Annotated in this window: 98 protein-coding genes, 2 tRNA genes and 1 pseudogene (2 of these 101 cut by a window edge); 46 read left to right on the plus strand and 55 right to left on the minus strand. The window is 57.2% G+C overall.

What is annotated here, in order from left to right; all coding sequences use genetic code 11:
• Both FE795_RS13965 and FE795_RS13970 read right to left on the minus strand, forming a co-directional pair.
• Positions 1 to 269: the 5' end (the start) of an alpha/beta fold hydrolase gene (locus FE795_RS13965; protein ID WP_131070885.1), read on the minus strand. It extends 556 nt beyond the left edge of the window; only the first 269 of its 825 coding nucleotides appear in the window; it begins with the start codon at positions 267 to 269; its stop codon lies off the left edge, out of view.
• 2 nt (positions 270 to 271) lie between these two features.
• Complete coding sequence (locus FE795_RS13970; protein ID WP_059318290.1) at positions 272 to 1,243, minus strand: amidohydrolase family protein; 972 nt, start codon at positions 1,241 to 1,243, stop codon at positions 272 to 274.
• A gap of 291 nt (positions 1,244 to 1,534) precedes the next feature.
• Between FE795_RS13970 and FE795_RS13975 the strand changes: the two genes are divergently transcribed.
• A complete protein-coding gene (locus FE795_RS13975) occupies positions 1,535 to 2,095 on the plus strand; it encodes a MarR family winged helix-turn-helix transcriptional regulator (protein ID WP_003805514.1) in 561 nt (186 codons plus the stop codon).
• A gap of 508 nt (positions 2,096 to 2,603) precedes the next feature.
• A complete protein-coding gene (locus tag FE795_RS13980) occupies positions 2,604 to 3,917 on the plus strand; it encodes a short-chain fatty acid transporter (protein ID WP_003805516.1) in 1,314 nt (437 codons plus the stop codon).
• 247 nt (positions 3,918 to 4,164) lie between these two features.
• Here FE795_RS13980 and FE795_RS13985 read toward each other — a convergent pair.
• The 6 genes from FE795_RS13985 to FE795_RS14010 all read right to left on the minus strand — a co-directional run bounded on the left by FE795_RS13985 (position 4,165) and on the right by FE795_RS14010 (position 10,569).
• Positions 4,165 to 4,239: transfer RNA gene (locus FE795_RS13985), tRNA-Val, on the minus strand.
• Positions 4,240 to 4,331: 92 nt separating this feature from the next.
• Complete coding sequence (gene dnaQ, locus FE795_RS13990; RefSeq protein WP_003805518.1) at positions 4,332 to 5,057, minus strand: DNA polymerase III subunit epsilon; 726 nt, start codon at positions 5,055 to 5,057, stop codon at positions 4,332 to 4,334.
• A gap of 77 nt (positions 5,058 to 5,134) precedes the next feature.
• The gene (locus FE795_RS13995; RefSeq protein WP_003805520.1) at positions 5,135 to 8,212 is read right to left on the minus strand and encodes an efflux RND transporter permease subunit; all 3,078 of its coding nucleotides are present in this window, start codon (positions 8,210 to 8,212) and stop codon (positions 5,135 to 5,137) included.
• A gap of 9 nt (positions 8,213 to 8,221) precedes the next feature.
• Complete coding sequence (locus FE795_RS14000; protein WP_003805523.1) at positions 8,222 to 9,268, minus strand: efflux RND transporter periplasmic adaptor subunit; 1,047 nt, start codon at positions 9,266 to 9,268, stop codon at positions 8,222 to 8,224.
• A 99-nt stretch (positions 9,269 to 9,367) separates the two neighbouring features.
• Positions 9,368 to 9,811 carry a ribonuclease HI gene (rnhA, locus tag FE795_RS14005; protein WP_003805526.1) on the minus strand — a complete coding sequence of 148 codons (444 nt, stop codon included), beginning with the start codon at positions 9,809 to 9,811 and terminating at the stop codon, positions 9,368 to 9,370.
• A complete protein-coding gene (locus tag FE795_RS14010) occupies positions 9,808 to 10,569 on the minus strand; it encodes a class I SAM-dependent methyltransferase (RefSeq protein WP_003805527.1) in 762 nt (253 codons plus the stop codon). Before FE795_RS14010 ends, rnhA begins: the two co-directional genes overlap by 4 nt.
• Before the next feature lie 23 nt (positions 10,570 to 10,592).
• Between FE795_RS14010 and gloB the strand changes: the two genes are divergently transcribed.
• The 3 genes from gloB to fabI are packed head-to-tail and all read left to right on the plus strand — an operon-like array spanning position 10,593 to position 13,641.
• Complete coding sequence (gene gloB / locus FE795_RS14015; RefSeq protein ID WP_039944113.1) at positions 10,593 to 11,402, plus strand: hydroxyacylglutathione hydrolase; 810 nt, start codon at positions 10,593 to 10,595, stop codon at positions 11,400 to 11,402.
• A gap of 10 nt (positions 11,403 to 11,412) precedes the next feature.
• On the plus strand, positions 11,413 to 12,822 hold the full coding sequence (locus FE795_RS14020) for a transglycosylase SLT domain-containing protein (RefSeq protein ID WP_039944112.1): 1,410 nt from the start codon (positions 11,413 to 11,415) through the stop codon (positions 12,820 to 12,822).
• A gap of 33 nt (positions 12,823 to 12,855) precedes the next feature.
• Positions 12,856 to 13,641 (plus strand): enoyl-ACP reductase FabI, encoded by a 786-nt coding sequence (fabI, locus tag FE795_RS14025; protein WP_003805533.1) that lies wholly within the window; start codon positions 12,856 to 12,858, stop codon positions 13,639 to 13,641.
• A gap of 240 nt (positions 13,642 to 13,881) precedes the next feature.
• On the opposite strand, the gene FE795_RS14030 is transcribed toward fabI, so the two are convergent.
• Complete coding sequence (locus FE795_RS14030; RefSeq protein WP_059318288.1) at positions 13,882 to 15,222, minus strand: sigma-54-dependent transcriptional regulator; 1,341 nt, start codon at positions 15,220 to 15,222, stop codon at positions 13,882 to 13,884.
• 2 nt (positions 15,223 to 15,224) lie between these two features.
• Entirely contained in the window at positions 15,225 to 17,081 is a 1,857-nt protein-coding gene (locus FE795_RS14035) for a sensor histidine kinase (protein WP_230406201.1), read from the minus strand.
• Between the two features lie 268 nt (positions 17,082 to 17,349).
• Here FE795_RS14035 and FE795_RS14040 point away from each other — a divergent pair, with 268 nt between their 5' ends.
• On the plus strand, positions 17,350 to 18,741 hold the full coding sequence (locus FE795_RS14040; RefSeq protein WP_003805539.1) for a dicarboxylate/amino acid:cation symporter: 1,392 nt from the start codon (positions 17,350 to 17,352) through the stop codon (positions 18,739 to 18,741).
• Positions 18,742 to 18,965: 224 nt separating this feature from the next.
• Here FE795_RS14040 and FE795_RS14045 read toward each other — a convergent pair whose 3' ends face one another.
• Both FE795_RS14045 and trhO read right to left on the minus strand, forming a co-directional pair.
• A complete protein-coding gene (locus FE795_RS14045) occupies positions 18,966 to 19,649 on the minus strand; it encodes a glutathione S-transferase (protein ID WP_003805540.1) in 684 nt (227 codons plus the stop codon).
• A 147-nt stretch (positions 19,650 to 19,796) separates the two neighbouring features.
• On the minus strand, positions 19,797 to 20,804 hold the full coding sequence (trhO, locus tag FE795_RS14050; protein WP_003805543.1) for an oxygen-dependent tRNA uridine(34) hydroxylase TrhO: 1,008 nt from the start codon (positions 20,802 to 20,804) through the stop codon (positions 19,797 to 19,799).
• Between the two features lie 212 nt (positions 20,805 to 21,016).
• Between trhO and FE795_RS14055 the strand changes: the two genes are divergently transcribed.
• Positions 21,017 to 22,111, plus strand: a complete 1,095-nt coding sequence (locus FE795_RS14055; RefSeq protein ID WP_059318286.1) for a metal-dependent hydrolase — start codon at positions 21,017 to 21,019, stop codon at positions 22,109 to 22,111.
• Positions 22,112 to 22,289: 178 nt separating this feature from the next.
• Here the strand turns inward: FE795_RS14055 and FE795_RS14060 are convergent, their stop codons facing one another.
• Both FE795_RS14060 and FE795_RS14065 read right to left on the minus strand, forming a co-directional pair.
• On the minus strand, positions 22,290 to 22,673 hold the full coding sequence (locus FE795_RS14060; protein ID WP_003805547.1) for a DUF4168 domain-containing protein: 384 nt from the start codon (positions 22,671 to 22,673) through the stop codon (positions 22,290 to 22,292).
• Between the two features lie 116 nt (positions 22,674 to 22,789).
• Positions 22,790 to 23,209 (minus strand): DUF411 domain-containing protein, encoded by a 420-nt coding sequence (locus tag FE795_RS14065; protein WP_131070888.1) that lies wholly within the window; start codon positions 23,207 to 23,209, stop codon positions 22,790 to 22,792.
• 116 nt (positions 23,210 to 23,325) lie between these two features.
• Here FE795_RS14065 and FE795_RS14070 point away from each other — a divergent pair, with 116 nt between their 5' ends.
• Positions 23,326 to 23,802: a YbaK/EbsC family protein gene (locus FE795_RS14070; RefSeq protein WP_003805552.1), complete on the plus strand. Its 477-nt coding sequence runs from the start codon at positions 23,326 to 23,328 to the stop codon at positions 23,800 to 23,802.
• A 284-nt stretch (positions 23,803 to 24,086) separates the two neighbouring features.
• Positions 24,087 to 25,193 (plus strand): sigma-54 interaction domain-containing protein, encoded by a 1,107-nt coding sequence (locus FE795_RS14075; RefSeq protein ID WP_230406202.1) that lies wholly within the window; start codon positions 24,087 to 24,089, stop codon positions 25,191 to 25,193.
• A 30-nt stretch (positions 25,194 to 25,223) separates the two neighbouring features.
• On the opposite strand, the gene FE795_RS14080 is transcribed toward FE795_RS14075, so the two are convergent.
• Positions 25,224 to 25,760: a DUF4142 domain-containing protein gene (locus tag FE795_RS14080; RefSeq protein ID WP_003801751.1), complete on the minus strand. Its 537-nt coding sequence runs from the start codon at positions 25,758 to 25,760 to the stop codon at positions 25,224 to 25,226.
• A 236-nt stretch (positions 25,761 to 25,996) separates the two neighbouring features.
• On the opposite strand from FE795_RS14080, the gene rpoN reads away from it, so the two are divergent.
• Both rpoN and FE795_RS14090 read left to right on the plus strand, forming a co-directional pair.
• Positions 25,997 to 27,373 carry an RNA polymerase factor sigma-54 gene (gene rpoN, locus FE795_RS14085; protein WP_003801752.1) on the plus strand — a complete coding sequence of 459 codons (1,377 nt, stop codon included), beginning with the start codon at positions 25,997 to 25,999 and terminating at the stop codon, positions 27,371 to 27,373.
• A gap of 62 nt (positions 27,374 to 27,435) precedes the next feature.
• Positions 27,436 to 28,824 (plus strand): alpha,alpha-trehalose-phosphate synthase (UDP-forming), encoded by a 1,389-nt coding sequence (locus FE795_RS14090; protein ID WP_059318283.1) that lies wholly within the window; start codon positions 27,436 to 27,438, stop codon positions 28,822 to 28,824.
• Here the strand turns inward: FE795_RS14090 and FE795_RS14095 are convergent.
• Entirely contained in the window at positions 28,763 to 29,830 is a 1,068-nt protein-coding gene (locus tag FE795_RS14095; RefSeq protein ID WP_003801756.1) for a mechanosensitive ion channel family protein, read from the minus strand. The genes FE795_RS14090 and FE795_RS14095 overlap by 62 nt on opposite strands.
• 139 nt (positions 29,831 to 29,969) lie before the next feature.
• Between FE795_RS14095 and FE795_RS14100 the strand changes: the two genes are divergently transcribed.
• From FE795_RS14100 to FE795_RS14120, 5 genes are all read left to right on the plus strand, one after another.
• Positions 29,970 to 30,149 (plus strand): KGG domain-containing protein, encoded by a 180-nt coding sequence (locus tag FE795_RS14100; protein WP_059318282.1) that lies wholly within the window; start codon positions 29,970 to 29,972, stop codon positions 30,147 to 30,149.
• Positions 30,150 to 30,234: 85 nt separating this feature from the next.
• Entirely contained in the window at positions 30,235 to 31,206 is a 972-nt protein-coding gene (locus FE795_RS14105) for an SDR family oxidoreductase (protein ID WP_059318281.1), read from the plus strand.
• A 1-nt stretch (position 31,207) separates the two neighbouring features.
• Positions 31,208 to 31,999 carry a trehalose-phosphatase gene (gene otsB, locus FE795_RS14110; protein WP_003801763.1) on the plus strand — a complete coding sequence of 264 codons (792 nt, stop codon included), beginning with the start codon at positions 31,208 to 31,210 and terminating at the stop codon, positions 31,997 to 31,999.
• A 34-nt stretch (positions 32,000 to 32,033) separates the two neighbouring features.
• Entirely contained in the window at positions 32,034 to 33,158 is a 1,125-nt protein-coding gene (locus FE795_RS14115) for a DUF3182 family protein (protein ID WP_230406203.1), read from the plus strand.
• Complete coding sequence (locus FE795_RS14120) at positions 33,155 to 33,916, plus strand: alpha/beta hydrolase family protein (protein WP_219235087.1); 762 nt, start codon at positions 33,155 to 33,157, stop codon at positions 33,914 to 33,916. Before FE795_RS14115 ends, FE795_RS14120 begins: the two co-directional genes overlap by 4 nt.
• Position 33,917: 1 nt before the next feature.
• On the opposite strand, the gene FE795_RS14125 is transcribed toward FE795_RS14120, so the two are convergent.
• The 4 genes from FE795_RS14125 to FE795_RS14140 are packed head-to-tail and all read right to left on the minus strand — an operon-like array spanning position 33,918 to position 38,471.
• Entirely contained in the window at positions 33,918 to 34,484 is a 567-nt protein-coding gene (locus FE795_RS14125; protein WP_219235089.1) for a cysteine dioxygenase family protein, read from the minus strand.
• Positions 34,485 to 34,539: 55 nt separating this feature from the next.
• The gene (locus FE795_RS14130; RefSeq protein ID WP_003801770.1) at positions 34,540 to 35,292 is read right to left on the minus strand and encodes an enoyl-CoA hydratase/isomerase family protein; all 753 of its coding nucleotides are present in this window, start codon (positions 35,290 to 35,292) and stop codon (positions 34,540 to 34,542) included.
• A gap of 43 nt (positions 35,293 to 35,335) precedes the next feature.
• Positions 35,336 to 37,438 carry an acetate--CoA ligase family protein gene (locus FE795_RS14135; protein WP_219235090.1) on the minus strand — a complete coding sequence of 701 codons (2,103 nt, stop codon included), beginning with the start codon at positions 37,436 to 37,438 and terminating at the stop codon, positions 35,336 to 35,338.
• A gap of 34 nt (positions 37,439 to 37,472) precedes the next feature.
• Positions 37,473 to 38,471: a Bug family tripartite tricarboxylate transporter substrate binding protein gene (locus FE795_RS14140; protein ID WP_003801773.1), complete on the minus strand. Its 999-nt coding sequence runs from the start codon at positions 38,469 to 38,471 to the stop codon at positions 37,473 to 37,475.
• A 339-nt stretch (positions 38,472 to 38,810) separates the two neighbouring features.
• On the opposite strand from FE795_RS14140, the gene acuI reads away from it, so the two are divergent.
• The 3 genes from acuI to FE795_RS14155 are packed head-to-tail and all read left to right on the plus strand — an operon-like array spanning position 38,811 to position 41,744.
• Positions 38,811 to 39,797, plus strand: coding sequence for an acrylyl-CoA reductase (NADPH) (gene acuI, locus FE795_RS14145; protein WP_131070896.1), 987 nt, complete (start codon positions 38,811 to 38,813; stop codon positions 39,795 to 39,797).
• Positions 39,798 to 39,843: 46 nt separating this feature from the next.
• Positions 39,844 to 40,995 (plus strand): CaiB/BaiF CoA transferase family protein, encoded by a 1,152-nt coding sequence (locus FE795_RS14150; RefSeq protein WP_003801777.1) that lies wholly within the window; start codon positions 39,844 to 39,846, stop codon positions 40,993 to 40,995.
• Positions 40,992 to 41,744 (plus strand): enoyl-CoA hydratase/isomerase family protein, encoded by a 753-nt coding sequence (locus tag FE795_RS14155; protein ID WP_003801781.1) that lies wholly within the window; start codon positions 40,992 to 40,994, stop codon positions 41,742 to 41,744. Before FE795_RS14150 ends, FE795_RS14155 begins: the two co-directional genes overlap by 4 nt.
• A 112-nt stretch (positions 41,745 to 41,856) precedes the next feature.
• Here FE795_RS14155 and FE795_RS14160 read toward each other — a convergent pair whose 3' ends face one another.
• Entirely contained in the window at positions 41,857 to 42,606 is a 750-nt protein-coding gene (locus tag FE795_RS14160; RefSeq protein ID WP_003801784.1) for an IclR family transcriptional regulator, read from the minus strand.
• A 429-nt stretch (positions 42,607 to 43,035) separates the two neighbouring features.
• Here FE795_RS14160 and FE795_RS14165 point away from each other — a divergent pair, with 429 nt between their 5' ends.
• The gene (locus FE795_RS14165) at positions 43,036 to 43,563 is read left to right on the plus strand and encodes a DUF2478 domain-containing protein (RefSeq protein WP_051010430.1); all 528 of its coding nucleotides are present in this window, start codon (positions 43,036 to 43,038) and stop codon (positions 43,561 to 43,563) included.
• 122 nt (positions 43,564 to 43,685) lie between these two features.
• Here the strand turns inward: FE795_RS14165 and FE795_RS14170 are convergent, their stop codons facing one another.
• Together FE795_RS14170 and FE795_RS14175 are read right to left on the minus strand one after the other, a co-directional pair.
• The gene (locus FE795_RS14170; protein WP_003801787.1) at positions 43,686 to 47,012 is read right to left on the minus strand and encodes an autotransporter outer membrane beta-barrel domain-containing protein; all 3,327 of its coding nucleotides are present in this window, start codon (positions 47,010 to 47,012) and stop codon (positions 43,686 to 43,688) included.
• 187 nt (positions 47,013 to 47,199) lie between these two features.
• Positions 47,200 to 49,158, minus strand: a complete 1,959-nt coding sequence (locus tag FE795_RS14175) for an alkyl/aryl-sulfatase (RefSeq protein WP_230406204.1) — start codon at positions 49,156 to 49,158, stop codon at positions 47,200 to 47,202.
• 154 nt (positions 49,159 to 49,312) lie between these two features.
• Here FE795_RS14175 and FE795_RS14180 point away from each other — a divergent pair, with 154 nt between their 5' ends.
• Positions 49,313 to 50,071, plus strand: a complete 759-nt coding sequence (locus FE795_RS14180; RefSeq protein ID WP_003801789.1) for a hypothetical protein — start codon at positions 49,313 to 49,315, stop codon at positions 50,069 to 50,071.
• Here FE795_RS14180 and FE795_RS14185 read toward each other — a convergent pair.
• A complete protein-coding gene (locus FE795_RS14185; protein WP_219235093.1) occupies positions 50,068 to 53,658 on the minus strand; it encodes a BTAD domain-containing putative transcriptional regulator in 3,591 nt (1,196 codons plus the stop codon). The two genes, FE795_RS14180 and FE795_RS14185, sit on opposite strands and share 4 nt — an antisense overlap.
• A gap of 368 nt (positions 53,659 to 54,026) precedes the next feature.
• On the opposite strand from FE795_RS14185, the gene FE795_RS14190 reads away from it, so the two are divergent.
• Positions 54,027 to 55,673, plus strand: coding sequence for a 3-(methylthio)propionyl-CoA ligase (locus tag FE795_RS14190; RefSeq protein WP_003801793.1), 1,647 nt, complete (start codon positions 54,027 to 54,029; stop codon positions 55,671 to 55,673).
• Positions 55,674 to 55,925: 252 nt separating this feature from the next.
• Here FE795_RS14190 and FE795_RS14195 read toward each other — a convergent pair whose 3' ends face one another.
• Entirely contained in the window at positions 55,926 to 56,543 is a 618-nt protein-coding gene (locus FE795_RS14195) for a LysE family translocator (RefSeq protein WP_003801794.1), read from the minus strand.
• A gap of 351 nt (positions 56,544 to 56,894) precedes the next feature.
• Here FE795_RS14195 and FE795_RS14200 point away from each other — a divergent pair, with 351 nt between their 5' ends.
• From FE795_RS14200 to arsH, 5 genes are all read left to right on the plus strand, one after another.
• Entirely contained in the window at positions 56,895 to 57,752 is an 858-nt protein-coding gene (locus FE795_RS14200) for a LysR substrate-binding domain-containing protein (RefSeq protein WP_059318270.1), read from the plus strand.
• Between the two features lie 599 nt (positions 57,753 to 58,351).
• Entirely contained in the window at positions 58,352 to 58,675 is a 324-nt protein-coding gene (locus tag FE795_RS14205; protein ID WP_219235095.1) for an ArsR/SmtB family transcription factor, read from the plus strand.
• 22 nt (positions 58,676 to 58,697) lie between these two features.
• A complete protein-coding gene (locus FE795_RS14210) occupies positions 58,698 to 59,987 on the plus strand; it encodes an arsenic transporter (RefSeq protein WP_003801802.1) in 1,290 nt (429 codons plus the stop codon).
• A 22-nt stretch (positions 59,988 to 60,009) separates the two neighbouring features.
• Positions 60,010 to 60,435 (plus strand): arsenate reductase (glutaredoxin), encoded by a 426-nt coding sequence (arsC, locus tag FE795_RS14215; protein WP_003801804.1) that lies wholly within the window; start codon positions 60,010 to 60,012, stop codon positions 60,433 to 60,435.
• Positions 60,410 to 61,144, plus strand: a complete 735-nt coding sequence (arsH, locus tag FE795_RS14220) for an arsenical resistance protein ArsH (RefSeq protein WP_059318268.1) — start codon at positions 60,410 to 60,412, stop codon at positions 61,142 to 61,144. The genes arsC and arsH overlap by 26 nt, the downstream gene beginning before the upstream one ends.
• Positions 61,145 to 61,303: 159 nt before the next feature.
• On the opposite strand, the gene FE795_RS14225 is transcribed toward arsH, so the two are convergent.
• The 7 genes from FE795_RS14225 to tyrS all read right to left on the minus strand — a co-directional run bounded on the left by FE795_RS14225 (position 61,304) and on the right by tyrS (position 67,974).
• Positions 61,304 to 61,966 carry a hypothetical protein gene (locus FE795_RS14225; RefSeq protein ID WP_003801808.1) on the minus strand — a complete coding sequence of 221 codons (663 nt, stop codon included), beginning with the start codon at positions 61,964 to 61,966 and terminating at the stop codon, positions 61,304 to 61,306.
• Between the two features lie 689 nt (positions 61,967 to 62,655).
• Positions 62,656 to 62,746: transfer RNA gene (locus FE795_RS14230), tRNA-Ser, on the minus strand.
• A 258-nt stretch (positions 62,747 to 63,004) separates the two neighbouring features.
• Positions 63,005 to 64,153 carry a bifunctional diaminohydroxyphosphoribosylaminopyrimidine deaminase/5-amino-6-(5-phosphoribosylamino)uracil reductase RibD gene (ribD, locus tag FE795_RS14235; RefSeq protein ID WP_003801810.1) on the minus strand — a complete coding sequence of 383 codons (1,149 nt, stop codon included), beginning with the start codon at positions 64,151 to 64,153 and terminating at the stop codon, positions 63,005 to 63,007.
• A 5-nt stretch (positions 64,154 to 64,158) separates the two neighbouring features.
• Positions 64,159 to 64,620 carry a transcriptional regulator NrdR gene (nrdR, locus tag FE795_RS14240; RefSeq protein WP_003801815.1) on the minus strand — a complete coding sequence of 154 codons (462 nt, stop codon included), beginning with the start codon at positions 64,618 to 64,620 and terminating at the stop codon, positions 64,159 to 64,161.
• Positions 64,621 to 64,656: 36 nt separating this feature from the next.
• Complete coding sequence (gene glyA / locus FE795_RS14245) at positions 64,657 to 65,907, minus strand: serine hydroxymethyltransferase (protein ID WP_003801816.1); 1,251 nt, start codon at positions 65,905 to 65,907, stop codon at positions 64,657 to 64,659.
• 185 nt (positions 65,908 to 66,092) lie between these two features.
• Positions 66,093 to 66,728: a YbhB/YbcL family Raf kinase inhibitor-like protein gene (locus FE795_RS14250; RefSeq protein WP_003801818.1), complete on the minus strand. Its 636-nt coding sequence runs from the start codon at positions 66,726 to 66,728 to the stop codon at positions 66,093 to 66,095.
• Between the two features lie 19 nt (positions 66,729 to 66,747).
• Positions 66,748 to 67,974 carry a tyrosine--tRNA ligase gene (tyrS, locus tag FE795_RS14255; RefSeq protein ID WP_003801820.1) on the minus strand — a complete coding sequence of 409 codons (1,227 nt, stop codon included), beginning with the start codon at positions 67,972 to 67,974 and terminating at the stop codon, positions 66,748 to 66,750.
• Between the two features lie 242 nt (positions 67,975 to 68,216).
• Here tyrS and FE795_RS14260 point away from each other — a divergent pair, with 242 nt between their 5' ends.
• Positions 68,217 to 69,584 (plus strand): M23 family metallopeptidase, encoded by a 1,368-nt coding sequence (locus FE795_RS14260; protein ID WP_219235096.1) that lies wholly within the window; start codon positions 68,217 to 68,219, stop codon positions 69,582 to 69,584.
• Between the two features lie 5 nt (positions 69,585 to 69,589).
• Positions 69,590 to 70,687 (plus strand): anhydro-N-acetylmuramic acid kinase, encoded by a 1,098-nt coding sequence (locus FE795_RS14265; protein ID WP_131070904.1) that lies wholly within the window; start codon positions 69,590 to 69,592, stop codon positions 70,685 to 70,687.
• A gap of 364 nt (positions 70,688 to 71,051) precedes the next feature.
• Here the strand turns inward: FE795_RS14265 and erpA are convergent, their stop codons facing one another.
• The 7 genes from erpA to pmbA all read right to left on the minus strand — a co-directional run bounded on the left by erpA (position 71,052) and on the right by pmbA (position 77,536).
• The gene (gene erpA, locus FE795_RS14270) at positions 71,052 to 71,420 is read right to left on the minus strand and encodes an iron-sulfur cluster insertion protein ErpA (RefSeq protein ID WP_003801826.1); all 369 of its coding nucleotides are present in this window, start codon (positions 71,418 to 71,420) and stop codon (positions 71,052 to 71,054) included.
• An 80-nt stretch (positions 71,421 to 71,500) separates the two neighbouring features.
• Positions 71,501 to 72,238, minus strand: coding sequence for a DUF6776 family protein (locus FE795_RS14275; RefSeq protein WP_003801828.1), 738 nt, complete (start codon positions 72,236 to 72,238; stop codon positions 71,501 to 71,503).
• A gap of 35 nt (positions 72,239 to 72,273) precedes the next feature.
• Complete coding sequence (gene argC / locus FE795_RS14280; protein WP_131070905.1) at positions 72,274 to 73,338, minus strand: N-acetyl-gamma-glutamyl-phosphate reductase; 1,065 nt, start codon at positions 73,336 to 73,338, stop codon at positions 72,274 to 72,276.
• Between the two features lie 159 nt (positions 73,339 to 73,497).
• Complete coding sequence (gene rpsI, locus FE795_RS14285) at positions 73,498 to 73,890, minus strand: 30S ribosomal protein S9 (protein ID WP_003801832.1); 393 nt, start codon at positions 73,888 to 73,890, stop codon at positions 73,498 to 73,500.
• Between the two features lie 9 nt (positions 73,891 to 73,899).
• Positions 73,900 to 74,328: a 50S ribosomal protein L13 gene (rplM, locus tag FE795_RS14290; protein WP_003801836.1), complete on the minus strand. Its 429-nt coding sequence runs from the start codon at positions 74,326 to 74,328 to the stop codon at positions 73,900 to 73,902.
• Between the two features lie 473 nt (positions 74,329 to 74,801).
• Positions 74,802 to 75,905, minus strand: coding sequence for a TRAP transporter substrate-binding protein (locus FE795_RS14295; protein WP_003801838.1), 1,104 nt, complete (start codon positions 75,903 to 75,905; stop codon positions 74,802 to 74,804).
• A gap of 263 nt (positions 75,906 to 76,168) precedes the next feature.
• Positions 76,169 to 77,536, minus strand: coding sequence for a metalloprotease PmbA (pmbA, locus tag FE795_RS14300; RefSeq protein ID WP_003801840.1), 1,368 nt, complete (start codon positions 77,534 to 77,536; stop codon positions 76,169 to 76,171).
• A gap of 67 nt (positions 77,537 to 77,603) precedes the next feature.
• Between pmbA and yjgA the strand changes: the two genes are divergently transcribed.
• Together yjgA and FE795_RS14310 are read left to right on the plus strand one after the other, a co-directional pair.
• A complete protein-coding gene (gene yjgA / locus FE795_RS14305) occupies positions 77,604 to 78,158 on the plus strand; it encodes a ribosome biogenesis factor YjgA (RefSeq protein WP_003801841.1) in 555 nt (184 codons plus the stop codon).
• Positions 78,155 to 78,823, plus strand: coding sequence for an alpha/beta hydrolase (locus tag FE795_RS14310; RefSeq protein WP_003801843.1), 669 nt, complete (start codon positions 78,155 to 78,157; stop codon positions 78,821 to 78,823). Before yjgA ends, FE795_RS14310 begins: the two co-directional genes overlap by 4 nt.
• Before the next feature lie 61 nt (positions 78,824 to 78,884).
• Here FE795_RS14310 and FE795_RS14315 read toward each other — a convergent pair whose 3' ends face one another.
• Both FE795_RS14315 and FE795_RS14320 read right to left on the minus strand, forming a co-directional pair.
• Entirely contained in the window at positions 78,885 to 80,963 is a 2,079-nt protein-coding gene (locus FE795_RS14315) for a CocE/NonD family hydrolase (protein ID WP_230406205.1), read from the minus strand.
• A gap of 184 nt (positions 80,964 to 81,147) precedes the next feature.
• Positions 81,148 to 83,619 carry a bifunctional acetate--CoA ligase family protein/GNAT family N-acetyltransferase gene (locus FE795_RS14320; protein WP_219235099.1) on the minus strand — a complete coding sequence of 824 codons (2,472 nt, stop codon included), beginning with the start codon at positions 83,617 to 83,619 and terminating at the stop codon, positions 81,148 to 81,150.
• Between the two features lie 745 nt (positions 83,620 to 84,364).
• Between FE795_RS14320 and mgtA the strand changes: the two genes are divergently transcribed.
• From mgtA to gltX, 4 genes are all read left to right on the plus strand, one after another.
• On the plus strand, positions 84,365 to 87,067 hold the full coding sequence (gene mgtA / locus FE795_RS14325) for a magnesium-translocating P-type ATPase (protein WP_219235102.1): 2,703 nt from the start codon (positions 84,365 to 84,367) through the stop codon (positions 87,065 to 87,067).
• A gap of 130 nt (positions 87,068 to 87,197) precedes the next feature.
• Positions 87,198 to 88,277: a sensor histidine kinase gene (locus tag FE795_RS14330; protein ID WP_039943384.1), complete on the plus strand. Its 1,080-nt coding sequence runs from the start codon at positions 87,198 to 87,200 to the stop codon at positions 88,275 to 88,277.
• Positions 88,274 to 88,915 (plus strand): response regulator transcription factor, encoded by a 642-nt coding sequence (locus FE795_RS14335; RefSeq protein ID WP_219235105.1) that lies wholly within the window; start codon positions 88,274 to 88,276, stop codon positions 88,913 to 88,915. Before FE795_RS14330 ends, FE795_RS14335 begins: the two co-directional genes overlap by 4 nt.
• A gap of 103 nt (positions 88,916 to 89,018) precedes the next feature.
• A complete protein-coding gene (gltX, locus tag FE795_RS14340; protein WP_003801856.1) occupies positions 89,019 to 90,428 on the plus strand; it encodes a glutamate--tRNA ligase in 1,410 nt (469 codons plus the stop codon).
• 121 nt (positions 90,429 to 90,549) lie between these two features.
• On the opposite strand, the gene FE795_RS14345 is transcribed toward gltX, so the two are convergent.
• From FE795_RS14345 to FE795_RS14355, 3 genes are all read right to left on the minus strand, one after another.
• Positions 90,550 to 91,098, minus strand: coding sequence for a YaeQ family protein (locus FE795_RS14345; protein ID WP_003801858.1), 549 nt, complete (start codon positions 91,096 to 91,098; stop codon positions 90,550 to 90,552).
• Positions 91,099 to 91,174: 76 nt separating this feature from the next.
• On the minus strand, positions 91,175 to 91,687 hold the full coding sequence (locus tag FE795_RS14350; RefSeq protein ID WP_003801860.1) for a hypothetical protein: 513 nt from the start codon (positions 91,685 to 91,687) through the stop codon (positions 91,175 to 91,177).
• A 99-nt stretch (positions 91,688 to 91,786) separates the two neighbouring features.
• Complete coding sequence (locus FE795_RS14355; RefSeq protein ID WP_003801862.1) at positions 91,787 to 92,245, minus strand: Lrp/AsnC family transcriptional regulator; 459 nt, start codon at positions 92,243 to 92,245, stop codon at positions 91,787 to 91,789.
• A 112-nt stretch (positions 92,246 to 92,357) separates the two neighbouring features.
• Here FE795_RS14355 and FE795_RS14360 point away from each other — a divergent pair, with 112 nt between their 5' ends.
• Positions 92,358 to 95,825, plus strand: coding sequence for an indolepyruvate ferredoxin oxidoreductase family protein (locus FE795_RS14360; protein WP_219235108.1), 3,468 nt, complete (start codon positions 92,358 to 92,360; stop codon positions 95,823 to 95,825).
• 147 nt (positions 95,826 to 95,972) lie between these two features.
• Here the strand turns inward: FE795_RS14360 and FE795_RS14365 are convergent, their stop codons facing one another.
• From FE795_RS14365 to FE795_RS14375, 3 genes are all read right to left on the minus strand, one after another.
• Positions 95,973 to 97,235, minus strand: a complete 1,263-nt coding sequence (locus FE795_RS14365) for a hypothetical protein (RefSeq protein ID WP_219235109.1) — start codon at positions 97,233 to 97,235, stop codon at positions 95,973 to 95,975.
• 21 nt (positions 97,236 to 97,256) lie between these two features.
• Positions 97,257 to 97,655: a hypothetical protein gene (locus FE795_RS14370; protein ID WP_003801867.1), complete on the minus strand. Its 399-nt coding sequence runs from the start codon at positions 97,653 to 97,655 to the stop codon at positions 97,257 to 97,259.
• Positions 97,656 to 98,300: 645 nt separating this feature from the next.
• Positions 98,301 to 99,137, minus strand: coding sequence for a hypothetical protein (locus FE795_RS14375; RefSeq protein WP_230406206.1), 837 nt, complete (start codon positions 99,135 to 99,137; stop codon positions 98,301 to 98,303).
• Positions 99,138 to 99,334: 197 nt separating this feature from the next.
• On the opposite strand from FE795_RS14375, the gene FE795_RS14380 reads away from it, so the two are divergent.
• From FE795_RS14380 to FE795_RS17415, 3 genes and pseudogenes are all read left to right on the plus strand, one after another.
• Positions 99,335 to 99,898: a YggT family protein gene (locus FE795_RS14380; protein ID WP_059318260.1), complete on the plus strand. Its 564-nt coding sequence runs from the start codon at positions 99,335 to 99,337 to the stop codon at positions 99,896 to 99,898.
• A 240-nt stretch (positions 99,899 to 100,138) separates the two neighbouring features.
• Positions 100,139 to 100,774 (plus strand): annotated as a pseudogene (locus FE795_RS17315) (DNA-3-methyladenine glycosylase family protein); the annotation flags it as partial.
• A gap of 135 nt (positions 100,775 to 100,909) precedes the next feature.
• Positions 100,910 to 101,389: a methylated-DNA--[protein]-cysteine S-methyltransferase gene (locus tag FE795_RS17415; protein ID WP_407927751.1), complete on the plus strand. Its 480-nt coding sequence runs from the start codon at positions 100,910 to 100,912 to the stop codon at positions 101,387 to 101,389.
• Between the two features lie 53 nt (positions 101,390 to 101,442).
• Here the strand turns inward: FE795_RS17415 and FE795_RS14390 are convergent, their stop codons facing one another.
• From FE795_RS14390 to FE795_RS14425, 8 genes are all read right to left on the minus strand, one after another.
• Complete coding sequence (locus tag FE795_RS14390) at positions 101,443 to 101,934, minus strand: outer membrane lipoprotein (RefSeq protein WP_003801873.1); 492 nt, start codon at positions 101,932 to 101,934, stop codon at positions 101,443 to 101,445.
• Between the two features lie 57 nt (positions 101,935 to 101,991).
• Positions 101,992 to 102,933, minus strand: a complete 942-nt coding sequence (locus FE795_RS14395; protein ID WP_219235115.1) for a carbohydrate kinase family protein — start codon at positions 102,931 to 102,933, stop codon at positions 101,992 to 101,994.
• 8 nt (positions 102,934 to 102,941) lie between these two features.
• A complete protein-coding gene (locus tag FE795_RS14400) occupies positions 102,942 to 104,120 on the minus strand; it encodes a zinc-ribbon and DUF3426 domain-containing protein (RefSeq protein WP_219236125.1) in 1,179 nt (392 codons plus the stop codon).
• Positions 104,121 to 104,144: 24 nt separating this feature from the next.
• Positions 104,145 to 105,065, minus strand: coding sequence for a 50S ribosomal protein L11 methyltransferase (gene prmA / locus FE795_RS14405; protein ID WP_003801876.1), 921 nt, complete (start codon positions 105,063 to 105,065; stop codon positions 104,145 to 104,147).
• A gap of 96 nt (positions 105,066 to 105,161) precedes the next feature.
• On the minus strand, positions 105,162 to 106,511 hold the full coding sequence (gene accC / locus FE795_RS14410; RefSeq protein WP_003801877.1) for an acetyl-CoA carboxylase biotin carboxylase subunit: 1,350 nt from the start codon (positions 106,509 to 106,511) through the stop codon (positions 105,162 to 105,164).
• Positions 106,512 to 106,515: 4 nt separating this feature from the next.
• On the minus strand, positions 106,516 to 106,962 hold the full coding sequence (gene accB, locus FE795_RS14415; protein ID WP_003801878.1) for an acetyl-CoA carboxylase biotin carboxyl carrier protein: 447 nt from the start codon (positions 106,960 to 106,962) through the stop codon (positions 106,516 to 106,518).
• A gap of 86 nt (positions 106,963 to 107,048) precedes the next feature.
• On the minus strand, positions 107,049 to 107,483 hold the full coding sequence (gene aroQ, locus FE795_RS14420) for a type II 3-dehydroquinate dehydratase (protein ID WP_003801879.1): 435 nt from the start codon (positions 107,481 to 107,483) through the stop codon (positions 107,049 to 107,051).
• 161 nt (positions 107,484 to 107,644) lie between these two features.
• A complete protein-coding gene (locus FE795_RS14425; protein ID WP_003801880.1) occupies positions 107,645 to 108,142 on the minus strand; it encodes a TlpA family protein disulfide reductase in 498 nt (165 codons plus the stop codon).
• A 108-nt stretch (positions 108,143 to 108,250) separates the two neighbouring features.
• Here FE795_RS14425 and mpl point away from each other — a divergent pair, with 108 nt between their 5' ends.
• The 7 genes from mpl to lptG form a co-directional block, all read left to right on the plus strand.
• Entirely contained in the window at positions 108,251 to 109,615 is a 1,365-nt protein-coding gene (gene mpl, locus FE795_RS14430) for a UDP-N-acetylmuramate:L-alanyl-gamma-D-glutamyl-meso-diaminopimelate ligase (protein WP_219235117.1), read from the plus strand.
• A 28-nt stretch (positions 109,616 to 109,643) separates the two neighbouring features.
• The gene (locus tag FE795_RS14435) at positions 109,644 to 110,231 is read left to right on the plus strand and encodes a YqiA/YcfP family alpha/beta fold hydrolase (RefSeq protein WP_003801882.1); all 588 of its coding nucleotides are present in this window, start codon (positions 109,644 to 109,646) and stop codon (positions 110,229 to 110,231) included.
• 41 nt (positions 110,232 to 110,272) lie between these two features.
• Positions 110,273 to 112,162, plus strand: a complete 1,890-nt coding sequence (locus FE795_RS14440) for a ribonuclease catalytic domain-containing protein (RefSeq protein ID WP_219235119.1) — start codon at positions 110,273 to 110,275, stop codon at positions 112,160 to 112,162.
• A gap of 5 nt (positions 112,163 to 112,167) precedes the next feature.
• Complete coding sequence (locus FE795_RS14445; protein WP_131070913.1) at positions 112,168 to 113,037, plus strand: energy transducer TonB; 870 nt, start codon at positions 112,168 to 112,170, stop codon at positions 113,035 to 113,037.
• Positions 113,038 to 113,143: 106 nt separating this feature from the next.
• Complete coding sequence (aroE, locus tag FE795_RS14450) at positions 113,144 to 113,995, plus strand: shikimate dehydrogenase (protein ID WP_003801885.1); 852 nt, start codon at positions 113,144 to 113,146, stop codon at positions 113,993 to 113,995.
• 1 nt (position 113,996) lies between these two features.
• Complete coding sequence (gene mtgA, locus FE795_RS14455; protein ID WP_059318253.1) at positions 113,997 to 114,716, plus strand: monofunctional biosynthetic peptidoglycan transglycosylase; 720 nt, start codon at positions 113,997 to 113,999, stop codon at positions 114,714 to 114,716.
• Between the two features lie 53 nt (positions 114,717 to 114,769).
• Positions 114,770 to 115,343, plus strand: partial view of an LPS export ABC transporter permease LptG gene (gene lptG, locus FE795_RS14460; RefSeq protein ID WP_059318252.1) — the 5' portion only. It continues 587 nt past the right edge of the window; the window shows 574 of its 1,161 coding nt (coding positions 1-574); its start codon is at positions 114,770 to 114,772; its stop codon lies off the right edge, out of view.

Raw genomic sequence — 115,343 nt, forward strand, 5'->3', positions numbered from 1 at the left:
ATCAGGTCATCGGCCTGCGCATCCAGGCTGTAGTCCATGCCTTCGGCCGCTTCGCTCAAACCGCGGCCACGCACGTCCTGAATATAGGTGTCAAAGTGCTGGCCGAACTGCTCGCCCACAAAACCCCAGGTCACCGCCGGGCTGGTAATGCCGGGAACAATGATGACCGCAGGACGCTGATCGCGACCGTCGGCCCACCCACCGTAGCGCAAATAGTGCTGACGAATGCCATTGGCGTGAACATGGCCGCCATACAAAAATGTGCTCATCCTTAGCTCCGGTCCAGCTTGAACAGACGAGCCGCGTTGCCGTAACACACCAGCTCGCGGGTCTTGTCATCCATCGGCGCTGACTCGATGAAATCGGCAGCCAGCTCGGTGGATTCATATGGGTAGTCCACGGAGAACAACACGGCCTCGGCGCCCATTTCACCAATCGCGCCCATCAGGGTCGGGGCGGAACAGACACCAGAAGTGGTGATCAGAATATTGCTGCCGATGTACTCGGACGGCTTGCGCTTCAGGGTGACACCGTGTGGGTAGACCGCAAAACGGCTGTCGTAGCGCCAGCGCTGAAATGGCAGGCCTTCGCCCATATGACCCAGCACCAGCTTCACTTCCGGGCAGCGGTCAAACACACCACCGAACAACATGCGCAATGCGTGGGTACCGGTCTCTACCCCCCACCCCCAGGTTGCGCCCATCAGCTCCGGGTGGCCGGAATAAGCGTGTGGCATTTCATAGGCATCAAAGGGATGCAGGTAGAAGGGCACATCCAGCTTCTGCACGGTTTCCCAAAACGCGTCATATTCGCGGCTGTCGTAATACACGCCATGGGTGTGACCGTTGACCAGGGCCCCTTTCAGACCCAAATCCTGCACGGCACGCGTCAACTCCTGCGCGGCGGCTGCCGGGTCCTGCATGGGCAAAGTGGCAAAACCACCCAGACGATCGGGGTGGTGTGCAATTTGCTGTGCCAGGAAATCATTATTCTGACGAGCGCGCGCGATTGCCACTGACACGTCTTTTTCCACCTGCACGCCAGGACCGGTCTGGGACAGCACGACATACTCGATGCCAGCGCGGTCCATCACTTCCAGACGCTGCGCGTCAAAGTCCTGCAAACGGGCCATCAATTCGCGCGCGTCGGCACTGTCGATATGTTTGACAAAGGCCTTGGAATAATCCTCAAAGCCCACGGCGTTGAAGTGCTCCTCCAGTGCTATTTTTTTAATACGTTTCACCGTAAATATTCCCTAAATTATTGATTTACATAAGGTCAATCGTTTGACCCCCCAACAATATCTATCAGTATGCTGATTATTATTGTTTTCAGCAAGTCGGGAAATCACATATACTTTGGGGCGTGGACAGCGCCTGTAGAAATGACTACAAATCAGAAATCAGGGCTTTTGTTCACCTTAGCGTAGCCCTGCTTTCCTTGTAGACGCCGACCTTGCAGCCGTACCCTTTGCAGGTCGTCCCGCTTTCAGTGTGCTGCCTTTCTGGGCAACAGGCTGAAGGCCACTCAATCGATGACTGACTTATCCATGAAGAATCACGCCGAGCTAAAGCAAGAAGAACGACTGGAAGCCGACGAGGCCGAAATCCTGGGTCCAGTGGAAGAAGAAAATGCCGAGCTGTATCGACGCAAACTGTGGTCCCGGCCCGGTTTTCTGGTTCGCCGTCTTAACCAGATTCACTACGCCATGTTCTACGAGGAGTGCAAAAGCGACCTCACGCCTGTCCAGCACGGAGTCCTGTCGGTGTTGATGGGCTCCCCCTGGCTGGATCAGACCACGATTGGTTACGAGCTAGGCCTGGATCGCACTACCTCCGCCGATGTCATCCGCAGGCTGGAAGAAAAAGGCTTGCTGGGGCGACGCATCAACCCCGAGGACCGCCGTTCCCGCCAAACGTACATCACCGAAGCCGGTCTGGCGGCCATGAAGGAAATCAGTAGCGGCATGAACCGGGCACAAGAGCGGCTGCTGGACCCACTGACCGCCAAACAGCGTCAGACGTTTATGACCATGCTGACGCGCGTGGTGGAGCACAACAATCAGTATGGTCGTGCTGCGCTGAAGAACATGTGAGAAGTTCGGGGGGCCCCAGGCCCCTCGCGCATATCAAACCGGTAATTCAACCGTGTGCGCTGGCAGTCGGAGACTGGCTCCAACTGCCGCCACGATCTCATGCACAACAAAAAAGCCTGCGGCAGCAAGAAGTCTGGGCGCTTGTCTCATCCCATTTCTCTATGGGTTGCGCCCGAGAGAAAGCCCAATGGCAACACCACACATTTCATGGCAAAAAAAACGGGCCCCAGGGGCCCGTAAACAGAACCCATCATCGAGCGATGAGTGACGGTTCTTTCGAAAACACCGTTATATAGTAAAGCACATAACGCAAGAGAACAAGGGTCCAGAACATGAGGGTGCAGGTTTTCCCGTCTTCACAATGAGCGACATCTCGCCAACAATACGGCCGTACTGAGCATTCTTATCGGAATGCTGTCAGCAAGATGCCCGACCAACAGGCATCCATACACTCTCAAAACATCTGGACCCGCGCAAATACTGGCGCAAGTCCACAGGAGCACACTCTATGTTTAAAGCCATGACGCGCGGTTCGGTCCGCCTGGTTGAACGCTATCTTCCCGATCCGTATATTTTCGTCATCCTGCTCACCTTGATTGCCGGCATTGCCGCCATGGCTTTCGAGCAACGCTCTCCGATGGAGATCATCCAGTACTGGGGCAACGGTTTTTGGGGACTGTTGACCTTTGCCATGCAAATGCTGCTGGTTTTGCTGACCGGACACATGCTGGCCAGCACACCCTTGGTGAAAAGCTGGTTGCGGGGACTCGCCTCTCTGGCCCGCTCTGCCGGCTCGGCCATTATTCTGGTCACCCTGGTTTCGCTGGCCGCCAGCTGGATCAACTGGGGTTTCGGCCTGGTCGTCGGCGCCTTGTTTGCCAAGGAGCTGGCGCGTCAGGTTCGCGTTGATTACCGTCTGCTGGTTGCCAGTGCGTACTCGGGTTTTCTGGTCTGGCACGGCGGCCTGGCCGGTTCCGTACCGCTGACCATTGCCACCTCGGGACATTTCTCCGAAGACAAAATTGGCATTATCAGTACATCAGACACTATCTTTGCCTTCTTCAACCTGGCGATCGTGATCGCCTTGTTCATTCTGGTCCCGCTCGTCAATCGCCTGATGCTGCCCAGCGACAAGGAAAGCATTTATGTAGACCCAAGCCTGCTGGAAGATGCGCCCGATGATGTCAAACAAACCACGGACCGTCCCGCAGATCGACTGGAAAACAGTCGCCTGATCTCAATCGTGATTGGTGTGGCGGGCCTGGCGTACCTGTTTGATTACTACGTGCTGCGTGGGGCCACTCTGAACCTGAACGTGATCAATTTCACCTTTCTGATTCTGGCCATCCTGCTGCACGGTACCCCTCGACGTCTACTCAAAAGTCTGGACGAGGCCATTCGCGGCGGTGCCGGTATTGTGATCCAGTTCCCCTTTTACGCCGGCATCATGGCAATCATGATTGATTCCGGTCTGGCGGCCAGCTTGTCCGAATGGATGGTGTCCTTTGCAACCGCCACCACCCTGCCCTTCTGGACCTTCATGAGCGCCGGTCTGGTCAATATTTTTGTACCTTCGGGCGGTGGACAGTGGGCGGTACAAAGCCCGGTTGTAATTGCTGCCACCCAGGCCTTGGACGCCGATATGGCGCGTACTGCCATGGCCGTTGCCTGGGGCGATTCCTGGACTAACATGCTGCAACCCTTCTGGGCTCTGCCAGTGCTGGCAATTGCGGGCCTGAAAGCCAAAGACATCATGGGCTTTTGCCTGATTCAACTGATTGTCTCGGGCATCGTGATCTCGATCGGTCTGACCTGGCTGTAACGCCAAGCAGTCTGCCTTGATCTAACATCAAGGCCTGACTGAACAAAAAACGCCCAGTGATGCGTCACTGGGCGTTTTTGTTTTCAAGCACGGGCCAGCACTGCTCACCTCAACCATCGGCTGTCGGCAACCGACGACCTGAACTCAGCTCACCTCAGCGGACACAGGCCGGACAAGGACGCAGGCACGCCGCCGCAATAAGGGCAATGTTCGATAGCAAAGGGGGGGAAATAAAGAAAAGCGAAGATGGTGGGCGGTACAAGGTTCGAACTTGTGACTTCCACCGTGTGAAGGTGGCACTCTACCACTGAGTTAACCGCCCGTAGCTTGCAAGAGCTGCAAACTGCGAAGAAAAAGACTATAGCATGGCCTTGCCTGATTAACAAGGTTTGGCCTGCTATTTTTCCTGAATAATTATTCGGTAACTGGCTGGAGCATCTCGCGCCACATGGGTGGCTTTTTGTTCTGCTTTTCCAGCAGGTCCATGTATTTTTCATGCTCGGCCTGATCGGCTGGCGAAGCGCGCAGCACTTTCAACACGCTGGGATCAAACTTGCCCAGGCTCAAATCGCTGCCCTGTCCTCCTTGCCCATCGGACTCGTCAAAGTCCATCAACAAGGCATCCTGACCCCGCGTCATGGCCAGCCAGACATCGGCCAGCAATTCCGAGTCCAGCAAAGCGCCGTGCAAGGTGCGGTGAGAGTTGGAAATACCGTAGCGCTCGCACAAGGCATCCAGGGAGTTACGCTTGCCGGGGTGCATTTCCCGGGCCACCAGCAAGGAGTCGGTGATGCTGGCGCAATACTCCGAGAAAGGCCCTTTACCGACTCGTTCCAGTTCGGCATCCAGAAAGCGCGTGTCGAACGAGGCATTATGAATAATGACCTCTGCATCCTGCACAAAATCCAGCACTTGGTCGACCACATCCTTGAAACGTGGATGCCCGGCCAAAAACTCGGTGGTCAAACCATGAATGGCCAGCGCTTCGGGATCGGAGTCCCGATCCGGGTTCAGATACAGGTGCAAATGGCGGCCAGTCAATTTGCGGTTGAACAGCTCCACCCCACCCACTTCAACGATACGGTGTCCTTCACGCGGCTCCAGACCGGTGGTTTCAGTATCCAGAATAATTTGACGCATTCACTTTTCCTACAATAGTCGATCACGGCATAAAGCCTTGGCTGGACAGACGCCCCGTAGCCGCCCCGACCCTCAGTTTAGAGAGAGGCCTGGGGCTTATCAATCAGCTCAAGCTGCTCGTCCTGCCCCGCTTTGCGCCCTGCTATCAGCGTATAGGCAACAGGCACCACAAACAGGGTTAACACGGTACCCAACGTCAAACCGCCGACCAGCACCCAGCCGATCTGCTGACGCGATTCAGCCCCCGCTCCGGTGGCATAGGCCAGGGGCAACACCCCCAGCACCATCGCGCCGGTCGTCATCAGGATGGGACGCAGCCGCATCTCGCAGGCCCGCACTACGGCATTGTACAAACTGGCTCCGGCCTCGCGCTGCTGGGTGGCAAATTCCACGATCAAAATGCCATGCTTGGTAATCAGGCCCACCAGAGTAATCAAGCCAATCTGACTATAAATGGACAAGGTTCCGCCTGAGAGCCACAGAGCCAGCAAAGCGCCTGTCATGGACAGAGGCACGGACAGCATGATGATGAGCGGATTGCGCCAGCTTTCGAACTGGGCAGCCAGCACCAGGTAAATGAAGGCCAGCGCCATCAGAAACACCAGATAGATACTGCCCGAGGAGTCCCGGAACTCACGCGATTGTCCGTCCAGATCGGTCTGCACGGTTTCGGGCAGCGTCTTGCGCGCCACCTCATTCATGTGTTCGAGCACCTCTCCCAAGGCATAGCCAGGAGCCACCGAGGCCTCCACAATCACGGCACGCAAACGATTGAAGTGGTTCAGCGATTGAGGGGACACGCTTTCGCGAACTTTCAGGAAATTGGATGCCTGAACCATGCCGCCGTCCTTGGTGCGAACATAAATATCCAGGATATTCTGCGGGCTGGAGCGAGCCTGTTTATCTACCTGCACGATCACATCGTACTGTTCACCATCACTCTTGTAACGGGTCACCTGACGCCCGCCCAGCATGGACTCCAGGGTGCGTCCCACGACCTCTACCGAAACGCCCGTATCGGCCAGCTTGTCGCGATCCACATCAATGCGGATTTCAGGCGTGTTCAGGCGTAAGTCCGTATCCACATTCAACAGTCCCGGATAATCCTTCAGCTCCGCCAGAAAGCCGTCCACAATTCGAGCCAGCTCCGGATAGGGAGCCTGACTCATGATGACAAACTCCACGGGTTTGGAAGTGGCCCGCTGCCCCAGGGAAGGCGGGTTGGTGGGAAAGGCCCGTGCGCCGGGGATGGCCGAGAAATGCGGCTGCAGTTCACGCGCGATCGACTGCTGAGTGCGCGAGCGCTCCTGCCAGGGTTTCAGACGCAAGATGGCAAACGAGTCTGTCACGGTGGGAAAACCAATAATGGACTGATAGCCCTCGGTTTCCGGGATGTCGCGATACAAGGCTTCGACTCGCTCCACATTGTGCAAGGTGTAGTCCAATGTAGCGCCTTCGGGCGAACTCACAATGCCGAAGATCACGCCACGATCCTCAACCGGGGCCAGTTCGCTTTTAATAACCGTAAACAGCAAGGCACTGCTGGCCGCTACGGCAACGCCGATCAGCAAAACCAGCCAGCGCCAGCGCAGGGCCCGGATCAAGGCCCGGCGGTAAGTTCGCGTGAGCCAGACCAGAAAGTTCTCGATCCCCTGACTGACACGGCCTACTTTTGCCCCCTGAGGGCGCAACATACGCGAGCACATCATGGGGGTCAGAGTCAGGGCCACAAAGCCCGATACCAGCACGGCAGCCGCCAGCGTCAGGGCAAACTCAATGAACAGCCGTCCCGTGCGTCCAGTGGCAAATGCCAGCGGCGCATACACCGCCACCAGGGTCAGCGTCATGGCAATCACGGCAAAAGCAATCTCACGCACACCTAAAAAAGCAGCCTGCATGGCAGTTTTGCCTTCTTCGATATGCCGATACACGTTTTCCAACACCACAATTGCATCGTCCACCACCAGACCAATGGCCAGCACCATCGCCAGCAAGGTCAGGGTATTGATGGAAAAACCCAGCATGTACATGATGGCAAACGCCCCGATCAAGGAGATCGGAATTGTCACGATGGGAATGAGACTGGCGCGGAAACTGCGCAGAAAGAACACAATCACCAGCACCACCAGCAAGATGGCCTCGGCAATCGTGGTGTACACCGAATCAATGGATTCCTGAATAAAGATGGAGCTGTCGTAAGCCACGGTCAGCTTCATATTGCCCGGCAGACTTTCATTGATGCGCTCAACTTCCGCGCGCACCGACTTGGACAGATCCAGCGGGTTGGCCGTGGACTGCTTGGTCACACCAATATTCAAACTGTTTTGTCCATTGAAACGGGCCAGCACCCGTTCTTCGGCAGGCCCGATCCGCACCTCGGCAATATCGGAGATACGTACCGGGTAGCCGGCCGCCTGACTGATGATGATGTCGCGAAACTCCTCGGGCGTTTCCAGGTCGGTCGATGACACCACCGAAAATTCGCGCGCATCCGACTCGATGCGTCCTGCCGGGATCAGCACGTTCTGTTTGCGCAGCGCATCTTCCACGTCCTGTACCGTCAACTGATAGGCCGCCAGGCGGGTTCGGTCCAGATCGATACGCATGGCAGGCAGCCGCTCGCCAAACACCCGGACTTCGGCCGCACCGGGCAGAACAGACAAACGCGTCTTGATATACCGGTTGATGTAGTCCGAGGCCTCCAGCATGCTGTAGTTGCCCGTGTCGACCCCCACATAAATAATGGGAGTGGAGTCGGCCTCCACCTTGTTGATGATGGGCTCGTCCACTTCGTCAGGCAGAAAGCGTCGAGCGCGCGAGACCTTGTCGCGCACATCGGCCGCAGCCGCATCCGGGGCCCGGTCCAGATTGAACTTGATATTGATCAGGCTGCGCTCGGAGCGGCTACGCGAGGTCATCACATTGACGCCCTCAATCCCCGACAGTTGATCTTCCAGCGGCTTGGTCACCTGAGATTCAATTACCTCCGGCGACGCGCCCTTGTAATTGGTGATGACAGACACCACGGGCTCATCAATGGCAGGGTACTCGCGTACCGTCAGACGTTCATAAGCAATGAAACCGACCAGCACGATCACCAAGGACAGCACCGTGGCAAATACCGGACGGCGGATACATAAATCGGAAAGCACCATGATCCTGTCCTATTGCTGCGGCTGTGCTTGCACGTCAATCACTTCCTGAATGTCGACGGGCACACCATCACGCACCTTTTGCAGCCCCGCCACCAACACGCTGTCTCCCGCTTGCAGATTGCCCGTCACCTGTACCCAGCCTTGCTCTCGCACGCCCACCTGCACCTGACGACGCTCTGCCCGACCATCGTTGACCACGTAGACGTACTGGTCCTGACCAGCAGGCGCCAATGCCGTTTCCGGCACCATCAAGGCCTGATAACGCGACAGTTCCAGCCGGACCCGACTGAACAGGCCGGGGCGCAAGGCGCCGTCCTCGTTGGGTACCTGCGCCCGCAGCAGAATCGAACGGCCGGCGGCATCCACCACCGGGCTGACTGCCAGTACCGAGCCTTTGCGGGTCTGGCCTGGAAAAGCGTCAAAACCCAGTTCAACGGGCATGCCCGGTTTCACATCGGCCAGATACTGTTCGGGAATGCGAAAGTCCACGTTCAGACTGGAGATCGCCTCCAGTCGCACCAGATCGGTGCCCGGCCCCACGTAATCGCCCACAGACACGTTGCGCAAACCCGTGACTCCATCAAAAGGGGCACGGATACGGGTCTTGTCCAACTGTACCCGTGCCAGTTGCACTTCGGCCTGCTGCACGGCCAGGCGACTGCCTGACTCATCTTTGGCCTGCTGGCTGATAAAGCCTTGACGGCTCAGTTGGGCAGAGCGCTGATGCTGACTACTGGCCAGATTCAAATTGGCCTGAGCCTGATTCAGTTGTGCCTGCGCCATGGCTGGGTCCAGTTGAACCAGCAGTTGCCCCTTGCTGACGGGCTGGCCTTCCTCAAAACTGATGGCTGAAATGCGACCGCTAATCTCGGGGCGCAGCATGACCGATTCCCTGGCCACCAAGGTCCCTACCGCGGCTACATCACGAATCAATTCGCTTTGTCGCACAGGCAGCACTTCTACTCGCGTGGCTCCGGACTGCGCCCAGCCTGGCGTACTGCTCAGGAACAGCGCAAAAAACAAGGGAAAAATCGTGAGGCGCAGCGTGGAAATCATGGGCGGCTTATCCTGACCGGTCAGGCCGGCACAGCAGTCTGACAAAATATGACGAGTGGCTAATAGTACTATCTGCAGGCCGGGAATCTGCGTACGATCTTATAACTGCCTGGCGATTTCCACCCCTTCATTGGCCAGCTGATCTGCCCGTTCATTACCCGGATCGCCAGCGTGACCGCGCACCCACAGCCAGGTCAGCTCATGCTTGGCTGCCTGCTGTTCCAGCTCCTGCCACAAATCGGCATTTTTGACAGGCTTCTTATCTGCCGTGCGCCAGCCACGGGCCTTCCAGCCCGGCAACCATTCGTTCATGCCTTTTTGCACATACTGCGAATCCGTATGCACCCGCACCTGACAAGGACGTTTCAGGGCTTTCAAGGCCTCGATCACGGCCATCAGTTCCATACGGTTATTGGTGGTATTGGCCTCGCCACCACAGATCGCTTTCTCGCGCCCACCGTGGCGCAGCAAAGCCCCCCAGCCACCCAAACCCGGGTTGCCCTTGCAGGCCCCGTCTGTCCAGATCTCAACAACATCACTCATGTCTTGCTTATTCCTTCATCGGCAGCGCGTCCGGCAACCACCATAGGCCGACGCACACGTCGACGATTTTTCTTCCATTTGGGGCCGACCAGGCGCAGGGCGGGTGTGCGCTTGACGGCACCCACCATGTAAACCGCCCCGGCAAAGCTCCACCAGCGTGCACCGCTGCGCTCCATCCAGCCCCAGCGATCCAGCCAGGCCTGCTGACGGCACAAGGGGGCATAACAACCCATCTGCGCGCTTTGCACATCAAAGGACAGGAGTTTCAACCAGTCGCGCAAGCGCCAAGGAAAGATGACATCGCCAGGCAGGGTGGGCGTACCCCGATCCAGACCCGGTATCCAGTCATGAACTCCCCAGAGGCTGACGGGATTGAAGCCTGTCAGGATAATGCGCCCCTCAGGCACCAGCACACGCTCGGCCTCGCGCAACACCTGATGTGGATCACTGGCGCTTTCCAGCGTATGGGGCAAAATCAGCAGATCGATGCTTTGCGTATCGAAAGGCAGATGTTCAGGTTGGGCATAAACCAGATTTTTCTGATCGGCAGGCAAGACGCCGGCCTGAGCGGTACACACCTTGAAACAGACCCGACTTTGCGCCAGGAGGTCCCAATGCGGCAATCCGATTTGTATGGCATGATACCCGAAGGTGTTGACCACCTCCGCATCAATCGCGGCTTGTTCCCAGGCCCGCACATATCGCCCCGGTACGGTTTCCAACCACTGGGCAAATTGATCATTCAAAGTCTGCTCCACTGGCGCTTTCCCCCTCTACCATGATGAATGCATTTACCTGGCCTGTGCCAAGCGATGTTCGCCTGATTCCACTTCCTGCTCTAAATGACAACTATATATGGGCTTTGGCTCGAGCCGGTCACGCTCTGGTTGTGGACCCCGGCCAGGCCGCCCCGGTATTGGAATGGCTGGCGCGCGAATCCTTACAACTGGATGCCATTTTACTGACACACCACCATGGTGACCATGTTGGCGGTGTCAAGGATATCCTGGCAAAGCATCCTGCACGCGTATGGGGCCCGGCCCACGAGCGTCTGCCCGTCTGTGACGTGCGTGTGGGACAGTCCGACAAAGTCGATTTGCCCACCCTGGAACTGACGCTGGAGGTGCTGGATATCCCCGGTCACACTGCCGGACACGTTGCGTACTTTGGTCAAAATGAGGTAAAACAGCCCTTTGTTTTCTGTGGTGATACCTTGTTTGCCGCCGGTTGCGGACGTCTTTTTGAAGGCACCCCGGCTCAAATGATGGACTCCTTGGGCAAGTTGGCGACACTGCCTGCGGACACCCTGATCTGCTGTGCGCACGAATACACCTTATCCAATTTACGCTGGGCTTTGCAGGTAGAGCCAGACAGTCCCCACCTGCATGAACGTTGGGAACAGGATAAGCTCAAGCGTCAGCAGAACTTGCCCACGGTGCCCTCCACCCTGAAAACAGAATTGGCTACCAATCCGTTTCTGCGTTGCGAGACGACTGCTGTTATCAAGGCTGCCGAGCAGTACGCCGCCCGGCCTCTGAATAATCCTGTCGAGGTATTTGCCAGCCTGCGCGACTGGAAAAACAATTTCTGAAGATTCCGCAATGAACCTAATGAGACTTTTTGCGCTGCTATGCGCTTTCGTGCTGGCAGGTTGCGCCACAGGCCCCAAAGTCAGCCCCCAAAAAGCCGCCAAAACCTCCACCAGCATTGCCGCCGATACGTCTCGCACGATTGATCTGACCCACCCCCCAAAAGATGCCTGGGACCGTATGCGCCGAGGCTTTGCCATCCCCAATCTGCATACCGACCTGGTCGATTACTGGACCAATTATTACGCCTCCCACCCCGAGTCCATCCGCACCATGAGCCAGCGCGCCTCGCGCTACCTTTATCACATCATGGACGAACTCGATGCCCGGGGTCTGCCCTCGGAACTGGCGCTGCTGCCTTTTGTGGAAAGCGCCTATAACCCGGTCGCCTATTCGCGCTCTCATGCTTCGGGTCTGTGGCAGTTCATTCCCAGCACCGGCACGCAATACAAGCTGGAGCAGAACTGGTGGGTAGACCAGCGCCGCGACCCGGTCGAGTCCACCCGTGCTGCCCTGGATTATCTGTCGTATCTGTACGAGTTTCAGGGTGACTGGTATCTGGCACTGGCCTCCTACAACTGGGGCGAAGGGTCGGTACGACGCGCCATGGAACGCAACGAACAAGCCAACCTGGACGTTGATTACTTATCACTGAAAATGCCGGACGAAACGCGCAATTACGTCCCCAAGTTGCAGGCCATCAAAAATATTGTGGCCAACCCCGAGCGCTACGGCATCACCTTGCCTCCAGTGAGCAATACGCCCTATTTCACTGCGGTGCGCAAGAACAAGGACATTGACGTCGCCCTGGCGGCCGAACTGGCCGAGATCTCCGTGGACGAGTTCAAGGCATTGAATGCTGCCCACAATCGCCCCACTATTCCGGCCGAGCGCGGCACCTTGCTGTTGCCCGCCAACAAAGTAGACATCTTCAAAGCCAATCTGGCAGCCTACCAAGGCAAGCTCAGCAACTGGAAAGCCTACCAGGCCAAACGCGGCGAAAGCTATTTGTCCATCGCCCAGCGACACGGCATTACCCTGTCGCAACTGCGTTCCATTAACGGCTTGAGCAGCAAGCGCAGCAAAGCGGTCGCCCAGACACTGCTGGTCCCCAGCACGACCTTGGGTGAAGGCAGTCTGCAGTTGGCCTCCCTGACCAATACACCGGCCGCTCCTGTTGCCCAGAGTGCCCGCCAGGCGCGCGCGCAAACGGCCAGCGTCAACCGCAAGAGCGACACGGTTGTGTTGCGCCGCGGAGCCAATGTCCGTACCCACACAGTCCGCCAGGGCGATACACTCTACGCTTTGGCCAAACGGTACGACACCTCGGTGGCTGAACTGCGACGCCTGAACAATCTCAAAGGCAACTCTCTTTCCAGGGGCACACGTTTGCGTGTTCCCGGTTCCAATATTCGTGGCTAAGTCCACCCACTAATTACATAAAGGATTTTCAGCATGGGTTTCCTGCAAGGAAAACGCATCCTGGTCACAGGCGTTCTCTCGAACCGCTCCATTGCTTACGGGATTGCGCAAGCATGTCGCCAACAAGGTGCTGATATTGCCCTGACCTATGTGGGCGAGCGGTTTAAAGAACGCGTTGAAGGCTTCGCCCAGGAACTGGGCACGGATATCGTCTTGCCCTGTGACGTGTCTGAAGACGCGCAGATTGAACAGGCCATGGCCTCGCTGGGCGAGCGCTGGGACGGTCTGGACGGCCTGGTTCACTCCATCGGCTTTGCTCCTCGTGAAGCCATTGCCGGCAATTTTCTGGATGGTCTGTCGCGTGAGTCGTTCCGCGTGGCTCACGACATTTCCGCCTATAGCTTCCCGGCGCTGGCAAAAGCCGCCCTGCCCTTGCTCAAGGGTCGCAAGAGTTCGGTACTGACGCTGACCTATCTGGGCGCCGAGAAGGCCATCCCCAACTACAACACAATGGGCGTGGCCAAAGCCGCTTTGGAAGCGTCCGTGCGCTACCTGGCCGTCGCTCTGGGCGAGTACGGCATTCGTGCCAATGCCATCTCGGCCGGTCCCATCAAGACCCTGGCTGCCAGCGGCATCAAGGACTTCTCCACCATCCTGAAGTTCGTCGAAACCCACGCCCCCCTGCAGCGCAACGTTACCATCGAAGAAGTGGGCAATGTGGCCTCCTTCCTGATGTCCGAACTGGCCAGCGGCATCACGGGCGAAATCACGCACGTTGACGCCGGCTTTAACTGCATCGTTCCCGGCATGCAGGAGTAAGGTTTCACCGCCTGGCAGTACGATAAAAAAATAGCGGCCTTGGCCGCTATTTTTATGTGACTGCGCCGCTAAGGAACCCTGCGGCTGCGCGGGACAAGTCGGCCCGCACACGCTCTTTGCCCCCTTGCTACGGCAAAGCTTCCCCGATCAATAAACACAATAAAACCACGGCGGCCTGCAGCATCGACCACGTCAGCCTGCACCTCTGTCAAAGACAAGCCTTTGCCACCACCGGAAGAATCAGCTCTGTGGCAGGCCCTCTTCCACAAAATCGCTGCGTGAAATACCGTGACGCTGCAGCTTGTCATAAAAGGTTTTGCGCGGGATGCGCAGATCCTGCAGTGTCGCTTTGATATCACCCCGATGACGTGCCAGGGCCTGCCGGATCTGCTGCGCCTCGAATTGTTCCATGCGGGCGGGCAGACTTAACTCCTCTCCCACCCCCTCCCTGGCGAGCACAGGCTGCACGCCCAACACCTCACGCTGTGCAAAATGCGCCAGTTCGCGCACATTTCCCGGCCAGTGATGGGACTGCATATAAGCCAGGCTGTGTGCATCGGGAATCTTTTGCGCCATGCCGTATTTTTTGGCGGCGAGCGCAGCGAAATGCGCGAACAGCATGGGAATATCTTCTTTGCGCTCTCGGAGCGGCGGCAGGCGCAAGGTCACCACATTTAAGCGATAGTACAAATCCGCCCGGAAGTTCGCACGTTGTCCGGGATCGGACAAATCCACCTTGCTGGCGGCCACTACCCGAATATCGACCGGGTGCTCTTCATTGGTGCCCAAAGGCGTCACGCAACGGGTTTCCAGCACGCGCAGCAAGCGTACCTGCGCAATCATGGGCATGCTTTCAATCTCATCCAGAAACAGAGTGCCCTGATGAGCATGCTCCACACTGCCTACCCGTCTGCGCTGAGCACCGGTAAAAGCGCCCGCCTCATGACCAAACAACTCGCTTTCAATAATGGTTTCGGGCAAGGCTCCGCAATTGAGCGCCACAAACCGATGCTGAGCTCGAGCGCTCCAGCGATGCAGCAGCATGGCCACAACCTCTTTGCCCGTTCCCGTCTCCCCCTCCACCAGCACATCCACATCGGACTGGGCCAGGTGGCGCAGCGTAGCGCGCAGATTGATCATCACCTCCGAATTGCCCAGAAGCGCCGGGCCCTGACCATCCTCGTCCAGCTCCTCGCGCAAGGCCCGGTTCTGCAAGACCAGACTGCGTTGCATGGCGGCATGGCGAATCACTGTCAACAATCGTTCTGCCTGGTAAGGTTTGCTCAGGAAATCAAACGCACCGTCGCGCATGGCTTGTACGGCCATATCAATGTCGCCATGGCCGGTAATCAGAACGACAGGCTGATCCGGGTCGCGGGCATGCAAGGCGCGCATCAGCGCCAGACCATCCATCCCGGGCATCCGGATATCGGTTACCACCACCCCAGGATAATCCGTGGGCAAGCGACTCAACGCCTCCTGAGCACTGGCAAAAGCCATTACCTTCAAGCCTGCCAGCTCCAGACTTTGCACAACGGCAGCACGCAGATCGGCATCATCATCAACAAACGCGACTTCCATTTTCAACCCTCTCCCTGGTCCTGCTTGCTGTCAGCATTCCGCAGCACAATGTGAAACGTGGCCCCGCCCAAACGCGACGGCCCTTCTTCCAGACGGCCACCGAGGGCCGCCACAATATCGTGCGAGATCACCAGGCCCAATCCCAGTCCTTGGTGCCGGCTGGAACTAAAGGGGGTGAACAGGCGCTGGCGAATTTCCGCACTCAGGCCTGGCCCGTTGTCGGACACCACGATGCGCACATGTCGCGTCTCGTTCATCACCTCGATACGAATACGTCCCTGAGAACGCCCCTCAAGAGCATCGAGCGCATTACGCAACAAATTCACCAGCACCTGCTCCAGGCGGACCGGCAAGGCCCATACCTGTACGGGCTCGCTCATGCCCTCCTGCTCCAGCGCCACCGCTTGCGCCCGCGCCCGATGTTCCAGCAACTGCCAGGCGCTCTCGACTGCTGACCGCACCAGCACGGGCCCTTCCTGCTCCTGCGGCTTGCGAGCGTAATGACAAAGCTGGGATGTGATGCTGCCAATACGCTGGGTCAGCGCCTGGATGCGACTCAGGTTCTGGCGAGCGGTCTCAGTCTGCCCCTGCTCCAGCAGGCGCAAGGTGTTATCAGCGTAGACTTCAATGGCGGCCACCGGCTGATTGATTTCGTGGGCCACTCCTGCCGTCACCTGCCCCAGAAACGACAATTTTTCGGCCTGCTCCAACTGCTCTCGCAAATCGCGCGCACGCGAGCGGGCCTCCTGCAAGGCCTGCATCTCCTGCTCCAGGCGACGACGCGCCACCTGCAACTGAGCGGTGCGCGACTCCACGGCCTCCTCCAGAGCGTCGCGCAACAAGGCCTGACGCGCCTGGGTTTCACGGCGCTGCTGACTGCGCTGCAAGCCCAGGGCAGCCAGCACCAGAGCCGCACACAACAAGCCCATAACGGTCAGACGGGACTGAAAGGCCTGCGTCCGCAAGGCGGCGTCCATGGGTGCCATCGCATGTAGCGTCCAGTCGCTGCCCATCACCGCTTGCTGTACATGCAAGAACCGCTCCTGCCCCAAGGTCCAGAACGAGGCCCGGTTTCCAGAGTTCGACATGCGCAGCCCCACCGGCTCCAGAGCTTCGCTGCCAAACTGCCGGCTGGCTCGCAGCTGGGCCAGTTGTTCGGGCGCGGCCTGATCCAGACTGTGCAAACGCCAGTCCGGCTCACCACTGAGCAAGATCACGCCATTCGGATCGCTGACAAACATGCGGTCGCCATAGCCTTCCCACTCTTTTTCCAGCAGATCAAACACCAGCTTGATCACCACCACGCCGACGGCCTTGCCGTCCTGCCCCTGCACCATTCGGGAAATATACAGCCCGGCCTTGCCGCTGGAGGTTCCCAAAGCAAAGTATTCAGCGTGCCCCTGCTCCAGGGCTTTGGTGAAATAAGGGCGAAAGCCATAGTGATTGCCCACAAAGCTGTCGGGCGCCTGCCAATTGCTCGAGACCAGCGTCTGCGAATGAATATCCAGCAAATACAGCACCGGTGCGCCGGTGTCCTCGGCCAACTGCTCGAACTTGCGGTTCAGTGCCTGGGCATCGCCATAGGCGGGGTTGCCCATGAGGTACTGACGCAAGGCCTCGTCCTGCGCCAGGGCAAATGACAATGTGCGGAATTTGTCACGGATGGTCTGAATCCAGCCCGCATTGCCACGCATCAGGGAGTCGAGCCGCTGTTCGCTTTGTGTGAGCAAACGGGCCGTGCCCAAATCAGCCGAGCGCCAGAAAGCGAACAGGCCCAGCACCACGGCCACGCTCAGCAAAAACAGCCATTCGAGCCTGAAGCGCCGCCGCAATCCCGAAGAAACCGGAATGGAATTCATAAAATCCGTGCGAAATTTCGCCAAAAAATCATAATCGTTGTGCGGATTTTCGCACACATAAACAGAAAGCGGGGAAGTCTCCTGCCCGCAAGCCGCTTATTTGCTGACTTCCTGTTTACGAACAGATTGGCACGGATGTTGCTTTAGCTAAGAGCTTATGGGCCGGAACACGGATTCCGGCGAGCGTAAACCGCCTGCCCACACACAATTCCAAGCAGGTCACCAGCTGACTGCCAGGTCGGCTACATCAAGTCACGGAGACGACATCATGATGGATATAAGCACAGGAGAGCATCCGGTACCGCAGATTGTCAAAATCAAGTGGTATCGAATTTTGTACGTTCAGGTCATCATCGCCATCACCATCGGGATATTGCTGGGTCATTTTTATCCGTCCTTGGGCGAGAGCATGAAGCCCTTGGGCGACGCATTCATCAAGCTGGTCAAGATGATTATTGCACCGGTTATTTTCCTGACGGTCGCCACCGGCATTGCCGCCATGACGGACCTTCAAAAGGTGGGACGGGTGGTCGGCAAGGCCATGATTTACTTTCTGACCTTCTCCACCCTGGCCCTGATTGTGGGCATGGTGGTGAGCAATATCGTGCAACCGGGCCACGGAATGCACATTGACCCGGCCTCGCTGGACTCCAGCGCCATCAAAGGCTACGTCCAGCAGGCCCATGACAGCACCCTGACGGGCTTTTTGATGAACATCATCCCGGCCACCCTCATCAGCCCTTTTACGGGGGGTGACATTTTGCAGGTGCTGTTCGTGGCCGTGCTCTTTGGCATCGCTCTGGCCGCCGTGGGCGACCACGGCAAGCCAGTGCTCAAGTTCCTTCAGGCTTTGATGGCACCGGTCTTCAAGCTGGTCGCCATCTTGATGAAGGCCGCCCCTGTGGGCGCTTTCGGCGCCATTGCCTTTACCATCGGCAAATATGGGATTGAGTCGGTCTCCAGTCTGGCGCTGCTGGTGGTGACCTTCTACGTGACATCCGTGCTTTTTGTACTGGTCATTCTGGGGGCCGTAGCCCGCTACAACGGATTTTCCATCACCAAGCTGATCCGCTACATCCGCGAAGAACTGCTGCTCGTACTGGGCACCAGTTCCTCCGAAGCGGCTCTGCCCACTCTGATGCAGAAAATGGAACGGGCCGGGTGTGCCAAGTCGGTCGTGGGCCTGGTGGTGCCTACCGGCTATTCCTTCAATCTGGATGGGACCAATATCTACATGACCATGGCTGCCCTGTTCATTGCCCAGGCCTGCGATATTCCCCTGAGCTTGCAAGAGCAGGTGCTACTCTTGCTGGTCGCCATGCTCAGTTCCAAAGGAGCGGCTGGCGTGACCGGCGCCGGTTTCATTACACTGGCGGCCACCTTGTCCGTGGTGCCCGCGGTGCCTATTGCCGGCATGACTCTGATCCTGGGTATTGACCGCTTTATGTCCGAGTGCCGCGCCCTGACTAATCTGGTGGGCAATGCCGTAGCCACCATTGTGGTCGCCCGCTGGGAAGGAGAGCTAAATACCGATCAGCTCAACAGCGCCATGAATGGGGAACTGCCCCCCCTCGATACCAGCGTCACCCTCCATCAACGAGGTGGCCAGGAGATTCCAGCTCAAGAAAGCAGCGAACCTCGCGCCAGCGTTGCGGTCTGATTCCGCCCGCAGCGACAAGAAAGGCCGGTTTTCCCTTGAAAACCGGCATTTTTTACTGGCCCATGCCGGAGTGGTCGCAGTTGCCTCGCCGTGCGGGTCGCTTTGCTTTTCACTCGTCATTAAGCCTCGAAACCCACGCAGAAGAGCCCGGCGAGGTGTTAAGACACGCAGTCATCAAGTACAAGGCCGCAGGGACTGCTAAACAGAGTGAGTCAGTCAGGCAGTCAGCCTGCCGGAAAAAGCACCATTTCGCTGTCCGGCGTCCAAGCGGGATACTTGCCCATGATGCTCGCAAACAAAGTGCTGGATTGAAAATTCACGAGCCAGCTCGACAAGGCTGCCCACGGCTGGGCGTCGAACCAAGCTCGATCCACCTGAGCGAATTGCCGCACAAAAGGGGCAATGGCCAGATCAGCCAGACAAGGCGTCTTACCCACCAGATAGCCCTCTTGCTCGATACGGGCATTAAGGCCCATCAGTATTTCACTGGCTTGCGCCCGATGCAGGGCCGAGAAACGCGTCGCCTCCGTGAACTGCTCATCATCCGTATGACGATCCGGGTACTTATAACAGTCCAGATGCTTCTTGAACGGGCCGTCGTTGGCAGCAATCAAGGCCTCCATCTGCTCGTGCAGACCCTGTCCGGGCTGTAAATAATGGCAGGGATCGTGAATCGCCAAGGCCCAGCGCATGATATCCAGGCTTTCATCAATCACCCTGCCATCAGGCAGGACCAGCACAGGCACGGTTGCTTTGGGAGAGGCCAGACGCAGGGCGTCCGGTTTGTCGCGCAGCACGACCTCGCGCAACTGGCAAGACACGCCGCTGGCCGCAATCGCCAGCCGTGCGCGCATGGCGTAGGGGCAGCGGCGAAAAGAATACAAAATGGGTAAATCAGATAAGGACATGCTCGATACCGATGGAAAGCCGCGCATGAGCGCGGACTTAGCGCGATGGTGCGTGTACAAGTCGCCCTTCCAGGGAAGAAGGGCGACTTGTTAACAGCCCAAGGCCAGAATCAAGCTGATAGAGGTAACACAGCAGCCCGATACAGGCTAGAGGTCCTTGCCCTGCTGGGCCAGCAGGCGCTGCTCCTCGGCCTTGCGACGGGCGGCTTCGCGGCGCTCTGCCAATTCATCCATGCTGACGCCAATATGGCGCTCTTCGCGTTCGCGAGCCAGAGCCACCTGCTTCTGGCGCTCCCGAAACCGCTCGATCTGTTCGGGCGAGCTGTGGCCGTGACAGTAAGGGCAACTGACGCCCTCTTCAAATTGGGCTGACTGCTTTTCCTCTTCACTGATGGGCATGCGGCAGGCGCGGCAAAAATCGTAATCACCCGGCTCCAGCCCATGCCGGACCGACACACGCTCGTCAAACACAAAGCAGTCGCCATCCCACAGGCTTTCCTCTGCCGGAATTTCTTCCAGATACTTCAGAATACCACCTTGCAAGTGATAGACCTGTTCAAAACCCTGCGAGCGCATGAAAGCGGTGGATTTCTCACAGCGGATACCGCCCGTACAGAACATGGCCACACGGGGCTTGCCGTGTAAAACGCCACCTTCCTTGGACTGTTCGGCAACCCACTGCGGAAACTCCGTAAAGCTCTGGGTTTTGGGATTGATGGCCCGGCTAAACGTCCCGATGCCCACTTCGTAATCATTACGCGTGTCCACGACCACCACATCCGGATCGCTGATCAGGGCGTTCCAGTTTTCGGGGGCGACGTACTCACCCACCATCTCGGCCGTTTTCAAATCCGGCACACCCAGTGTGACGATCTCTTTCTTGAGCTTGACCTTGAGGCGATAAAACGGGGCCTTGTCGGCGTAGGACTCTTTATGGACCAGACCGGCAATGCGCGCATCCGAATTCAGGTACGCCAAGACAGCACGAACACCCTCCTCAGGTCCGGCAATCGTGCCGTTAATTCCTTCGCGTGCCAGCAACAGCGTGCCTTTGACCTGGTGCTGCTCACAAAAGGCAAACAGGGGATCACGCATCTGGGCAAAATCGGGCAATTCCACGAACTTATATAAAGCCGCGATCAGGTAGGTAGACATAGGTAAACGAATTCTCTGGATAGAAGCGATGGCGCGGCCCGCAGGCAGTAGGACAGCGCGGGCCATCGTACACTATACGCCACTGATACCCTTGGAGCCTTTGAGCCCTGTCAAAAAAAACAGGGAAGACCGGGCATTCAACTTTAAAATCATAACGCTAAAGCCGGCAGGCCGCATCAGGCCCCGGCCCTGTTTTTCTTCGTACGAGAGCTATGGATTCCGTAACACAAGCCGTTCTGGGCGCCAGCATTTGCGGCTCCCTTCTGGGGCGTCAGTATGGTCGCAAGGCGGTCCTGTCCGGTGCCATCATCGCCACCCTGCCTGATCTGGATGTCTTTATCCAATATGGCGACCCGATTACGGCCATGGTCAGCCATCGGGGGTTCTCGCACTCTTTATTTGTCCTGAGCGCGGCCACCCTGCTGGTCGCGATCCTCTGGAAACTGCTGTTTGCACAGGCGCGCGTGTCAGCAGGGCGACTAGGGCTGGCCGTCGGGCTAAGTTTGATTACCCATCCCCTGCTCGATGCCTTTACCAGTTACGGCACCCAGTTACTGTGGCCCCTGCCGGCCACTCCAGCCACCTGGTCCAGCATTTTCATTATTGACCCGCTCTATACCGCCCCCCTGCTGATCGCAACACTCATTGGCTTGATACGAGGCCCTGCCGCCATCACGCCGCGAGCCTGCAACTGGGCCCTGCTATTGAGCAGTGTGTATCTGGCCGCCTCGGTGGGAGCCAAGTTCTGGGCCGAACATCAAGCCACGGCACAATTGAAAGAGCAAGGGGTCAGCATCCAACGGGTATATTCCGCCGCGCAACCCATGAACATCCTGCTTTGGCGAGTGTTGGTACGCGATGCGCAAGACCAGGAATGTGAGGTGGTGGTGGGGCTGCTCGATCACCTGCGCGCGCCCAAAGGGCACCGGTACGAATCACTCTGCCTGCCCCTGAACAGCGACTACACCCAATTGTTTCCTCCTTTGACACAATTGGAGCAACTGCGCTGGTTCTCGGATAACTGGCTGCGCTATGACGTTATTGACGACCTTCTGGTGGTCAGTGATGTCCGCATGAGCCTGGGCCCAGGCCAATACAGCTTTCGCTTTGTGGTGGCGGAACGGATTGCTCCAGACTCCTGGCTGCCCGTGATCCCCTATCGCTGGGCCGGCGGCCACAATATGGCGCTCCTTAAGCCCGTGCTGCGCCGCATCTGGGAGCCTGTACCTGCCCTGCCCCTGCAAGAGTGGGCCCAACGCATTGATGCCGGTGTCCCTATTCCACGCGCGCCGGCAGACTTTGATTAGGCACTCGCTTTGGCCAGGCGTCAGGCTGTGAGCTGAGCCGGACAGGGCATGCCTCTTGCCCGCGTAGAGGTGCGCAAAAAAACCCCCGGGCCTGGTACGGCTCAGGGGTTTAAATTTACCCACTACGGTCACTACACAATGACACCCGGCGCTCTGCCAAACCCGAGCATCAACAACCTTATTTCAGCATTCCTTCCACGCGCTGACGCAAAGCAGGGTCCTGCTGAATGGCCAGGCTGATACCGTTGTAATCGGCCAGATCCATGCCATTGGAGGTCACAACACCAACCAGACGCTGGTCGGCTTCCTGAACGATGGCCTGACGCTCTGCATCACTTTTGGCCGCATCCAGACGCGGCTGATATTCCGAAGCAGTCTGGGCGACCTTTTTATAGGTGCGCGCATACTGCTCCAGTTGAGAATCCGTAGGTTTAACAATCTGGGTAGCCGCCGGGGCTGCCGAGTTGGCCGGAGCCGCATTGCCCTGGGCCATCGCAAAAGGGCTGTACATGCCAAATGCGACTGCGGTAGCAGCGAGAAAAGCTTTAACTGAGGGCTGCATAGATGGAACCTCCTGAACAGAGTCAATGAACGGTCATCATGACAAGAGCGGCAGCAGCTTACAAGTTTCTCAATGTAGTTTCGTGTATCTGCATGCCACCCGTTTACTGACTACGATCAGTCGCGCGAGTAAGGCCGGCCCTTGAAATCGACTGTGATCAAGTTGCCATCCAGCTCACCCATTCCGGGCGAATTGGCAGGCATGCCCGGTGCGGCCAGGCCACGGATGCTGGCGTCGCTCATCATCCGTTTGACGACATGGGCCGGCACATGGCCCTCCACCCGCTGGCCAGTCTGTTCCACCACCGCAGTATGGCAAGAAGCCAGCTCGGCTGGTACGCCAAGTTGCTGCTTGACCTGCCACATGGCCTGGGTCTTGACGGATTTGACCTCGAAGCCTGCCTCGCTCATGTGCTGGGCCCAACCCTCGCAACAGCCGCAATTGGGGTCCTGGTAAACCGTCACGGCAGGCGCCTGTGCCAGGGCCAGGGAACTGAAGGCCATCAAGCCGGCCGACAACAATAAGGGTTTAATCACAATTACATTCCTGTTTTGCAGCGCCAGGGCGCTCTGGTTGACACACACATGCACTTGGCTAAGACTAGGCCCCAGCAAAAAAGTTTAACAAAACATCCTATTTCGTTCCGATCATCATGAGTCTTGATTCCGTCAAACAGTTCTTGAGCGAATACGCTGCTGATATCCAGATTATTGAAACCACAGAAAGCACGGCAACAGTCGCGCTGGCCGCGCAGGTCCATCAGGTCGAGCCCGGGCAGATCGCCAAGACACTCAGTCTGAAAGCGGGCGATAAAGTGGTTTTGCTGGTCGCCCGGGGCGACGCCCGTCTGGACAATAAGAAACTGCGCAACGTTTTTGGCACACGCGTCAAAATGCTGGATCTGGCCAGCACTGAAGCCCTGACGGGCCATCCGGTGGGCGGGGTATGCCCCTTTGGTCTGGCTACGGCGCTCGATATCTACTGCGACCTGTCCTTGCAGGACTTCGATACCGTATTGCCTGCGGCCGGTTCGATCAACTCTGCTGTACGCATTACCCCCCAACGCCTGGCCGAGCTGACCCGCGCCCAGTGGATTGACGTTACGCAGGCCCCCCAGGCCAGCGTCTGATCCGGCCCGCTCATTCCTCTTTCGCCATGCACCTTGTCAACTGCTCGTGTCCAGCCATAAAACGCGGGGCCGAACCAGTAAACAGATGTGTAAGTTGAATGTGAGCATGTCAAGGCACACAAAATGAGCCTGGCTCACTTTGGCACAAGGGCGCGTCCACCGGCCCTTTGCCCAAGGGACATACTTTCCGCCCTGCCATATCTGGTAACGGACATGAACAGGATCGTGTCTAGGATGAAACATCAGCCCTGAATCCTGGCTTGACTTGTTTACAGAGGAAAACGATGCCCCACCTATTACTGCTGGAGACAGATACCGCACTTAACAGCACTTTCCTGGCACTGGCGCGGCAAATGAATTTTTCTGCCATCACCGCCCGGACACCTGATGAAGCTCTGATCCGTTACCATCAGAAAATACCGGACGCCCTGCTTTTTGGACCCAATATCAGCGCCTTACAGGCTCAGGATCTCAGCCGTCGGGTAGGTCTGGATGCAGTGGAAAGCTACACTTTGCCAGCCTTGAGCGGCTCGGAGCGCCATGACCATGCCCAGCTTCGCACCTTGCTGGAACAGTTAAAGTCCAAGTACCGCAATGAGGCCCCCGGCCCCTGGGCGTGCCAGACGGAACAGCATTACGATTTTGGCGAGTTTGTGGGCCGCTCCGCTCCGATGGAAAAACTCTATACCCAACTGAGCAAAGTAAGCCGCACTGAACTGCCCGTCTTGCTGATTGGAGAGAGTGGAACGGGCAAGGAGCTGGCCGCACGCGCAGTTCATCGCTGCAGTTCGCGTCGCCAACAAGCTTACGTGCCCATCAACTGTTCGGCCATTTCAGAACAACTGATAGAAAGCGAGCTATTCGGCCACGAAAAAGGCAGCTTTACCGGAGCCGATCGCCATCGTCAGGGCTATTTTGAGCTGGCCGACAAAGGCACGCTGTTTCTGGACGAGATCACCGAAATGCCCATAGAAGCACAAACCAAGCTGCTGCGAGCCTTGGAAAACGGTGAATACATGAAAGTAGGCGGTGACCAGCTCATCAAACACGACGCACGAATCATTGCTGCCACCAACCGCAGCCCCATGCGGGCCATTGAAGAAAAAAAGCTGCGCGAGGACCTGTATTACCGACTGGGCGTTTTTCCCATTCTGATTCCGCCCCTTCGGGATCGGGGCGACGATGCGGTGCTGATTGCCCAACATTTCATCGAACAGATGAATGAAGAACATCAGCAAAACCGAAGTCTGAGCCTGGCCAGTGTGAAAAAGATCGAGCACTACCACTGGCCAGGCAATATCCGTCAGCTACGAAATGTTCTGCTGCGCAGCTATGTCATGAGTAATCAGGATCAGATCGACATCAATCTGGATTCGGACCCCTTGCCGTAAACGCTGCACGTGCTGCCCTGACAGCTCCACTTACTGAGCCAGGGCAGGTTTCATGGAGTCTGCCAGCACATGAGCATGCTGCAAATGCTGCCTGAGCAAAGGCAAGGCATCCTGAGCAAATCCCATCAGTTCCCTGTCTCTGCCTTTTTCAATGTAATCCTCAAACAGCTTGATCGTAGTTTCATGCGCCTTGAGTGCCACCTCATTCGCATAGTCTGCATCGAACTGCTCGCCCTTGGCTTCCTGCAGAAAAGCGAGCTTGCCCCGCTGCATCAACGTGGGCGTGGCAGGCAGTTCCACGTGACGGGCTTTGGCCAGCGCTGCCAGTTCCTGGGCAAGCTGCTCATGATCCTGAATCATCATGGTGGCAAAATCGGCCACCCGCTCATTACTGCTGCGTTGCAGGGCCAGTCGGGCAGCCTGAAGCTCAAGATGCCCCGCTTGCGCGGCGTCCTTCATAAAGCCCTTGTCTGTCGCGGCCAACCCTCTTGCATACGAGCTACGCACACACAAGCCCATCACCACGCCAGCCGCTACCGCCAAACACGCCATCTGTTTCAGTCGCATCACACACCTCCGAAGGAAAACAGGTCCGCTAAAAAGAATCTGACCTCCCATGCCCAAGCACAGGACCTGTCTGGCAAGAGAAGCCCGGCTCCTGACATAGCAAAAAACGTACCGCCGTCAAGGAGCAAGGCGACAGGCACAAAACTTGCTATATAGATAGCGCAAAGGCCCTGACGCCCTCGTTGATGATTGCAGGAAATGATCCATTTGGCCCTCTATAACCCAGGAGACGAGAAATGAAGCTAGAGCTGGTTCCACAGTTACAGATGCAGCACACTCTCTCGCAGCGCCTGCAACAATCTGCCCACATTCTGCAGCTCTCCGTGCAAGAGCTACAGACGCTACTGCATGAAAGTCTGCAGGACAATCCTCTGTTGGAGACTACGGCAGAGGCCGAACTGGACTATACCGTGCGGGAAGGGGTCACACCGCCCCGTTCCAGTCACAGCAATGACTTCTCAGCCCCCGGTGATATCAACAGCAGCCTGCGCAGCCGGGACGAACAAATCATGGAGAACGTGCGGCTGAGCCGGGCCAGCGAACGTTGCCAAGCCTTATGCGCTCTTATTGTCAATGCACTGGATGACAACGGCTATCTGCAGGATCGCTTCGAGGACCTGCTCCCTGCCAACTGTGAGGCGGTCTCCTTGCAAGAATGGGAAACCGCTCTGGCCCTGGTGCAGGCCTTGTCACTGCCAGGCACGGCAGCGCGCTCTGTTTCAGAGGCCCTTGCACTGCAAGTCCAGGCCCGCAAACACCTTAACCCGACGGTCACGCGTGCTCTGCTCAAACTGATTGCCACCGAACTGGACTGCCTGGCGCAGGGCAACTGGAAAAGTGCCCGTCAAAGGCTGGGCCTGTCTGTCTCCGTGTTTGAACAAGCGCTGCGCGAGCTGCAAAGCCTGGACCCAAAGCCTGGGCGAGCTTATTTGCCTTGCCCTCAACAGGCTATCGTTCCTGATGTACATGTCCATAAAGAAGGCAATCGCTGGCGTATCGTGGCAGACCCACGCAGCCTTCCACGCGTGCGGGTCCAGCAAGACTACGCAGCCGCATTGGAACAGCAGGCCCGCGCCCGCCAGGATCGACAGTTACAGCAAACGTTAACCCGAGCACGCTGGCTGGCCGAGGGGCTGGCCATGCGCCGCAGCACCATTTGTCGGGTGGCTGAACAGATCGTGCAGCGGCAAGCTCTGTTTTTCGAGCTGGGTGAACAAGCCCTGCAACCCATGCGCATCAACGATCTGGCCAAAGAGCTGGCGTTGCATCCGTCCACCATATCCCGCGCCACCGCCAACAAATTCATGAGCACGCCTTTTGGCACATTGAGTTTCCGTCACTTTTTCTCAGGTGAGCTGGAAACGGATTTTGGCGGCAGTTGTTCCACGGCTCTGGTCAAGGAACAAATTCGCCGTCTGATTGCCAGCGAATCGGGCGACACTCCCCTGAGCGATGTGGAGCTGCATCAAGCATTACGTAATAACAGCGTGGAGCTATCCAAAAGAACCGTGACCAAGTACCGCTTGCAACTAGGCATTCCCAATGCCCGCGAACGCCAGCAACGGGCCCGTCTGCGTGCGCTGGGCGCCCATTTGCAGAGGGCGGCAAACTAGCACGGGTACGCAATTTGCTGATTCCTCAGGGTACATCCTTTAACCAACCAGCGAGAATCAGCATGAGCAAAATCATCGTGGTATCGGTACGGGTCGCCAGCGCAAAACAGCCATGCACCGGCGGACTGGCAGTGGCGGTTGACCAGTTGCTGCGTCAGCGAGATATCCAAGGCGTATGGCTGGGCTGGAACGGACAATGTGATCCGGCAGCGGGAACCTTGCATACCGAGGATCGTGGCCGCTACCAGGCAGTCACTTTTTCCTTCAGCCAGGAGCAATATGAGCAGTTTTACTGCGGGTACGCCAACACCTGCCTGTGGCCGGCATTTCATTACCGGCTGGACCTGATGGACTTTCAGACACATCACTTCCAGCAGTATCTGGAAGTGAACCGGCAAATGGCCACGTTCCTCAGTCAGATTGCCGGGCCCGATGATCTGATCTGGATACACGACTATCACTTGATGCCCCTGGCGCATTTTTGCCGGGAACAGGGGATGCCACAGGCAATGGGACTGTTTTTGCATACCCCCTTTCCCTGCCCGGAAGTGTTGCGTGCCATCCCTAGACATGAGTCCTGGATGAGCATGCTGCATCAATATGACCTGATCGGCGTTCAAAGCCCCAGCGACCACAGCGCTCTGCAAGCAGGACTGCAGGCCACGCCACCGCTCGCCGGGAACAGCCGAACACGTACGGGCGTTTATCCGATCGGGGTGGATGTGGACCTGATTCAGTCCCTGGCCAGTGCGTCCTCCTGGGCGCACGAGGGTGCCGCTGAAGAGCCGCTCAATGGCGCTGAAACCGTTATCAGTGTGGACAGACTGGACTACAGCAAGGGACTGGCCCATCGTTTGCGCACATTTGATGCGTTGCTGCGTCGCTACCCCACGCTGCACGGTCAAGCCACTTATGTACAGATTGCTCCCTCCACCCGTAGCGATATTCACGACTATCAGCTCATGCGCGAAGAGCTGGAAAGTCTGGCCGGACTGATCAATGGCCAGTTCGCCACGCCCGGCTGGAGCCCGATTGTCTATATGAACCGTGCCTTTCCCGCCCCCCAGCTGATGCGCATGCTGCGCCGCGCACGAGTAGGATTTATCGCGCCCATGCGCGATGGCATGAATCTGGTCGCCAAGGAATATATCGCCGCCCAGGACCCAGCCAACCCAGGCGTGCTGGTCCTGTCCACCTTTGCAGGAGCGGCCCAATCGCTACAGGACGGCTATCTGGCGGTCAATCCCTTTGATATAGAAGGCACCGCTCACTGCCTGTATGAGGCGCTGAACATGTCCTTAGCCGAGCGTCGCCATCGCCACCAGACTTTGTTGATGCAACTACGCCAACAGGATCTGGGGCAATGGTGCCAGCAGTTTCTTGGCGATCTTAGCGGTCAGGCGCCACATCAACAGGCTGAGTCGGCGATGGCTGAGCTTCCAGCATCCTGACCCGCACGAAAGCCTGCGGCTGATGCTGCGCGAGATAGGCCACCAGACCCTCGCGCAGCAGACAGCGCAAATCAAACAGACGCCCCGAGTCCGCAGCGCTAACCAGAAAACGCAGTTGCATGCCCCACTCATTGGTATCGATCACCTGCAAGACCTGCACGCGACGGTCCCAGAGCTCGGAGGACTCGCATAATGCTTTGAAAGCCGTATTCAGGCCCTGCATATTGACGGAGTAATCCACCCACAGAAATACCGTACCCAGCAAGGACGCACTGCGTCGGGTCCAGTTCTGGAAAACCGTCTCGACAAACCATTGCAAAGGCACTATCAGGCGGCGCTCGTCCCACACGCGAACGACGACATACGTCGCCGTAATTTCCTCAATCCGCCCCCATTCCCCTTCCACAATCACCACATCGTCAATCCGGATGGGTTGCGTAAAAGCAATCTGCAAACCCGCAATAAAGTTGCCCAACACAGGTCGTGCGGCGATCCCGGCGACCAGACCGGCCACCCCCGCCGAGGCCAGCAGACTGGTCCCTATCTGACGTGCCCCCGGCAACACCAGCAGGGCAAACGACACCCCCAGAAGAACCAGCAAAAAATGCGTGCTGCGCGCCAGCACACGTGCCTGTGTGTAGATCTGCCGCGAGCGCAGATTATCCGTCACGTTCAAGGGATGACGGGCGACAACCAGCTGGAACAAAGCCTCTACTGCGCTCATCAGCATCCAGGTGGTGCACACAATCAGCACCATCATGTCGCCGACAATCAGATAGGCCTGCCACTTGGCCGTGATGGGCGCCAGAGGAATACAAAACCGCAAAAAGACGGCCAGCAGAAAAACGCGGGACGGCCACACAATGCGGGCGCACAACAGGCCCAGAAAGTGTTCAGCCGGAACCAGACGCACAATCAGCTTGCCGCCCAGATAGTGCAACAGCCACAGCGATGTCCATCCAGCCGCCACTATCAGCAGCCATGCCCATCCGCTCATTGCCATCATGTTCGCTCTCCTGACTCAAGTCCTGAGCCCGTGCAGCAAATTGTGTGCCCCTGCCAAACCAGGCGGACCAGGCACGCTTTGTGCTGGATGAGTCCTGATCAATCACGGGATTGGCGTTCATTCAATCAAGGAGCGTGTTATGACCAAACACACAGACAATCAGGATCGCCAGGATCAGCGCGGTTTTGCCTCGATGAACGACCAGAAGCAGCGCGAGATTGCCGCCGAAGGCGGCCGCGCCGCGCACGAGTTCACCCCGCAAGAGGCCCGCAAGGCCGGCGCCAAAGGTGGCAAGGCCACCCAGGAGCAGCGACGCTAAGCCTTAGCCAAGCCCCAGTTGGACGCGGCGCACCCACCAGGGCCGCCGCGCCCTGTCCCATTCTTTGTCTATTTCAGGAGCCATCATGACAACGCGTCAAACAGTGAACGAGCAACGTCACCTGCAAGAACAGCAGGATCAGAAGGACAAGAACGGGGTCGGCCAGAACGAGCCCATCACGCATGATAAAAGCCACCCGGGCAGCGATTACCCCACTCCCCCCCTGCCCCAACAACACCTGGAAAAGCCCGGCCACGAAAGTGATCTCGATCCCGCTCCTCGTTATGAGGCCGCTCACTATAAGGGCAGCGGCAAGCTGGAAGGCAAGGTGGCCATCGTGACGGGAGGCGACTCCGGCATAGGACGAGCCGTTGCCGTGCTTTATGCGCGCGAAGGTGCGGATGTAACCATTATTTATCTTCATGAGGACGAGGATGCCCAAACGACACGCCAGGCCGTGGAGGCGGAAGGCAGGCAATGCCTGACCCTGCGCGGTGATGTCAAAGATGCCGAGTTTTGTCGTCAGGCGATCGAGCAGGTCCTGGATCGCTTTGGCAAGCTCAATATTCTGGTCAACAATGCCGGCTTTCAAGAACACGCCCAATCCCTGCTGGATTTGACGCCCGAGCGCCTGGACGAAACATTCCGCACCAATATCTACGGCTACATTTATATGGCCCAAGCCTGCCTGCCGCATTTGCATGCGGGCGATGCCATCATCAATACGAGTTCGGTGACCGCCTTGCGCGGTGCTGCCCATTTGCTGGATTACGCCAGCACCAAGGGGGCCATCATTGCCTTTACCTATTCACTGGCGGCCAATCTTGCGCCCAAGGGCATACGCGTGAACGCGGTGGCCCCTGGCCCTGTCTGGACCCCCTTGAATCCGGCAGACGCTCCTGCCGAGGAAATCCCTGACTTCGGGGCGCAAACCGTATTTGGACGCCCGGCCCAGCCCGAGGAACTGGCCCCAGCCTATGTGTATCTGGCCAGCCCCATTACAGCCAGCTACATCACCGGGATGGTGCTCCCCATCACAGGCTACCCAGGAACCTGACATGAACCGCGCGATCGAACTGGAACAGGCCGCTTTGTATCTGGACCTGGATGGTACGCTGGTGCCCCTGGCCCAGCGCCCCGAACAGGTGGCGCTGGCCTCTGGCACCGCCGAGCTGCTGCTAAACCTGCACGCTGCCTGCCAAGGCGCCGTGGCGTTGGTCTCGGGACGGGATTACGCCAGTCTGCAACAGGCCTGCTGCAGACTGCCGCTGGCGATGATAAGCAGCCATGGCGCAGCCATGCATGATGCAGACGGGCAGAAATGCTGGAACACACCTCTCAATGCGGCGCAGCATCACAGCCTGTCGCGTGCAGCAGCCACGCTGATCCACCCCCACCCCCTTGTCTGGATGGAACGCAAATCGCACGGCCTAGCGGTCCACTTTCGGCAATGCCCGCAATTGGGCGATGTGCTCCACAGCGAGCTGAACATGCTGTGTTCGGACTATCCGGGCTTTGAGCTGATCCGCGGCCATTGTGTGATCGAGTTGCGTCCGGCCGGCGTGGACAAAGGCCAGGCTCTGGCCCGCGCGCACAGTCTGCCCCCGTTTGCCGATCGCAAACCCATCATGGCGGGTGACGACCTCACCGACGAGGCGGCCTTTCGTTTTGTCAATCAACAAGGCGGCGTAAGCATCCGTATAGGCCCCCCCGAACCCGCGAGTGCGGCCCAGCTTTGTCTGCCCCAACCCGCCGATCTGCTCAGGCTTTTGCAAACCAGTTTGCTGGAAACCCGTTTCTTCTCTGCTGCCCCCCTACGCTCAAAGGACAGTCAAACCGCTGCTCCTTAAGTGAGCAACCCACCTCATTTTCAAAGGATGGACTATGAGCACAATCGCCATTCCCCGATCTACGACATCGTTGCAGATCAGCCTTCCGGTCAGCGGTTGTGACTGTGGCACAGTTCAAGGTCTGCAGTTCATGGCCAGGGAACTGGCGCAGTTTCTGGACCTGTCCCATATCTACATGGCCTATGAAGACCAACTGGAGGGAGAGGTCCGCGACGCCTTTTACCTGCCCGCCCAAACCCTGAACCTAGATCAAGCCAAACGTTTAGGCATCCATTGCGCAGCCCAACTGTATGGGGGCGTGGTCCCGCATGATTTTCTGGCCTACAAAACAGTGGCTCACCCACTCGCACAGTCCGACATGGACCGGCCCGCGGGCTGGAACAATGATCTGGCAAAGGCCTTGGGTCCTACGGTGCTACCCGGCTACAGCGCCTTCTCGATTCCCGACGCCTTGCGTGCGATGAGCCTGCTGGATCAGGCGGGTCATACCGGCATACGGATCAAGCTGGCCCGCGCCAGTGCAGGCGAAGGCCAGCGGGTCGTCTACAGCCGCCAGCAACTGGAAGAGCTGCTGGCACTCCCTCCCTGGCAGGAGCAGGTTGAACATGGCCTGGTTCTGGAGGAAAACCTGCTCGAGAGCCAGACCTTCAGCGTTGGTCAGACACAAATTGGCGAACACCTGTTTTCCTATATCGGTCAACAGCATCAGACCAACAACCGACAGCAGGAATCGGTTTACGGCGGCACCACCCTACTCATGGTCCGAGGCGGATTTGATGCCTTGCTGCAGCTCTCGGGGATGCAACGCATTCAATATCTGATCGATCTTGCGATGAACTATGAAAGCAGGATTACGCAGGCCTACCCTTCTCTGTATGCCTCACGTCGCAACTACGATGTCATTGTCGGGCGCGATGCACGGGGCAATTATCAGGCTGCGGTACTCGAACATTCCTGGCGCTGCGGAGGCGCTTCCATTGCGGAAATACTGGCCATGCGCAGCCTGCAAAATCATCCCGAGCAAGGCCACACGCACGCCTGGACACGGGAACGCTATATGGACGATCCCGATCCAGTGCGGCAATCCCCCCACCTGTACAGTTTGCAGCAACTCGGCAATGGCTATCTGGCACGCTTTGGAGGTCCCTTGTCCTCATGAGCACTGACATATTCAAGACCACCATCAAGGTTGCGCACCAGCAGCTCGACGCTCGCTTGCTGGTGCCCCAGTCCCCCATACCGGGAATTCTGTTCGTACACGGATGGGGCGGCAGTCAACGATTTGACCTTAAACGGGCCCACACCATTGCCGGCATGGGCTGCATCTGCATGACGTTTGATCTGGCGGGACACAATGCCAGCGACCAGGAACGCCAAAAAGTCAGTCGTGAACAGAATTTTCAGGATATCTGCGCCGCCTTTGATACCTTGGCCAGTCATCCCATGGTCGATGCCAATTCCATTGCTATTGTCGGCCACAGCTATGGGGCGTACCTGGCCTGCCTGCTCAGTGAATTTCGGGCGGTCCGCTGGCTCAGTCTGCTTGCCCCGGCGCTCTACCCGGATGAGGACTGGCTAGCCCCAAAAGATCAGCTCAAACGCAGCTTGCTTCAGGATTACCGCCTGCAAAGCCATACCCCGCAGGACAACCGGGCGCTGCATGCCTGCTCGAAGTTCACCGGCGACGTCATGCTTTTTGAAGCCGAGCATGACGAACTGATTCCTCGCCAGACCTTGCTGACCTACCGACAAGCATTCAGCCAGGCCAACTCTCTGACTCATCGTGTGCTCAAGGAAAGCAACCATGCGCTGGACGAAAAAGTCGCCCAGCGCAATTACTCTGTGCTGCTGTATCGCTGGATTCAGGAAATGATTATTGGCGCACGCATCGGCCACCTGCCCAAGGACATCGCGTAAATCAGACCACTGCAGGCCGGTTGGCATACCCGGAGACGAACTCCTTGGCCTGCCCGGTCTGCGGATCAAACACATGGCGGCGTACCTTGCCGATATCCGCGCCATAAACGTGAATGCTGATGGACACCTGGTCGTCATAGACATTGGAGACCTCGTGTATATCGCCCACCGTGGGTGACACCACTTCCACCACGCCCGGCTCCAGAATCTGCGTATCTTCTTCTGTCATCTGGCCGGTCTGAGGATCACGGTCAAAAGGCCGGGATCGTTCGGCACCACGCAACATGCCAATCAAGCCCCACACAGTATGGTCGTGGATGGGCGTTTTCTGGCCGGGGCCCCACACAAAACTGACCACGGAAAAGCGCTCCTGTGGACAGCAATACAGCAAGTACTGTTGATAGAACTGCGGATGGGGCTGGGTGTATTCGGGGGCCAGCCAATCGTCCTGGGCCACCAGTTCGCCCAGCAGGACGCGGCCCTCACGCAAGATATCCTCCTCGCCGACGGCGGGGCGGGCGGTCAATTCATTCATCCCTTGGATAAAGCGCTCAAAACGGGGGTGCATAAGGGGATGTCTCCATAGTTGCCTGGGCCTTGCGGCCCAATTCGTGAATCAGTTCTTATTTGTTCAGATACACCGGGGCACGTTTTTCCTTGAACGCGTTCATCCCTTCCTTGGCATCATAACTATCCTCGATCGCCTTCAGTTGGCGCATGGTGCGCGCCATTTGCTCGGACGGCCCACGTGTCAGCACCTCATTATTGATAAAGCGTTTGAGGGTCTGCAAAACACGGGGCGACATCTTGGCCAGATCCTGAGCCATGCGCACGGCTGCCTGAACTTGCTCACCGACCGGCACCACCTCATTGGCAAAACCCAGATCATAAGCACGACGGGCTTCCAAGGTGCGGCACAACAGAATCACTTCCATGGCGGCATGATGCGGAATGCGCGAGGCCAGGCCGGAGATAATGCCGCCCGTAAAACCCAGCTTGGCTTCCGGGTAGGAGAACTTGGCGCTCTCGGAGGCCACCAACAAATCCGTCATCATCGCCATCACCAGGGCCCCACCCACGCACCAGCCACTGACAGCCGCAATAATGGGCTTGTCGGTTTCAAATCCTACCGTGGGGATGGCACGCCACAACTCGGGCCACTCATTAATATCGGCACCGGCAGAAAAAGCGTCATTACCTGCCCCGGTCAGCACGGCTACACGACGTGTGGGGTCCTCATCAAAAACCAAAAACGCCTGCTGCAGCTCCTTGACCACCGTGGCGCTCAAGGCATTGCGGCGATCAGGACGATTGATCGTAAAGATGGACACACCGTCATCGTGGTTTTCGACAAGAATGCACTGATAATCCGACATGGTTTACTCCTCCTGGGTATTGTTAAAAGAATCGATCTTGGTTTTATGCGCCTATGGACAGGCGGGCATCGACGGCGTGACAACGGGTGGCCGCCACGATCAATGGGTTGATATCCAGTTCAAACTCGGTGTCGCGCAGGTCGTGAGCCAGGAAGCTGACACGCACAATCGCATCGAGCACCCCGGCCCGATCCAGCATGCGCCCCCGGTATCCCTGCAACAGCTTGTCGATCATCAAAGTAGACAAGAGTCGATCTGCATCAGCCAGAGTCAAAGGAGCGGCGGCAATCACCCGATCCGAGAGCATTTCCACCAAAATGCCGCCCGCCCCAAACACCACCACCGGGCCAAACTGCGCATCCTGACGTGCTCCGATCAACAGCTCCACATCGCCTTTGGCCATGGCCTGCACCAAAACACCTTCCAGACGGGCATCCGCCTTATAGGCTTTGGCATTCGCGTAGAGCCGGGCAAAATCCCGTCGCAAGCCAGCCTCGTCGGCCACATCCAGCGCCACCCCGCCCGCTTCGGTTTTATGAACAATGTCGGGAGAGACAATCTTCATCACCACCGGGTAACCCATCTGCTCGGCCTGCGCCACGGCCTGTTCCACGTCCTCACATACCTGGCCCAGATTCACCGGCAAGCCGTAATGCGCCAGCAATCGTTTGGACTGATCTTCATTAAGAACACCACGCGGCATCACACTAGGAGCCTGGCAGGCACTGGGGCGCATCGCTACCTGACGCGGCACGAACTGGCCATGACGTTTCCAGGCTGACAAGGCCAGGGCCGCCTCCAGACTGGAGCTGGCATACGCATGGCCGTGCTGGGCCAGCTTCTGCCGCAAAGGCTCGGATGTTGCACCGGCATCAAACGCCACCATGACGGGCTTGGCCCAGTGCGGTTCGGGATGGATGATTTTTTCAATCAGAGCCGCCATCCATTCCTGCGGACACATGGAGGCCGTAATCAATACCGCATCGCTTTGCTGATCCTGCATCAGGGCATCCAAAGTGGCGCGGGCCACTTCGGTGCAATCCTGGGTCAGACGGGCGCCCAGATCCACCGGGTTATCCGCCTGCCCGGCCGGGTAGTGGACAGCCAAGGCATGCTGGGTAGAAGCAGAAAAGCCGGACAGCTCCACGCCCTGCTCTGCCAAGGCATCTGCGGCCAGGGCTCCGCCGCCGCCCGAGGGCGTCACAATCGCAACTTTGGAAATCGTGTTGCTGGTAAAGCGCACCATGCTGTTTGCCAACAGAAGCATGGCTCCCATATCGTCCATCAGGCTGATGCCTTCATCGCGGCAGACACTGGCAAACACATCATGGTCCCCGGCGACACTGGCGGTATGCGAAAAGGCGGCTGCCTTGCCCGCACTGGAGCGCCCGGCCTTGACGGCCAGCCAGGGCTTGCCCGCGGCCTGCGCCCGGCGAGCCGTACGGCGCAAGGCCTGTGCATCCTTGATGCCTTCGATATAGGTACAGATCACCTGCGTCTTGGGATCATCAATCAAGAAATCCACAAAGTCGCACAAGTCCAGATCTGCCTGGTTACCTACCGAGAAGCCATAGGTAAAGCCGCCGCCCATCGCCCATGCACGATCAAAGTAGGTGGTCATCAAGGCACCGCTTTGGCTGACAAAACCAATCGGACGCTCGGGCAGGCTATCCCTGTCCAGCACCGGCGACGAACACAACACCAGCTTGCGGCTGGGGCTGATCATGCCCAGGCAGTTGGGTCCGATCAGACGCATGCCCGACTCCCGGCAAATGCGCAGCAGCGCCTGCTCGCGCTCCAGCCCGCGCTCACCTGCATCAGCAAAGCCCGCCGAGATCACCAGCAGACCACGCACTCCCATTTGAGCCGCCATCTGCGCCTGCTCCAGAACGGTATCGGCCCCCACCGTAAACACGGCCAGATCCGGGGCGCTGTCCAGCGCAGCCAGACCGGGCACAGCGGGCAAACCAAACAGACTGCTGCGACTGGGATTGATGGGCAGGACCTTGCCGCCATACCCGTGCTTGAGCAGCATGCGAAACAGTCGCCCGCCAAACTTGGACTGATCTTCCGAGGCGCCGACCAAAGCTATGGATGCCGGGTCCAGCAAAGCGTCCAGCGTGCTGGCGCCAGTGACGGTTTCCATCACGTTTGTCTCCTGTTGGTGGTTCTGTGAGCGTTTAGTTATCGCTCATCTTGATAGTCTTGAGCAGCTCGCTGTAATAAGCCCGGCTCTTTTCCAGATCCTTCGCATAGGCATCGCCATCTTTCCAGCTGGCGCTGACACTGATACGGTGGAAGCGTTCCTGCGTTTGCGGTTCGGCCAGAATTTCTTCGGTGGCCTTGGCCAGCTTGTTCATGACATCGTCAGGTGTGCCTGCCGGTACAGCCAGTCCCCAGAACCCCTCAAAAGGCAAGGCCAGATCAAAGCCCGCTTCCTGAGGAGTGGGCACGTCCGGCAGTTCTGGATGACGCACGCTGGCGTACGTCACCAAGGCTTTGGCCTTGCCACTTTTCACCAGCTCCAGCCCCACCCCATCGATAAAGAAGTCAATGTGATTGCCCATGAGGGCCGTCATGGTATCTGCCGAGCCTTTGAAGGGGACGTGCAGCAGGTCCAGCTTCTGGGCATTTTCCAGAATCTCTCCTGCCAAGTGGCCTCCAGACGCAATACCGGCCGAGCCATAGGTCAGGGTGCCGGGCTCTTTGCGCGCCAGTTCCACAAACTCTTTCAGGTTGGAGACGGGCAGGTCATTGCGTACCGTCATGATGGGAAGATAGCCAGCCAGACTGCCGACAAACTCAAAACCTTTTACCGGGTCATAAGGCACATCGCGTATATAGGGCAACACGGTAAAGGCCGTGCTGGTCGCCAGCAACAAGGTATAGCCATCAGGTTTGGCGCGCCCCACCATCGACGTTCCCAGCGAAGTGGTGCCGCCGGGTCGGTTCTCAATAACGACAGGCACGCCCAGCTTGACGCGCAGGCGGTCGGCAAATACTCGCGCCAGGTTGTCACTGTTGCCGCCGGGGGGATAAGGAACCACAAAGGTCACTTCACGGCTGGGGTAGGCGTCAGCCGCACTGGCCGCCGGTACAGAAAAACTGCTGACTGCAGCCAGCCCCGAGACCAGCAAAGTACGTAGCAACCCGGTGGGCGAAAAAAAAGAACTGGACATGATCCTTGCCTCCTGTGTGAGGGAGCAACCCTCTTTTGTTCCAATATATAGAACGCTGTTCTTGTTTTTGATATTAAAAATGCCGCGTAAACGGCTTGAATACAACAGACAGCAACAACACAAGCAACTGAGGACAACGGCTCAAATATAGGGAGATTTGATTTCAAGTGTCAACTATTAATCCCCCTCGGGATTTCCCCAGTCTGTTGATCCTGGTGCTTTAGGCTTGACCGCAACGCGCTTCTGGATAAAATGAAAATACTGCTTTTTTATGTCATTTTGAAGAACGCTGTTCCAAATATCAGAACACAACTCTTAACTGATCGAAGGAATTCATTCATGTTCTCTGCCATTGTCATCGACAAAACCGACGGCCAATACAAAGCCAGCCTGCAAACCCTGGACGAGTCCGCCCTGCCCGAAGGCCAGGTCACGGTTCGCATCGACTACTCCACCCTGAACTTCAAAGACGGTTTGGCCATGACGGGCAAATCGCCGGTAGTGCGTCAGTTCCCCATGGTGCCCGGCATCGACTTCGCCGGTACCGTCACTGACAGCAGCGACCCGAATTTCAAGCCCGGCCAGAAGGTAGTGCTTAACGGCTGGGGCCTGGGTGAAGTGCATTGGGGTGGCCTGGCCCAGCAGGCACGCGTCAAGGGCGATTGGCTGATCCCCCTGCCCGAAGCCTTCTCCACCCAGCAAGCCATGATGATTGGTACCGCGGGCTACACCGCCGCCCTGTGCGTACGTGCCTTGCAGCGCCAGGGCGTCACGCCCGACAAGGGCCCGATTCTGGTTACGGGAGCCGCGGGTGGCGTAGGCAGTGTCAGCGTAGCCCTGCTCCATGCCCTGGGCTACACCGTGATGGCCAGCACGGGCCGCCCTCAAGAAGAAAGCTATCTGAAGGCGCTGGGCGCCAGCGAAATTGTGGACCGCAACACCTTGAGCGAACCCGGCAAGCCGCTTGGCAAAGAACGCTGGGCCGGTGCCATCGACAGCGTGGGCAGCCACACCCTGGCCAATGTGTGCGCGGGCACGCAGTACTTGGGCGCCGTGGCCGCTTGTGGTCTGGCTCAAGGCATGGACTTCCCTGCTTCCGTGGCCCCCTTCATTCTGCGTGGCGTGCAGTTGATTGGTGTGGATAGCGTGCATTGCCCCAAACCCGAGCGTTTGGCGGCTTGGGACTTGCTGGCCAAGCATTTGTCTATTGAAGCCCTGGAGCGCATCGGTGCCAGCACCATCACGCTTTCCCAAGCCATTGATCAGGCCGCTCAGCTACTGGAAGGCAAGGTACGCGGCCGCATCGTGGTTGATGTCAACGCTTAAGGCCGGGTCGGCCCCCCCTTTACCTGTCACGCTCTGGAGCTGATTCATGGATACGACATTGCCCCTGAACGGGGTTCGGATACTGGAATTTTGCAATGTGGCCGCTGGCCCGTACTGCGGTATGTTATTGGCCGATATGGGGGCCGACGTCATCAAGATCGAGCACCCTAAAGGGGGTGACACCTTGCGAAGCTGGCCACCCATCAACCAGGGCTATAGCGAGAACTTTGCTTCGCTAAACCGCAACAAGCGTTCAGTAACGCTGGATCTGAAAAACCCCGATGATGTGGCCAAGGCACGCCAGCTGGTACTGGATGCCGACGTCTTGCTGGAGAACAACCGGCCCGGCGTCATGCAGCGTTTAGGGCTGGATTATGAAAGCCTGAAGGCCCTGAATCCCAGGCTGCTGTATTGCTCGATTTCGGCCTACGGGCAAAGCGGTCCGCGCTCGCAGGAAGGCGGCTTTGACCTGACCATCCAGGCCATGAGCGGCGTGATGAGCGTAACGGGCGAAGCCGGCGGCGCCCCGGTCAAGTGTGGTGTGCCGCTGGCAGACTTTGCTGCCGGTTTATATGCCGCTTTTGCCATCAGCGCCGCCCTGCCGCAAGCACGCGCCACCGGTCAGGGCGCGCATATCGACGTCCCCATGCTGGGTACTACGCTGGCCATCGCTGCGCTGCAAACCTCGGAATATTTTGGCAGCGGCCGCGATCCGGACAAGCTGGGCTCCGCTCACCCACGCAATGCTCCCTATCAGGCATTCCAGTGCAAAGGCGGTTACTTCGCCATGGCAGCGGGCAACGATGCACTATGGCGATCTGTCTGTCAGGTCGTTGAACGCCCTGATCTGACCGAGGACGAGCGTTTTACCAGCACCACCTTGCGCGCCAAACATCAAGATGCCTTGCGTGAACTGCTGGAAGCCATTTTTGCGCAACACGACTCCGAACACTGGCTGGCTCAATTCCGTGCCCAGGGCGTACCGTGCAGCCCCATCAACCGCTATTCCGACGTCTTGCGCGACCCGCAAGTCGAGCACATGCAATGGGTGCAAAACATCCGCCTGCCGGGTACGGATACCGAAACCCGCACCTTTGTCTCGCCCCTGCGTATCAATGGGGTGGGCTTGCCCGTCCGTCTGGCACCACCCGCGCTGGGCGAGCACAACGACAGCATCCTGCACGGAGTCACCCCATGACCGCGCGGTACGGCAGCAGCAGCCCCAGCCTGAACGTGGACTGCCAGGATAAAGTCTGGACCCTGACACTGAACCGGCCTGACAAGCGCAATGCCTTGTCAGCCGAGCTGGTAGAAGCCTTGATCGCGGCCGTGCAGGCCGCAGAACAGGCCCAGGCCGATTTATTGATTCTGCGCGGGGAAGGCCGCAACTTCAGTGCGGGTTTTGACTTCAGCGACTACGAGCAGCAAAGCGAAGGGGATCTGGTACTGCGATTTATCCGCATCGAAACCCTTCTGCAGCTGCTGGCTCACACACCATGCGCCACCTTGGCCCTGGCGCATGGGCAAAACTTTGGGGCAGGCGTGGATTTGATTGCGGTCTGCCGTCAACGCGTCGCCAGCGCGGATGCTCGCTTTCGCATGCCTGGACTGCAATTTGGCCTGGCACTGGGAACCGGCAGACTGGCGGCCTTGATTGGCGGCCAGCAGGCTCATCAGCTTCTGGCAGGCAGCCAGGTGTTTGATGCTGCCAAAGCAGAGCAACTGGGTTTTATTGAAGGGATACAAGAGCCTGACACATGGCCTGCTGTCATCGAGCAGGCGCAACAGACAGCAGGCTTGCTGGACGCAACCAGTCGCGCCTATCTGCATCAGTTAACCGGCTGCCCACAACAGGTTGATCGGGATATGGCGGCCTTGGTGCGCTCTGCGTCCGCACCCGGTATCAAACAAAGAATTGCGGCCTTCAGGCAGGCCGCGACGTCTTGAGTTCTTTGGTTTGAATTGAACTGTCCCAGAAAACCGGGGCAAGCTCCAAACTGTGACAACCGCTCAAAGCCGGGCTGCTTCATCCAGCCCGGAACCTATCCGCTACAGCGGTTTAGCGACCGCTATACCCTAATCGGCGCGAGATCTGCGCGGCGGCCGTCACCAGTGTTTTACCGGCCTGCACCAAGCGGGCCTCCTCCAGCCGTTCCGCAGGCCCGGAAATCCCCAAAGCCGCCACCACCATTCCACGGCTATCGTAAATAGGCGCGGCCGCGCCCACGACCTGTTCACGCCATTCGCCACGATTGAGTGCAAACCCTTGCTCGCGCACCTGCTCCAGCTCGCGACGCAGATCACCAAACTTGACCAGGCTACGGGGGGTATAGGGCTTGAGGCGGTTCTTGAGAAGATTGAGCGTGTCTTCACTGGCCCAGGCCAGCAGAGCCTTGCCCGTGGCCACGCACTGCGCAGGCGAGCGTCCGCCCACGGTGGTGTAGGCTCGCACCGGCTGCGGACTGTCCATCTTTTCGATATACAGCACCTCTACCCCATCGAGCAGCGAGAGGTGGACGGTTTCCTGAGTCTGCTCGGCCAGCTCTTTCATGAAGGGCAAGGCCTCCGTCCGCACATCCAGCCGGTTGGCCAGGCCCGAGCCCAGCTCCCAGAGCTTCATGGTCAGCTCATAGCGTCCGGTGTCTTCGTTCTTGCGCGCAAAGCCTTGATGAACCAGCGCCTGCAGCAAACGATGCACATTGCTTTTATTGAGCATCAGTTGATTGGCCAGCTCGGTCACGCCCGAGCCTCGTTCGTGCTTGGCCAGGGCTTCCAGGAGCACCAGGCCCTTAACAAAAGTCTTGTCCAATCGAATATCCCATCCATCACTAAAAGTGCATGAATTGTCTCATGGAACCGGACTTCTGCCTGTGAGAGTGGGGGAACTGACTCAAAAACAAAACAGACTGCTCGACCTTTGCCTGTTCATCTAAAGCATTGCACCTGGCACGCGCCTGTCCGCAGGATTGAGGGCTGGCTGGCGGACTATTATCCCACTCACTCTCCCCTGACAGATTGACCTGCAAGATGGCAAACGTGTCGGTGGGCTGACAGGTTGCAGCCTGTCACGCGAGAAGCCCGGGGTATCAATTACACATGGACGCCCTCTGCGTGCCCTCAAAATAGGCCAAGCATTACCCAAAACACAATCTCACTTGCCGCTTCCCAGCCTTTGCCGAAAGCGTGTAAAAAGAGTCTTTATGCCATGAATCAAAAAGCAGACCGGAGCTCAACCCTGATGGACACCCCTTCTACGCCCGTTGCCCTTGCCGCCATCGTACATGCGGGCAAAGGCAGTGCTGATGCCCTGCTGCTGGAATTCATACAGGCGCTGCGCGCTCAACATTACCGTGTCTACGGCCTGGTGCAAGGCCCCGCCATCCAGAAGGGAGATCACAGCCTGCGCACCGTGCAGGATCTGGACAAAGGCACTCTCTACCCCATCACTCAGAATCTGGGAACCGAATCCAGCGCCTGTCGCCTGGATATTGGCGCCTTGCTGCACGCCAGCGAAGTGCTACGACAGGCGCTGGACAGTCATGCCGATCTGGTGATTGTGAATCGTTTTGGAATTATGGAAGCCGATGGTCAAGGTTTTAACGACGAAATCCTGGCCTTGATCGATAAAGGCTACCCGGTACTGACTGTTGTGTCTCATACCTACCTGCCTGCATGGCGCGCGTTCACAGGGGGCCTGGCGGTGGAACTGGAGCCCGAGCATCAGGCGCTGTGGAACTGGTTCGAGAGCAGCCGTCAGGCCGCCTGAACCGGACGCCTGACCGGACTACGTTGAGCGAGCTTGCCTGACTGCCGGAGTCGCTCCGCCAGCCAGGCAAGCTGACGGGACACACACAGACAGCAAGCGTTCAAAATGACGACTAACAAGGCCTAGAACGCCCAGTTCAGCGACACATTGCCCGAGATATCCGCCCGGCTATTGCCCAGTAAACGGGTTCCCGCCGACACCCCCACACGCAAACGCTCCGAGCTTTGCAGCGTCAATCCTGCGCGCAAGGCCAGCGCATGACTGTCGACCCGCGCATAGCGACCATCAAAACCTGTCTGGGGTGAGGCTTCAAACCGTGCGTACTGCGTCTGCTTGCGGCCTAACAAAGCCTGCTCCCAGGACGCGGACACTTCGGCCTGCAAACGACGACCCTGTTTCAGCTCCCAAGCCTGGCTGACCGCCAGACCCAGCGAGGCTTGCAAGGACTGGGCACGGGTCGAATCCAGCTGCAAGCGGCTGCCTGCATCGCCTTGCTCACTGAAACCGGGACGGCTGTAACGCAGGTAATCCAGAGCCAGAACGGGACCTATGCTGCCAGCCTCGCCCAAGGGCCAGTTATAGGCTGTCTGGATGCCCGCTGCAAAGGTGTGACCGGTCCAGTCGGACTTGGGGTTCGCTTGATAATCAGAAAACGCGATGCGTCGGTTCAGCTTGCCCTGCTCCAAACCCACACGGACTTGCGCCAGACCTTGCCAACCCTCGCGAGCATCGGCACGATACAAGGCATGGACGCCGGCGCCCAAACCCGTCAGCGTGCTCTTGCCCTGATAAGGGGCATCTATATTCAAACTCTGCTCATTGGCAGTTGCATGAGCGCCCAGGCTCCAATCGCTGCCAGCAGCGCGATGCTCCGCGCCGAACACCACCCCGTAAGTCTGACTGCGATGGTCGACCTCATTAGCACTTAACTGCCAGTGGTAACGGCCCCCAAAAGGCTGAATAAAGGTTTGCCATCCATCCTTGCCCAGACCAGGTCGCTGACGCAGTTGCTCGGACACCAGTTGCTCTCTGCGCAAGCTGGCAGCCAATTGCGCCCCGTACGCGCCGGCACTGAGCTGATTGAGTGCGTCACCGATCTGGCTGCCATCCGCGCTGGAAAAGTCTAGCGCCTGGTAGACAGACGCCAAGGGACGCTGATTGTCAGTAGAAGCCTGCTCCAGACTGCGGCCCACGGCACCCGCATTAGGATTGACTGCATAGGGCGAGTAAGCCGCCGCGTCACGGCTAACCGACCAACCGCCGTTATTGACCTGAACACGCAGGCTGGGCGAGTTCAGGCTGGCAGTCAACAGATCAAAACCACCCTGAGTCTGTGTGGCCTGAAAGACCGTGTTCTGGCTCAGGGACCAACCATCGGCATACCAGTCCGGCTGCAACTGCACTTTCAGTTCACCAGCCAGTTGAGCCAGCCCCTGCACCTCGATCCGATCATGCTGACGCGTGTCCGCTTCAATCAACACCCGGCCTTCGGGGGCCTGAATGAAATCGCCTTGAATCGTCATCTGACCAAATGAATTACCCGGACTCAAGGTACCGTGGTTACTGAAGTTGCCTTCCGGATTGATGACGTAACTGCTGTTGCCGCTGAGCGTGGCGCCTGCATCCACACGCAGACCATGCAATTGATGCTGGCCATTGAGCGAGCTTTCCCCGCCCGCAATCACGACGGCCAGATTATCGACACCCTGAATATTACCCTCGTAGCGCAGACGGAAATCAGGATCGGCCTGCCTCGTGGCGCGCCCTTGATCATCGGCTTTCTGCCCAAAATTCACATGGGTAACAAACAGCTCGCCATTGCTTTGGCGAGTGGAATAGTCAGACAGGATATCGCCCTGAATCCGGGCCCCCTGCAGGACATTGATATTTTCAACCTGTGCATTGTCGGAAATCTGAATGGCCGCTTTCCTGCCCGACAACAGGCCAGACAGGTGGTAGTCCTTGATCAGCGCGCCCTGCAAAGCCAAGGGTAATTCCTCGGCGGCAACCAGGGTGCCCCGGAAATTCACCAACCAGGAGCCACGATAGTCACCTCCCTCAATACCATCTGCAAAACTGCCCATGGCGTTATGACCGAAGTCAAACAGCGCGGCAACGCCGTCCTCTCCCTCAGCGCGTACTTCGCCCCGCTGCACAATCGTGTGTTCGCGACCATAGCTGAACTGCAGGCCGCGGCCATACCAGCCTTGCGCGTGAATACGGGTACTTTCGGGAATGATGAGTGTGTTTTCGCTGCCATCCACGCGCACACCGACTCCGCCGGGACCGGCACTTAACAAATCAGCCGCCTGGGTCAGGGTGTTGCGCTCCCCATAAATATGCAACCCCACGCCTTGAGTAGCCTGGTTGTATTGGCCCGGCAGATAAGCCGTCCCTTCGCTGTTTCGAGCAAAAAAACCATTTTTGCTCGTCAATGTGAGCCCATCGCCGTAGACAGAATAGCCATAGAAATTACGTCGGTCGATCTTCAAGCCCATATCCTGCAAGGATGCCAGCTCCGCTTCCATCATCGTGGTGTAATTGCGATAAGACTGGTGGCTCATCAAGCTGTTGCGCAGCTCTGAATGCGCCATATAATCCGTATCCACCCCGAATGGCTGCGTATTTACATAGCCCAAAATCCGCACCGGTATGCCGGGCATGGCGCCGTCCATGACTTCCTGCACATGCTGGCCCGTGAAATAGCCCTGGTCCTTGCGCAAGTCAAACGCGTCTGGGTCGTAAGCGTTATTGCACATCGAGCACAGCACCGCCTGTCCGGGCCGGGCCGCATTGCCATTGTCATCGCGCAAACCCTGCGCCCATGACGTCAAAACCGGACGGATGTACGGCGTATCCGACCCTAGTCCCCAGGCGTCCACGGCCACACCAATCATTCCCATCGTATGGCCAAACTCATGGAACATGACAGCCGCATAATCTGCCTGGGCATTCAGGGGAAGTTGGCTGGGCCGAAGCGCAGCGGTATCAAAATCGATGGTTCCCACCACAACCTCGGCAAGAGGGTGCTTAAGTTGATCGCTGTCCAGCTTATTGAGTAAGGCAGCCTGAGGCAGAAGCAGGTAAAGCGAGCCTGCGGAGTCTGGGTCAGGCGTCACCGTGGTCCCCGCCCGAGCATCCTGACCGCCTACTGTGCCAATATTGATAATGGCGGGCACATGCCCCGGCTTCAAAGAGACGATTTCTGCCCAGCGACTTAAGGCGCCTCGAATTTTCGCATGCGCATTATCGTCCAGATCAAAAACGGATCGTGGCCCATTGACCGGATCATCGATAGAGTAGGAGCCATCCTGCGTACCGTAAATGCGTAGTTCAAATACAGCCTCCCCTTTCTTGTTATGGATCGTTTCAGACTGATAGGCTTGAGCGCTCACCGACGCTGCCAGCAAGACACCAGCACTGAACAGGGATTTCAAGGTCGCGGACATAAACAAAGGTTCCTGGCTTGAGTGTGGCACAAGGCGTCCCTGGCCATAAACCCACCACAGGCCGCCCTCGAGCCAGCACCTTAATGCAAATAATGCACAGAAAACGTTTAATCCATACCCGCCAAAGACCCTTGTCGTCGCATCGCAACAAACACTCGGTCAAGCCACGCGGTCCTGAGCACCGTCCTCAAGGCGTCACGATGTTGAACCACAAGCCAGGCTCCTCAAACAGACCTCCAAATTCCTGAAACTTACGGCCCAGACCTTGAAGCTTGGCGCGATCCGTTTTCATGGCCGTTTTCCAGTCCAGCATCTTGCCTTGAATCAGCTTGAAATCCGCCAGACTGACTGACATGGTGGCTTGAGCCGGCAAACCGGGGCGCGTACTGTAATTAAGCACCGAATTGCCAATGCTGACGGTATACGTCGTGTCCATATCCACAAAATGAAAAGCAACAGTCAGCTCCTTGTCTTTGACCTTCTCGTCGTCCAGACGCACGGCCATCAAGTCAAACATCATCTCTGGGGTCAGGGCAGCGAGCAGATCGGCATTATTGTTGGGAGGCACAGGTAGATCCGGCGCACCCTTGCGCAGCTCCAGGGCCCCTTGCAGATAGATGGACCGCCACGGCCCGGACTCGGCCTGATAACCCAGTTGCTCGTAGCTATTGGCCAGCAATTGGCGTGCTTCTGCATCTTTCGCATCGGCAAAGACCAAATGCTTCACCACCATGGCAACCCATCTATACTCACCGCGATCAAAGTCTTCATTTGCTTTTTGCAGGAGCCGATCACGCCCTATGTATTCCACATACTTCGCCCCTGCTGCCGTTGGTGGCAAGACATCCAGACTGGAGGGATTGCCGTCGTACCAGCCCATGTAGTACTGATACACCGCCCGTGCATTGTGTTTAAGTGAGCCGTAATAACCGCGCGTTGCCCAGTCTTTCTGCAAAGACTCGGGCAGCTCGATCAGCTCGGCAATTTCTTCGCCGGTATAGCCCTTGTTCATCAGGTTCACACTGCGATCGTGAATGTACTTGTACAAATCACGCTGCTTGACAAGGTAATCGTGGACCTGCTCCTTGCCCCACACAGGCCAGTGGTGCGCCTGAAACTTCACCTCCGTGCTGTCGCCAAACAGGTCAATGGTTTCATTGATGTAGTTGGCCCATTGCCTGGCATCCCGCACCTGTGTACCGCGCAAGGACAGAATATTGTGCATGGTGTTGGTCGTGTTCTCGGCCATCCACATGGCTTTGAATTGTGGCAGATAGGTATTCATCTCTACCGGAGCTTCAGTGCCCGGTGTCAGTTGCATGACCATTTCAACGCCATCAACCACCAGTGTTTCACCGGATCTTGATATCGAACGCGTCGGTGCAATCAAGGAGACCGAACCCAGCGGATTGGTCATGCCCAGCCCCGAGCCTACGCTATGCTCCGGGCCGCGCGGCAAGAAGGCCCCATACATATAAGTCGCACGACGCTTCATGGCATTGCCTGCAATCACCCCCTCGCTGATGGCATGCTCCACAAAACCTTCTGGCGCAATGATCTGCACCTGTCCTGAGTCCACCGCAGCCTGATCCACCAGTCCCTTGACTCCGGCGTAATGGTCTATGTGGGAATGACTGTAAATAATCGCCTTGATAGGGGCGGCCTGCACATGTTTTTGCAACAAGGCATACGCAGCCGCGGCCGTTTCGGTAGAAGTACCCACATCAAACACAATCCAGCCGCTTGTGCCGCGTACAAAGGTGATGTTGGACAAGTCATAGCCGCGCACCTGATAAATATTGTCCGTCACCTTGTACACACCATCGAGCAAATTCAACTGCGACATGCGCCACAAACCGGGATGCACCGTGCTGGGAGCAACGCTATCTGGCTTGATAAAGGCCTTGTAAGAATCCAGATCCCACACCACATTGCCGTTCACGCCTTTGATCTGCAGGCTGGGCTCGCGATAAATCAAACCGCGCTGGGCGTTCTTGAAGTCCTGGGTATCATCAAACGGGAGTATTTTCATCCATTGAGCATGGCGCTCCTGAGTTGCCTGCGTGGCAGGCGCGGCCTGTGCCTGAACCAAACCCGCACTGACTACTGCCGCCAGCATGACTGTTCTTATTGCTGCATGTGCCATGGCACGCTCCTCCTGATGGGCTTTTTCAACAAGCGTCTCATTCTGCGAGCAAAGCGGACCCGATAGCCCAAACGGCGACTTTGCCACAGTGGCCCGCTTTAAATGCTTTTTCAACGCCGCCTTCCTACCTTCAGTTTTTCGAGGAGGTATGCATATGCAAAAGACAATATTTGGCCTGTTGGCCACCAGCCTGATCAGCTCGGGGGCCCTGGCCCAGTCCCAGAACGACGCCAATAATCCGTTAAGCCCCCGGCCCATGGTCAGCTTGCACGACTACTACGTACCCGAGCTGTACAAGCTCGAGAATGCGTGGGCAAATCAGACCGTGCTGCGTGCCGTCCTGCCCAACAAGACCTTTGGTCTGCCGCAGCTGTGGCGTTTGAATGTACCGATTGTGGCCTTGCACCACGATCGTCTGGGCAGCAAATCTGGCTTGGGCGACATCACGTTCATGGATGTATTCATGAAAAACGCTGGTAGTTTTTCCTATGGCATCGGCCCCTTGCTGGTGATGCCTACGGCGTCGAACGATTGGCTGGGACAAGGCAAATGGCAAATTGGCAGTGCCGCAGCCTTGGTTGCCAGCAGGGACTGGGGGCTGGCAGGCGGACTGCTGACTTTTCAGCAATCCTTTGCCGGGGACTCGGACCGCGAGAGGGTCAAGACGGCCACCTTCCAGCCCGCCCTGTTCTATAACCTGCCTAATGGTTTTTACTTGCGCTCGAGCGGGGTGTGGACCTTTGACCTGCAAAACCATACCCATCACATTCCCGTGGGCCTGGGTCTGGGCAAAGTATTCAAACCTGGCAAGAGCGTGATCAACGCCTTTATCGAACCGCAATACTCTGTCGATAAGAAAGGCGCAGGCGCACCAGTGTGGCAAATTTTTGCGGGTATCAACGTCCAGTTCTAACCGGGGTGGCGCTGAACCCACACACGACGTTCCGCCAGATCGGGGAGGTGCTCGCATCGTTGCTTGAGCCAACCTTCATAGGCGTACAGGCCGCTGCGCAAGACTTCTTGCTGGGCCTGAGCCCAGCAAACCTGCGCCTGGTCTCTATCCGCACTGACCCAGGCCAGATCCCCCCTCAAGCAGTCAAGCTCTGGCAGATACAGGGTAGAAGCCCGCTCCTGCCCTATCTGGCAGACTTGATCCAGGGCTTGGCTGGCACGTTCAATTTCCCCTTGGGCCAGATGGCAGCGGGCCAAAATACACAGAAAAGCATCCGTCGCCAACGGCATGCTGCGCGCAAACTCAGGCAGCAAACCAAGCAAACGGGCCAGCTCAGACCTAGTCTCCTCACCTTTGACCAGGCGGCAATACAGCACATAGGTCTCGGCAACCGCACACCAGACACTGTCCGGCAAGACAGGCTGCAACGTGGACAGCAAAGCCTGACTACGTTCCGTCAGCACCTCCAGATCACCTTGCAAATACAGAATGCGCAGCATCTGAATTTCAGCAATTACCGCCGAAATGCGCGACTGACTTTGACTGGCCAGAAACTGGGCATGGCGGGCACTGGCCACACCCTGCTCAAAGCGCCCCTGCAACACCTGAGTCAAGCCCAACAGGCTATGCACCAAAGCCGGACAATGATGACCCAGGGCCGTATCCATGGCCGGAACGGGCTGTTCGTAAGCCAGCGCACGCAGCGCCTCGTCCAGGGCCAGCTCGGCTGGTTGCACACGGCCTTTCCAGAACAGGTATTGCGCTTCGGCGTACAGGCCCCAACCATACCAGGCGCTATGGCCCTGACGCCGGGAGTGTTCCTGCAACTGCTTGGCGTGAGCCAGACTTTCCGGCAGCCTGCCTGCGCCGTGCAGCATCACCCATTGCCCCCATAGCACGGGCAGATCCTCCTCGCCGCCCTCGCTGCGTCCGGCCGCCTGCGCGTACGCTCGCGACACGGGTATGGCAGCAGGCCCACCACGACTGATCTCCAGCGCCCCCAAGGTGACATAGCTGTCGCGCTCGTACTGACGGCGCAACTGCACATCGCTCATGTACTGCAAGCTGCTCAAGACCTGCGACAACTGTTGTGCCGCCTGCAGGCTATCGCCGCTGCGCAGCGACGTATCAATGGCCTTGCGCCACCAAATGGCCGCTTGTGCGCTTTGGGCCTGTACCAGACAAGCGGCTATTTCTTCTTCTGCCTGCTGCATTTGAATCAGGCTATGGGCAAGCTTACCGTACAGGACTTTGCTTTCTTCCTTAGCAATCAAACGACGCAAGGCGGAACGCATCAAAGGGGCGCATACAATTCGGCCCTCGCTGTCTTGCTGCAACAAGCCTTTGTCCAACAGGCTGATCCTGGATTGCTCTACGACGCTCAAAGGCAAATTACAGGCCTGCGCCAAACCCGTAGGCGTGGCGCGTTCCCACAACACCATCATCAACAACACGCAGCGGCGATCCGCATCCAGTTGCTCCAGATCCAGCAGCAAGCGGTCTGCCAGACGGGGCACATAATTGAACGGCATGCCAAAGCGCTGTAAATGCAGCATGTCTTTAATCAGCATGGGATTGCTCAAACACTGAGCACGAATCTGCGCATTCGCCTCCGAGGAAAGGCGCTTGCCGCGTGCATAAAAACCGATCGCCTTGCCCACCTCCGACCCGGTTAAGCGGCGCAAGGTCATACTCTGGGCAAAGTCCAACGCCAATAGGCTCTGACGTGACAAGATCACTAGCAAGACTCCGGCCGGCTGCTTTTGAACCGCACTCCATATAGCCGCCAAGCTGTTTTGACAGCCGGTATCCAGCGCATCCACATGATCCAGAATCACCAGCACGGGCCGGCTCTGACTGGTAAAGGCCTGCACCGCCGCTAGCAGCAAATGGCACGGATCGGGCACCCCTGGAAAGCCTTCCGTTTTTTGACGATGCGCCTCTTGCAGCACCTGATCCCAATGGGGATCAGACAGGCCAAACCAGTCGCGCAGGCACTGACTTAAGGCCAGCGGCAAGTCCTGGGTGCCAATGCCGTCATCCAGACGAGCCTGCATCATCTCGCGCACGCCTTGCAGTACGTCCTGGCGCGAAAAATCAATCAGCAAGGGCTGCCCACCATCGCGCACAATGTAGCTGTGCAAGGCTTGGGCTAAACGGGATTTGCCCGACCCCAGATCACCATGAATTCGGTACGCGGCCTTGCGGGACAGGCGGCTGCACTGCTGCCATTGCGCCACCAACTGCTCGAACTCGGGCTGGCAGCCGTAAAGAGGGTCATTCATCCATTTCCCCTCTCCCAAACTGAAACACACCCCCTCCGGGCCACGATGCTGCTTGATCTGCCAATCCGCCATCCGAGCAACAGCCTGAGCGCTCAACAGAATCTCACCATGCCTGGCCTTCCACACCAAAGGCATGACCAGTTGCCCGAACAGACTATGTGTATTGACCTGCTGTTCGTCCACTAAAGCCAAGCTGACGTGCACGACCTGACCGATGCAGATCCCCGGTGGTGTTCGCAAGGCACGAATCACACAGGCCAGCTCAACCGCCCGATTCACCGGCTCGGACTGTGCATGTGGCCAAGCAAAGTGGGCCAGCAACGTAGACCCGCTGGACTGGCTTATCCATGCACCGTGCGCACGCAAAATATCAAGCAATTGCTCGTGCCAGGATTCCAGATAAGACACAGCCTGATCCGACATCAGCTCCCCATCCAGATGCACCTCAGAGTCATCGGCAGGCAGCCAGGACAAGGCCAAGGCCAGCGTAGCAACCGTGCGATGACTCTGGGTGGACGTTGGGGGGGCATGGCTTGCGGCCACCGGCCATTGGGCTTCAGCCAGACGGCGTGTTTCAGGGTCCGGGCGTACTCCCAGGTACTGACGCAAAGCCTGCTCACAATGGGCATACGCTTGCAAGGCGGCCTGCCTGTCTCCTCTTTGCATCAAGGCACGGATCAAAAGGCGATGGTAGACCTCCTGCTCGGGGGCCTGCAGCACCCAATCCTGCGCCAGTGCAAGCGCCTGATCCCACTGATGGGCCTGCAAAACCTGCTCGAACAGACGGGCACGCACGCTGAACAACTCCAGGGTTAGGCGATCTTCCCAGCTTCGTCGCCAGGAAATGAACGCTTCGGCATCGGGGGATGGAATCGCGTCCAGAAAACGACCGCCATACAGGCTCAAGCGCTGCAACAGACACGCGTTCTGCGCGGCATCGGCCTGCATGAATTCCAGCACATCCACCTGCACACATTCAGGCTTGAACGCCATGGCGCCTTCGGCGTGGGCGACCAGGCAAACAGCCTGCTCGCCCAAGGCCTTGCGCAACACATGCAAGGCATGACGCAAGCGTGATAGCGCCTTGTCGCGTGCCAGATCCGGCCACAGCATATGTGCCAGCCGCTCACGATGCAGCACTTTGCCGTTCGCCAGGCACAGCACCGCCGCCAGCAGTTTGACCTTGTCATAGCTCAGCGATGCGGTGCGATCCACCTGATCGACCGTAAAGCGAAATGGGCCCAGCAAACCTAGCACGATCATTGAACGATGCTCCGAGCACAGGGCTCTTTGCGCCCAGCCTCTCTCGTGTCAAATTGACAGCAAATCCGACACTATGTCTAAAAAAAGCTGTAATTAGCTGCCGATTGTACTCAACGCCCTTCTTTGTTCAATCAAAAGAGTGTTAATTGTGTCTAGAAATTTCCCCATCTCCTCGCTTCTGGGCAAGCCTTGGGATGGCGCAAACACCCTCAAACGACCACATAGACGCATCTGTGAGTTTTAGGCTACTGTTCTTGAAGAGGCCATGACAGTCAGTGGTAACCATTCATCCATTTGCTGCCCACATCCCATGCTGTCAGGCCGGCCTGTCAATTCCGTTTGATTGACTCCCAGGGAGGATGGAAACCATGCTTGGCATGATGATGAATACCCCGCTGTTAGTGTCATCCATACTGCGTCATGCAGCGAACTATCACGCAGACACAGAGATCGTCTCCCAAACCGTTGAAGGCCCGGTACACCGGTACACCTATAGCGACCTGTCCAAACGCAGTCAGAAGCTGGCCAATGCACTCCAGAACATGGGACTGAAACACGGTGACCGTGTCGCAACCCTGGCCTGGAATGGCTATCGCCATCTGGAGCTGTATTACGGTGTTTCCGGGTCGGGGCTGGTGTGTCATACCATCAACCCACGTCTGTTTCAGGATCAAATTGCCTACATCATCGAACATGCCGCTGATAGCGTCCTGTTCGCCGACCTGACGTTTATGCCGATTCTGGAGACCTTGGCCCCCCAGTTGTCCACACTGAAAGCCGTGGTCATCATGACGGACGAGGCACACATGCCCCAATCCGACCTGCTGCCCAATCTGCGCTGCTATGAGACCCTGATTGCGGCCGAATCCGACCATTTCGAGTGGCCCGTATTCGACGAAAATACAGCATCGGGCCTGTGCTACACCTCCGGTACCACGGGCAAACCCAAAGGGGTGCTCTACAGCCATCGCTCCACCATCTTGCACGCCTTTGCCCTGAGCCTGCCCGACGCCCTGTGTCTGTCGGCCAACGACACCATCACCCCCATCGTGCCCATGTTCCACGTCAATGCCTGGGGTCTGCCCTACGCCGCCTTGATGGTGGGCGCCAAGCTGGTCTTGCCGGGCCCGAAACTGGACGGCGCCAGCCTGTACACGCTGTTTGAGAAGGAAGGGGTCACCATGACGGCCGGCGTACCCACCGTCTGGCTGGGGCTGCTGGACTGGATGCAGGCCAATGGCAAAACCTTCAGTAGCTTGCAACGTCTGGTGATCGGCGGCTCATCAGCTCCTCCGGTCATGATCAGCCGCTTCCAGAAGCTGGGCGTCCAAGTGCGCCACGCCTGGGGTATGACGGAAACCAGCCCCGTCGGTCTGGCGGCGGCCTTGTTGCCTAAACACGAGGCTTTGCCTGACAAGGAGAAACTCAAGTTGCTGGCCAAACAAGGTCGTCCTCTGTTTGGCGTCGAGTTCCGCGTGGACGGCGATGATGGTCAGCCTATTGCTCGTGACGGCAAGATGTTCGGTGCCATGCTGGTGCGCGGCCCGTGGATTGCCAGCGCCTACTTCAATAGCACGGATACCTCTGCCCACACCGAAGATGGCTGGTTCAATACGGGCGATGTAGTCACTATTGATCAGGACGGCTTCATCCAGATCGTGGACCGGAGCAAGGACGTGGTGAAATCCGGTGGCGAATGGATCAGCTCGATAGAACTGGAAAACATTGCCCAGGCTCATCCGGCCATCAAGGAAGCGGCCGTGGTGGCCAGACCCGACGAGCGCTGGGGCGAACGGCCAGTCCTGGTCGTGCAATTGCAAGACGACGCCACCTTCACCAAGCAGGACATGATCGAGTTATATACCGAGCAAGTCTCCAAATGGAGCATTCCTGACGATCTGATCGTGGTGGACGAACTGCCCCACACGGCAACCGGCAAGCTCTTGAAAACCGCCATTCGCAAGCTGATACAAGAGGAACTGGACAAATTGGCGGCCGACAAAAAGGCAAATTAAGGAACAGGCGTGCCGCGAAGGCGTAAGGCGGGAACCGCGGCACGGATGCCTTCCATTATTTTTATACCAATTTTCATTATTTTATTTTTTATTGTTTTATATTTTTAATATCAATAGCCATATTAAATATTTTTCTTTTAATAAAAAACAAAACCCATTAATTTTTTAATTGTACTGACAACGCCCTTTGGGAGACCAGACGGGCAAAGCATGCTGACATCCGGCCTGCGCCCGTAGCGTCAGCATGCCTCTTTATGACACCGCGTTGGCAAACAGTAGCGAGGCCCCCAAGCCAAACAAGGCCGCCCCAATCCCTCTGTCCAAGATCCCTTGTCGAGCCAGCAAAAGGGTACGCAAATGCATCGTTGAAAATGCCAGGGCCACGATGCTAAACCAGACCCAATGGAGCAAAGACATCAGCAAACCATAGGCCAAATTCAGCCACAAGGGCGCGTTTGGCTGCACACACTGTGTGAACGTGGCCACAACAAACAACATGGTTTTAGGATTCAGAGCATTGGTCAGGAAACCCATACCAAAAGCTTGCCAGGCGCTGGGCGTATTTCCCGTTACCTCCCCTACCGTCAGCCCAGCGGCGTTATGAAAAGTCCGGTAACCCAGGTACATCACGTACAGGGCACCCGCCCCCTTCATCAGCCAAAACACACCAGGCGACTGCGTAATCAAAATTGCCAGCCCGAACACGGTATAGAGTACATGCACCTGCACACCGACCGCGATACCCAGGGCCGAGATCAAGGCGATCTTGCGTCCAAAACCATAGCCATTGCGCGTGACCAGGGCAAAGTCAGGTCCAGGGCTGACCACCGCCAAAAGAGTGATAGTGGCAACTGCCAAGAGTTCATACATTTCTAACAAGCCTAAGTTTGATGAAATCGGGGTGACAAGCTAGATTGCCGCCCGCCAAAAGCAGGGGTTCGTCCTACACTCTACGAATGGGTTGGCCACGCTGAGCTCGTTCTGTCCATCGGCAAAAACTGCTTGCCTCAGACAGGGAGAATCCTTCCTGGCGACGCATGTATTCATCGAATATCCATCGTTCTTGTTATTCTTTATGAAAACAGCGCTAATTTTTAAACGATGAAATAAACTCCCCATAACCTTTTATTTAACTAGCTGACACAGAATTTCATTATTGATAATCCGGTGCTAATTTAAAAACGATAAATTCTGCGCCTTTTCTGTGAGTTTTCATTGACTATGCATCTTCCCAACCTCACGGCCTTCCGCTACTTCGACACCGCGGCTCAGGCAGGCAGTTTTGTGCAGGCAGCCCAACTGCTGCATGTCACTCATGGTGCAGTCAGCCGCCAGATTCGGGCGTTGGAAGAATCGTTAGGCGTGGAACTGTTTGAAAGACGAAATCGGGCCGTCTTTCTGACACCGGCAGGCCGCCAGCTACTACACGTCACCACCCCCATGTTTGAGCGTCTGGAGGATGTGGTCCGTCAGTTGCAGCACACTCAGCGTGAGCATGCCCTGGCCGTATCCTGTGAGCCCACCATCGCCATGAAGTGGCTGATTCCCCGCCTGGGCAATTTCCATGCGCTGCATCCCACCATCACCGTGCATTTGATTACAGCGGGAGGGCCGGTAAACTTTGCTCAAATGGGCGTGGATCTCGCCATCCGTCGTGATGACTTTCATTGGGCGGACTCGGTCTGCGGCTTGAGGTTGTGCGAGGAAACGATCGGGCCCGTTTGCCAGCCCCATTACCCCTACAACGAGGAGGCGGGCCAGCAGGTGCTCATACAGAGCAGTTCCCGCCCTCAAGCCTGGGCCACCTGGGAGCGGCTGAGCGGCCAATCTCTCCACGCGGCCAACAAGCTGGAGCTGGAACATTTTTATTTATGCATTCAGGCCGCCATGTCCGGACAAGGCATAGCCCTGGTGTCGCGTTTAATGGTGGAAGACGAACTGAAAAGCGGTCAGCTCATCGCCCCGCAGGGCTTTATTCCGGACGGCTCGGCGTACTACCTGCTCTCTCCCCAGACTCTGGATCAGAATCCTCGCGCAGAAGTGTTTGCCGACTGGTTAAGTGAACAACTGACCGCCTAGCACTGCTCGGCTCGGCTGGCAAATCACACCATGCACCCAGTTGCTGGGCCCACGACTGCTCATGCCACTCATGCCGCTCATGCGGTGAGATCGTACCGATCGTTGTTCTGAACGCTGCTGTTGCCCTTGTTGCTATCCTTGCTGTTGCTCTCATTGCGCTTGCTGTGGTCTCTGTCCTGGCCGTTGGTATCTCTTCGGCGCTGGTCCCTGCTGCTATTGCTGTTGTGATGATTGTTGCCATGGCTATGGCTATTAGTGTGGTGTCTGCGTCTATCGTTGCCTTGACCTGCCCCTCCCGGAACTGAGCGTTCGCGATGGCCTTGGCTTCGGTCGTGGCCTCGGCCTTGGTGACGGCCCCTGCTCAGATCTTGGCCTCAATCTTGATCCGGCTCCTGGTCGCGGTCTGCGCTCGCTTCCGAGTTGGCAGGTGTTCCCTGTCCTGACCTCAGCCCCGGCTGGGGTCTTGGCCCTGAGCTTGACCAATACCGTAGCGATTGTCTTCATGTCTCAAAAGCATCCGTAGTCTGGAGTCTGAAGTCTCCAAAAAACAAACATAAATATTTAGTTCAATGATTGTTGAATTATTGTATTATCGCCCTATGGAAGAATCTCACGTTATCCGCTCTCTGGCTGCTCTGGCCCATGAAGCCCGTCTCCGGGTGTTTCGCGCCCTGGTCGTCACCGGCCCATCTGGGCTGACGCCGGGCTCCCTGGCCGAACAATTGGGGATTGCGCCCAATGCTTTGTCCTTTCACTTGAAAGAGCTCAGCCATGCCGGACTGATTCACGCCGAGCGTCAAGGTCGCAATCTGTTGTACAGCGTCACCTTTTCCACCATGAACGACTTGCTCGCCTACCTGACCGAGAACTGCTGTCAGGGCGAGGACTGCGGCACCGCGTCAGACGCGTGCCGGCAATGCTAAACCGGCCTCGGAACGCTACACCATGCTTGCTGCAATACTGATTTTCATCACCACCTTGACGCTTGTCATCTGGCAACCCAAAGGCCTGGGTATAGGCTGGAGCGCCTCCCTGGGGGCTGCCGCGGCCTTGTTGCTCGGGGTAGTGCAATGGACAGATCTGGCCCTGGTCTGGAATATTGTCTGGAACGCCACTGCCACCTTTGTGGCCATTATCATCATCAGCCTGTTGCTGGATGAGGCGGGCTTTTTTGAATGGGCCGCCCTTCACGTGGCACGCTGGGGAGCTGGCAATGGACGCCGGCTTTTTGCCTTTATCGTGATTCTGGGCGCAGCGGTTTCGGCCTTGTTTGCCAATGATGGGGCAGCCCTGATACTGACGCCTATCGTCATGGCCATGTTGCTGGCATTGGGCTTCTCGGCCCCTGCCACCCTGGCATTTGTCATGGCAGCGGGTTTTATCGCCGACACCGCCAGTTTGCCGCTGGTTGTCTCCAACCTGGTGAACATCGTCTCTGCGGACTACTTCAAACTGGGCTTCACGGACTATGCCTGGGTCATGGCGCCCGTCAATCTCGTGTCCGTGCTGAGCAGCCTGATTGTCCTGATACTGTATTTCCGGCGCGACATCCCCGTCCGCTATCACCTGGAGCAATTACGACAACCCTCGCAGGCCATCAAGGACATCGCCACTTTCAGGGCTGGCTGGCTCATCCTGGCTTTACTGCTGACCGGTTTTTTTGCGCTGGAGCCCTTGGGTATTCCCATTAGTGCAATTGCCGCCACCGGTGCGCTCATCCTGCTGGCCGTTGCCGCCCGCGGCACGACCATCAACACCAAAAAAGTGCTGCAGGGCGCGCCCTGGCAAATTGTCGTGTTCTCGCTGGGCATGTATCTGGTGGTATACGGGCTGCGCAATGCAGGGCTAACAGACTATCTGGCTTTATTGCTGGACAAATTTGCTGAGGCTGGCGTGTGGGGCGCAGCGATGGGGACCGGCATGCTATCCGCCTTCCTGTCCTCAATCATGAACAATATGCCCACTGTACTGGTCACCGCCCTGTCCATTGACGCCTCCAGCGCCCAAGGCGCCGTCAAAGAAGCCATGATATATGCCAACGTCATCGGCAGCGACCTGGGCCCCAAGTTCACGCCGATAGGCAGTCTGGCTACCCTCTTATGGCTGCATGTGCTGGCGCGTAAAGGCACCACCCTCAGTTGGGCCTATTACTTCAAGGTAGGGGTCATTCTGACTACCCCCGTCTTGCTGATTACCCTTGCCGCTCTGGCACTACGCCTCGATCTCGTCGCCTGAGCCGCTCACACGAAACAACGCCATGACAGACATCATCATCTATCACAACCCCGCTTGCGGCACTTCCAGAAATACACTGGCCCTGATTCGCAATAGCGGACAAGAACCCACCATCATCGAGTATCTGAAAACGCCGCCCGAGCGCGATACCCTGATTCAACTGATTCGAGATTGCGGTCTGAGCGTGCGCGAGATTCTGCGACAGAAAGGAACGCCCTATGAAGAACTGCATTTAGGCGATCCTACGTGGACTGATGAACAACTCATTGACTTCATGCTGGAGCATCCCATTCTGATCAACCGGCCCATTGTCGTCACACCACGGGGCACACGTTTGTGCCGCCCTTCGGAACAGGTACTGGAAATACTTCCACGACCACAACAAGGAGCCTTTCGCAAAGAGGACGGCCAAGCCATCATTGATGAACACGGACAAAGAATTGAATAAAGCTGACTTAGCCCATCTGGACGAACAAGCGTTCAGAGTCCCGGATCTGGCAGAACTGCTGCCCAAGGATCGTGCAACCCACCCACCTCGCATCCTGCTGTTGTACGGTTCCTTGAGGGAACGATCCTACAGCCGCTTTTTGACCTGGGAAGCCGCACGACTATTGGAAGCAATGGGAGCAGAAACCAGGGTTTTCGACCCACAGGGCCTGCCCCTGCCTGAGGGCGCGACAGATGACCACCCCAAAGTACAGGAGCTGCGTCAGTTAGTGCAGTGGGCTGAAGGCATGGTCTGGACCTCGCCCGAACGACACGGCGCCATGACTAGCGTCCTGAAAGCACAAATTGACTGGATACCGTTAAGTATTGGCGCGATTCGCCCGACTCAAGGCAAAACACTGGCGCTGATGCAAGTATCGGGCGGCTCCCAGTCATTTAATGCGTTGAACCAGATGCGGGTGTTGGGCCGCTGGATGCGTCTGATCACCATCCCCAACCAGTCTTCGGTCGCCAAAGCCTTTTTGGAGTTTGACGAAGAAGGCCGCATGAAGCCCTCGTCCTACTATGAACGGGTGGTGGATGTGATGGAAGAATTGGTGAAGTTCACCTTGCTGACGCGCGACTGCGCTGCTTATCTGGTGGATAGGTACAGCGAACGCAAGGAAACGGCGCAGGAATTATCCAGGCGGGTGAATCAAAGAAGCATTTAAAAGGTGACACCGCCTGAACAGCGCCATTTCGCTTTTCACGGCCTTGCCTGGCCCTGTTAACGATAAGGTACACAGGGCTGAGCGATTCACGTCATGAACCAAGCCCTCGAAACCATTCGGCTTCGAGGGCCAGAGTCACAGCTTATAGTCGCAATGACCTTAGCAGCCAGGCGTGCTCAAGCCGTGGCCTATCGTTACCGCAGTCACTTTGACGTCTTTAAATGCTTGATGCGCCTCAGCATCAAAGCGCCGGTCACAATTAAAGCGTGTGTCCATGACAAAATCCTCTCCCGCCGCTTTAGTCATATGGTCTTGCCAGAGGCTGGCCGCATCCAGCGCATCACCGTCTACCAGAACCACCTCCAGCATCACTTCCATAAACCCCGCCGCCCGGGGCCCTTCCCACAAAGCATAGACCGAGGGATCAGCGGCATTGCCGCAGAGAGACAGGCAATCGGCAAGATAGCTCAGGCCTCCGCCCGAAGACTCTTCAAAGGCTCCCGGCGTTAATGTCTGCCCTGCCGGCGGCGCATAATCGCCGATAAATGTGCCCAAATTGGCCTGGCATTGGCCGCCCAGTTCCATACTCAATGAAGCCACTGCACCATTGTTGATGGTGGCTGTGATGTCGCACCCTTGCACGCGGAAAACATGTGAGTCTCCATAAGACTGGCGCGGTATCCCGGCAATCGATTCAAAGTACCGCTGATTCGTACCCAGCATTTCCCCATTGAACACTTCCTTCACCGTTGCGGCCTGTGCCCCGGTTGCCAGCATACCGATGACGCTAGAGATGGCAAGAGCTTTAAAATAATGCGACATAAGTAGAGTCCTTAATTGGGCTGAACCCCAATTCTTAAAAACCAAGATCAGTGTTAGAAATGAAACGTACCAGTCAACAATCCGAAAGCAGGATAAGCGATAAACATGAAGAGAGCTCTGAATAGTCTATAGACTTTTAATTTTAAAAATTCAAAAAAACCATACAGATAGACGGCTAAATAATGCTCATCGCACAGATCAAGCGGTACCGGATACGGCGTATCCGCAAAGACGACACTATACCGTTGTTTGGGCTCTTTTATAAATCCAAAAATGTGAAAACCCATCAACAAAACACATTGAATGGAAAACAAAAATAATCACAAAGCAGCAGCAAAAAAAATTAATAATATTTCTACATAATTAACGTCAAAACCCCGTGACTTGAACGTGGTCTGATCGCTTTGCTGCAAGGCCTCGCAATCCCACCACGCCTGTCGGGCCATAAGCATCAGAAAAAAATCAGAGCAAAACCGTTTGCCTATGTCAGCAAAACAAATGCAAAAAGAGCAGCAGCTTCACCCTTCCGGCTACCTGTTTATCAGCGCATCAGACAGACGGGCACTCCCAACGCCCCGCCCCCCACCCCTTTCAAGCCCGTGAATGCAAGACTAGGTCCCGTTTCAAACCCTACAGACAATAAAAAACCCGCCGAGCGATGCGCTGGGCGGGTTTTCAGATCTAATTCTTGGCGGACAGAGGGGGATTCGAACCCCCGATACGCTATAAACGTATACACGCTTTCCAGGCGTGCGCCTTCAACCACTCGGCCACCTGTCCTAATTATTCTTTGGCCAAGCAATGTGAAGCTGCTAATGCCAAGTCCATAATAATAGCAGCACTTGTCCTTGTAACGCAAGCATTCAATTTTTTCTTGGACGAATTGTTGGCAAGGCCGTACTGGAGAGGTGGCTCACGCTCAAGGCCCAGGCAAAGTGACGCTATTGAGCGAGCGATACAGGCACTTGAGTCTGTCGCCCCGCTTTCATCGGCTTCTTGCTCATACGCCTGAGCACACCGACTTAGGGGGGAAACGGCTTATTCCGAATCGGGAGGATAAGCCCCGCCCACCGCACGCAACAAAGCATCCCAGTGATCACGCTGACGAGCAAGAATACGCAGGTCAGCCCCCAGCAGACGCACGTCGGTGAACTCGAAAGGTTCGACATCCTCCAGGCCCGACAAAGCCGTAATGTCCGCCACACCGCGGCCCTGCCCCAAAATTTTAGGGGCCAGATACATCAGCAGTTGGTCTACCACGCCAGCATCAATCAATGCCCCCGAAAGTCGTGCTCCCGCCTCTGCATGAACTTCATTAATCTGTTGTTCGGCCATCCAATCCAGAATGGCACACACATCCACCTGGCCCTCGTGCAAAGGCATGGGAATAACCTGAGCATTGCGGTCTGCCAACTCAGCCTCACGCTCGGGATCGCGACGATGGCTGAATACCCAACACAAGGTGCCATCCAGCAAGGCAGCCTTGGGGTCAAGGCGCAAATGGGTGTCGAGCACGGCTTTGATAGGCGGCCGGGGAGTGGAAACCGCCCGCACATTCATCAAGGGATTATCCGCGTTCACCGTACCGATGCCGGTCAAGACAACGCAACTGCGAGCGCGCCAGTGGTGACCATCATCACGGGCCTGCGGTCCGGTAATCCATTGAGATCGCCCATCCGGCAAGGCACTGCGACCATCCAGTGAGGCGGCCATCTTCATCCATAACCAGGGGCGTGCGCGTGTCATACGAGCAAAAAATCCGGCGTTGATCGCCAGCGCCTGCTCGACGCACACAGGGCCATCCACAGAGATGCCCGCCTGACGCAAGCGTGAGACGCCGTTGCCTGCCACCAAAGGGTTAGGGTCGTACATGGAAAAGACCACGCGCCCAGCTCCCGCCTTGACCAGCGCATCCGCACAAGGAGGCGTACGCCCATGATGGCTGCAAGGCTCCAGGGTGACATAAAACGTCGCGCCGGCCACGTTCACGCCTCGCTCTGCCGCCTGTCGCAACGCCATCACTTCTGCATGAGGTCCACCAGCCTGCTGTGTGGAGCCTGAAGCCAACAACTGGCCGTCGCGCACAATCAGACAGGCGACTCGGGGATTGGGGGCACTGATATAAAGGGATTGCTCGGCCAGCTTCAGAGCCTGCCGCATCCAGACGACGTCTTCTTGTTCGACCATAAGCCTTAGCCGCGGTCGGGATCGTTCATTTCGTCGATCGCCTCTACAAACTCGCGGATGTCCTTAAAACTCTTGTAGACCGAGGCAAAACGCACATACGCCACCTGATCCAACTGCTTGAGTTCGGCCATGACCAGTTCACCGATAGTCTCCGAGGAGACTTCACGCTCGCCAGTCAGTTGAAGTTTTTCTTCGATGCGCTGCACGGCAGCATCGACTTGCGCCATGGGGATGGAGCGTTTGCGCAACGCAACGCCCATGCTCGCCCGCAAGCGGGCGGGGTCAAAATCCATACGGGTGCCATTGCGCTTGGCCACAACGGGCAAGCTCAGTTCAGCACGCTCGTAAGTTGTGAAGCGCCGTTCACAGGCCGAGCATTTACGACGTCGCCGTATGGCGTCGCCTTCTTCGGTGATTCGGGAATCGATCACCTGGGTATCGGCATGGTGGCAGAACGGACACTTCATTCAGAATCGCGGGCCTTGCGGCCCGCTCCGGCTGGATTACTTGGAGGAGTAGACGGGCAACTTGGCAGTCAGCTCGTGTACACGGCGACGAACATCTGCCAAAACGGCTTCGTCGTGAGGGTTGTCAAGTACATCAGCAATCAGATGTGCCGTCAATTCCGCCTCGGCTTCTTTAAAGCCGCGCGTAGTCATGGCAGGCGTACCCAGACGCACACCGCTGGTGACAAAGGGCTTCTCAGGGTCGTTCGGAATGGCGTTCTTGTTGACGGTGATGTGCGCCTTGCCCAGGGCCTCCTCAGCCACTTTACCGGTAATACCTTTGGGACGCAGGTCCACCAGCATGACGTGGCTTTCGGTACGGCCAGAGACGATGCGCAGACCGCGCTCGACCAGGGTGCGAGCCAGTACGTCGGCGTTTTTCACGACTTGAGCAGCGTAAGTCTTGAACTCGGGGGCCAGCGCTTCCTTGAACGCCACGGCTTTACCCGCAATGACGTGGATCAGGGGGCCGCCTTGAATGCCGGGGAAGATCGCCGAGTTGATGGCTTTCTCGTGCTCAGCCTTCATCATGATCACGCCGCCACGAGGGCCACGCAGCGACTTGTGCGTCGTCGAAGTCACGAAGTCAGCGTGAGGCACGGGGTTGGGGTACACCCCGCCTGCAACCAGACCGGCATAGTGAGCGATGTCCACCATGAGCAGGGCACCGTTCTCATGCGCAATGCGCGCCATGCGTTCAAAATCAATGCGCAGGGAATAAGCCGAAGCACCACCCACGATCAGTTTGGGCTTGTGCTCTTTGGCCAAGCGCTCCAGTTCCTCGTAGTCCAGCTCTTCGTTGGCGTCCAGACCGTAGGACACAAAGTTGTACAGCTTGCCCGAGGCATTCACCGGGGAACCGTGGGTCAGGTGACCGCCTTCGGCCAGGCTCATACCCAGCACAGTGTCACCGGGCTTGAGCACAGCCATGTACACGCCCTGGTTGGCTTGCGAGCCGGAGTTGGGCTGGACGTTGGCGGCCTCGGCGCCAAACAGTTCTTTCAAACGATCAATAGCCAATTGCTCGACCACGTCCACGAACTCACAACCGCCGTAGTAGCGTTTGCCAGGGTAACCTTCCGCGTATTTATTGGTCAGTTGTGTGCCCTGGGCTTGCATCACGGCAGGGCTGGTGTAGTTTTCCGAGGCAATCAGCTCGATGTGCTGCTCCTGGCGCACATCTTCGCTTTGAATCGCAGCCCAAAGATCGGGATCAACTTTGTCAAGAGTCGCAGAACGGTCAAACATGAGGGTTCCTAAGGATAAAGTAGGTAGCAAACTAAGAAAGCAACATTTTAGCGCGGAAGCGCATCAAACCACCGAGACAAACATCTCCGGTGGCAGAAACCCCATAAAATGCGGAAATAACGTTAGGCGGCAACGGGCGGACTCAAGAGAATATGAATAAAACTCAAATAGTCCGCCCCGGGGAATCAGGATTGCTGAATCAAACGGGGATTCAGGGTGTACAGACCTGTCAAGGTCGCACGAGCCAGAATGTGTCCTTCCATGGCACGCAGTACATCCTGGCCGTTAAAGCGCCCCTCCAGAGGCAGCTCGGCAATGTCCAGCGCGTAGACCGTAAAGACATAACGGTGTGGCAAGGCGTCGTTCCACGGCGGACACGGGCCATCGTAGCCAAAGTAATCACCGTTCATGTCGCGATCGCTGGCAAACCAGTTGGTAAAGTCATTCACACCCTGGCGCGTATCATCCAGCGCCAAAGGGCCGGCTTTACCGCGTGGCGTAATACCCTTGGAGTACGAACCTTCGGCCAGACTTCGCAATTGGGGGGAGATGTTGATCAACACCCAATGAAAGAAATCCACCCGTGGCAGATCCGCCGGCACCTCGCGCCCATCCTGGTTCACATCGTCCGGTTTACTGGGGACATCGGGGTCGTGGCAAATAACCACAAAGGATTGGGTCTGCTCGGGAACATCGGACCATTCCAGATGCGGATTGGCATTACCAGCCAATGCAACTCTCGACTGTGCGTCGTATCGGCAAAAAGCCAGACGCTCGGGAATGATGCCCTGATCTTGAAAAGAATCACTACGCAGTTTCATTGCAGACCTCCACAATCAATCAGCCGGTCAAGGTGACCCGCGCAAACTTGCGCTTGCCTACTTGCAGCACATAGCTGCCCGGCTCCAGTTGCAAACCCTTATCGTCCACACGCTCACCATTGATGCGTACGCCGCCCTGCTCCACATTGCGCTGGGCCTCGCTGCTGGAGGCGACCAGACCTGCTTCACGCAACACGCGCAACAAGGCCAGCTCACCGGCCACCGTAACCTCGGGCATGTCCTCGGGCATTTCGCCCCGACGGAAACGGGCATCAAATGTTTCCAGTGCCTGGGCCGCAGCCTGGGCGCTGTGGAAACGCGTGACGATCTCCTGTGCCAGCTCCACTTTGACCTCGCGCGGGTTCCGGCCCTGGTCGATCTGCTTTTGCAGGCCGGCAATGTCTTCCAGACTACGGAACGACAAGAGCTCGAAATAACGCCACATCAAGGTATCGGAGATGGACATCAATTTGCCGAACATCGAGTCCGGCGTTTCACTAATACCAATGTAATTGCCTTTGGATTTGGACATTTTTTCCACGCCGTCCAAACCCACCAGCAAAGGCATGGTCAGAATGCATTGCTGCTCCTGCCCATATTCTTTTTGCAATTCACGTCCCACCAACAAATTGAATTTCTGGTCGGTACCGCCCAATTCCACATCGGCTTTCAATTGAACCGAATCGTAGCCTTGCAACAAGGGGTACAAAAACTCGTGTACCGAAATAGGCTGATTGGCCTTAAAGCGTTTGGTGAAGTCGTCCCGCTCCATCATGCGTGCCACGGTATAACGGGAAGCCAATTGAATCATGCCACGTGAGCCGAGCTTGTCGCACCATTCCGAGTTATAGCGAACTTCGGTGCGGGCAGGGTCCAGAACCAGCGCGGCCTGATCGTAATAAGTCTTGGCGTTGGCAATGACCTGCTCGGGCGTCAAAGGCGGGCGGGTGGTGTTGCGCCCACTGGGATCGCCAATGGTGGAGGTGAAATCGCCAATCAGGAAAATAACGGTATGCCCCAGATCCTGCAACTGGCGCATCTTGTTCAGCACCACGGTGTGCCCCAGGTGAATGTCAGGAGCCGTGGGGTCCAGACCCAGCTTGATCCGCAGCGGCTGTCCTGTTGCATGGCTGCGCGCCAGTTTGCGGGCAAACTCGGATTCGACGAGCAATTCGTCGCAGCCGCGTTTGACGATGGCTAAATCAGCCAGGACTTCTGGAGAAAGGGGCTCTGAGGGGGATGACATAACAAATCTGGTGACAAACTAATGAGTAAAAATGCTCGAAAAATTAAGCCTAATGCGCTAGGATAGCCTGCTATTGCGAGACGTGCTTAATTAATGAGCAAGGTTTCGTAAACCACCCTATTTTATCATTCCCGCGCAGGTCAGATCGCCAGGGCTGGAATGTTCTGTCCGCCCAGTACAACTGACCTCCGCCTGCAAACCGGGTGGACGGTAAACCGTACGTCCAACAAGGTTCTGGTTTTATGTTCAGCAAAGGGAAACGCTCCTCCTCCCACCTTAACATCCACCAGCCTCGGTTCGCCCGAGCCCTCATTATCCGCACTGGTTTGGTCACGCTGGCCCTGGGTTCCTTTGTCGCCGCCGGCGCGCTGGCCGTGGTGATGCCCAGCAGCCCCGAGCCCCAGATTTACCAAGCCCGCACTGCCTTGACCCTGCCGTCGGATCTGACGGTATTGCAAGCCCAGGATCAACAAGCCTACGTCACGGAAACCCGCATTCGCCGTGGCGATACCCTGTCCGCCCTGCTGCAGCGCATGCAGGTGAGCGAAGAGGGTTTACTGCAGTTTCTGACTCACGACAAGCAGGCGCGCTCAATCTACAAGCTCTATCCGGGTCGTACCGTGCAGGCAGCGCTGGATGCCAATGGTAATTTGCAATGGCTGCGCTACCGCCACACCCCGTATTCCGAGCAATCCGGTCAGGGCCAGGCCCGTTGGCTGGAAGTTCGGCCCGACGGGCAAGGCGGTTTTGTCGCTGAGGAGCAAAGCGACCAGACCCAGACCCGGGTACGTGTCGCCCAGGCCACCATCAACAGCTCGCTGTTTGGCGCCAGCGACCAAGCCGGCATCCCCGACAACATCACGCTGCAAATGGCCGATGTCATGGGCAGCAAGATTGACTTTCTGAAAGACCTGCGCAAAGGCGACAGCTTCCGCGTGGTCTACGAATCCTACGGCCATGAAGGGCAGGACGTAGGTTCGGGTCGCCTGCTGGCAGTGGAGTTCATCAATCAGGGCAAAGTTCATGAAGCGGCCTGGTTCCAGCCCGAAAACGGCAGCGGCGGCTACTACGATTTCAGCGGCCAAAGCCTTAAAGGCGCTTTCCTGCGCACCGCCCTGAAATTCACCCGCATCAGCTCCACATTTGGCGGTCGTCGCCATCCCGTACATGGCGGCTGGCGTGACCACAACGGTGTGGACTACGCGGCCCCATCGGGTACGCCCATTCATGCCACAGCCGATGGCACCGTTGAGTTCATTGGCCGTCAAAATGGCTATGGCAACACCATCATTCTCAAGCACCACGGCCAGTTCACCACGCTGTACGCTCATCAAAGCCGCTTTGCGGCCGGGCTGCGCAAAGGCGATCGTGTCGAACAGGGTCAACTGATCGGCTATGTGGGGTCGACGGGCTGGGCAACGGGCCCGCACCTGCACTACGAATTCCGTATTGCGCAAAAAGCCGTTGATCCTTTGTCGGTAGATCTGCCTGTCGCGCGTGTTCTGGATGCCCCCCAACGCAAGCAGTTCCAGCAAACCCTGGCCTCCTATCAGGACAGCTTCGCTTTGCTGCATACGGACGCTGAGCCCGTGCAATTGGCCAGCCGTTAAGCCCCATGTCAGCCCCCCTGTATATCGGACTCATGTCCGGGACCAGCATGGACGGTGTGGATGCCGTGCTGGCTTCCTTCGGCACACAGGGGGCACAGATACACCAAACCCGCAGCCTGCCCATGCCGGCCGCTTTGCGAGCCGAGCTGCTGGCTTTGCAACACCCGGGACACAATGAGCTAGCGCGTGCCAGCATTGCCGCTGTGCAACTGACCGAACTCTACGCCCAGGCGTGCCTGCCCTGGACCCAAGGCGCAGAAAAAGAGCTGATCCGCGCGATTGGCGTACACGGCCAAACCATCCGCCATGCACCTGACCAGGGCTACACCCTGCAACTGAACGCCCCTGCCCTGCTGGCCGAGCGCTGCGGCATAGATGTGATTGCAGACTTTCGCAGCCGGGATATTGCCGCGGGCGGCCAAGGGGCACCCTTGGTGCCTATCGTCCATGAGGCGCTTTTCCGTCACGAGCACGGCCGCGTCATTCTGAATCTGGGCGGGATTGCCAATATTTCCCTGCTACTGCCGGGGCGTGAGGTGTTTGGCTTTGATACCGGCCCGGCGAACATGCTCCTGGATGCCTGGGTGAACAAACATCAAGGCCAGCCTTATGACAAGGACGGTCAATGGGCCAATAGCGCGACGTCTGATCCTGCCCTGCTTGCCAGCCTGTTAAGCGAACCCTGGCTTGCGCTGCCCGCCCCTAAATCCACGGGCCGTGATCTGTTCAATTTGGTTTGGCTGCAAAAGCATCTGGATCTGGTTGATCCCAATAGTGGGCTTTCAGCGGCCATCGTGCAATCCACCCTGATGGATCTGACGGTGCATACCATTGCGCAAGCTATCCAGCCTTACGCCGCTCAGGTGCAGGAATTGATTGTATGTGGCGGCGGCGCGGCCAATCCGGCCTTGCTGAAACGCCTGGGCGATCAACTCATCATGCCCATCCGCTCAAGCGCCGAACTGGGCATGGACCCGCAGTCCATTGAAGCCCTGGCCTTTGCCTGGCTGGCTTATGCGCATGTTGAACGTATTCCTGCGGGGCTGCCTGCCGTAACCGGAGCACGTCACGCAACCGTACTCGGCGCTTGCTATCCGGCCTGACAAACGCTGGCACCCCGCCCCTGACACAAGAGGCAATCCGATAACGCTAGTGCCCTGAAGCATCTGATCAGGCACAGCCCCGCAAGATGGAACCCTGACAAACAAATGACAGGCACTCAGCCATCCCAACTTCAAGCATCCCAAGCCTCAAGCCCGTTCTCCCGCCCGCGCTCCCCTCATTCACGGAACTATCCACCTCGCCTGCTCCTGCTACAGAGCCCGGAAATGCGCAGATTCATCAAACACGATATGCTCACGCGCACAACTAAAACACCCCAGACCCTGCATTCAGAGTCTGGGGTGTTTGTGTATAAATCCTGCTAAAGCCGATCAGCGCTGAACGACCAGCGCTGACGCCACCTTCTTACATCGTGAAGGAAGAGCCGCAGCCGCAGGTCGTTGTCGCATTAGGATTACGGATAACGAACTGAGCACCGTCCAGATCGTCTTTGTAATCAATCTCTGCGCCCACCAGGTACTGGAAGCTCATGGCGTCAACCAGCAGTTGTACGCCGTCTTTATCAATAATGGTGTCGTCGTCGTTAACCAGTTCGTCAAAAGTGAAGCCGTACTGGAAGCCGGAACAGCCACCACCTTGCACGAAGACGCGCAGCTTCAGTTCGGGGCTGCCTTCTTCAATCAGGAGCTCACGGACCTTCTCAACCGCTGAATCGGTAAAGATCAGAGGGGAAGGAGGGGCTTGCAGATCAACGGATTCGGTAAGAGTGCTCATGTGGTTCTCCTGCCGGCCCCCGCCGGCATGAATAATTATCATGTGATCGCCTTGCACATGACCACCCGCGGGTAAGGTGATTAGTCTGGCTGGGCGATTTTTTCCTGGCGAGAAGCGCGGATAACGCTTCCTTCCAGAACATTCAGCGTCAAGGCGGTGGGCTCAAAGCCTGGCGGCAACGCCAGCCAACCCATAGCGCGCTGAAACTGGTTAAAGTTTAAGATCAAAGGATCTGTCTGTTCTACAGACGACTCTGCCAGCCCCGAATCTGGCCCGGAACTGGGTGTTAAATCGATTTTAACGTTTTTTCCGTCTTGCCGCCCGGTCAGCTGAAACTGCAGGCGACCAGAAAATGGCTTTCCTTCCGGGGCGTTACGTTGCAACAGGACTTTATACTCCAGCAGATCTCCCCTCTTACTGACCTCCAGGGCACGAACCGTAATGGAACCACTGGGGCCAGGGGGCAGCAACTGTTCGTAAAAAGCCAGCTGTTCGCGTGTTTGCGCCAGTTCGGTCTGAGTGGACAGCAAGGATTTTTCCAGCCCCTTGCGTGTGCTCTCCTCCAACACCAACTGCCCGCGCAGCACCTCAAATTCGCTTTGAATCTGCTGCAGGGATTGCTGACTACGTGCCAGATTCTGCATCGCCAACTGAATTTGTTCAGACTGGTCTGCAGGCTGGGTCAGGCTGCGGTATAGCCATAGGCCACCGCCACCCAATAACATACCCGCCAATACCGCCAGTGCAATGACAGACGCTCCACCCCGCGCACGGGAAGGAGCGGCAGTCTGAGTCGTGGTTTGTGGTGATTCAGTCATGGATATTTGACCTGCTCACCAAGACCAAGTTCCCCTTAAGGCAGAATGGCAACGTGATTCAGGCCAGTTTGTTCTGGCAGGCCGAACAGGATATTCATATTCTGCACGGCTTGACCGGAAGCACCCTTCACCAGATTATCCTGCACCACCAGAATAATCAGCTGATCGCCGTTACCGGGCCGCTGCACGGAAATACGCAGCTGGTTGGAAGCGCGCACCGAACGGGTTTCAGGCAGGGTACCAGCCGGCAACACATCCACAAACGCTTCCTGCGCGTAGCGCTGCTCATACAGGGCCTGGAAGTCAGTGTCCATCGCCTCAGGCTTGATGCGGGCATAGATCGTGGAAAACATGCCGCGAATCATGGGCACCAGGTGGGGCACGAAGGTCAGACCAACCGGGCCGCCGGCCAAACGCTGCAACTGCTCCACAATCTCCGGATGGTGACGGTGACCCGACACGCCATAGGCCTTGAAGTTGTCGCTGGCTTCCGCAAACAGATTGGGAACCGAAGCCCCTTTGCCAGCACCGGACACACCGGATTTGCAATCGGCAATCAGGTGCTGAGTATCAACCAGCGCCTTGCCACCTCCCAGCAAGGGAGCCAAGCCCAGCAGAACCGTAGTGGGATAGCAGCCGGGGTTACCGATCACCTTGGCGTGAGAGATCTTGTCGCGCAGCAGCTCGGGCAAACCATACACCGATTGGCTCAAAATATCGGGGCAGCTGTGTTCCATCTTGTACCACTTCTGGAACACGTCCGTATCTTGCAGACGAAAGTCCGCTGCTAGGTCGATCACACGCACGCCTGCAGCCAGCAAACGCTCGACCTGGCTCATGGCAACACCGTGGGGAGTGGCAAAGAACACCACGTCGCACTGTTCCAGATTGGCATTTTCAGGAGTAGAGAATTTCAGATCCACATGGCCACGCAAGTTCGGATACATATCCGAAACCGGCACGCCATCCTCTTTGCGCGAGGTGATGGCGACCAGTTCCACCTGAGGGTGCTGACTTAACAGACGCAGCAACTCGACCCCGGTGTAACCTGTACCGCCGACAATCCCTACCTTGATCCGGGTATCGCTATGTGTAGCCATGAACTTTCCTGAAAGAGAGACAAGCAAAAATTCTATCTTAACGTAGTCCTGCCTGTTCTCAAGCAGCAGACCCGGTAAAGCAGGACAAATGTAGCCAGCAAACAAAAACCCCGGACAGGTCCGGGGTTTTTGAGCACCATAAACAGGTCGCGAGGCGAATTAACGCTTGCTGAACTGTTTGCGGCGACGTGCTTTGTGCAGACCGACTTTCTTACGCTCAACTTCACGAGCATCACGAGTCACCAGGCCAGCTTGTTTCAGAGCCGTCTTCAGTGTTTCGTCGTAGTCGATCAGAGCGCGGGTGATGCCGTGACGGGCAGCACCGGCCTGGCCGCTTTCGCCACCGCCATGCACGTTGATCTTGATGTCGAAGGATTCAACATGGTTGGTCAGCACCAGAGGCTGACGCACAATCATGCGACCCGTTTCGCGAGCAAAGTATTCGTCAACAGGCTTGCCGTTGACCACGATTTGGCCCGAACCTTTCTTGATGAAGACACGAGCGACGGAGGTCTTGCGACGGCCCGTACCGTAATTCCAGTTACCGATCATGACCTATCCTTAGATGTCCAGAGTTTTAGGCTGTTGAGCACTATGAGGATGCTCGGCACCAGCGTAAACCTTCAGTTTCTTGGCCATGGCGTAGCCCAGAGGGCCCTTTGGCAACATACCCTTGACGGCCTTTTCGATGGCACGGCCTGGGAAGCGCTCTTGCATGGTTTGGAAGTTGGTTTCGTAAATACCGCCTGGGTAGTTCGAGTGACGATAGTACTTCTTATCCTGTGCCTTGTTACCGGTTACGGCAATGTCAGCAGCGTTGATGATAATGATGTAATCGCCGGTATCAACGTGAGGGGTATATTCGGGTTTGTGCTTACCACGCAAGCGGCGTGCGACTTCGCTGGCCACACGACCAAGGACTTTGCCTTTAGCGTCAATCACAAACCAGTCACGTTTGACTTCAAGCGGCTTGGCCACGAAGGTCTTCATGATGGTTCCTAAATATTAAAATTTCGGGTCAAGGCAACATGCCTAACCCCTACAGTCCACCCGCTTTTTCAAGCAAGGCAGCTCTATTTGACCCTGCCAAGACGTTATATTCCGCCCGTGCATTTCTGCCAAATAGCTCGCCATAATAACATAAATAGTGGAAAACACGAGGTTTTTGTACGAAAGCACCGATTTTTTGCCACACCCAGGCCGCGCTTCATAAAAAGAAAGCACGGGTTTCATCTCTGCGCACGCTCCAGCAAGGCTGCGAGTATTTTTCCACCTCAACGCAACACTCTCTTGCGGCGCCTTCCAAAAAGCCTCCCTACCTTTAGGTCCACTGATCAGACCCACCCCCTGCCCCAGAGCACCAGCCAATAAAAAAACCCCTGCTTCCAACCGGGAAACAGGGGTGAACAAGCTGGACCTGCCAAGCCCGAACAGAGTGCTCTGCCCGGACTCAGATACTGGGATCAGCCTTTTTTCTGGTTTGCCAAAGCAATGCCCAGGTAGTTGTCGTAGGAGCCTTCGGCCACGCGGAACCAAGGCACAAGCGCATCGCGGAAACCCATGTAATCGTCGTGAATCTTCTTGAACATGGGGTCCTTGTCGCAGAATTCCTTGTACACGATATTGGCTGTTTTGAAGGACTCATCCATCACATCACGCGGGAAGGCTTTCAAAATGGCGCCGCTGGCGATCAGACGACGCAAGGCGCCTGGGCTTTGCGCGTCGTACTGGCACAGCATGCGCTCGCCGGCAGCACGCGACGCAATTTCAATCAGCGACTGGTATTGCTTTGGCAGTGCCTGGAAAGCGGCGTCGTTAACGTACAGCGACACTTGCGCCGAACCTTCCCACCAACCGGGGTAGTAGTAGTATTTGGCCACTTTCTGAAAGCCCAGCTTTTCGTCATCCACGGGACCGACGAATTCCACGGCATCCAGCGTGCCTTTTTCCAGCGATGGGTAGATATCGCCCGGCGGCACTTGCTGAGGCACCACACCCATACGGGCCAGCACTTCACCGGCAAAACCGGCCGTACGCATCTTCAGACCTTTCAGGTCTTCCAGAGAATTGATTTCCTTACGGTACCAGCCGCCCATCTGGGTGCCGGTATTCCCGAAGGAAAAGTTGATGATGTTACGGGTCGCGAATAACTCTCGCAGCAGTTTCGTCCCGTTGCCTTCCTGCATCCAGGCATTCATCTGACGCGCGTTCAGCCCAAATGGCACTGCCGTATCAAAGCTGAACGATGGATCTTTGCCGTAGTAGTAATACGAAGCTGTCTGACCACACTCAACGGTGCCGTTGCTGACCGCATCCATCACACCAAAACCGGGAACGATTTCACCGGCCGGGTACAAACGGATATTGAAGTTGCCATCCGAGGCCTCTTCCACCATCTTGCAAAACGCCTGAGCGGTCGAAAACAGCGCCGGGGTGGCGGGGCCGTATGTCGATGTCAGCTTCCAATTAACCTTGGGATTGCTCTGGGCAATAGCAGGGGCAGCAATAGCGGCAGTACTGGCGACCGCACCAAGACCTGCCTTTTTCAGAAACGAGCGACGCTGCATGAATAAGCTCCTTGTGGGGATTCAATAACCGGGAAATATTTTTATGCTAGGGATAGTACACTGGCGCGACCCGAATGGGGGGCTGCGAAAGCCCGGATTATCCCGCAAATCGGGGCTTTGATCGTCGGCTCCTTGATCTGGCACATTGGGCAGGCACTTTCATCAAAAACGCCCCCCAACCCTCATAGGGAAACCGCGTCCTCGCCGGTCTGGCGGCTTGCGGCACCGTTAAGGACAGACCAGGCACTGGCACGGCAAACAGATCAGGCGCCGGCTACCGACATCTGTTCGATCAAAATCGAGCCCGTGCGCTTGGAGCCGGCGGCAAAGGTGTCCGCCCCCACAGCCACGATCTGGGCAAACATCTCAGCCAGATTACCGGCAATGGTCACTTCCTCCACCGCATGCTGAATACGGCCATTTTCCACCCAGTAACCAAACGCGCCCCGCGAATAATCACCTGTCAGGTAATTGACTCCCTGACCGATCAGCTCGGTCACCAGCAGGCCGCGGTCCATCTTCTTGAGCATGGCATCCAGATCATCCTCAGGGCGGGTGAGCCGCGAGCTAAGCAGCAGGTTGTGTGAACCACCGGCATTACCCGTGGACGGCATACCCAGCTTGCGACCCGCGTACGACGACAAAAAGTAGCCTTTCAGCTCGCCAGCACGCACCACGTCGCGGTCCGCCGTGAGCACGCCTTCCGAATCAAACGGCGCACTACCCATGGCAGCTGCCAGATGCGGGCGCTCCAGCACATCAATGTGCTTGGCCATGACGGTCTTGCCCAGCGAATCGAGCAGAAAACTGGTTTTGCGATACAGGGCCGACCCGCTGGTGGCCTGCACCAGAGAGCCGATCAGGCCCACAGCCAGCGGAGCCTCGAACAGGACTGGGTAGCGACCCGTAGGAATACGGCGCGCCGACAGGCGCGACAAGGTACGCTCGGCCGCGTAACGCCCGACCGATTCGGGACTGGCCAGACGGGATGGATCGCGCGAGCTGCTGTACCAGTAATCGCGGTGCATATTGTCACCCTTGCCAGCAATAGGGCTGACACTGAGCGAATGACGGCTGTAGGGGTAGCCGCCCAGAAAGCCGCGGCTGTTGCCCATCACAAAATGTCCTTCCAGCGTATCGACCGAGGCGCCTTCCGAATTGCTGATCAGAGGGCTCAGTTCCAGCGCGGCCTGCTCGGCGCGGATAGCCAGTCGGGCAGCCTGATCAGCATCCAGCAGCCAGGGATGGTGCAAATGCAGGTCGGGATACTGCTGCGCCAGCATGTCTGCTTCAGGTAAACCGGCAAAGGGATCTTCAGCGGTATAGCGGGCAATATGCCAGGCCGCCTCCACCGTCTCACGCAGCGCCTTGACGGAAAAATCGGAGGTGGAGGCCGAGCCGCTGCGCTGGCCCGCAAACACGGTCACACCCAAGGAGCGGTCTTGCGTCTGCTCTACCGTCTCCAGTTCCAGCTGACGCACGGAGACCGCCAGGCCCTTGTTTTCGGAGATATCGACGGCAGCATCACTGGCGCCCAGTTTTTTGGCATGCCGCAGCGCCTCGTCCACCAATTCACAAAACTGGAACTGATTGGCACTGATCGACAATTGAGAAATAGTTGGATGACTCATTGCTACTCTTTGAGGGTTAGGCGGTTATCATAGCCAATTGGCGACAATCTTTGCTATTTCACTTCTTATGGCCCGTCCACGCACTGAAATCGATGAAAACGGTTACGACCGTCCCAGCAAATCGCAGGTAAAACGCGAGATGCACGCTCTGCTCGATCTGGGCAAACGCCTGATTGAGCTCTCGGACGACAGACTCAAACAGTTAGATCTGGGCGAGCCCTTACTGGCCGCCATCAAGGATGCCAAACGCATCAGCCCAACGGCGCGGGAAGGACGGCGCCGCCAGATCCACTATGTGGGCAAGCTCATGCGCAATGTGGACCCTGAGCCGATCCTGAAACAACTGGATGTCTGGGAAAATGGCTCCAAAGAAGAAACCCGTGCCATGCACAGGCTGGAGGCTTTGCGCGACCTGTTGTTGCGTGATGACGACGCTTTGACCGAATTCATGAATGAGTTTTCCGGGGCCGACATCCAGCAATTGCGCACCCTGATTCGTGCCGCACGCAAAGAAGCGGAGAAAAATTCCACACTGGCACAAGGCCAGGACCCGCAGCGCAAACACTACCGTGCCCTGTACCAGTACATCAAGACCTTGGTAGATCTTTCGGAGTCCGCATGAACCCTCTGCTTGAGTCGATTGAGATTGAAACCGGTGCCAACCCCCAGCATGCCATTATCTGGCTGCACGGTTTAGGCGCCGACGGCCATGATTTTGCCCCTATCGTGCCCGAGCTGGGCCTGCAAGACGCTCCGGCCATTCGTTTCATTTTCCCGCATGCCCCCATCCAGCCTGTCACCATCAACGGTGGCATGGCCATGCGTTCCTGGTACGACATTTATGTGGCGGATCTGGTGCGCCGCGAGGACGAAAGTGGTCTGCGTCAGTCACAGATCGAAGTGCAGAACCTGATCGCCCGTGAAAACGCCCGTGGTATCCCCACCGAAAATATTGTGCTGGCCGGCTTTTCCCAAGGCTGCGCCATGACCTTGCAAACAGGCCTGCGCTTGCCCGAGCGTCTGGCGGGCATGCTCTGTCTGTCGGGCTACCTGCCTTTGGCCCATGCCGTCGAAGCCGAGCGTCATCCCGCCAACCAGAATACCCCCATTTTCATGGCGCACGGCAGCATGGACCCGGTCGTCCCCCTCAGCCGTGCTGAAGCCAGCCGCCAGCAGCTCGAGGCAATGGGCTATCAGGTGCAATGGAATGTCTACCCCATGCCCCACGCAGTCTGTCCGGAAGAAATCAGCGCCATCGGCGGATTCCTCAGACAAGTCCTGCGCTAACAGGACCATGGAACAAAAACACCGCTGCAATTGCAGCGGTGTTTTTTTCAGCCTTTGCTGATTACTGATACATCCGGGCAATTCGCTCCTGCCAGGTTTTCTCACGAACCAACATGCCGTCCTCTTTCAGTTCCCGCGTGAAAGTGAGATAAAAATAAGACTCATCGGACTCGATCCTGGCACGCGCCAACAAATCAATCTCCCGTCCCTCGATGGTAAAGAGGTTGCGCCGCTCGCCCTGATAACGCGCCTGGGCAGGGCGGGCGTCATTGACCTCCCAGCGGTAGCGCTCCTGGGAACGGTACAGATTGTCATGCAGGACCCAACTGAGTTCATTGCTGGCGGTAAAACTCGAATCCCCCGTCTCCTCATCACGGGTACTGCTAAAGACAGGGCCATCCGAATCAATCACACGTCCGAACGGAGCCGCTTCGCTGGCCTGGGGCGGTGACATCCGGCAGGCCTGGGACCCTTGGTCACGCAGGGGCACAACCGGCAAATCCACCCAGGTATCCACACCCGTAAACAGACTGGTCGCCCCCGGCGTCGGACTAGGCCAGATCATGGGGAACTGTGCATTACTCACTGCAAAGCGGATACGGTGACCAGGTTTGAAGCGCCACGTTGTAAAGTGAATGGCGGTATTCAAGATAGTGGGTTCTCCCGGCACCAGGGCTTGAGGCTCCAAGCGCGAAAACCGCTGCGAAGGATTAATGACCGCTCCGCTGACCAGTGAAACGCGCCCGTCCGGGGCCACATCCTCCAGGCGCACGCTCCATTGGTAGAAGGGTGCATCGGCTGCCACTTTCAGGCGCACCTGGGGCATGCCCATAATTTCCATAGCCTCTGTCAAAGGCGCGGAATCATAGACCAGACTGTGCATATCATCGGCCGCCATATCCCCGGTCTGCTCGCCCCACCAGCCGCCGCCAGCCAGCCCTGCCCCCGCCTTGTAACGCAAGGTCTGGGCCAGGCCGGATGCGGCGGGCGCAGGCGACAGCCCTTGCCCTGCTTGAGGATACCGACGTTCAGTAATGGCCCCTTGCACCGGCCACTGTGCATCGCAACGCCAATAACCAGGTACGGTTTTCAGATCGGTAGCGGGCGCATGACCGGTACGCATGAAAGCCATGCGAGCGGGTTCCTGCAAGATCCCGGTGTCAATGCCCTTGAGCCAGTAATCCCACCAGCGCAATGCCTTCTGGCGCCATTCATAGTTGGGGCCCGGTACGCCGTATTCCGGCCAGGCATGGTTCCAGGGCCCCATTTCCACAATGACGGGCGCCGTGGAGGTACGGCTGACATCCAGTGCAAAATCGCGATAGCCATCGAGCAGCCCCCCAATCAAATAGGCCGGGACCTCCAAAGGTTGTTGCTTGAAGGCCAGAGACTGCGCGCGCCAGAACTCGCCATCCTGTTGTTGACGTAACCAGGTAAAAATCCAGGGTTCACGATCAAAGCGGTTCTTGAAGTAGGCCTCGTCAATCCGGTAATCCGGACTTTGCGGCATGGCATTATCGGTATCGATCTGGTGCGCATACGAGTCGATATGCAAGGCGCCGTCAATATAGTGGACATCGTTGTAGAACAGATCGGTCGAACCATGGGCCGCAATAATCGCCTTGAGCGCCGGCGGTTTTCTGTGGGCCGTCATTAAAGAGTTGAATGCGCTCCAGGACAGGCCGTACATGCCCACCTTGCCGTTGGACCAGGGCTTGCGGGAGAGCTGATCAATCAGCTCCTGGGCATCGGCAATCTCGGCGGCGGAATATTCGCTGACAGGAACCGGCCCGGTGCTGCCTCCCGTGCCACGCACATCGACCCGGGCCAGCACATAACCGCGTTTCGCAAAGTAGGAGCCGTAATCGTAGTCGCCCAAGGCGAAGAAATCGTCCTTGCGATACGGCAGCATCTCCAGGATGACCGGAAAGCTCTCATCCGGAGAGCGGGCCAGTGGCCGGTAATAAGTCACTGCCAAACGTACGCCATCTCGCATTTCCAGGAAGTCGTTCTCCATGGAAAACTCGTAATGGTTGTTCTCTGGTGTCATCCCTGTTTGCCCCGAGCAGCCCAGCAGGCCAAGCACCAAGAGCAAACCAAGCATCCATCGCTGCCAGGCAGCCAGCATCAATCGCATCATTATGTCCCCGGTATGGGATGCCATCGTTGGCGGGCATCCTCCATGCAGATGACAGCAGCCCGCACCATGCGTACTGGCTGCCAGCACCAGCGCATCATAGACCCGTCACCGTTGAGTGAATCGGGACATCAAGGGGACAATTAAACGGGTATTTCCCGTTAAACGAGGAGCGGCATGCCTGTGCCTAGTCCGAACGACGCGTCTCACCCAGATCCAGCCAGACCCGACGCATGCTGGGATCTTCCGGGTCTGCGTCGTTCTGGAAGCCCAACCGCTTCATCAGGGCCTGCATGGGCGTATTGGAGGCCAGCACATAACCATCAATGTACGTCAGGCCCTGTTCGGCGGCGGCCTGAATCAACGCCTCCATCAGGGTCACACCCAGGCCGCGACGCTGCCAGGCGTCCCCAATGACCAGCGCATACTCCGCCCCCCGTCCATCACCGTTACGCAAATAGTGGGCAAAGCCAATGATTTCGTCACGGGGATGGTTACGATTGTCCGGATTGGGGGAACGCACGGTTGCAATCAGCGCCAGCTCCCGGTCGTAGTCGATACGGGTGTAGCGCGACAGCATCCGTGGGGTCAGCTCACGCAGCATGGACACGAAACGCATGTAGCGGCTTTCATCCGACAAGCCCCGCATGAACGTCTGCAGGGCCTCGGCATCTTCCGGACGGATAGGCCGCAAGGTCCAGCGCTGTCCATCCTTGAACTGGCGCCGCTCGATCATGTGACGCGGATAAGGATGAATCGCCATGTGGCGGTAGCCCGCCGTCTCGGGCAGCACCAGCATGGACTGCCTGCTCAGCGAGATTGAGATGCTCTTGATATACAGGCTGTTCTCGCCCGCCATGATGGGATCGAGCACAACCCGGCGCACGCCGGGCAGCTCGCTCATCAAGTCCGACAAGCGTTCCAGGACCTGCAAAAGCTGCGTCAGGACCAAAGGCGTCAGTTGCGAGGACAGGCTCTTGCGCCAAAGGGGGCTACGTTCGACCAGCTGGCGCGCCAGATACCGGTTCAGCGGAGGCAATTCGACCGCGGGATAAGACGATGAAAGCCAATCGGCATGATCGGCTGCGCCAAAAACGGCATAAGGGCCGAGCTTGTCATCGGTCTCAAAGCGAATCCCCATCAACGGCACATCCGGGTCGGGCTCGCCTTGATCGTGGGTCACCCGCAGATCAATCACGGGAACATGGAAATAACGCAGCAGATCACGGCACTCCTGCTCGCTGGCTTCACGGCGCTCACTTTGAATCTGCCGTACCAGCTCACGGGCAGGCTCCACCTCTGGCAAAGTGCCCAGCGGCAAAGGCGGCAGGGTTTGCTGTGACAAATGCTGGTTGTAGTGATAACGAGCCAGCAGGTCAAAGGCGTTGGCAGCCGTATCCGGGGTACGGAAAGCAGGCGTGCCCACGCCATCGAGCAAATGACGCAAGGGGCGCATATCCGCGTCCCCAATCAGGCAAGTGATGATGGGTTTGCGCGCACTGGCCGACAACATGGCCAGCTCGCGGGATACGGCCGGCATGTCGGCCAGCGGATCGGGCGTGAGCAAGACCAGGACGCCGTCGATATCCTTGTCATCGAGCAAGGTGGAAATAACCGAATCGATGCGCATGGGCGTCAATGGCACATAGGTCACCACCGGGTTCTGAACCTGATCACCAGGAGCCAGGAGGTTATCCAGGGCTCGCTGGGTCGAGGGTGCCAGTTCCGGGCACGTCACTGCAGCATCCGCCCCTAACACATCCAGGGCCATCTGCGCAGCCCCATTGCCGTTAGAGAACAGGGCAATGCGCCGCCCTTTGGGGCGACGGGTGTAAACCAGCACTTTCAGGGCCGAGAACAGCTGCACAAAATAACGTATGCGTACCGCCCCCACACGCCGCATCAAGGCATTGAACACGGCCTCGTGCGCCTCACCCTGCTGACGCTGGGCGCCAACTTTCAAGACCACCACTGGCTTGACCGCCGCCACCGCATGTAAAGCGCTGGTAAAACGACGCGAGGCCGGTGTGTGCTCCAGATACAAGGCGATGCTGTCCGTGCGTGGGTCCATGGCCAGATACTCCAGCACTTCAGGCACGTCGATCACGGCCTCGTCCCCGACGGACACAATGGCAGAAAAGCCCAGGCTGACATCTTCAGCCCAGTCCATCAAGGCCGAGGTAATCGAGCGTGACTGGGACACCAGAGCCACCCGGCCCGCCAGCGCCATTTGTGGCTCATGACTCAAATTGATGCCCAGATGCGGCCGCTGTATTCCAAACGCGCGCGGCCCCAGCACCAGGCAATTATTGATGCGCGCCCAGGATCGGGCATACACCATGTCTTCCATGGGATCGCGGGAGGCCAGATTCGAGGGCAAGAGCAGCACCACTCGGGGCTTGTGGACGCGAATCGCATCCAGCGCCTGCGGCAAGCGCACCGGCTCGATACAGACCAGCGCCAGATCCAGGCGCTGTGTACCTGTCAGCCCTTCAAGCCGGTCGGGCACGATAACCTGGGTCGCCGTAATACGGGCCTGGGTAATGCGGCCCACCAGCCGCCCCGGCACATCCTTGATAAGCGGCAAGGGTAATGTGGATACGACCAATACCGAACGGGGCTCAAACAATGCTGTCAGACGATGCCTTAAGGCTGCCATGATTGTTCCGCCATAAGAAGACCACACACCAAAATAAACAATTCCCTCATCTTAAGCACAGCTGTCTACAAATAAAAGAGACCGGACTGGCGATATCTGTTTTGTGTCATACATCCGTTTTTTTTCCTCTACGAGCTATTTATATACTTTCGTATAGGATTCATACGCCAATGCCTGGGCAAAAACCTCGCAAAGCCAGTCGCAAAGCGGCTTGCAGCACGTAAAATAACAGTCGTTCGGAAAGCGGGACCTTTCGTTCTCTCTGACAGGAAAAAACACATTATGTCCAACGACGGCAGTCGAAGAACGATGCTGCCCAAGCCCACCAGACAGACATAACCCGCGGGTTTGACTGCTGAAGCGGCTTGCGCAGCACGATCAGGAGTCAACCATGCATCGCCTTACTCATACTGGACCGATCCGGGCCCTAACCCCGTCGGGCTCGCATCTTGCCACACCTTGCCCTCGCGAGCGCGCGGTTCCCAACCGCCGCCCCGCCCTTGCCTGGCGCATCAACACGGCTAGCCGCAAACCAGAAATCCACTGGCTTGCAAACAGTGACAAACCCCCATCAGCGCAAATAAGGCGCTGCATCTTGCGCCGCCACTAAACGTTGGCCTGACGCCGACTTAATTCGCCAGTTCTTACCTGTAGTCTGCTGACCCTCAAACCGGTCGGCAGGATCTGCTGCGTCCATCCCCCGGAATGGACGGCACAGTCACGCCTGTACCCCAGGAGCATTACCATGAGCATTCAACAACACCGTTCGCCACTGCGCTCAGTGGACCACGACGCCAAACTGCGCACGGCTACCGAAACCGGGCTGAGCCTGGAGACGACTCTGGCCGCTGTACAGGCCAACCTGAACGGCCTGACCGATGCCGAGGCCTTGAGCCGCCTGACCGAATATGGCCCTAACGAGGTCGCACGGGACAAACCCGCCCACGCCCTGATTCAGCTGGCCCTGGCCTTCAAGAACCCCTTTATCGCGGTGCTGATGGTGCTGGCTGCGGTCAGCGCCGTCACTGACATCATCCTGCCCATGCGTTCGGGCGAAGCAGCGGACTACACCGGCGTGCTGATTATTGTGGTCATGGTCACCTTGAGCGGCCTGCTGCGTTTCTGGCAGGAATATCGTTCCGGCAAAGCCGCCCAGGCCCTGAAAGCCATGGTGCGTACCACCGCCAGCGTGCAGCGACGCTCCACCGTCTCCAGCGCGACCGTATTGCGCGAAATCCCCATGAGCCAGATCGTGCCCGGCGATATCGTCCGCCTGTCGGCGGGCGACATGGTCCCGGCCGATCTTCGACTGATCGAGTCTCGCGATCTGTTCGTCAGTCAGGCCGCGCTGACCGGTGAAGCACTGCCGGTCGAAAAGTACGATGTCTTTAGCGCCGTCAGCAGCAAAAGCGCCACGGCACCCCGTGCCCAGACCGGCGTGCTGGAACAGAACAACCTGTGCTTTATGGGCACCAACGTGGTCAGCGGTACGGCCACGGCAGTCGTGGTGGCCACCGGCGCGAAAACCTACTTTGGCTCGCTGGCCAAAGCTATTGTCGGTTCGCGCGCCGAGACTGCTTTTGACCGGGGCGTGAACAGCGTTAGCTGGCTGCTGATTCGCTTCATGCTGGTCATGGTGCCTGTTGTGCTGCTGATCAACGGTTTTTCCAAAGGCGACTGGACTGAAGCCTTCCTGTTCGCACTGGCCGTTGCCGTCGGCCTGACCCCTGAAATGCTGCCCATGATTGTGTCCTCCAACCTGGCTAAAGGCGCGGTTGCCATGGCCAAGAGCAAGGTGGTGGTCAAACGCCTGAACGCGATCCAGAACTTTGGCGCCATGGACATACTATGCACCGACAAGACCGGCACCCTGACGCAAGATCGGATTATTCTGGAGCACCATCTGGGTCTGGATGATCGTAACTGCCCACGCATTCTGGAATTGGCCTTGCTCAATAGCCTGCACCAAAGTGGCGTCAAGAACCTGATGGACCAGGCCGTGCTGCGTTTTGCACAAAAGACCCCATCTGCCCTGCAAGCAATCGGTTCCTATCGCAAGATCGATGAACTGCCTTTCGATTTTGTGCGACGCCGCCTGTCGGTCGTGGTGCAAAACCCGCAAGGCGAACAGCTCATGGTTTGCAAAGGCGCCGTGGAGGAAATGCTCAGCGTCGCCACCCATCTGCAAGACGGCGACCAGCGCCGCCTACTGGACACCGAGCAGCGGGCCCGTCTGCTGAAAATGGCTTACCGCTACAACTCGGACGGCTTTCGTGTCTTGCTGATTGCCACTCGCCGCATTCCTGTCGAACAGGCCAAGAGCCGTTACGAAGCCCAGGACGAGTGCCAGATGACGGTGCAAGGCTTGCTGACCTTTCTGGACCCACCAAAGGAAAGTGCTGCCCAGGCGATTGCCGCCCTGACCGAGCACGGTGTGGCCGTGAAAGTCCTGACCGGCGACAACGAAATCATTACCGCGAAAATCTGCCGTGAAGTGGGCCTGGAGCCCGGCCAGCCTTTGCTTGGACCTGATATCGAACGCATGCAAGAGCCCGATCTGCGTTGCGCTGTCGAGCGCCACTCGGTATTTGCAAAACTGACGCCGCTGCAAAAGTCGCGTGTTCTCAAAGCGCTGCAGGCCAATGGTCATACCGTCGGTTTTCTGGGCGATGGCATCAACGACGCCCCCGCCCTGCGTGATGCCGACGTGGGCATTTCGGTAGATAGCGGCACGGATATTGCCAAAGAGTCGGCGGACATCATCTTGCTGGAAAAGAGCCTGCTGGTTCTGGAAGAAGGCGTAATCAAAGGCCGCGAGACTTTTGGCAACATCATCAAGTACCTGAACATGACGGCCAGCTCCAACTTTGGCAATGTGTTCTCCGTGTTGGTGGCCAGCGCCTTCATCCCTTTCCTGCCCATGCTGGCCATCCACTTGCTGATTCAGAATCTGCTCTACGATATCTCCCAACTGGCTTTGCCCTGGGACCGCATGGACAAGGATTTTCTGCGCAAGCCCCGCAAATGGGATGCCAAAAACATTGGCCGCTTCATGATCTGGATCGGGCCGACCTCGTCCATCTTCGACATCACCACCTTTGTCTTGATGTGGTACGTATTTGGGGCAAATACGCCCGCAGTGCAATCGCTGTTTCAGTCCGGCTGGTTTATTGAAGGCTTGCTCTCGCAGACACTGGTTGTTCACATGCTACGTACGCAAAAAATCCCCTTCATCCAAAGCACAGCGGCCCTGCCTGTGATGCTGATGACCTTCCTGATCGCCGCTGTTGGCATCTACCTGCCCTTCTCCGGCGTGGGTGCCATGGTGGGCCTGCAGCCTTTGCCTTGGGAGTATTTCCCATGGCTGGTCGGCACCTTGCTGACTTACTGCCTGGTCGCACAAGGTATGAAAATGCTGTACATCCGCCGCTTTGGTCAGTGGTTCTAAGACTGACAGGCCGGGGCTCCCCGCCATCCTGGCGGGAGCCCGGGCCCTGACCTGTAATCAGACACAAGCCCAGGTATATGATGACGGCACGACGGACACGATCCTGCTGCCTGACCTGGACACGAACGATATGAAACCACCCTTTAGCGCCTTGTCGAGCAACACCTACCGCGCCTTGGCCCTGGTGGGCCTGTGTATTTTAATGGTGCTGGTCTTTATCGCCGACACCGTGACCAACTATGCAATTGCTGCCGCTGTCTTTCATACGCCGCTGCTGCTGATTGCGATTCGTTTTCTGTCTGCGCGGCTGGTCATTGCACTGACCGGCATCAGCATGGCGCTGACCGTAGTCAGTGTCCTGCTGACTCGTTCGGGCGATTACGACGTGGGCCTGATCAATACCGGAATCAGCCTTGTTGCCATTGCGGTCACTGCGTACCTGGGCCTCAAGCTCAAATCCGTGCAGGCAGCCGCCCATGAAACGCGTGAACATTTGCTGCGCCTGTCTCGCTTGACCACTCTGGGGCAACTGAGCACCTCGATTGCCCATGAAGTCAGCCAGCCCCTGGCCGCCATCAACAGCAGCGCCGGTGCCTGCCAACGCTGGCTGGAGGCTTCGCCGCCCAATATAGAGAAAGCCCAAGCTGCCGCACAGCGAATCGTCTACGACGCACAGCGCGCCAAAGATGTGCTGGATCGGGTGCGCAGCATTACCCGCAACGAGGCGCCCGCCAGCAGTGCTTTTGATTTGAACCTGGCCTTGACCGAACTGCTCAGCCTGTCGAGTGGCGAGATGCAACACCATCATATTGACCTGCGTCTGGCCTTGCAGACTGACTTGCCCCCCGTCTATGCGGATCGCGTACAGATTCAGCAAGTAATGGCCAATCTGCTGCTCAATGCCATTGAAGCGCTCAGCCCTCCTTCGAGTTCCCACGCCGCGTGCATCAGCATAGAAACCAGCTTCCTGCCCGGTGACAAACCTCAGACTGGCAAGGTGCTCTTTTCCATTAAAGACAATGGACCGGGTTTATCCGGCACCCAATTGTCTGAGCTGTTTAATACGTTCTGGACCACCAAACCCACTGGGCTGGGGCTGGGCCTGACCATCAGCCGCACGATTATCGATGCCAATAACGGCCATATCTGGGCCACCCATCAAACCGACGGCGGCGCAGCCTTTCACTTCACCTTACCTTTGGCGCCATGACAGACAACCTGGACTCTTCTTTGACCACGCCCACGGTCTATATCATTGATGATGACCCTTCAATTCGCGCCGCTCTGGACGATCTGCTGGCCAGTGTGGGAGTAAAGGCACTGAGCTTTGCCTCTACCCGCGATTTTCTGGCTCATCCGCTGTCCGATGCGCCCGCCTGTCTGGTGCTGGATGTGCGCATGCCCGAACAAAGCGGCACGGACTTTCATGCACAGATGGCATCACGCGGTTTGCATATGCCGGTCATATTCATGACCGGTCATGGTGATATTCATATGGCGGTCAAAGCGATCAAACAGGGGGCCTGGGACTTCCTGACCAAGCCTTTTATAGATCAGGCTCTGATTGATGCCGTGCAGTCCGCCCTGGCAGCCGATGCCCAGCGCAAGGAACAAGCCAGGTCCCGGCTGACCTTGCAGCAGCGCTGGGACAGCCTGAACCCCGGCGAGCGTGATGTGTTTGTGCGTGTGGTACAGGGCTTGCTGAACAAACAAATTGCCGCCGAACTGAATGTGAAGGAAGTCACGGTCAAAGTGCGACGCGCCCGTGTCATGCAGAAAATGCAGGCTGGCTCTCTGGCAGAGCTGGTGCGGCAATTCGATCAGCTCAATGCGGAGACAGGGCCGTAAGCCCGTTCTGGCCGGCAGTTCTTTTTTAGTTCACGCACTGGGTTAAAATATACAGATTCGGTCCCGCATGGGGGCTTTACAAGGTCAAGGCCACACACAAGTTATGAGCACGTCTACTTCCAACGTCATCCGCACCCGTTTCGCCCCCTCTCCCACCGGTTACCTGCATCTGGGCGGCGCGCGTACTGCCCTGTTTTCCTGGGCTTTTGCCCGCCATCATCAAGGCACCTTTGTGCTGCGCATTGAAGATACAGATCTGGAGCGTTCCACCCCCGAGGCGGTGCAAGGCATTCTGGATGGCATGCAGTGGCTGGGCCTGGATGCAGACGAAGGCCCTTTCTACCAGATGCAGCGCATGGACCGCTACCGCGAGGTCATCGCCCAGTTGCTGAAGGACGGCCATGCTTATTACTGCTACAGCAGCCCGGAGGAAGTGGAGGCCATGCGCGAAAAAGCGCGGGCCATGGGCCAAAAGCCACGCTACGATGGAACCTGGCGCCCTGAAGCCGGCAAGCAATTGCCGGCCATTCCTGCCGACCGCAAGCCTGTGGTGCGTTTCAAAAGCCCGCAGGCTGGCGCAACCAGCTGGGACGACATGGTCAAGGGCCGCATCAGTTTTGACAATAGCGAACTGGACGATCTGGTCATTGCCCGTCCTGACGGTACGCCAACCTATAACTTTTGCGTGGTGGTAGACGATTGGGACATGGCAATCACACATGTGATCCGCGGCGATGACCATGTCAACAACACCCCTCGTCAGATTGTGATCTTGCAGGCCCTGGGCGCAACCCTGCCCGAATACGGCCATGTGCCCATGATTCTGGGTCCCGATGGCGAAAAGCTCTCCAAGCGTCACGGTGCGGTCAGCATCATGGATTACGACAAGGACGGTTATCTGCCTGAAGCCATGATCAATTACCTGGCCCGTTTGGGCTGGAGCCATGGTGATGACGAGCTGTTCACTCGCGAGCAGTTGGTAGAGTGGTTTGATACGCGCAGTCTGAGCAAGTCGGCTTCGCAGTGGGACCCCAAGAAGTTGAACTGGGTCAATGCCCACTACATCAAGGCCAGTGACAATGCAGATCTGGCCGAACGTGTCGCGCCACGTATCGAGGCCCTGGGTGGCAAAACGGATGGCCAGGATCTGCCCGGCATCATGGGTTTGTTGAAAGACCGTGCCGAGACCTTGAATCAGCTGGCTGAGGGCGCCTTATTGTTCTGCCGTCCTTTCGAGCCTGCCAGCGATGAACTGATGGCGGAGGTCCTGACACCGGAGGCCCGTGTCCTGCTGCGCGATTTTGCCAATAAGGCGATCAGCTTGCCGCAATGGAATACAGAAAACCTGGCCGCCTTGATCAAGCAGGTCCTGGCCGAACACAACGTAAAAATGCCCAAATTGGCCATTCCTTTGCGGGTTGCCGTAACAGGCCAGAAGCAAACGCCTGCCGTGGATGCCGTGCTGGCATTGGTGGGACGCGATAAAGTATTGGGACGACTGGCAGGTTTGTAAAAAACCGCGGGCACCGATGAAAAAGGGCATCTCAAGCGAGATGCCCTTTTTGTTTCAACCCGTTCTTGTCGCCTCAACCAAAGCGCTGCGCGACGCATGGCCGCTGTCTTTTAGGGCTCGTTCAAGCCGCCGCGTTAAGGAGGCTAAGCTCGATGGTAGCCTCACCTTTCTCGCTGCTGGCCCAGACAGTGCCATCCTGAACATTCAGATTGATCGTCATACCACGCTCGGCCATGGCGGCCAGCGCGTCAGTCCCCGCCACATCCAGCGCATAGACCTGCACATTGCGCGCACGACTGATCTTGTCCTTGATGCCACCCCACCAGACCGGCACATTGCGGCCATACGCAAGCACCGTGACCTTATCGGCACGTCCGCTGGCTTTGATCAGCCGTCGATCATCGGGCAGCCCCACCTCCAGCCAGTGCAGCAAATTACCGCCCAGATCATGCTCCCACAAGGCCGGCTCATCCGAGTCGCTCAGACCGCGCGAAAAACTCAAGGCTTCGTCAGACTGCACATACAAGCCGTATGCCAGCAAACGCACCATCAGACGCTCTTCGGTCTCGGAGGGATGGCGGGCCAGCGTCAAGCTATGACTGCCGTAGTAGGCCCGGTCGTTATCGGCCACATTAAGTTCAGCTTTATAAATCGTTGCGCGCAGGGCCATGAAGCGTCCAGCAAAAGAAACAGACAAAAAACGGGCCGCCCCCAGGACGGCCAGGAATTACTCAAGCCGATAAGGCTCAAAACGGTAGACGATAGCCTGGCGACATTCGGGTCAGGCGGTACACCTTGCCACCTTGATCGCGCAGCACCAGATTACGGGCGGTGAGACTGACAATGTTGTAGTGGTTTTCGTAAATCGGGTCGCCCGGTTCGGTCACGACACCATTGGATTCCTGCGTATTGATCTGCAGGTTATTGCCTTTGCGTACCCAGCAACCGCTTTCATTCAAACCTTGCGAGGGCTTGTTGGGACGCTTGACCTGTTCGGTGTAGGCCATTGACCCATCTGCCTGCAAGGTAAACAAGGTGCGCAACTCGCCAACCACGCCTTTTTGACGGTGCTTGCTCAACCAGTTGCCCGCCAGTTGTTCCCCTTGTGCAGCCGGCTGGCAGGCAGGGTGAACCGGCTTGGCCGCAGCAGTCTGGGCAGCAGGCTCGGGTGCCGGCGCTTTGACCGCGCAGGCGCTTAGGAAAACTGTAGCCAGCACAGCGACCCAGCAAGAGCGTCGCAAGATATTCGCCTTCGTCATAAAACCCCGTCCTTCATGCTTACATACCGACCCACCACAGGCCGGCGAATCCTGATTATTCTACCCGAACGCATTGGTCTTACCCCATAACAAGTTGCTTCAAAGCGGTAAAGGCAGGCGGGTCACATTCTTGATTTCACGCATGGCCACAATGGTGCGAGTCTGGCGCACACCGGGCATATTAAACAAGAAACGATGCAGGAAATCATCGTAGGACTCGGCGCTGGGGACCATGATTTTCAACAGAAAATCCGCATCGCCGGTCACCGCATGACACTCCAGAATCTCCGGCGCATCACGTACCGCACGAATAAAGTTGTCAACAATTTCACCTGAATGCCGGTCCAGACTGATCTGCGTGAACATGCAACTTTGCAAACCGACCTGACGGCGATCGACGCGCGCATAATAGCCTTGGATGACCTTGTTTTTCTCCAGGTTTTTGATACGCCGCCAGACAGGTGCCGTAGACAGCCCCACCTGCTCGGCGACCTGTTGGGCAGAGGCGCGGCCATCGAGCTGCAAGACGTCCAGGATTTTTAAATCAGTTTTATCCATATTTGAATAATTTCGAAATAAACATTTCAAAGAATAGGGAATACACGCAACTATAACGCAAAAAAAAACGAGGGCAGACTCTCTATCATGACTCCTATCTGGAGGTTTCATCATGACGCAGTCCGTCGACACTCAATACAAGCTTAGCGACAACCTGACCGCGCAGTCAGGGCGCATCTTTTTAACTGGCACCCAGGCTTTGGTGCGCATGCTGCTGACCCAGGCTCGCCTGGATAAAGAGCGGGGTTTGAACACCGCCGGTTTTGTCTCCGGTTACCGTGGTTCGCCACTGGGCGGTGTGGACATGATCATGTGGAAAGCCCAAAAGCACCTGGATCAGGCCAAGGTCCGTTTTCAGCCTGCCATCAACGAGGACCTGGCTGCGTCCATGATTATGGGCACCCAACAGGCCGGTGAACGCGCAGACCGCACGGTCGATGGCGTATTTTCCATGTGGTATGGCAAAGGCCCGGGTGTGGACCGTGCGGGCGATGCCTTGCATCATGGCCACGCCGCCGGTGCCTCCCGGCACGGCGGTGTCTTGATGATTGTGGGCGATGACCACGTCGCCTCCTCCTCGTCCATTCCCCATGCCAGCGAACAATCCCTGATCGCCTGGGGTATTCCGGTGGTCAACCCCAGCTCCGTCGAAGAATACGAGCGCTTTGGCGTCTGGGCCTGGGCCTTGTCGCGTTACTCCGGTTCTTGGGTCGCCTTTAAAGCCATTACCGAAACCGTGGAAAGCGGACGCTCCTTTGAGATTGCTCCCTTGGACGATCTGGCGCCGGCCCTGGCTGACCAGCAAGGCGGCAAACATCCCTACGACCCCAGCAAATTCCTGACTCCGGCCATGGAGGGTACCCTGGATGCCCGCCTGGAAAGCGTGCGTGAGTTCGCTCGCAAGCACAGTCTGGACCGTATGCTGGAGGCCGCGCCACAGGCCCGCATTGGCATTGTGTCCACCGGCAAGGCCACCTTGGATACGCTCGATGCGCTGCAACAGCTCAGCGCTCTGAACAATCTACCGGCCATTCGCCATCTGAAAATTGGTCTGAGCTGGCCTGTTAACCCGCAATCGCTGGAAGACTTTATCGAAGGCCTGGACCACGTTCTGGTGATTGAAGAAAAGGGCCCGATCATTGAAGACCAGTTAAAGAATCTGCTCTTTAATCGTGCCCAGCGCCCCACGGTGTCAGGCAAGCGCGATATTGAAAATGAGGTGCTGATTCCTGCCGATGGTCAGCTCAGCGCGGCCCGTGTGGCCGTTGGTCTGCGTCGCTGGCTGGGTCATCACGCCAATGTGCAGTTGCCTGCCTGTACAGAGCAAAATCTGGCACCCATTGATACCCATGGCCTGACCCGTCGCCCCTACTTCTGTTCGGGCTGTCCGCACAATACCTCCACCAAAGTACCCGAAGGCAGCCAGGCCATGGCCGGTGTGGGTTGTCACTACATGGCCACCTGGATGGACCGCAAAACCCGTGGTCTGACCCAAATGGGGGGCGAAGGCACGGACTGGGTAGGCCTGTCGCCCTTTATCCAGACCGGACACATGTTCCAGAACATGGGTGAAGGCACGTATTTTCATTCGGGCTACCTGGCGATTCGTCAGGCCATTGCCGCGGGTGCCAACATTACCTACAAGATTCTGTTCAACGACGCGGTTGCCATGACAGGCGGCCAGCCCGTTGACGGCCCGATCTCCGTGCCCCGTATTTGCCAGCAAACCATTGGAGAAGGAGCGCGCCGCGTGGTCATCACCACCGATGAGCCCGAGCGCTATCGGGGTGTCAGCCTGCCGGCTGGTGTGGACGTTCACCATCGTCGCGAACTGGATCGCCTGCAACGAGAACTGCGCGAGATTCCCGGCGTCACCATCTTGATTCACGACCAGACCTGTGCGGCTGAAAAGCGCCGTCGGCGTAAAAAGAACGAGTACCCCGACCCTGCGCGTCGCCTCTTTATCAACAAAGCAGTCTGCGAAGGCTGTGGGGATTGCGGGGTGCAATCGAACTGCCTGTCGCTGGTGCCGGCTGAAACCCCTGAAGGCCGTAAGCGTCAGATCGATCAGTCCAGTTGCAACAAAGACTACTCCTGTGTGGAGGGCTTTTGCCCCAGCTTCGTATCCGTGATGGGCGGGGCCTTGCGTCGAGGAGATCAAAATGGTCAGGCCGACATGAAGGCGCAACTGCTGGCCAAGCTGGACACCCTGCCCCAACCTGCCATTCAGGCACGCGATTGCAATGTCATCGTTGCAGGCGTGGGGGGAACCGGCGTCATCACCATTGGTGCCGTGTTGTCCATGGCTGCACACCTGGAGGGGCGCTCCAGCTCCGTGCTGGACATGACGGGTCTGGCACAAAAAGGCGGCACGGTCATCAGCCACATCCGCCTGTCTGCCAGCCAGAAGGCTACCGGAGCAGTACGTGTTGATCCTGGACAGGCGGATCTGGCCATCTTGTGTGATGTAGTGGCCGCCGCCCACCCTAATGCGCTGTCGTGCCTGCGCCCAGGTCATACTCACGCCATCATCAACGAGTATCTGGCACCCACGGCCGAATTCACCCGCGATCCGGATGCGCCTCTGGATGCGCTACTGCTGTTGAACCAGTTAAGGCGCGCCGCCGGCGAAACCCGGGTGCATTCCTTCAATGCGCATCAGGCCGCCACCCTGTTATTTGGCGACAGCCTGCTGTCCAACATGCTTTTGATGGGTATGGCCTGGCAACAGGGCGCCATGCCTGTGAGCAGCGCAGCGCTTGAACAAGCCATCCGTCTGAACGGTGTGGCCATCCAAGCCAACCTGGATGCTTTCCATCTGGGGCGTGTGCTGGCCCACGACGAGCAGGCCCTGGCCAAACTATTGGCCCCGGCGGCTCAAGTAGTAACTTTGCAGCGCCGCGAGACGCTGGAGCAGATCATGCAACGGTGCACTGGCAGCCTGGAGCAGTACCAGAACGCCGCCTATGCCCAACGCTTCACGCATACCATCGAGGCGCTGCATGAAGCCGAACAGAAACTGCGCCCGGGTCAGCGTCCTGTCCTGACAGAAAAAGCCGCGCGCAGCCTGTACAAGCTGATGGCCTACAAGGATGAATACGAGGTGGCCCGTCTGTTCAGCGCCCCTGCTTTCCGTCAGGATCTGGAGCAGCAATTCGAAGGAGACTTCTCCTTGCGCTTTCACTTTGCCCCCCCGCTGCTGGCACGCCGGGACCCGTCAACAGGCCGCCCTCGCAAGATCACTCTGGGGCCCCGTACCGCTACCCTTTTGCGCTGGATGGCCAAAGGAAAAGCGCTGCGCAACACCCCACTGGACCCGTTTGGCTACACCCATGAACGCCGTATGGAACGTCGTCTCTGGCGTCAATACCAGAACCTGCTCAAGCGCTTGAGCACGCATCTGAATCACTCGAACTACGCTGCCGCCTTGGAGCTGGCCGAGTTGCCCCAGCAACTGCGCGGCTTCGGTCCAGTCAAAATGGAGTCAGCCAAGAAATACGAAGCCCGTTTTGCCCAACTATCGCACCATCTGTTCAATACCGGGAATACGACGGAAGCGCTGACACAAACGCTGGCCTAAACACACCCGGGTCTTCACCCACCAAAACAGCAAGCAGGCCCTGTTACCGACAGGGCCTGCTGCTTTTCAGATAATTACGAGAGCATGGACGCAAAGTGCCAAACCCGGGTGATTGCCAAACCCATCATCCTGCAATGAAGGCAGCCCTTAGCTAATAGCGGGCACCATATTGAATGACACTGACGCCGTCGAGGTTCGGCCTGGATAGGTAGCGCGATCCCTACTTAGAAACACACCCGAAATGTAGTGTCCCTCAACTTCGTATTTCACATATCCGGAGTAGCTTTCGCCTTGACCCACCTGCATCACCCTCCCATCAAACAAGGTGAACTTGACCTCATCCATCAGGCCCTGATATCTCATCTCAACCGTCTTAATCAGAGATCCATTCAGGTCGAAAACATCGCGATTGCCCACCCGTTCACCGAGCAGGCTGCTGTCACCATTTTCATAGATTATTTCCAAACCGCCTATCCTGAACAAGCTATTGATTCTTGGCCCGCTATAGCCAATGATCTGGACGATTTTATTGGCCTGCTGCCCAAAGACTTCTGGACATAAGGGTTGCGCCATCTCGCTGTCCGGAGTCAAGGCCTGGGCGATCATTCCCCCCGTAATCGTCCCAACCGCCGTGGAATAGCTGATCACATTGATATTGAATCGCTTATCGAAATCCAGATCACGGATATTTTTTACGACCTCCACCGCCTCGACGCCATGCAGCAAACTATAGCCCCGGACGGCAAACATATTATTGGCCACTTCGTCAGGCCTGGAATTTTCGTACGTTCTATCCAGTTCCGTTTCATATATTCTATTAATATAGTTTCGGGATGAGTCTGCGAGATCATCTATGTGATTTTTCAAACTATTCAGGTCAATGCTCGACAAGCCAATTTGATCTTTTTTGTCGATGCCCATTTTCCAGTAGCTGGCTTGCAGCAAGATCATGGAGGCATACATGGGCATCAGCTTATAGTTGGTCAGTTCATCAAAAGAACGAAACTTTTCGTCTTTTCCAACCAGATAAAACTGCAGGTTCTTATACTCCGAACACGCTTCCGGTGAGCCCGGAGACTCTTCCAGCAACCTCGCCACATACTCCATCTTCTTTTGAATCTCGCGCAGCTCCCCGTTCAGAATTCCTTGTATTGTTGCCAGAATCTGATTGTCAATGTACTCCCTTAGCTCATCCAGGGACTTTTGCCACACGTCTTTTTCATTTTTTGGCCAGAACAAACCCACGATGGTCGACAAGGCTTTGCCCACAACCGGGATCTGTCCCAATCCAAACATGACCGAGCTTTTAATAATCGCGGAGTAGTCCCAATCTCCCAAAGAAATAGATCGTGTATAAAACCTTTCCTGCTCCTGCTCACTATATACGCTCTTTAACTCAAGCAATTTCATAGCATCCGCCTCAATTCAGGATTATTTAGCCACCGTGACACTGACAGTCGCATTCTGATCAGTACCGTTGAACAAAACAACTTTGCTGTAGTACAGAGAATTGGACGGAGCCTGCAGCTTCTTTTCCTCTCCTATTCCGACCTCGACAGAAGAGTATTCAAACCAGCTGGAGGTAAAAGAATGAGACCAATAAAAAACAGCTTTTATTTTATTTGCCTTTCCGGCATTGAATATCCAGTAAGACTTATGAATTTCAGGGATAACTGGTGTGCTATATTTCGCAGCCTGCACAGAACCATGCTTGGGAACCGTAAACGTACCACCTGACAGAAGTTGTACAGACTCGTCTGCCGGACTCGTTTCCAGACCCACCCCGCGCGACAACTTTTCAATTTCGTTATTGCTGAACTGATCTTTCATTGTTTACTCCTTAAAAAACACCAGGCACAAGAAACATCGTTCAAACAATATAAATGTAAAAATCAGTCAAATTTAGAAAAGCCAATACGCCGCAAGCCTTAATAATCATAGCTACGAACCACGTGTTACCATAAATGCGATTTTTAATTTATTGCCTTACGATAAATAAGCTTAAGAATAATCCGCCATTAAGTAACCAGGTCATTATTCAAAATCCCCCGTATAAACATTGTTCTAAAAAACGCCCCTCGAGCCGAATCATTCAAGCCTTCCAGCGATCCAGCCCTCGACCTATCCGCCCAGATTCCGCCAGATACTTGTAGGTCGATGCCGGAACCGGGAAAAGACAGCACCCCGTCCACAGCACGCCATCTGGCCCGCAACCATCACGTCATTTCCTGCCTCCAGGTCGAACGGTCAAAACCAGCACGGAAAAAAGCAATTTTTGTTTTGTCGCCAAGGCCCCTTTGTCCAGTCTGAAAAAACACATATGTGCAAAACGGCAGTCGCACAGAACGCAACTTATTGGAGACAGCAAGCGGGGTTAACAAAGCCATATGCGTGTGCTACATGATTAATACTTGACTGTGTAGGGGCTTGCGTTAGACTTCTATGCGTATAGGGTATTGGCCCTGAACGCCTGCGTCATTTGAAAAAGGCCATTGCAGTTTTCCAGGCCAGGACAAATGGGTGTGGACAAACTAAAGACTTGTTCTCAAGGAGCATGATCATGGCAACAGCCAAGAAAGGCGCAGCAAAAGCAGCAAGCAAGAAAGCCGTCAGCCCCAAAAAAGCAACGCCAGCCAAAACAGCCGCAGCACCCGCAACCGCTACTGCTACCAAGACCAGTCCCAGCAGCAAAACCGCTGCCTCCAAGTCCCCCGCTAAAACCACGGCTTCCAAGACCGGCAAAGCTGCTGTGAAAACGCCTGCCAAAGCGGCAAGCAGCGCCCCAGCCAAGAAAACTGCGACAAAAGCAGCGGTAAAGAAAACCACGGCAGCAAAGCCCGCGGCAAGCAAAACAGCCACAAGCAAGCCAGCCGCCGTGAAAACCGTCGCCAAAAAAGCAGCTGCTAAAAAGACCAGCGCCAGCAAAGCCGTTGCCCAAAAAACGGTAGCCAAAAAAGCGCCCGCCAAAAAAGCGGCCGCTCCCAAGACAAACACTGCTAAAACAGCAACTGCCAAACCTGCTGCCACGGCTGCCGACAAAAAACCGGCCAGCACCAAGGCAAGCACATCCGTGGCAAAGAAAGCCACGTCCAGTAAAGCGACAGCCAAACCTGCCGCTAAAACCGGCACTAAGGCAGCAGCCAAGACAGCGGCAAAAAAAGCCAGTCCCGCTGCCAGTGCAGCAAAATCCGTAGCTCCCAAGAAGAAAGAAGTTAAATCCGTGACCGCAGAAACCAAAACCCCAAAGACCAGTACAACGTCCAAAACCGCCGCTAAAGTTGGCAATAAGACCGCCGCACGAAAAGCGACCAAAACCGCTGCTGCGCCTGCTGAGCCGCGTCGTGAAGACATCAACCCTGCCGGCTCCTGGCCGTTCCCAACCGGCAAGCGTCCTTAAGCGCACCTCGTTTGCACGTTTTTCCTAAAGAGCCACCCCGATCGGGTGGCTCTTTGGTTTGACGCACTTGCATGCGACAATTCTCTCTTCTATCAATTCATACCAAGCAACTATGTTCAGTGAAGTCGCCCTCTTCCTAATCCATATTGTTCTGTCACTGCTGGGCACGATTTTGCTACTGCGTGCCTGGGTTTATGCGCTCAGAATCCACCCCTTCAATCCCTATTCACAAGCCATGTTCAAAGTCACGGACTGGCTGATCATGCCTTTGCGACGGGTGATCAAAAGTGGCAATCATTGGGACTGGACCTCCCTGTTCGCCGCCTGGCTAAGTGCCTTGGTTTACCTTGTTCTTAGCGCCATGGTGCTGACCGGTTCGGTCTCCATGCTCTCCAACTTCCCCATGTTCTTGCTGGCCGCCGTCTTTACCGTGCTGCGCTGGACTTTGAGCCTGATTTTCTGGGTGGTGCTGCTGCAGGCCTTGCTGTCATGGATTCAGCCTCAGTCTCCCAGCATGCCTTTGCTGCGTTCCATTACGGCGCCCTTGCTGGACCCGATCCGCCGCGTCTTGCCCGATCTGGGTGGCCTGGATCTGTCGCCATTAGTGTTGCTGCTGTTGACACAGGTGCTCAATATGGTCATCACACGCACAGCTTTCAGCCTCGTACCTATCTAGGCTGGCACGCCATCTTGTCTGAAGAAGCCTGAACGTATGTTCAGGCCTTTTTTTTTGCTCCCCTGCACCTGGACATTCAACTGCAACCCCATCAACACTCCCCCTCCCGCCCCGTCAATGGAGCCCCCCGACACACAGTCCACCCAGTTTTCATGACATGAATTCAAGAGCAAGAATCAGGGTGCCTGCCCCCAAGGTGGACCTTATACTGGTCTTACCTTCAATCAGCCGAGCACTGGCATGACTCGCCTTTTACCGAACCCGGACTTGGACGGCCGCTATCGCAAGGCCGAAAAATTTCTGGCCGCACTGGACCCTGACTGGCAGGCACTGATTGCCCATGTCGGCCCCTGTGTTCACCAGCCACGCCCAGAACGCGACCCTTACGAGGCACTTATCCGCTCTGTGGTCTATCAGCAGTTGCATACCCGTGCAGCTGAACGCATTTTGCAGCGTCTGCTTGATCTCTATCCCCACGGCCATTGCCCAGATCCAGAGGAAGTGCTGGCCACACCGTATGAGACGCTGCGGGCTTGCGGCTTGTCCGGCGCCAAGGCCACCAGCATCATGGGGCTGGCACAAGCGCGGTTGGATGGCCTCATTCCCGATCAGGCACGTGCCGTGCAGATGTCCGAGAAAGAACTCATCGAACGGCTGACCACCTTGCGTGGCATCGGACGCTGGACGGTTGAAATGATGATGATGTATACGCTGGAGCGTGAGGACATCCTGCCTGCAGATGACTTCGGAGTGCGTGAAGGCTACCGCAATCTGAAGCGTCTGGACAAAGCCCCCTCGCCCCGCGCTCTGCGTGAGATTGCCCAAGCCTGGGCCCCGTATCGAAGCGTGGCCTCCTGGTACTTGTGGCGCATGCCCAAGCGAGCAGCCGCTACTGCTTTTTCACAAAGCGACGAACACGTTTATATCCCGGCGGACAAGCCGGCCATTACACGGCGTCGCTCAGGCCCAAGCGGGCCGATTCATTTTGGCATCACCGCGTGCAGCCTGGGTATGTTGCTGGTCGCCAGGAGCGAACGCGGGATTTGCGCAATTTCTTTGGGTGATGACGCCGCAGTCATGCTCCAACAACTGCAGAATCAGTTCAAAGCAGCCACGCTGATTCAAGCAGAGGTGCAGCTCCAGCAAGAACTGGCCTACCTACAAACCTTGGTAGACGAGCCGGATCAGGAAATGAACCTGCCTCTGGACATTCAAGGCACCGCTTTTCAACAACAAGTCTGGACATTGCTGCGCGAGATACCCCTGGGCCAGACCATGAGCTATACCGACATTGCCGTCCGGTTGGGCATGCCAAACGGAGCCCGGGCAGTCGCTCAAGCCTGTGCCAGCAACCTATTGGCCGTTGCCATTCCCTGCCATCGTGTTCTGCGACAAAGCGGGAGTCTGGCAGGATACCGCTGGGGCCTGGAGCGCAAGAAAATCCTGCTTGAGCGTGAGCGCCGCCAGGCCAGCCAGCACAGACAGGCATAAAAAAACCCGGCCATGAACCGGGTTCTTTATCACGTGAAGCCACGGGGCACCACTTACATGGGCACCACACGCGTAGGACCATTACCGCTGAGCATGCGTACACGCTGGCCGACGGACAACGGTACATCGGCTTCCTGAGCCACGACACGAGTCTCACCGTTGTCCAGCTGCACCGTAATCTCCAAACCCTGGGTCTTCCCCATACGGTTCTCTACGGCATTACCAACCAGGCCACCCAAAATAGCGCCACCGATACTGGCCAGAATACTGCCGCGCCCGCCACCGATACTGCTGGCTGCCACGCCACCCAAGGCGGCTCCCCCAACCGTACCCACGCCCGAGTTCTGGTCTTCCTGAATGGTGACGGCTCGTACCGACACCACCGTACCTAAACGCACGATCTGTTCGCGCTGAGCCTGACCGTAGCTGTACACCGAGCTGGAAGCCGATTTATTGGCACAACCGGCCAGCAGGAACACGGGCGCCGCCAGGCTCGCCACTACCAGCAGACGTACTTTGGGTCGATCGAAAAAAGAAACGTACATACGGTTTACTCCAAAAAACGTGGCTGGCCGAATCATAGAAAACGGCTGAGTGCTCTCTTACAGACTACGTTCGATACCATAGTGCTGTTTTAGCATGGCCGAGATATCAGATCGTTTAAATTCATGATTTTGCGGACCATCAGCTTGAATTTTAATACTGCCCATCAAGTTGCCCAAGCTGCAGGCCTCTTGCCAGCTCCACCCTTTTGTAAGTCCATATAACAGGCCGGCGCGATGCGCGTCGCCGCAACCGGTGGGATCAACCAGATTTTCCACGGGGACTGGAGCAATGTGATAAGTCTGGCCTTGATGATAAAGCGTGCTGCCATGCTCGCCACACGTCACCACGGCCGCTTGCAAGCCTTGTGCGATCTCGGCCATGCTCTTGGAGGTGCGCTGCTCAATCACTTCGGCCTCATACTCGTTAGCCGTAAGAACTTGACACAGTTCAAGCATTTCATGCAGGTCTTCACCCGCAAACAAGGGCATGGCCTGACCCAGGTCGAAGATAAAGGGGGTGCCCTGCGCATGCAAACGGCGCGCATGGGCGAACATGCCATCTTTGGAATCTGGCGCCACAATACCCCAGGCCGCTTCCTGGCCCGACAGGTCAATCTGGGCCGAGCTCACCATCGCGCCGGGATGAAAAGAAGTAATCTGGCTGGCGGCCAGGTCGGTGGTGATGAAGCACTGAGGGGTGAACATGTCTGGCATCACCCGGACCATGCTGGTGTCAATCCCCAGATCCTGGAGACGCTGTACGTAGTCCACGCCATCACTACCGACTGCCCCTACCGGCACAGGCTGGCCACCCAGCATATTCAAGGTGTAGGAAATATTACCTGCGCAGCCGCCCCACTCTTTACGCAGGCTGGGCACAAAAAAAGACACGCTCAGGGTCTTGATGCTGTCGGGCAAGATGTGATCTTTGAAGTACCCCTCGAAAACCGCGATCGTATCGAACGCGATCGAACCACATACCAGCACTCGCTCGGTCATAAATTACCTTATGGAAAAAAAGGGCTAATCTGGTAGCCATTAACTTGTAGCTGCCCGGTGTTCAAAGGCAGGCGCACCATGAGCTCACTGCGCGCTGCAAAAGCAGGCTCACGTCGCTCGGGAGCCAGATACTGGTCGGGCGTGATATTGCGCCGTGCGATCAGAGCTCCGGAAAAATCTTTCAAATCAAGAACCAGCGTGGGCCACTCCTGGGGACGCTCAAAGTCGTTACGCAGCGTAAAGCCCAAGGTGGAGTGACCTGGCTGGCTGGGCGCCTTATGCAAAGCCGAAGCCTGCACCCGGATCTGATCCAGGCGGCGCTCATAGGGAATCTGGCAAGACAACGTCTCACAGGCACGCTCGAACACGGGACGCAACAGGGGCACCTGGCTCACAATCTGCACACGGTAGACATACATCAACTGCGCGACAAACAGCAGCGCACCCAATACGCACAAACTGGTCCAGAACAGAGCGCTCACACGCTGACCCAGGCTGGTCTCACCTTCATAGCGCGTCTCACGCTGCAAGGCAGGGTTAGGCTCAATAAGCCAGTCCTGCTGCACATGGTCGCTATCATGCGTGCCATCAGCCTGGCGGGAGGGAAATGAAGCTCGCAACGTGCTGGCGCGATCACCAACACTGAATTGGGGTTCTGCACCTGTCCAGGAAGCCTGACCGATATGATGCCCACGCTCTTGCTCAGGGGTCAGATCAGCAGACACAAAAAATGCTGCTTCCCCGTCATCGCGCGGCGTACGCCCTGCTCTGGCACGAGCACGAATCACGGCAGGGTCAGCCGGTGTAACGGGCGCCTGCGCGAGAATGGAGTCCGGAAATTTACGGACCTGCAAAGACTCATGGGCACTGCCTTCATCGCGGGGTGGGGCGTGACGGGAGTGCTCAACAAAGCGCGGTCCCGGGATGGGAGCCTGCAAATCGACCGCCTGCACCTGTTCGCGCCGGGCAGACACCGTCGGCTCAGGCGCCAGACGCGGCTCGATCGGTTCCATCACAGGGGGAGAAACATAGGTAGGCTCAGGGGCTTGCTCATCAATGACTTCTTCAAAGCCATCGAAGATATGCGCACATTGAATACAGCGTATATAGCCCCGGCGGCGCTGCAGCACTTCCACACTAGCTGCAAATGAGGTCCCGCAACGGGGGCAGCGAGTCTTTAGCTCCATAAACTCACCTTAAGTTCTGCCGTCTTACAACGGGCGTTGACCAGCCAAACACACCCAGCCATCCCGTTCCTGCCAGACCGACAAGGGCAGATAGGAGGAGTAGACATCGATCATTTCCTCAGCCTGCCAATTGTAAATACCGGACAAAATCAGATGCCCGCCCGGTTTGACGCGGTTGGCCAGCATAGGTGCCAGCATACGCAGGGGATTGGCCAAAATATTGGCTACAACCAGATCCGTTTGCCCGGCGGGCATCGCGTCGGGCAGCAAGCCCTCCACCTCGACCTGATTGACTTGCGCATTGTAGCGCGTGGCAATCACGGCCTGCTCGTCAATATCCACACCAATCGTATGACCAGCACCCAGCTTGCGGGCGGCAATGGCCAAAATGCCGGAGCCACAACCATAATCCAACACGGTCTGACCTGCCTGCACATGGTGGGCCAGCCAATCCAGACACAAATGTGTGGTTGGATGACTGCCGGTGCCAAAGGCCAGACCGGGGTCCAGTTCAATCCGCACCAGTCCGTCATCACCTTCCTGAGCAGGAGGCAGATCCTCATCATCCTTGTGCCAGCTAGGCACAATCAGGATACGCTCGCCCACGGGAATGGGACCGAACTGGGACTGGGTCAAACGCACCCAATCCTCGTCAGGCACTTCGCGCAGGCTCCACTGGGCCTTGTCACGATCAAGCACACCCGCCTCAAACAGCGGTTGCAGCAACTCTTCCGGCTCAAGCTCCTCGGGCAGCAACGCCACCACCCAATTGCGATCCCAGGCCAACACATCCGGCTCAATACCCGGCTCACCAAACAAGGGCTTTTCCTGATCGGTATCACCGTCAGCATCTTCCACCGACACCGACAAGGCGCCCGCTTCCAGCAGGGCATCGGACAAACGTTCAGCTTCGTGTTCCTGGCAGCTCAGTAAGAGTTCACGCATACATAGTTTCCATAAAGCAAAACAGGGGGCTTGCCCCTGTTTTACACAATCATCATTCTTGTCAGGTCAGGCCATCGGCCCGACCCGTTGCTGCCCTTATTTGCTACGTTGGGACAGCTTTTGTTCCAGATAATGAATACTGGTGCCACCTGCCTTGAAGTTGGCGTCCTGCATCAATTCCCGGTGCAGTTCCACGTTCGTCTTGATCCCTTCCACCACCATTTCGGACAAGGCAATGTCCATACGGGCGATGGCCTGCTCACGTGTCTTGCCATAGGTAATCAGCTTGGCAATCATGGAGTCGTAATAGGGAGGCACGGTGTAACCGGTAAAGACGTGCGAGTCGATACGCACGCCAGGGCCACCGGGCGTGTGCCACTTGGTAATCAAACCAGGGCTTGGGACGAAATTGAACGGGTCTTCTGCATTGATACGGCACTCGATCGAGTGACCCACGAATTCGATGTCACGCTGGCGCAATACAAATTTCTCGCCTGCAGCCACCTTGATCTGCTCTTGCACCAGATCAATACCGGTAATCATTTCCGTGATGGTGTGCTCGACCTGAATCCGGGTGTTCATCTCGATAAAGAAGAACTCACCGTTTTCATACAGGAATTCAAACGTGCCCGCGCCACGATAACGCATACGGCGACAAGCGTCGGCACAGCGCTCACCGATACGTTCGATCAGACGACGCGGAATGCCCGGTGCGGGCGCCTCTTCAATCACTTTCTGGTGACGGCGCTGCATGGAGCAATCGCGCTCACCCAGCCAGATGGCGTTGCGGTCGCCATCGGCCAACACCTGAATTTCGATGTGGCGTGGATTCTCGAGGTACTTTTCCATGTAGACCTCGGGATTGTTGAACGCCGCCGCTGCTTCAGTTTTCGTCGTAGCAACAGCTGTCAACAGGGCCGCTTCGGTGTAGACCACGCGCATGCCGCGACCACCACCACCGCCCGAGGCCTTGATGATGACGGGATAACCCACTTCGCGAGCAATACGCACGATTTCTGCCGGATCGTCAGGCAAGGCACCGTCCGAGCCGGGAACCACGGGCACACCGGCCTCGATCATGGCTTTCTTGGCCATGACCTTATCGCCCATTGTGCGAATGTTCTCGGGACGAGGGCCGATAAAGACAAAACCGCTCTTTTCGACACGATCAGCGAAGTCCGCATTCTCAGCCATAAAGCCGTAGCCAGGGTGAATGGCTTCCGCATCGGTGACTTCCGCCGCCGAGATGATGGCAGGCATGCTCAGGTAGCTGTCACGGGCCTGGGCTGGGCCAATGCATACGGCCTCGTCAGCCAGACGCACGTATTTGGCACCACGATCTGCTTCAGAATAAACGACGACTGTCTTGATACCCATCTCGCGGCAGGCGCGCTGGATACGCAAGGCAATTTCGCCCCGATTGGCGATTAGGATTTTTTCAAACATATCATCAACCGATGATGAACAAGGTCTGACCGTATTCCACCGGCCCGCCGTTTTCAACCAGGATTTCCTTGATCACGCCGGACTTGTCGGCTTCGATCTCGTTGAGCAGCTTCATGGCCTCGATAATGCACAGGGGCTCGCCTTCCTTGACGGTCTGGCCCACTTCCACAAACGGAGCGGCGCCCGGGCTGGGGGCACGATAGAAGGTACCGACCATCGGAGCCTTGACGGCGTGGCCTTCGGGAGCTGCGGGAGCAGCCGGGGCGGCAGGAGCACCGGCGGGCGCCACCACCTGGGCTACAGGAGCCTCAGGGGCGTACACCACGGGAGCGGCCGAGCTTTGCGAAAATTTAACAATGCGAACCTTGTCATCACCTTCGGTGATTTCCAGCTCAGCAATGCCAGACTCGGCGACCAGATCGATCAGGGTTTTGAGTTTTCTAAGATCCATGCGTACTTCCCGCAACGCCGCACTAGCCACTGACTGGGACAGGACGGCATTAAAAAAATATTGGTCAAAAAAACGAAACGAACCGCCTAACTATTCAAAGCGAACCGCAAAGCGGCCTCATAGCCGTACGCCCCTAAACCCACAATGACACCGCAAGCGGTGTCAGAAAGATAGGAGTGGTGGCGGAACGGCTCACGACGGTGAACATTGGACAGATGAACTTCAATAAACGGAATACCGACACCGGCTAGCGCATCCCGTATCGCCACGCTGGTATGGGTATAGGCCCCAGCATTGATCAGGATGAAATCGACACCCTGGTCACGAGCTTGATGAATTCGATCAACGAGCCCGCCTTCGTGGTTACTTTGAAAAAAATGACACTGCGCGCCATGCTGATCGGCCAGCACCCGTAAACCACTGTTGATATCTTCGAGAGTCTGGTGTCCGTAGACATCGGGTTCTCGTGTTCCCAGCAGGTTGAGGTTGGGCCCGTTAAGGACCAGGACATGTTTCGCCATAGCGGATTTTTCGTCAAGACAGACCGCCTTTTTACGCTAAATAACGTCATTTGTCCATAAACCTGCTTGGCTTACAAACAGTTAGGATTGGTTCCATCCCGTTTGGGGCAGGCTGCCCACAGAGCGGAAATTTAACGAAATTAAGCGAAAAAGTCGGCCAGTTAGCGTTGAGCCTTAATAACTTCGTCCAACTTTTCGGGATCTATCTGACCCAAAATCCGTTCGCTGATCCGACCATTGCTGCCAAACACGACCGTAAAGGGCAGGCCGCCCTTTTTATTGCCCACGCTGCGCATCTGTTTCAGACCCGCCGAACCCGCCAGCAAAATATCGTAGCTGACCGGAACGCGTTCCAGAAACTCCGTGACGTTATCGAGCGAGTCCACCGCGATGCCGACAAAGTGCACGTCGGGATAGCGTTCGTGCAGGGCTTGCAGGTCAGGCATTTCCTTGACGCAGGGCGCGCACCAGGTTGCCCAGAAATTCACGACCAGCGGCTTGCCGCTGTAGGCGGACAGCGCACGATCCTCGCCCTGAAGATCTTTGAAGCTTTGCGCCAGAAACGGGTCGGAAGGCAGCAAACTGGCCCATGGGGCAGGATGCAGGGCCAAAAGGCTTGCACACACCAGCGACTGCCGCAGAAAAAGACGCCTACGCATACCGGCTTACACCTGAAAAAATATCATTCAGGGATGATAGCACCGGCCCTCACCAAAGCTCACGCATCAGATCAAACAGTCGTCTAGAATACAGGCCGGAGGATTGTCATGCATATACACATACTAGGAATTTGCGGCACATTCATGGGTGGTCTGGCCCTGATTGCCCGTTCGGCTGGCCATACGGTCACAGGTTGCGACGCCGGGGTTTACCCGCCCATGAGCACCCAACTGGAAGAGCAAGGCATTGCACTGATCGAGGGCTTTGGCGCAGAGCAAACCGAACTGTGTCCTGATCTCTATATAGTGGGTAATGTGGTCACCCGCGGCAATCCCCTGATGGAGGCCATTTTGGATCAGGGCCTGCCTTACACGTCCGGTCCGCAATGGCTGGGCGAGAACATCCTGCACCAGCAGCACGTATTGGCCGTGGCAGGCACACACGGCAAGACTTCCACCAGCTCCATGCTGGCTTGGATTCTGGAGCAGGCCGATCTGTCGCCTAATTTCCTGATCGGTGGCGTGGCCCCTGGTCTGGGCGTCTCGGCGCGCTTCAATCCTGGACAATCCTTGTTTGTGATCGAGGCCGACGAGTACGACACCGCATTTTTCGACAAACGCTCCAAGTTTGTTCACTATCGCCCCCGCACAGCCGTTCTGAACAATCTGGAATACGACCATGCCGATATCTTCCCGGATCTGCATGCCATCCAGACCCAGTTTCACCACCTGGTGCGCACCATTCCTTCCACTGGGCTGATTGTCCGTCCCACCCACACCCCCAGCCTGGATGAAACCCTGGCACATGGTTGCTGGACGCCGGTCGAGCAGTTCGGCCCTGAAGGAGACTGGGACAGCAAAGCGCTGAGTCCCACTTCCTTTGAAGTAAGTTTCAAGGGCCAGCCCCAGGGCATCGTCCACTGGACCTTGACAGGCGAGCACAATCGTCTGAACGCTCTGGCCGCTATTGCTGCCGCCCACCATGTGGGCGTACAGCCTGAGCGGGCTTGTCAGGCATTGAGCCAATTTGCCGGTATCAAGCGTCGCATGGAAGTACGGGGTGTCGTCAAAGACATTACGGTCTACGACGATTTTGCTCACCACCCCACAGCCATTGCCACCACCCTCGCCGGCCTGCGCAGTCAAACCGGTCAATCAAGCCGGATTCTGGCGGTGCTCGAACCGCGCTCCAACACCATGAAGCTGGGCGCCATGGCGGCCCGCCTGCCAGGCTCGCTGGAAGAGGCAGATCTGGTATTTTGCTACGGCGAGACCCAAGGCAAGCACGCGCTGGGCTGGGATGCGGCCAAGGTCCTGGCCCCTTTAGGGGATCGTGCCACAGCGTGGAATGATTTGGATAAAATGGTTCAGGCTATTGTTCAAGCCAGCCAGCCCGGCGATGCCATTGTTGTGATGAGTAACGGCAGCTTTGGTGGCATTCATCAGCGCCTGCTGGATCAACTGTCACGCTGACCCTCTTATCTATATAGCAGGTGCTCCCATGATTCTCTATCTTCACGGCTTTCGTTCCTCGCCTTCGTCCTATAAAGCGCAGCGCCTGAAACAAGCCTTGCAGGACAGAGACATGCTGCACCTGTGGCGCTGCCCGCAATTGCCCGCCAGCCCGGCCCAGGCCATTGCCATGTGTAAACGCATTGTGGATACCGAACTGCAGGCAGGCATGAGCACGGATCAATTATGTGTGATCGGCTCCTCGCTAGGCGGTTACTATGCCAGTCACCTGGCGCAGCACTATCACAGCCGCGCGGTACTGCTCAACCCGGTGGTCTACGCAGGACGGGATCTGGCCACCCAGGTGGGCGAACATGTCTGTTATCACTCGCCCGACCCTTTTCATTTCCTGCCCGACTATGTCGATGAGCTCAACGACATTCATGTCCCACGCCCAAGCGATCCCCAGCGTTTTTATCTGCTGGCCGCCAAAGGCGATGAAGTTCTGAACTGGCGCGAAATGGCGGATTGGTACAAAGGCAGTCAAGGGCAGATTCTGGAAGGCGGCGATCACGGTCTGACCGACTTCGACCCCTGGATCGACGATATTTTGCGCTTTGCCCTGCAACAACCTTAAATCTATTTACCGGATGGCCAGCACCATCCAGATGGAAAATCATGTACGTCCTTTTTGAAGACAGCGGTAATTTCAAAGCAGAAAAAATATTTTCTGACAGCGATACCACCATGCAGGTGGAATCCGCGTCTGGCAAGCGCAGCAAAATCAAGAAAAACAGCGTTCTGTTTACATTCGATCAGCCAGCCCCTGCAGAGCTTCTGGAAAAAGCCCAGGCCCTGGCCGACTCGCTGGATATCAATTTCTTGTGGGAATGCGCACCGCAGGACGAATTTGAGGCGGCCGAACTGGCCCAGGAGTATTTTGGCCACCCTCCCAGCGCCATCGAAAAAACCGGCACCATTTTTGCTCTGCACAGCGCACCGGCCTACTTCCATCGTCGGGGCAAGGGACTGTATCGCCCCGCTCCCCCGGAAATCCTGCAAGCCGCTTTGGCCGCCATTGAAAAGAAGCGTCTGCAGCAAGAACAGATTCAAACCTGGGCCGAGCAGATGATCAAGGGCGAGTTGCCAACCGAAGTGGCAGCCAAAGCGGGGACCTTCCTGACCCAGCCGGACAAAAACACGCTGGAGTGGAAAGCCTTCGATCAAGCCCAGAAGGAACTGGGTGTCAGCACCGAGAAACTGCTGCTCTCGCTGGGCGCCTGGTCCAACCCCCTGACCTTGCATCAGCATCGCTTTTTAACCGCTCATTTTCCCAAAGGCACCGGCTTTCCGGCAATCTGCCTGCAAAACTGGGGCCAGGACCTGCCCGAAGCGGATGTCATTGCGTACTCCGTGGACGATGCCAATACGATTGAGATTGACGACGCCTTGTCGGTCCAGCATCCCGAGCCGGGCCGACTGCGGGTGGGTGTCCACATTGCCGTACCGTCTTTGGCGATGAGCCGTGGCAATGAAATCGACCAGATCGCCCGCAATCGCATGGCAACGGTTTACACGCCAGGCTACAAGATTCCCATGCTGCCGCCTGAGCTGATCGCGCATTTCTCACTGGACCAGGGTCAAACACGCCCTGCCTTGTCCCTGTATGTGGATGCCGACATCAGCACAGGTGAAATCCTGTCCCACCAAACCCGCCTGGAACGCATCACCGTGGCGGGCAACCTGCGCCAGCATGAACTGGACCCGCTGATCAGCGAAGCGGCCCTGGCCGACGAAAACGCCGAGCTGCCTTATGCGCAGTGGCTGCGTCCGCTGTGGAATTTCTCCCGCCAACTGTCGGCCCAGCGCGAGGCAGTACGGGGCAAACCGGAAAACAACAACCGGGTGGAATACAGCTTTGAACTGGAAGGCCCGCACGATGACCCGAATTCCATCATCCGGCTGGTGCCGCGTGTGCGCAATGCTCCGCTCAGCCTGCTGGTGGCCGAATACATGATCCTGGCCAATCAGCTCTGGGGTGGCCTGCTGGCCGAACATAATGTGCCCGGTATCTATCGTTCCCAGCAATTCATGCGCACGCGCATGTCCACCACGCCCGGCCCGCACGAGTCCATTGGTGTACCGCAATACATCTGGTCCACCTCGCCGCTGCGCCGCTATGTGGACCTGATTAATCAAGGACAAATCCTGGCGGCCGCCCAGCATGGCATCTCGGCACGTCTGGCAGCCCCTTTCCAGCCCAAGGATGCAGACCTGTATGCCATTATTGGCGCCTTTGAATCGCAATACACCCAGTGGGCGGATTACCAGTCCTCTCTGGAGCGTTTCTGGTGCCTGCGCTGGTTGCAGCAAAACGACATCAAGCAAGTTCAGGCCAGCTTCATCAAGGAGGATCTGGTGCGCTTGACTAACGCCCCTCTGGTTCTACACGTTCCTGGCCTGCCGGCGCTGGAGCGAGGTCAGGAGGTGACCCTGGATCTGCTGTCGTTTGACGAACTGGCCTTGACCGTAGAGGCCCGTTTGCGCTCGGTCGCGACGGCCGACTGACAGCCATGAGCAAGCTTGAGCGCCTCAACCTGCCCAAAGATTATTTGTGGCTGGCGATCGCTCTTTCCGCCCTCATTCATCTCGTGCTGATTTTCTGGCCTGCCCGGCCACCCGCCCCGGCTGCCGACTCCCGTCTGGACGTGGCTCTGGTCAATTTCAGCACCGACTCCGTGCCTTTGAGTCCCCAGTTGCTGGCGCAGCTCAATCTGGATGGCGGCGGGGATCACCTGCAAGGTCAGGCCAGCAATCCTTTGCCGCTGAGCGACCCCAATCTGCCCAATCGACTGGTCCTTGAAGCCTTGCGGGCCCGTCAGCAAAGTCTGGAAGCCGAGCAGCAACGTCTGCTGGGCGAACTGGAGAGCCGCGATAAGGCTCCGCCCTCGACACCTCGTACGGAGTATATCGGCGCATCACTGGAGCCCGGTCCAGATGATCAGGATCTGGAGCCGCAACGTCACAACAGTCAGTTGGCCATGCTGCGCGAGCAGATTCGGGAGCAGCAGCGCCAGCCGCGTTATCACTATGTCGGGCCCAGTGCCAAGGCCAGTGAACAAGCGCGCTACCTGGACCAGTGGCGAGAGAAGATCGAACAAACCGGCACACGCCACTACCCGCGGCAAGACGGAATACAGCTCTACGGTCAGCTCCAAATGACCGTGTATATACGGCGAGATGGCAGCCTGCTGCGCGCTCAGATTACTCAGCCTTCCGATCAGCCCGCCCTGAATCTGGCGGCACGACGTATTGTGGAGCTGGCCGCCCCCTTTGCGCCCTTGCCCGAACAACTGGCCCCGAACGCAGATGTGCTTGTGATTACCCGCAGTTGGCACTTCACCCGTGACGGACTCAATATGCAGGGTGGGGATGGGCAGTAAGGCTGTATTGCCCATGGCAAACAGAAGCGAAGCCAGACCCTGGGGTAAAATACGTGGTTTCAGCCTTGGTGCTGACACCTGACAACACGACAAGCATCGCTTAACCATGCCCGACACGACTTCTGTCCAGCGCTACGGCGTTATTGGTCACCCCATCGAGCACAGCCGCTCCCCACAAATCCATGCCCAATTTGCCAGCCAGTTCAATCTGGCCCTGAGCTATGAGCGGATTTTGGCCCCCCTCGATGGTTTCGCCTCCACCGTAGAGCAGTTCTTCAAAACGGGCAGTGGCCTGAACGTGACTTTGCCGTTCAAGGAACAAGCCTACGAACTGGTGGGCCCACGCCTGAGCCGCCGGGCCCGCATGGCAGGGGCCGTCAATACGCTATGGCTGGAGGACGGGCAACTGCATGGATGCAATACCGACGGCGTGGGTTTGTGTTCGGATCTTCTGCGTGTTGGCCACAACCCGGAGGGCAAGCGCATCTTGCTGATCGGTGCGGGCGGCGCCTCACGTGGGGTCGTGTTTCCCTTGCTGGAGGCTGGCTGCGAGCTGCTGCACATCATCAATCGCACCAGTGCCAAAGCCTATGAAATCCGCGAGCAGGTAGTGGCTCTGGACCCGGATGCCTCGCGCCGCCTGAGTGCAGGCGGGCTGGACGACCACTGCGGTGACTGGGATATCGTCATCAATGCCACCTCGGCCAGTCTCAATCAGAATCTGCCCGACCTGCCCGATGCCCGCTACCGCAGCCACTCGCTGGCCTACGATATGTTTTATGCCAGCGAGCCCACCGCCTTTATGCGGGCCGCCCAGCAGGCAGGCGCCACACAGAGCAGAGATGGTCTGGGCATGCTGGTGGGCCAAGCTGCCGCCAGCTTTCAGATCTGGCATGGCTTGCAAGCCGATGTCGAACCCGTGCTGGCCGCCTTGCGCCAGGACCTGGGACAAATCTGACGTGCGTCGCCTCCTGGTCCATCCCTGGAAACTGGCCGGCCTGGCCGTATTAACCCTGGCCGCCGCCGTTCTGCTCTATCAGATTGCCCTGTTTGTGATGGTGCTCTGGTATAGCGTGGTGCCCCCACGGATGACCTCCTTCATGGCGGCAGAGCAAGGTCAGTTGCGCAGCTCCGATGCCGATGCAAAACTGCGCTACCAATGGGTGCCTTACGACAAGATCAGCGCCAACCTGAAGCGCGCGGTCATCGCCTCCGAAGACTCGAACTTCCTGAATCACTCGGGGGTTGAATGGGATGCCATTCGTAAAGCGTGGGAATACAACCGACGCCAATCAGAAAAAGGCTCGACCCGTCGGCGCGGGGGCTCAACCATCTCCCAGCAATTGGCCAAAAATCTGTTTCTGTCAGAGTCTCGCAGTTATTTGCGCAAAGGACAGGAACTGATTCTGACCTATATGATTGAAACCGTCATGAGCAAGGAGCGTATTCTGGAGCTGTATCTGAACGTGGCTCAGTGGGGTGAAGGCGTATTTGGAGCCCAGGCGGCGGCGCGCCACTATTTCAAGACTGATGCCGCCACCCTTAGCGCCATGCAGGCCGCCCGGCTGGCAGGCATGCTCCCCAACCCAGCCTATTATGACAAAAACCGTAACAGCGCCTATTTGCAGTCGCGCACTCGCACCATCAGTCAACGCATGCGTCAAGTCGCTATTCCCTGACTGCAATCCGCATTTTTGTTAAGCTAGCCACGTCTTTCCTGGGCCCTATTTTCATGCGCACCGCTCGCCGCTATCTTGCTTCCGAAATCTATCGCTCCAGCGCCGTGGTGCTGCTTGCACTGCTGGGCCTGTTCACCTTTTTCGCCCTGATCGAAGAACTGGACAAAGTCGGCTCCAAATTCACCCTGGCCAATCTGTTCTACATCCAGGCGCTGGAATTGCCGACTCGTTTGTACGACCTGCTGCCCATTGGCTTGCTCATTGGCGCCACCCTGGCCCTGGCCAGCCTTGCCCAACGCAATGAGCTGGTGATTCTGCGCGCCTCGGGGGTCAGCGGCCTGCATATGATGATGATGCTCTGGACCATTACCTTGCCACTGGTGGCCGGTGCTTTTGTCCTGTCCGAGTATGTCACGCCCATGGCCGAGATCAAATCCAGCGAGCAAGGCATGGCCTTGCTGGGACGGTCGGGTAGCGGACGGCTGGAAAGCGGCTATTGGTTCAAAGAGAACAATCCTCAAGGTGGAGTGCGCATCATCAACATTGCCAACCTGCAAGGCGACGGCAAAGTAAGTGATGTCAGCGTGTTCGACTTCTCGGACGGACAACGCTTAAACGCCATGATGC

The sequence above is a fragment of the Alcaligenes ammonioxydans genome, assembly GCF_019343455.1.
GTDB classification, from domain to species: Bacteria; Pseudomonadota; Gammaproteobacteria; order Burkholderiales; family Burkholderiaceae_B; genus Alcaligenes; species Alcaligenes ammonioxydans.

Excerpts from the sequence above, each read along its gene's own strand:
- FE795_RS13975 (WP_003805514.1), top strand. The coding sequence starts at position 1,535 with ATGACTGACTTATCCATGAAGAATCACGCCGAGCTAAAGCAAGAAGAA.
- FE795_RS13980 (WP_003805516.1), top strand. The coding sequence starts at position 2,604 with ATGTTTAAAGCCATGACGCGCGGTTCGGTCCGCCTGGTTGAACGCTAT.
- dnaQ (WP_003805518.1), bottom strand. The coding sequence starts at position 5,057 with ATGCGTCAAATTATTCTGGATACTGAAACCACCGGTCTGGAGCCGCGT.
- FE795_RS13995 (WP_003805520.1), bottom strand. The coding sequence starts at position 8,212 with ATGGTGCTTTCCGATTTATGTATCCGCCGTCCGGTATTTGCCACGGTG.
- FE795_RS14000 (WP_003805523.1), bottom strand. The coding sequence starts at position 9,268 with ATGATTTCCACGCTGCGCCTCACGATTTTTCCCTTGTTTTTTGCGCTG.
- rnhA (WP_003805526.1), bottom strand. The coding sequence starts at position 9,811 with ATGAGTGATGTTGTTGAGATCTGGACAGACGGGGCCTGCAAGGGCAAC.
- gloB (WP_039944113.1), top strand. The coding sequence starts at position 10,593 with ATGAATGCATTTACCTGGCCTGTGCCAAGCGATGTTCGCCTGATTCCA.
- FE795_RS14020 (WP_039944112.1), top strand. The coding sequence starts at position 11,413 with ATGAACCTAATGAGACTTTTTGCGCTGCTATGCGCTTTCGTGCTGGCA.
- fabI (WP_003805533.1), top strand. The coding sequence starts at position 12,856 with ATGGGTTTCCTGCAAGGAAAACGCATCCTGGTCACAGGCGTTCTCTCG.
- FE795_RS14030 (WP_059318288.1), bottom strand. The coding sequence starts at position 15,222 with ATGGAAGTCGCGTTTGTTGATGATGATGCCGATCTGCGTGCTGCCGTT.
- FE795_RS14035 (WP_230406201.1), bottom strand. The coding sequence starts at position 17,081 with ATGAATTCCATTCCGGTTTCTTCGGGATTGCGGCGGCGCTTCAGGCTC.
- FE795_RS14040 (WP_003805539.1), top strand. The coding sequence starts at position 17,350 with ATGATGGATATAAGCACAGGAGAGCATCCGGTACCGCAGATTGTCAAA.
- FE795_RS14045 (WP_003805540.1), bottom strand. The coding sequence starts at position 19,649 with ATGTCCTTATCTGATTTACCCATTTTGTATTCTTTTCGCCGCTGCCCC.
- trhO (WP_003805543.1), bottom strand. The coding sequence starts at position 20,804 with ATGTCTACCTACCTGATCGCGGCTTTATATAAGTTCGTGGAATTGCCC.
- FE795_RS14055 (WP_059318286.1), top strand. The coding sequence starts at position 21,017 with ATGGATTCCGTAACACAAGCCGTTCTGGGCGCCAGCATTTGCGGCTCC.
- FE795_RS14060 (WP_003805547.1), bottom strand. The coding sequence starts at position 22,673 with ATGCAGCCCTCAGTTAAAGCTTTTCTCGCTGCTACCGCAGTCGCATTT.
- FE795_RS14070 (WP_003805552.1), top strand. The coding sequence starts at position 23,326 with ATGAGTCTTGATTCCGTCAAACAGTTCTTGAGCGAATACGCTGCTGAT.
- FE795_RS14075 (WP_230406202.1), top strand. The coding sequence starts at position 24,087 with ATGCCCCACCTATTACTGCTGGAGACAGATACCGCACTTAACAGCACT.
- FE795_RS14080 (WP_003801751.1), bottom strand. The coding sequence starts at position 25,760 with ATGCGACTGAAACAGATGGCGTGTTTGGCGGTAGCGGCTGGCGTGGTG.
- rpoN (WP_003801752.1), top strand. The coding sequence starts at position 25,997 with ATGAAGCTAGAGCTGGTTCCACAGTTACAGATGCAGCACACTCTCTCG.
- FE795_RS14090 (WP_059318283.1), top strand. The coding sequence starts at position 27,436 with ATGAGCAAAATCATCGTGGTATCGGTACGGGTCGCCAGCGCAAAACAG.
- FE795_RS14095 (WP_003801756.1), bottom strand. The coding sequence starts at position 29,830 with ATGATGGCAATGAGCGGATGGGCATGGCTGCTGATAGTGGCGGCTGGA.
- FE795_RS14100 (WP_059318282.1), top strand. The coding sequence starts at position 29,970 with ATGACCAAACACACAGACAATCAGGATCGCCAGGATCAGCGCGGTTTT.
- FE795_RS14105 (WP_059318281.1), top strand. The coding sequence starts at position 30,235 with ATGACAACGCGTCAAACAGTGAACGAGCAACGTCACCTGCAAGAACAG.
- otsB (WP_003801763.1), top strand. The coding sequence starts at position 31,208 with ATGAACCGCGCGATCGAACTGGAACAGGCCGCTTTGTATCTGGACCTG.
- FE795_RS14115 (WP_230406203.1), top strand. The coding sequence starts at position 32,034 with ATGAGCACAATCGCCATTCCCCGATCTACGACATCGTTGCAGATCAGC.
- FE795_RS14120 (WP_219235087.1), top strand. The coding sequence starts at position 33,155 with ATGAGCACTGACATATTCAAGACCACCATCAAGGTTGCGCACCAGCAG.
- FE795_RS14125 (WP_219235089.1), bottom strand. The coding sequence starts at position 34,484 with ATGCACCCCCGTTTTGAGCGCTTTATCCAAGGGATGAATGAATTGACC.
- FE795_RS14130 (WP_003801770.1), bottom strand. The coding sequence starts at position 35,292 with ATGTCGGATTATCAGTGCATTCTTGTCGAAAACCACGATGACGGTGTG.
- FE795_RS14135 (WP_219235090.1), bottom strand. The coding sequence starts at position 37,438 with ATGGAAACCGTCACTGGCGCCAGCACGCTGGACGCTTTGCTGGACCCG.
- FE795_RS14140 (WP_003801773.1), bottom strand. The coding sequence starts at position 38,471 with ATGTCCAGTTCTTTTTTTTCGCCCACCGGGTTGCTACGTACTTTGCTG.
- acuI (WP_131070896.1), top strand. The coding sequence starts at position 38,811 with ATGTTCTCTGCCATTGTCATCGACAAAACCGACGGCCAATACAAAGCC.
- FE795_RS14150 (WP_003801777.1), top strand. The coding sequence starts at position 39,844 with ATGGATACGACATTGCCCCTGAACGGGGTTCGGATACTGGAATTTTGC.
- FE795_RS14155 (WP_003801781.1), top strand. The coding sequence starts at position 40,992 with ATGACCGCGCGGTACGGCAGCAGCAGCCCCAGCCTGAACGTGGACTGC.
- FE795_RS14165 (WP_051010430.1), top strand. The coding sequence starts at position 43,036 with ATGGACACCCCTTCTACGCCCGTTGCCCTTGCCGCCATCGTACATGCG.
- FE795_RS14170 (WP_003801787.1), bottom strand. The coding sequence starts at position 47,012 with ATGTCCGCGACCTTGAAATCCCTGTTCAGTGCTGGTGTCTTGCTGGCA.
- FE795_RS14175 (WP_230406204.1), bottom strand. The coding sequence starts at position 49,158 with ATGGCACATGCAGCAATAAGAACAGTCATGCTGGCGGCAGTAGTCAGT.
- FE795_RS14180 (WP_003801789.1), top strand. The coding sequence starts at position 49,313 with ATGCAAAAGACAATATTTGGCCTGTTGGCCACCAGCCTGATCAGCTCG.
- FE795_RS14185 (WP_219235093.1), bottom strand. The coding sequence starts at position 53,658 with ATGATCGTGCTAGGTTTGCTGGGCCCATTTCGCTTTACGGTCGATCAG.
- FE795_RS14190 (WP_003801793.1), top strand. The coding sequence starts at position 54,027 with ATGCTTGGCATGATGATGAATACCCCGCTGTTAGTGTCATCCATACTG.
- FE795_RS14195 (WP_003801794.1), bottom strand. The coding sequence starts at position 56,543 with ATGTATGAACTCTTGGCAGTTGCCACTATCACTCTTTTGGCGGTGGTC.
- FE795_RS14200 (WP_059318270.1), top strand. The coding sequence starts at position 56,895 with ATGCATCTTCCCAACCTCACGGCCTTCCGCTACTTCGACACCGCGGCT.
- FE795_RS14205 (WP_219235095.1), top strand. The coding sequence starts at position 58,352 with ATGGAAGAATCTCACGTTATCCGCTCTCTGGCTGCTCTGGCCCATGAA.
- FE795_RS14210 (WP_003801802.1), top strand. The coding sequence starts at position 58,698 with ATGCTTGCTGCAATACTGATTTTCATCACCACCTTGACGCTTGTCATC.
- arsC (WP_003801804.1), top strand. The coding sequence starts at position 60,010 with ATGACAGACATCATCATCTATCACAACCCCGCTTGCGGCACTTCCAGA.
- arsH (WP_059318268.1), top strand. The coding sequence starts at position 60,410 with ATGAACACGGACAAAGAATTGAATAAAGCTGACTTAGCCCATCTGGAC.
- FE795_RS14225 (WP_003801808.1), bottom strand. The coding sequence starts at position 61,966 with ATGTCGCATTATTTTAAAGCTCTTGCCATCTCTAGCGTCATCGGTATG.
- ribD (WP_003801810.1), bottom strand. The coding sequence starts at position 64,153 with ATGGTCGAACAAGAAGACGTCGTCTGGATGCGGCAGGCTCTGAAGCTG.
- nrdR (WP_003801815.1), bottom strand. The coding sequence starts at position 64,620 with ATGAAGTGTCCGTTCTGCCACCATGCCGATACCCAGGTGATCGATTCC.
- glyA (WP_003801816.1), bottom strand. The coding sequence starts at position 65,907 with ATGTTTGACCGTTCTGCGACTCTTGACAAAGTTGATCCCGATCTTTGG.
- FE795_RS14250 (WP_003801818.1), bottom strand. The coding sequence starts at position 66,728 with ATGAAACTGCGTAGTGATTCTTTTCAAGATCAGGGCATCATTCCCGAG.
- tyrS (WP_003801820.1), bottom strand. The coding sequence starts at position 67,974 with ATGTCATCCCCCTCAGAGCCCCTTTCTCCAGAAGTCCTGGCTGATTTA.
- FE795_RS14260 (WP_219235096.1), top strand. The coding sequence starts at position 68,217 with ATGTTCAGCAAAGGGAAACGCTCCTCCTCCCACCTTAACATCCACCAG.
- FE795_RS14265 (WP_131070904.1), top strand. The coding sequence starts at position 69,590 with ATGTCAGCCCCCCTGTATATCGGACTCATGTCCGGGACCAGCATGGAC.
- erpA (WP_003801826.1), bottom strand. The coding sequence starts at position 71,420 with ATGAGCACTCTTACCGAATCCGTTGATCTGCAAGCCCCTCCTTCCCCT.
- FE795_RS14275 (WP_003801828.1), bottom strand. The coding sequence starts at position 72,238 with ATGACTGAATCACCACAAACCACGACTCAGACTGCCGCTCCTTCCCGT.
- argC (WP_131070905.1), bottom strand. The coding sequence starts at position 73,338 with ATGGCTACACATAGCGATACCCGGATCAAGGTAGGGATTGTCGGCGGT.
- rpsI (WP_003801832.1), bottom strand. The coding sequence starts at position 73,890 with ATGATCGGTAACTGGAATTACGGTACGGGCCGTCGCAAGACCTCCGTC.
- rplM (WP_003801836.1), bottom strand. The coding sequence starts at position 74,328 with ATGAAGACCTTCGTGGCCAAGCCGCTTGAAGTCAAACGTGACTGGTTT.
- FE795_RS14295 (WP_003801838.1), bottom strand. The coding sequence starts at position 75,905 with ATGCAGCGTCGCTCGTTTCTGAAAAAGGCAGGTCTTGGTGCGGTCGCC.
- pmbA (WP_003801840.1), bottom strand. The coding sequence starts at position 77,536 with ATGAGTCATCCAACTATTTCTCAATTGTCGATCAGTGCCAATCAGTTC.
- yjgA (WP_003801841.1), top strand. The coding sequence starts at position 77,604 with ATGGCCCGTCCACGCACTGAAATCGATGAAAACGGTTACGACCGTCCC.
- FE795_RS14310 (WP_003801843.1), top strand. The coding sequence starts at position 78,155 with ATGAACCCTCTGCTTGAGTCGATTGAGATTGAAACCGGTGCCAACCCC.
- FE795_RS14315 (WP_230406205.1), bottom strand. The coding sequence starts at position 80,963 with ATGATGCGATTGATGCTGGCTGCCTGGCAGCGATGGATGCTTGGTTTG.
- FE795_RS14320 (WP_219235099.1), bottom strand. The coding sequence starts at position 83,619 with ATGGCAGCCTTAAGGCATCGTCTGACAGCATTGTTTGAGCCCCGTTCG.
- mgtA (WP_219235102.1), top strand. The coding sequence starts at position 84,365 with ATGAGCATTCAACAACACCGTTCGCCACTGCGCTCAGTGGACCACGAC.
- FE795_RS14330 (WP_039943384.1), top strand. The coding sequence starts at position 87,198 with ATGAAACCACCCTTTAGCGCCTTGTCGAGCAACACCTACCGCGCCTTG.
- FE795_RS14335 (WP_219235105.1), top strand. The coding sequence starts at position 88,274 with ATGACAGACAACCTGGACTCTTCTTTGACCACGCCCACGGTCTATATC.
- gltX (WP_003801856.1), top strand. The coding sequence starts at position 89,019 with ATGAGCACGTCTACTTCCAACGTCATCCGCACCCGTTTCGCCCCCTCT.
- FE795_RS14345 (WP_003801858.1), bottom strand. The coding sequence starts at position 91,098 with ATGGCCCTGCGCGCAACGATTTATAAAGCTGAACTTAATGTGGCCGAT.
- FE795_RS14350 (WP_003801860.1), bottom strand. The coding sequence starts at position 91,687 with ATGACGAAGGCGAATATCTTGCGACGCTCTTGCTGGGTCGCTGTGCTG.
- FE795_RS14355 (WP_003801862.1), bottom strand. The coding sequence starts at position 92,245 with ATGGATAAAACTGATTTAAAAATCCTGGACGTCTTGCAGCTCGATGGC.
- FE795_RS14360 (WP_219235108.1), top strand. The coding sequence starts at position 92,358 with ATGACGCAGTCCGTCGACACTCAATACAAGCTTAGCGACAACCTGACC.
- FE795_RS14365 (WP_219235109.1), bottom strand. The coding sequence starts at position 97,235 with ATGAAATTGCTTGAGTTAAAGAGCGTATATAGTGAGCAGGAGCAGGAA.
- FE795_RS14370 (WP_003801867.1), bottom strand. The coding sequence starts at position 97,655 with ATGAAAGATCAGTTCAGCAATAACGAAATTGAAAAGTTGTCGCGCGGG.
- FE795_RS14380 (WP_059318260.1), top strand. The coding sequence starts at position 99,335 with ATGTTCAGTGAAGTCGCCCTCTTCCTAATCCATATTGTTCTGTCACTG.
- FE795_RS17415 (WP_407927751.1), top strand. The coding sequence starts at position 100,910 with ATGTTGCTGGTCGCCAGGAGCGAACGCGGGATTTGCGCAATTTCTTTG.
- FE795_RS14390 (WP_003801873.1), bottom strand. The coding sequence starts at position 101,934 with ATGTACGTTTCTTTTTTCGATCGACCCAAAGTACGTCTGCTGGTAGTG.
- FE795_RS14395 (WP_219235115.1), bottom strand. The coding sequence starts at position 102,933 with ATGACCGAGCGAGTGCTGGTATGTGGTTCGATCGCGTTCGATACGATC.
- FE795_RS14400 (WP_219236125.1), bottom strand. The coding sequence starts at position 104,120 with ATGGAGCTAAAGACTCGCTGCCCCCGTTGCGGGACCTCATTTGCAGCT.
- prmA (WP_003801876.1), bottom strand. The coding sequence starts at position 105,065 with ATGCGTGAACTCTTACTGAGCTGCCAGGAACACGAAGCTGAACGTTTG.
- accC (WP_003801877.1), bottom strand. The coding sequence starts at position 106,511 with ATGTTTGAAAAAATCCTAATCGCCAATCGGGGCGAAATTGCCTTGCGT.
- accB (WP_003801878.1), bottom strand. The coding sequence starts at position 106,962 with ATGGATCTTAGAAAACTCAAAACCCTGATCGATCTGGTCGCCGAGTCT.
- aroQ (WP_003801879.1), bottom strand. The coding sequence starts at position 107,483 with ATGGCGAAACATGTCCTGGTCCTTAACGGGCCCAACCTCAACCTGCTG.
- FE795_RS14425 (WP_003801880.1), bottom strand. The coding sequence starts at position 108,142 with ATGCGTAGGCGTCTTTTTCTGCGGCAGTCGCTGGTGTGTGCAAGCCTT.
- mpl (WP_219235117.1), top strand. The coding sequence starts at position 108,251 with ATGCATATACACATACTAGGAATTTGCGGCACATTCATGGGTGGTCTG.
- FE795_RS14435 (WP_003801882.1), top strand. The coding sequence starts at position 109,644 with ATGATTCTCTATCTTCACGGCTTTCGTTCCTCGCCTTCGTCCTATAAA.
- FE795_RS14440 (WP_219235119.1), top strand. The coding sequence starts at position 110,273 with ATGTACGTCCTTTTTGAAGACAGCGGTAATTTCAAAGCAGAAAAAATA.
- FE795_RS14445 (WP_131070913.1), top strand. The coding sequence starts at position 112,168 with ATGAGCAAGCTTGAGCGCCTCAACCTGCCCAAAGATTATTTGTGGCTG.
- aroE (WP_003801885.1), top strand. The coding sequence starts at position 113,144 with ATGCCCGACACGACTTCTGTCCAGCGCTACGGCGTTATTGGTCACCCC.